The 105,222-nt window shown below is 69.8% G+C and carries 128 protein-coding genes, 2 tRNA genes and 1 riboswitch (2 of these 131 cut by a window edge); of the genes, 35 read left to right on the top strand and 95 right to left on the bottom strand.

Going from position 1 to position 105,222, the window contains the following annotated elements; genetic code table 11:
- From ACWH43_RS06895 to mdoH, 4 genes are all read right to left on the bottom strand, one after another.
- Positions 1 to 333, bottom strand: the 5' end (the start) of a protein-coding gene (locus tag ACWH43_RS06895) for a glucokinase (RefSeq protein WP_158448276.1). Its footprint begins 672 nt before the window's first position; 333 of the gene's 1,005 nt are visible here — the first part of the coding sequence; its start codon is at positions 331 to 333; the stop codon falls past the left edge of the window.
- The gene (gene otnI, locus ACWH43_RS06890; protein ID WP_158446518.1) at positions 333 to 1,112 is read right to left on the bottom strand and encodes a 2-oxo-tetronate isomerase; all 780 of its coding nucleotides are present in this window, start codon (positions 1,110 to 1,112) and stop codon (positions 333 to 335) included. The genes ACWH43_RS06895 and otnI overlap by 1 nt, the downstream gene beginning before the upstream one ends.
- 202 nt (positions 1,113 to 1,314) lie before the next feature.
- Entirely contained in the window at positions 1,315 to 2,079 is a 765-nt protein-coding gene (locus ACWH43_RS06885; RefSeq protein WP_158446517.1) for an FkbM family methyltransferase, read from the bottom strand.
- The gene (gene mdoH, locus ACWH43_RS06880; protein ID WP_158446516.1) at positions 2,076 to 3,905 is read right to left on the bottom strand and encodes a glucans biosynthesis glucosyltransferase MdoH; all 1,830 of its coding nucleotides are present in this window, start codon (positions 3,903 to 3,905) and stop codon (positions 2,076 to 2,078) included. Before mdoH ends, ACWH43_RS06885 begins: the two co-directional genes overlap by 4 nt.
- Positions 3,906 to 4,163: 258 nt before the next feature.
- On the opposite strand from mdoH, the gene ACWH43_RS06875 reads away from it, so the two are divergent.
- The 5 genes from ACWH43_RS06875 (at position 4,164) to ribA (ending at position 8,661) form a co-directional block, all read left to right on the top strand.
- On the top strand, positions 4,164 to 4,955 hold the full coding sequence (locus tag ACWH43_RS06875; RefSeq protein WP_311734759.1) for a zinc-dependent alcohol dehydrogenase: 792 nt from the start codon (positions 4,164 to 4,166) through the stop codon (positions 4,953 to 4,955).
- A gap of 55 nt (positions 4,956 to 5,010) precedes the next feature.
- Positions 5,011 to 5,412, top strand: a complete 402-nt coding sequence (locus ACWH43_RS06870; protein ID WP_158446514.1) for a 6-pyruvoyl trahydropterin synthase family protein — start codon at positions 5,011 to 5,013, stop codon at positions 5,410 to 5,412.
- Positions 5,409 to 6,473 carry a glycosyltransferase family 4 protein gene (locus ACWH43_RS06865; protein WP_158448275.1) on the top strand — a complete coding sequence of 355 codons (1,065 nt, stop codon included), beginning with the start codon at positions 5,409 to 5,411 and terminating at the stop codon, positions 6,471 to 6,473. The genes ACWH43_RS06870 and ACWH43_RS06865 overlap by 4 nt, the downstream gene beginning before the upstream one ends.
- Entirely contained in the window at positions 6,474 to 7,313 is an 840-nt protein-coding gene (locus tag ACWH43_RS06860; RefSeq protein ID WP_158446512.1) for an SAM-dependent methyltransferase, read from the top strand. It begins immediately after the preceding gene.
- Positions 7,314 to 7,533: 220 nt separating this feature from the next.
- Positions 7,534 to 8,661 (top strand): GTP cyclohydrolase II RibA, encoded by a 1,128-nt coding sequence (gene ribA, locus ACWH43_RS06855; protein ID WP_158446511.1) that lies wholly within the window; start codon positions 7,534 to 7,536, stop codon positions 8,659 to 8,661.
- Between the two features lie 13 nt (positions 8,662 to 8,674).
- Here the strand turns inward: ribA and ACWH43_RS06850 are convergent, their stop codons facing one another.
- The 4 genes from ACWH43_RS06850 to ACWH43_RS06835 form a co-directional block, all read right to left on the bottom strand.
- Positions 8,675 to 9,535, bottom strand: coding sequence for a TIGR01459 family HAD-type hydrolase (locus tag ACWH43_RS06850; protein WP_158446510.1), 861 nt, complete (start codon positions 9,533 to 9,535; stop codon positions 8,675 to 8,677).
- Positions 9,535 to 10,476, bottom strand: coding sequence for a sugar kinase (locus ACWH43_RS06845; RefSeq protein ID WP_260347689.1), 942 nt, complete (start codon positions 10,474 to 10,476; stop codon positions 9,535 to 9,537). The genes ACWH43_RS06850 and ACWH43_RS06845 overlap by 1 nt, the downstream gene beginning before the upstream one ends.
- An 84-nt stretch (positions 10,477 to 10,560) precedes the next feature.
- Positions 10,561 to 11,805 (bottom strand): hypothetical protein, encoded by a 1,245-nt coding sequence (locus ACWH43_RS06840; protein ID WP_158446508.1) that lies wholly within the window; start codon positions 11,803 to 11,805, stop codon positions 10,561 to 10,563.
- Positions 11,806 to 11,975: 170 nt separating this feature from the next.
- Positions 11,976 to 12,632, bottom strand: coding sequence for a GNAT family N-acetyltransferase (locus ACWH43_RS06835; RefSeq protein ID WP_158446507.1), 657 nt, complete (start codon positions 12,630 to 12,632; stop codon positions 11,976 to 11,978).
- 31 nt (positions 12,633 to 12,663) lie between these two features.
- Between ACWH43_RS06835 and ACWH43_RS06830 the strand changes: the two genes are divergently transcribed.
- The 3 genes from ACWH43_RS06830 (at position 12,664) to ACWH43_RS06820 (ending at position 14,728) form a co-directional block, all read left to right on the top strand.
- The gene (locus tag ACWH43_RS06830; protein ID WP_158448274.1) at positions 12,664 to 13,098 is read left to right on the top strand and encodes a hypothetical protein; all 435 of its coding nucleotides are present in this window, start codon (positions 12,664 to 12,666) and stop codon (positions 13,096 to 13,098) included.
- 67 nt (positions 13,099 to 13,165) lie between these two features.
- Positions 13,166 to 13,549, top strand: coding sequence for a CopM family metallochaperone (gene copM, locus ACWH43_RS06825; protein ID WP_158445395.1), 384 nt, complete (start codon positions 13,166 to 13,168; stop codon positions 13,547 to 13,549).
- Between the two features lie 141 nt (positions 13,550 to 13,690).
- Positions 13,691 to 14,728: a lysylphosphatidylglycerol synthase transmembrane domain-containing protein gene (locus ACWH43_RS06820; protein WP_158445396.1), complete on the top strand. Its 1,038-nt coding sequence runs from the start codon at positions 13,691 to 13,693 to the stop codon at positions 14,726 to 14,728.
- 10 nt (positions 14,729 to 14,738) lie between these two features.
- Here the strand turns inward: ACWH43_RS06820 and ACWH43_RS06815 are convergent, their stop codons facing one another.
- Complete coding sequence (locus ACWH43_RS06815; RefSeq protein WP_158445397.1) at positions 14,739 to 15,644, bottom strand: DMT family transporter; 906 nt, start codon at positions 15,642 to 15,644, stop codon at positions 14,739 to 14,741.
- Between the two features lie 229 nt (positions 15,645 to 15,873).
- Positions 15,874 to 18,006 carry a flagellar biosynthesis protein FlhA gene (gene flhA, locus ACWH43_RS06810; RefSeq protein WP_448153425.1) on the bottom strand — a complete coding sequence of 711 codons (2,133 nt, stop codon included), beginning with the start codon at positions 18,004 to 18,006 and terminating at the stop codon, positions 15,874 to 15,876.
- A 311-nt stretch (positions 18,007 to 18,317) separates the two neighbouring features.
- Here flhA and ACWH43_RS06805 point away from each other — a divergent pair, with 311 nt between their 5' ends.
- Positions 18,318 to 19,790 (top strand): MFS transporter, encoded by a 1,473-nt coding sequence (locus ACWH43_RS06805; protein WP_158445399.1) that lies wholly within the window; start codon positions 18,318 to 18,320, stop codon positions 19,788 to 19,790.
- Positions 19,791 to 19,986: 196 nt separating this feature from the next.
- Positions 19,987 to 20,298: a hypothetical protein gene (locus tag ACWH43_RS06800; protein WP_158445400.1), complete on the top strand. Its 312-nt coding sequence runs from the start codon at positions 19,987 to 19,989 to the stop codon at positions 20,296 to 20,298.
- Positions 20,299 to 20,313: 15 nt separating this feature from the next.
- Here ACWH43_RS06800 and flbD read toward each other — a convergent pair whose 3' ends face one another.
- The 8 genes from flbD to fliK form a co-directional block, all read right to left on the bottom strand.
- Positions 20,314 to 21,684: a sigma-54-dependent transcriptional regulator FlbD gene (gene flbD, locus ACWH43_RS06795; RefSeq protein WP_158445401.1), complete on the bottom strand. Its 1,371-nt coding sequence runs from the start codon at positions 21,682 to 21,684 to the stop codon at positions 20,314 to 20,316.
- Positions 21,685 to 21,728: 44 nt separating this feature from the next.
- Positions 21,729 to 22,010, bottom strand: a complete 282-nt coding sequence (gene fliN, locus ACWH43_RS06790) for a flagellar motor switch protein FliN (protein ID WP_260347856.1) — start codon at positions 22,008 to 22,010, stop codon at positions 21,729 to 21,731.
- Positions 22,011 to 22,090: 80 nt separating this feature from the next.
- Positions 22,091 to 22,684, bottom strand: a complete 594-nt coding sequence (locus ACWH43_RS06785) for a FliH/SctL family protein (protein ID WP_158448273.1) — start codon at positions 22,682 to 22,684, stop codon at positions 22,091 to 22,093.
- 1 nt (position 22,685) lies between these two features.
- Positions 22,686 to 23,765: a flagellar motor switch protein FliG gene (fliG, locus tag ACWH43_RS06780; RefSeq protein WP_158446729.1), complete on the bottom strand. Its 1,080-nt coding sequence runs from the start codon at positions 23,763 to 23,765 to the stop codon at positions 22,686 to 22,688.
- A 14-nt stretch (positions 23,766 to 23,779) separates the two neighbouring features.
- Positions 23,780 to 25,477, bottom strand: a complete 1,698-nt coding sequence (fliF, locus tag ACWH43_RS06775; RefSeq protein WP_158446728.1) for a flagellar basal-body MS-ring/collar protein FliF — start codon at positions 25,475 to 25,477, stop codon at positions 23,780 to 23,782.
- Between the two features lie 200 nt (positions 25,478 to 25,677).
- Positions 25,678 to 25,953, bottom strand: a complete 276-nt coding sequence (gene sciP / locus ACWH43_RS06770; protein WP_038359348.1) for a CtrA inhibitor SciP — start codon at positions 25,951 to 25,953, stop codon at positions 25,678 to 25,680.
- 107 nt (positions 25,954 to 26,060) lie between these two features.
- Positions 26,061 to 26,729 carry a flagellar hook assembly protein FlgD gene (locus tag ACWH43_RS06765; protein ID WP_158446727.1) on the bottom strand — a complete coding sequence of 223 codons (669 nt, stop codon included), beginning with the start codon at positions 26,727 to 26,729 and terminating at the stop codon, positions 26,061 to 26,063.
- A 15-nt stretch (positions 26,730 to 26,744) separates the two neighbouring features.
- A complete protein-coding gene (gene fliK, locus ACWH43_RS06760; protein WP_158448272.1) occupies positions 26,745 to 28,190 on the bottom strand; it encodes a flagellar hook-length control protein FliK in 1,446 nt (481 codons plus the stop codon).
- A gap of 223 nt (positions 28,191 to 28,413) precedes the next feature.
- Between fliK and mnmA the strand changes: the two genes are divergently transcribed.
- The 3 genes from mnmA (at position 28,414) to ACWH43_RS06745 (ending at position 30,483) form a co-directional block, all read left to right on the top strand.
- Positions 28,414 to 29,598 (top strand): tRNA 2-thiouridine(34) synthase MnmA, encoded by a 1,185-nt coding sequence (gene mnmA / locus ACWH43_RS06755; RefSeq protein WP_158444929.1) that lies wholly within the window; start codon positions 28,414 to 28,416, stop codon positions 29,596 to 29,598.
- A gap of 43 nt (positions 29,599 to 29,641) precedes the next feature.
- On the top strand, positions 29,642 to 30,283 hold the full coding sequence (locus ACWH43_RS06750) for a class I SAM-dependent methyltransferase (protein ID WP_260347686.1): 642 nt from the start codon (positions 29,642 to 29,644) through the stop codon (positions 30,281 to 30,283).
- Between the two features lie 123 nt (positions 30,284 to 30,406).
- Positions 30,407 to 30,483, top strand: a tRNA-Met gene (locus ACWH43_RS06745).
- A 250-nt stretch (positions 30,484 to 30,733) separates the two neighbouring features.
- Here the strand turns inward: ACWH43_RS06745 and ACWH43_RS06740 are convergent.
- From ACWH43_RS06740 to ACWH43_RS06425, 64 genes are all read right to left on the bottom strand, one after another.
- On the bottom strand, positions 30,734 to 30,970 hold the full coding sequence (locus tag ACWH43_RS06740) for a hypothetical protein (RefSeq protein WP_260347685.1): 237 nt from the start codon (positions 30,968 to 30,970) through the stop codon (positions 30,734 to 30,736).
- A gap of 9 nt (positions 30,971 to 30,979) precedes the next feature.
- Positions 30,980 to 31,768 (bottom strand): DNA adenine methylase, encoded by a 789-nt coding sequence (locus ACWH43_RS06735; protein ID WP_260347684.1) that lies wholly within the window; start codon positions 31,766 to 31,768, stop codon positions 30,980 to 30,982.
- A 136-nt stretch (positions 31,769 to 31,904) separates the two neighbouring features.
- Positions 31,905 to 32,039 (bottom strand): hypothetical protein, encoded by a 135-nt coding sequence (locus ACWH43_RS06730; RefSeq protein WP_260347683.1) that lies wholly within the window; start codon positions 32,037 to 32,039, stop codon positions 31,905 to 31,907.
- 2 nt (positions 32,040 to 32,041) lie between these two features.
- Positions 32,042 to 32,551 (bottom strand): hypothetical protein, encoded by a 510-nt coding sequence (locus ACWH43_RS06725; protein ID WP_260347682.1) that lies wholly within the window; start codon positions 32,549 to 32,551, stop codon positions 32,042 to 32,044.
- Complete coding sequence (locus ACWH43_RS06720; protein ID WP_448153424.1) at positions 32,548 to 33,132, bottom strand: hypothetical protein; 585 nt, start codon at positions 33,130 to 33,132, stop codon at positions 32,548 to 32,550. The genes ACWH43_RS06725 and ACWH43_RS06720 overlap by 4 nt, the downstream gene beginning before the upstream one ends.
- Before the next feature lie 2 nt (positions 33,133 to 33,134).
- Positions 33,135 to 34,184, bottom strand: coding sequence for a hypothetical protein (locus ACWH43_RS06715; protein ID WP_260347680.1), 1,050 nt, complete (start codon positions 34,182 to 34,184; stop codon positions 33,135 to 33,137).
- Between the two features lie 3 nt (positions 34,185 to 34,187).
- Complete coding sequence (locus ACWH43_RS06710; protein WP_260347679.1) at positions 34,188 to 34,406, bottom strand: tail protein X; 219 nt, start codon at positions 34,404 to 34,406, stop codon at positions 34,188 to 34,190.
- Positions 34,406 to 34,831: a phage tail protein gene (locus tag ACWH43_RS06705; RefSeq protein WP_260347678.1), complete on the bottom strand. Its 426-nt coding sequence runs from the start codon at positions 34,829 to 34,831 to the stop codon at positions 34,406 to 34,408. The genes ACWH43_RS06710 and ACWH43_RS06705 overlap by 1 nt, the downstream gene beginning before the upstream one ends.
- The gene (locus ACWH43_RS06700) at positions 34,831 to 37,272 is read right to left on the bottom strand and encodes a phage tail tape measure protein (protein WP_260347677.1); all 2,442 of its coding nucleotides are present in this window, start codon (positions 37,270 to 37,272) and stop codon (positions 34,831 to 34,833) included. Before ACWH43_RS06700 ends, ACWH43_RS06705 begins: the two co-directional genes overlap by 1 nt.
- 142 nt (positions 37,273 to 37,414) lie before the next feature.
- Positions 37,415 to 37,855: a phage tail assembly protein gene (locus ACWH43_RS06695; protein ID WP_260347676.1), complete on the bottom strand. Its 441-nt coding sequence runs from the start codon at positions 37,853 to 37,855 to the stop codon at positions 37,415 to 37,417.
- Positions 37,855 to 38,400, bottom strand: a complete 546-nt coding sequence (locus ACWH43_RS06690) for a phage major tail tube protein (protein WP_260347675.1) — start codon at positions 38,398 to 38,400, stop codon at positions 37,855 to 37,857. The genes ACWH43_RS06695 and ACWH43_RS06690 overlap by 1 nt, the downstream gene beginning before the upstream one ends.
- Positions 38,401 to 38,421: 21 nt before the next feature.
- Entirely contained in the window at positions 38,422 to 39,630 is a 1,209-nt protein-coding gene (locus ACWH43_RS06685; RefSeq protein WP_260347674.1) for a phage tail protein, read from the bottom strand.
- A gap of 130 nt (positions 39,631 to 39,760) precedes the next feature.
- Positions 39,761 to 40,339, bottom strand: a complete 579-nt coding sequence (locus ACWH43_RS06680; protein WP_260347673.1) for a DUF4376 domain-containing protein — start codon at positions 40,337 to 40,339, stop codon at positions 39,761 to 39,763.
- Positions 40,336 to 41,814: a phage tail-collar fiber domain-containing protein gene (locus tag ACWH43_RS06675; RefSeq protein ID WP_260347672.1), complete on the bottom strand. Its 1,479-nt coding sequence runs from the start codon at positions 41,812 to 41,814 to the stop codon at positions 40,336 to 40,338. Before ACWH43_RS06675 ends, ACWH43_RS06680 begins: the two co-directional genes overlap by 4 nt.
- Positions 41,811 to 42,428 (bottom strand): phage tail protein I, encoded by a 618-nt coding sequence (locus tag ACWH43_RS06670; protein WP_260347671.1) that lies wholly within the window; start codon positions 42,426 to 42,428, stop codon positions 41,811 to 41,813. The genes ACWH43_RS06675 and ACWH43_RS06670 overlap by 4 nt, the downstream gene beginning before the upstream one ends.
- The gene (locus tag ACWH43_RS06665) at positions 42,425 to 43,495 is read right to left on the bottom strand and encodes a baseplate assembly protein (protein WP_260347670.1); all 1,071 of its coding nucleotides are present in this window, start codon (positions 43,493 to 43,495) and stop codon (positions 42,425 to 42,427) included. The genes ACWH43_RS06670 and ACWH43_RS06665 overlap by 4 nt, the downstream gene beginning before the upstream one ends.
- Positions 43,492 to 43,887, bottom strand: a complete 396-nt coding sequence (locus ACWH43_RS06660; RefSeq protein ID WP_260347669.1) for a GPW/gp25 family protein — start codon at positions 43,885 to 43,887, stop codon at positions 43,492 to 43,494. The genes ACWH43_RS06665 and ACWH43_RS06660 overlap by 4 nt, the downstream gene beginning before the upstream one ends.
- Positions 43,888 to 43,893: 6 nt before the next feature.
- Entirely contained in the window at positions 43,894 to 44,130 is a 237-nt protein-coding gene (locus ACWH43_RS06655; RefSeq protein WP_260347668.1) for a hypothetical protein, read from the bottom strand.
- Between the two features lie 27 nt (positions 44,131 to 44,157).
- Positions 44,158 to 44,430 carry a PAAR domain-containing protein gene (locus ACWH43_RS06650; protein WP_260347667.1) on the bottom strand — a complete coding sequence of 91 codons (273 nt, stop codon included), beginning with the start codon at positions 44,428 to 44,430 and terminating at the stop codon, positions 44,158 to 44,160.
- Positions 44,430 to 44,906 (bottom strand): hypothetical protein, encoded by a 477-nt coding sequence (locus ACWH43_RS06645; protein WP_260347666.1) that lies wholly within the window; start codon positions 44,904 to 44,906, stop codon positions 44,430 to 44,432. Before ACWH43_RS06645 ends, ACWH43_RS06650 begins: the two co-directional genes overlap by 1 nt.
- Entirely contained in the window at positions 44,903 to 45,484 is a 582-nt protein-coding gene (locus ACWH43_RS06640) for a hypothetical protein (protein ID WP_260347665.1), read from the bottom strand. The genes ACWH43_RS06645 and ACWH43_RS06640 overlap by 4 nt, the downstream gene beginning before the upstream one ends.
- Entirely contained in the window at positions 45,481 to 45,963 is a 483-nt protein-coding gene (locus ACWH43_RS06635; protein WP_260347664.1) for a phage virion morphogenesis protein, read from the bottom strand. Before ACWH43_RS06635 ends, ACWH43_RS06640 begins: the two co-directional genes overlap by 4 nt.
- Positions 45,960 to 46,388 (bottom strand): gp436 family protein, encoded by a 429-nt coding sequence (locus tag ACWH43_RS06630; protein ID WP_260347663.1) that lies wholly within the window; start codon positions 46,386 to 46,388, stop codon positions 45,960 to 45,962. Before ACWH43_RS06630 ends, ACWH43_RS06635 begins: the two co-directional genes overlap by 4 nt.
- Positions 46,385 to 46,621 carry a hypothetical protein gene (locus ACWH43_RS06625; RefSeq protein ID WP_260347662.1) on the bottom strand — a complete coding sequence of 79 codons (237 nt, stop codon included), beginning with the start codon at positions 46,619 to 46,621 and terminating at the stop codon, positions 46,385 to 46,387. The genes ACWH43_RS06630 and ACWH43_RS06625 overlap by 4 nt, the downstream gene beginning before the upstream one ends.
- A 258-nt stretch (positions 46,622 to 46,879) precedes the next feature.
- Positions 46,880 to 47,158: an HI1506-related protein gene (locus tag ACWH43_RS06620; RefSeq protein ID WP_260347661.1), complete on the bottom strand. Its 279-nt coding sequence runs from the start codon at positions 47,156 to 47,158 to the stop codon at positions 46,880 to 46,882.
- A gap of 62 nt (positions 47,159 to 47,220) precedes the next feature.
- Positions 47,221 to 48,114 carry a Mu-like prophage major head subunit gpT family protein gene (locus ACWH43_RS06615; RefSeq protein ID WP_260347660.1) on the bottom strand — a complete coding sequence of 298 codons (894 nt, stop codon included), beginning with the start codon at positions 48,112 to 48,114 and terminating at the stop codon, positions 47,221 to 47,223.
- A 24-nt stretch (positions 48,115 to 48,138) separates the two neighbouring features.
- A tRNA-OTHER gene (locus ACWH43_RS06610) sits at positions 48,139 to 48,247 on the bottom strand.
- Positions 48,248 to 48,253: 6 nt separating this feature from the next.
- The gene (locus ACWH43_RS06605; protein WP_260347659.1) at positions 48,254 to 48,658 is read right to left on the bottom strand and encodes a hypothetical protein; all 405 of its coding nucleotides are present in this window, start codon (positions 48,656 to 48,658) and stop codon (positions 48,254 to 48,256) included.
- A 33-nt stretch (positions 48,659 to 48,691) separates the two neighbouring features.
- Positions 48,692 to 49,675 carry a phage protease gene (locus ACWH43_RS06600; RefSeq protein ID WP_260347658.1) on the bottom strand — a complete coding sequence of 328 codons (984 nt, stop codon included), beginning with the start codon at positions 49,673 to 49,675 and terminating at the stop codon, positions 48,692 to 48,694.
- 137 nt (positions 49,676 to 49,812) lie between these two features.
- A complete protein-coding gene (locus tag ACWH43_RS06595) occupies positions 49,813 to 50,931 on the bottom strand; it encodes a phage head morphogenesis protein (RefSeq protein ID WP_260347657.1) in 1,119 nt (372 codons plus the stop codon).
- Positions 50,932 to 51,158: 227 nt separating this feature from the next.
- Positions 51,159 to 52,784: a DUF935 domain-containing protein gene (locus tag ACWH43_RS06590; protein WP_260347656.1), complete on the bottom strand. Its 1,626-nt coding sequence runs from the start codon at positions 52,782 to 52,784 to the stop codon at positions 51,159 to 51,161.
- An 8-nt stretch (positions 52,785 to 52,792) separates the two neighbouring features.
- The gene (locus ACWH43_RS06585; RefSeq protein WP_260347655.1) at positions 52,793 to 54,484 is read right to left on the bottom strand and encodes a terminase large subunit domain-containing protein; all 1,692 of its coding nucleotides are present in this window, start codon (positions 54,482 to 54,484) and stop codon (positions 52,793 to 52,795) included.
- Positions 54,477 to 55,052: a DUF3486 family protein gene (locus ACWH43_RS06580; protein WP_260347653.1), complete on the bottom strand. Its 576-nt coding sequence runs from the start codon at positions 55,050 to 55,052 to the stop codon at positions 54,477 to 54,479. The genes ACWH43_RS06585 and ACWH43_RS06580 overlap by 8 nt, the downstream gene beginning before the upstream one ends.
- A 1-nt stretch (position 55,053) precedes the next feature.
- Positions 55,054 to 55,353: a VpaChn25_0724 family phage protein gene (locus tag ACWH43_RS06575; RefSeq protein ID WP_260347651.1), complete on the bottom strand. Its 300-nt coding sequence runs from the start codon at positions 55,351 to 55,353 to the stop codon at positions 55,054 to 55,056.
- Entirely contained in the window at positions 55,350 to 55,712 is a 363-nt protein-coding gene (locus ACWH43_RS06570; protein WP_260347650.1) for a DUF2730 family protein, read from the bottom strand. Before ACWH43_RS06570 ends, ACWH43_RS06575 begins: the two co-directional genes overlap by 4 nt.
- Positions 55,709 to 55,888: a hypothetical protein gene (locus tag ACWH43_RS06565; RefSeq protein WP_260347649.1), complete on the bottom strand. Its 180-nt coding sequence runs from the start codon at positions 55,886 to 55,888 to the stop codon at positions 55,709 to 55,711. The genes ACWH43_RS06570 and ACWH43_RS06565 overlap by 4 nt, the downstream gene beginning before the upstream one ends.
- A 4-nt stretch (positions 55,889 to 55,892) precedes the next feature.
- Entirely contained in the window at positions 55,893 to 56,291 is a 399-nt protein-coding gene (locus tag ACWH43_RS06560; protein ID WP_260347648.1) for a hypothetical protein, read from the bottom strand.
- On the bottom strand, positions 56,291 to 56,809 hold the full coding sequence (locus tag ACWH43_RS06555; protein ID WP_260347647.1) for a lysozyme: 519 nt from the start codon (positions 56,807 to 56,809) through the stop codon (positions 56,291 to 56,293). Before ACWH43_RS06555 ends, ACWH43_RS06560 begins: the two co-directional genes overlap by 1 nt.
- Positions 56,799 to 57,029: a DUF7940 domain-containing protein gene (locus ACWH43_RS06550; RefSeq protein ID WP_260347646.1), complete on the bottom strand. Its 231-nt coding sequence runs from the start codon at positions 57,027 to 57,029 to the stop codon at positions 56,799 to 56,801. Before ACWH43_RS06550 ends, ACWH43_RS06555 begins: the two co-directional genes overlap by 11 nt.
- Positions 57,030 to 57,120: 91 nt before the next feature.
- Positions 57,121 to 57,537 (bottom strand): helix-turn-helix domain-containing protein, encoded by a 417-nt coding sequence (locus tag ACWH43_RS06545; protein WP_260347645.1) that lies wholly within the window; start codon positions 57,535 to 57,537, stop codon positions 57,121 to 57,123.
- On the bottom strand, positions 57,534 to 57,761 hold the full coding sequence (locus ACWH43_RS06540) for a hypothetical protein (protein WP_260347643.1): 228 nt from the start codon (positions 57,759 to 57,761) through the stop codon (positions 57,534 to 57,536). Before ACWH43_RS06540 ends, ACWH43_RS06545 begins: the two co-directional genes overlap by 4 nt.
- Positions 57,758 to 58,165, bottom strand: coding sequence for a regulatory protein GemA (locus ACWH43_RS06535; RefSeq protein ID WP_260347642.1), 408 nt, complete (start codon positions 58,163 to 58,165; stop codon positions 57,758 to 57,760). The genes ACWH43_RS06540 and ACWH43_RS06535 overlap by 4 nt, the downstream gene beginning before the upstream one ends.
- The gene (locus tag ACWH43_RS06530; RefSeq protein ID WP_260347641.1) at positions 58,162 to 58,386 is read right to left on the bottom strand and encodes a hypothetical protein; all 225 of its coding nucleotides are present in this window, start codon (positions 58,384 to 58,386) and stop codon (positions 58,162 to 58,164) included. Before ACWH43_RS06530 ends, ACWH43_RS06535 begins: the two co-directional genes overlap by 4 nt.
- Before the next feature lie 2 nt (positions 58,387 to 58,388).
- Positions 58,389 to 58,727 carry a hypothetical protein gene (locus ACWH43_RS06525; protein WP_260347640.1) on the bottom strand — a complete coding sequence of 113 codons (339 nt, stop codon included), beginning with the start codon at positions 58,725 to 58,727 and terminating at the stop codon, positions 58,389 to 58,391.
- A gap of 2 nt (positions 58,728 to 58,729) precedes the next feature.
- A complete protein-coding gene (locus tag ACWH43_RS06520) occupies positions 58,730 to 59,407 on the bottom strand; it encodes a hypothetical protein (protein ID WP_260347639.1) in 678 nt (225 codons plus the stop codon).
- Complete coding sequence (locus ACWH43_RS06515; RefSeq protein ID WP_260347638.1) at positions 59,404 to 59,817, bottom strand: hypothetical protein; 414 nt, start codon at positions 59,815 to 59,817, stop codon at positions 59,404 to 59,406. Before ACWH43_RS06515 ends, ACWH43_RS06520 begins: the two co-directional genes overlap by 4 nt.
- The gene (locus ACWH43_RS06510; RefSeq protein ID WP_260347637.1) at positions 59,817 to 60,140 is read right to left on the bottom strand and encodes a hypothetical protein; all 324 of its coding nucleotides are present in this window, start codon (positions 60,138 to 60,140) and stop codon (positions 59,817 to 59,819) included. The genes ACWH43_RS06515 and ACWH43_RS06510 overlap by 1 nt, the downstream gene beginning before the upstream one ends.
- The gene (locus ACWH43_RS06505; protein WP_260347636.1) at positions 60,137 to 60,517 is read right to left on the bottom strand and encodes a winged helix-turn-helix domain-containing protein; all 381 of its coding nucleotides are present in this window, start codon (positions 60,515 to 60,517) and stop codon (positions 60,137 to 60,139) included. Before ACWH43_RS06505 ends, ACWH43_RS06510 begins: the two co-directional genes overlap by 4 nt.
- Positions 60,495 to 61,331: a DUF6551 family protein gene (locus ACWH43_RS06500; protein WP_260347635.1), complete on the bottom strand. Its 837-nt coding sequence runs from the start codon at positions 61,329 to 61,331 to the stop codon at positions 60,495 to 60,497. The genes ACWH43_RS06505 and ACWH43_RS06500 overlap by 23 nt, the downstream gene beginning before the upstream one ends.
- Positions 61,328 to 61,612, bottom strand: coding sequence for a hypothetical protein (locus ACWH43_RS06495; protein ID WP_260347634.1), 285 nt, complete (start codon positions 61,610 to 61,612; stop codon positions 61,328 to 61,330). The genes ACWH43_RS06500 and ACWH43_RS06495 overlap by 4 nt, the downstream gene beginning before the upstream one ends.
- Positions 61,609 to 62,208, bottom strand: a complete 600-nt coding sequence (locus tag ACWH43_RS06490; RefSeq protein ID WP_260347633.1) for a hypothetical protein — start codon at positions 62,206 to 62,208, stop codon at positions 61,609 to 61,611. The genes ACWH43_RS06495 and ACWH43_RS06490 overlap by 4 nt, the downstream gene beginning before the upstream one ends.
- 10 nt (positions 62,209 to 62,218) lie before the next feature.
- Positions 62,219 to 62,542 carry a hypothetical protein gene (locus ACWH43_RS06485; RefSeq protein ID WP_260347632.1) on the bottom strand — a complete coding sequence of 108 codons (324 nt, stop codon included), beginning with the start codon at positions 62,540 to 62,542 and terminating at the stop codon, positions 62,219 to 62,221.
- An 11-nt stretch (positions 62,543 to 62,553) separates the two neighbouring features.
- On the bottom strand, positions 62,554 to 63,387 hold the full coding sequence (locus tag ACWH43_RS06480; RefSeq protein WP_260347631.1) for a DUF3164 family protein: 834 nt from the start codon (positions 63,385 to 63,387) through the stop codon (positions 62,554 to 62,556).
- Positions 63,377 to 63,871, bottom strand: coding sequence for a helix-turn-helix domain-containing protein (locus ACWH43_RS06475; RefSeq protein ID WP_260347629.1), 495 nt, complete (start codon positions 63,869 to 63,871; stop codon positions 63,377 to 63,379). The genes ACWH43_RS06480 and ACWH43_RS06475 overlap by 11 nt, the downstream gene beginning before the upstream one ends.
- Positions 63,868 to 64,311 carry a hypothetical protein gene (locus tag ACWH43_RS06470; RefSeq protein WP_260347628.1) on the bottom strand — a complete coding sequence of 148 codons (444 nt, stop codon included), beginning with the start codon at positions 64,309 to 64,311 and terminating at the stop codon, positions 63,868 to 63,870. The genes ACWH43_RS06475 and ACWH43_RS06470 overlap by 4 nt, the downstream gene beginning before the upstream one ends.
- On the bottom strand, positions 64,308 to 64,715 hold the full coding sequence (locus ACWH43_RS06465) for a hypothetical protein (protein WP_448153423.1): 408 nt from the start codon (positions 64,713 to 64,715) through the stop codon (positions 64,308 to 64,310). The genes ACWH43_RS06470 and ACWH43_RS06465 overlap by 4 nt, the downstream gene beginning before the upstream one ends.
- A 2-nt stretch (positions 64,716 to 64,717) precedes the next feature.
- On the bottom strand, positions 64,718 to 64,936 hold the full coding sequence (locus ACWH43_RS06460) for a hypothetical protein (protein WP_260347626.1): 219 nt from the start codon (positions 64,934 to 64,936) through the stop codon (positions 64,718 to 64,720).
- Positions 64,936 to 65,313, bottom strand: a complete 378-nt coding sequence (locus ACWH43_RS06455; protein WP_260347625.1) for a transcriptional regulator — start codon at positions 65,311 to 65,313, stop codon at positions 64,936 to 64,938. Before ACWH43_RS06455 ends, ACWH43_RS06460 begins: the two co-directional genes overlap by 1 nt.
- Entirely contained in the window at positions 65,313 to 65,894 is a 582-nt protein-coding gene (locus ACWH43_RS06450; RefSeq protein ID WP_260347624.1) for a hypothetical protein, read from the bottom strand. Before ACWH43_RS06450 ends, ACWH43_RS06455 begins: the two co-directional genes overlap by 1 nt.
- On the bottom strand, positions 65,894 to 66,655 hold the full coding sequence (locus ACWH43_RS06445) for an AAA family ATPase (RefSeq protein ID WP_260347623.1): 762 nt from the start codon (positions 66,653 to 66,655) through the stop codon (positions 65,894 to 65,896). The genes ACWH43_RS06450 and ACWH43_RS06445 overlap by 1 nt, the downstream gene beginning before the upstream one ends.
- 64 nt (positions 66,656 to 66,719) lie before the next feature.
- A complete protein-coding gene (locus ACWH43_RS06440; RefSeq protein ID WP_260347622.1) occupies positions 66,720 to 68,891 on the bottom strand; it encodes a DNA-binding protein in 2,172 nt (723 codons plus the stop codon).
- A gap of 321 nt (positions 68,892 to 69,212) precedes the next feature.
- Complete coding sequence (locus ACWH43_RS06435) at positions 69,213 to 69,473, bottom strand: hypothetical protein (RefSeq protein ID WP_260347621.1); 261 nt, start codon at positions 69,471 to 69,473, stop codon at positions 69,213 to 69,215.
- Positions 69,470 to 70,351, bottom strand: coding sequence for a ParB/RepB/Spo0J family partition protein (locus ACWH43_RS06430; protein ID WP_260347620.1), 882 nt, complete (start codon positions 70,349 to 70,351; stop codon positions 69,470 to 69,472). Before ACWH43_RS06430 ends, ACWH43_RS06435 begins: the two co-directional genes overlap by 4 nt.
- Positions 70,351 to 70,590, bottom strand: a complete 240-nt coding sequence (locus ACWH43_RS06425) for a helix-turn-helix domain-containing protein (RefSeq protein WP_260347619.1) — start codon at positions 70,588 to 70,590, stop codon at positions 70,351 to 70,353. The genes ACWH43_RS06430 and ACWH43_RS06425 overlap by 1 nt, the downstream gene beginning before the upstream one ends.
- Positions 70,591 to 70,685: 95 nt before the next feature.
- Here ACWH43_RS06425 and ACWH43_RS06420 point away from each other — a divergent pair, with 95 nt between their 5' ends.
- Positions 70,686 to 71,405 (top strand): LexA family transcriptional regulator, encoded by a 720-nt coding sequence (locus ACWH43_RS06420; RefSeq protein ID WP_260347618.1) that lies wholly within the window; start codon positions 70,686 to 70,688, stop codon positions 71,403 to 71,405.
- Positions 71,402 to 71,896 (top strand): hypothetical protein, encoded by a 495-nt coding sequence (locus ACWH43_RS06415; protein ID WP_260347617.1) that lies wholly within the window; start codon positions 71,402 to 71,404, stop codon positions 71,894 to 71,896. Before ACWH43_RS06420 ends, ACWH43_RS06415 begins: the two co-directional genes overlap by 4 nt.
- A gap of 63 nt (positions 71,897 to 71,959) precedes the next feature.
- Here ACWH43_RS06415 and ACWH43_RS06410 read toward each other — a convergent pair whose 3' ends face one another.
- Positions 71,960 to 72,298, bottom strand: a complete 339-nt coding sequence (locus ACWH43_RS06410; RefSeq protein ID WP_260347616.1) for a hypothetical protein — start codon at positions 72,296 to 72,298, stop codon at positions 71,960 to 71,962.
- A gap of 119 nt (positions 72,299 to 72,417) precedes the next feature.
- Here ACWH43_RS06410 and ACWH43_RS06405 point away from each other — a divergent pair, with 119 nt between their 5' ends.
- The 8 genes from ACWH43_RS06405 to ACWH43_RS06370 all read left to right on the top strand — a co-directional run bounded on the left by ACWH43_RS06405 (position 72,418) and on the right by ACWH43_RS06370 (position 79,820).
- Positions 72,418 to 72,549: a hypothetical protein gene (locus ACWH43_RS06405; protein ID WP_260347615.1), complete on the top strand. Its 132-nt coding sequence runs from the start codon at positions 72,418 to 72,420 to the stop codon at positions 72,547 to 72,549.
- Positions 72,546 to 73,142 (top strand): hypothetical protein, encoded by a 597-nt coding sequence (locus tag ACWH43_RS06400; protein WP_260347614.1) that lies wholly within the window; start codon positions 72,546 to 72,548, stop codon positions 73,140 to 73,142. Before ACWH43_RS06405 ends, ACWH43_RS06400 begins: the two co-directional genes overlap by 4 nt.
- 420 nt (positions 73,143 to 73,562) lie before the next feature.
- A riboswitch (cobalamin riboswitch) is annotated at positions 73,563 to 73,759 on the top strand.
- A gap of 122 nt (positions 73,760 to 73,881) precedes the next feature.
- Entirely contained in the window at positions 73,882 to 75,843 is a 1,962-nt protein-coding gene (locus tag ACWH43_RS06395) for a TonB-dependent receptor plug domain-containing protein (protein ID WP_260347613.1), read from the top strand.
- Positions 75,840 to 76,712: an ABC transporter substrate-binding protein gene (locus ACWH43_RS06390; RefSeq protein WP_158444926.1), complete on the top strand. Its 873-nt coding sequence runs from the start codon at positions 75,840 to 75,842 to the stop codon at positions 76,710 to 76,712. The genes ACWH43_RS06395 and ACWH43_RS06390 overlap by 4 nt, the downstream gene beginning before the upstream one ends.
- Positions 76,709 to 77,728: a FecCD family ABC transporter permease gene (locus tag ACWH43_RS06385; RefSeq protein ID WP_158448271.1), complete on the top strand. Its 1,020-nt coding sequence runs from the start codon at positions 76,709 to 76,711 to the stop codon at positions 77,726 to 77,728. The genes ACWH43_RS06390 and ACWH43_RS06385 overlap by 4 nt, the downstream gene beginning before the upstream one ends.
- Positions 77,725 to 78,504 (top strand): ABC transporter ATP-binding protein, encoded by a 780-nt coding sequence (locus ACWH43_RS06380; RefSeq protein WP_158444924.1) that lies wholly within the window; start codon positions 77,725 to 77,727, stop codon positions 78,502 to 78,504. Before ACWH43_RS06385 ends, ACWH43_RS06380 begins: the two co-directional genes overlap by 4 nt.
- Before the next feature lie 7 nt (positions 78,505 to 78,511).
- Positions 78,512 to 79,528: a DUF6925 family protein gene (locus ACWH43_RS06375; RefSeq protein WP_158444923.1), complete on the top strand. Its 1,017-nt coding sequence runs from the start codon at positions 78,512 to 78,514 to the stop codon at positions 79,526 to 79,528.
- Positions 79,529 to 79,613: 85 nt separating this feature from the next.
- Positions 79,614 to 79,820, top strand: a complete 207-nt coding sequence (locus ACWH43_RS06370) for a hypothetical protein (RefSeq protein WP_158444922.1) — start codon at positions 79,614 to 79,616, stop codon at positions 79,818 to 79,820.
- Between the two features lie 37 nt (positions 79,821 to 79,857).
- Here the strand turns inward: ACWH43_RS06370 and pgm are convergent, their stop codons facing one another.
- Positions 79,858 to 81,507, bottom strand: a complete 1,650-nt coding sequence (pgm, locus tag ACWH43_RS06365) for a phosphoglucomutase (alpha-D-glucose-1,6-bisphosphate-dependent) (RefSeq protein ID WP_158444921.1) — start codon at positions 81,505 to 81,507, stop codon at positions 79,858 to 79,860.
- A gap of 126 nt (positions 81,508 to 81,633) precedes the next feature.
- Between pgm and ACWH43_RS06360 the strand changes: the two genes are divergently transcribed.
- Complete coding sequence (locus ACWH43_RS06360) at positions 81,634 to 81,906, top strand: hypothetical protein (RefSeq protein ID WP_158444920.1); 273 nt, start codon at positions 81,634 to 81,636, stop codon at positions 81,904 to 81,906.
- Here the strand turns inward: ACWH43_RS06360 and ACWH43_RS06355 are convergent.
- The gene (locus tag ACWH43_RS06355; protein ID WP_158444919.1) at positions 81,864 to 82,451 is read right to left on the bottom strand and encodes a DUF1134 domain-containing protein; all 588 of its coding nucleotides are present in this window, start codon (positions 82,449 to 82,451) and stop codon (positions 81,864 to 81,866) included. The genes ACWH43_RS06360 and ACWH43_RS06355 overlap by 43 nt on opposite strands.
- Before the next feature lie 298 nt (positions 82,452 to 82,749).
- Between ACWH43_RS06355 and ACWH43_RS06350 the strand changes: the two genes are divergently transcribed.
- Complete coding sequence (locus tag ACWH43_RS06350; RefSeq protein WP_260347612.1) at positions 82,750 to 83,304, top strand: YHS domain-containing (seleno)protein; 555 nt, start codon at positions 82,750 to 82,752, stop codon at positions 83,302 to 83,304.
- Here ACWH43_RS06350 and ACWH43_RS06345 read toward each other — a convergent pair whose 3' ends face one another.
- Positions 83,305 to 84,129 (bottom strand): 3'(2'),5'-bisphosphate nucleotidase CysQ family protein, encoded by an 825-nt coding sequence (locus ACWH43_RS06345; RefSeq protein ID WP_158444918.1) that lies wholly within the window; start codon positions 84,127 to 84,129, stop codon positions 83,305 to 83,307.
- 128 nt (positions 84,130 to 84,257) lie between these two features.
- On the opposite strand from ACWH43_RS06345, the gene chpT reads away from it, so the two are divergent.
- From chpT to ACWH43_RS06315, 6 genes are all read left to right on the top strand, one after another.
- On the top strand, positions 84,258 to 84,899 hold the full coding sequence (gene chpT / locus ACWH43_RS06340) for a histidine phosphotransferase ChpT (RefSeq protein WP_158444917.1): 642 nt from the start codon (positions 84,258 to 84,260) through the stop codon (positions 84,897 to 84,899).
- Between the two features lie 94 nt (positions 84,900 to 84,993).
- Positions 84,994 to 87,597, top strand: a complete 2,604-nt coding sequence (locus ACWH43_RS06335) for a chemotaxis protein CheA (RefSeq protein WP_158444916.1) — start codon at positions 84,994 to 84,996, stop codon at positions 87,595 to 87,597.
- Positions 87,594 to 88,091, top strand: a complete 498-nt coding sequence (locus ACWH43_RS06330; RefSeq protein ID WP_158444915.1) for a chemotaxis protein CheW — start codon at positions 87,594 to 87,596, stop codon at positions 88,089 to 88,091. Before ACWH43_RS06335 ends, ACWH43_RS06330 begins: the two co-directional genes overlap by 4 nt.
- Before the next feature lie 28 nt (positions 88,092 to 88,119).
- Positions 88,120 to 88,485 carry a response regulator gene (locus ACWH43_RS06325; protein ID WP_158444914.1) on the top strand — a complete coding sequence of 122 codons (366 nt, stop codon included), beginning with the start codon at positions 88,120 to 88,122 and terminating at the stop codon, positions 88,483 to 88,485.
- 65 nt (positions 88,486 to 88,550) lie between these two features.
- A complete protein-coding gene (cheB, locus tag ACWH43_RS06320) occupies positions 88,551 to 89,645 on the top strand; it encodes a chemotaxis-specific protein-glutamate methyltransferase CheB (RefSeq protein WP_448153422.1) in 1,095 nt (364 codons plus the stop codon).
- Positions 89,642 to 90,556, top strand: coding sequence for a CheR family methyltransferase (locus tag ACWH43_RS06315; RefSeq protein WP_158444912.1), 915 nt, complete (start codon positions 89,642 to 89,644; stop codon positions 90,554 to 90,556). Before cheB ends, ACWH43_RS06315 begins: the two co-directional genes overlap by 4 nt.
- 174 nt (positions 90,557 to 90,730) lie before the next feature.
- Here the strand turns inward: ACWH43_RS06315 and ctrA are convergent, their stop codons facing one another.
- Positions 90,731 to 91,432, bottom strand: a complete 702-nt coding sequence (gene ctrA / locus ACWH43_RS06310; protein WP_047580924.1) for a response regulator transcription factor CtrA — start codon at positions 91,430 to 91,432, stop codon at positions 90,731 to 90,733.
- Between the two features lie 345 nt (positions 91,433 to 91,777).
- On the opposite strand from ctrA, the gene fliI reads away from it, so the two are divergent.
- Together fliI and ACWH43_RS06300 are read left to right on the top strand one after the other, a co-directional pair.
- A complete protein-coding gene (gene fliI / locus ACWH43_RS06305) occupies positions 91,778 to 93,124 on the top strand; it encodes a flagellar protein export ATPase FliI (RefSeq protein ID WP_260347610.1) in 1,347 nt (448 codons plus the stop codon).
- Positions 93,125 to 93,313: 189 nt separating this feature from the next.
- A complete protein-coding gene (locus tag ACWH43_RS06300) occupies positions 93,314 to 93,781 on the top strand; it encodes a hypothetical protein (protein WP_158444910.1) in 468 nt (155 codons plus the stop codon).
- Between the two features lie 24 nt (positions 93,782 to 93,805).
- On the opposite strand, the gene ACWH43_RS06295 is transcribed toward ACWH43_RS06300, so the two are convergent.
- A complete protein-coding gene (locus ACWH43_RS06295) occupies positions 93,806 to 95,041 on the bottom strand; it encodes an MFS transporter (RefSeq protein WP_260347609.1) in 1,236 nt (411 codons plus the stop codon).
- Positions 95,042 to 95,269: 228 nt separating this feature from the next.
- On the opposite strand from ACWH43_RS06295, the gene fliJ reads away from it, so the two are divergent.
- The gene (gene fliJ, locus ACWH43_RS06290; protein WP_158444908.1) at positions 95,270 to 95,674 is read left to right on the top strand and encodes a flagellar export protein FliJ; all 405 of its coding nucleotides are present in this window, start codon (positions 95,270 to 95,272) and stop codon (positions 95,672 to 95,674) included.
- Between the two features lie 91 nt (positions 95,675 to 95,765).
- Here the strand turns inward: fliJ and rfbA are convergent, their stop codons facing one another.
- From rfbA to ACWH43_RS06255, 7 genes are all read right to left on the bottom strand, one after another.
- The gene (rfbA, locus tag ACWH43_RS06285; RefSeq protein ID WP_260347608.1) at positions 95,766 to 96,653 is read right to left on the bottom strand and encodes a glucose-1-phosphate thymidylyltransferase RfbA; all 888 of its coding nucleotides are present in this window, start codon (positions 96,651 to 96,653) and stop codon (positions 95,766 to 95,768) included.
- Positions 96,650 to 97,543, bottom strand: coding sequence for a dTDP-4-dehydrorhamnose reductase (rfbD, locus tag ACWH43_RS06280; protein ID WP_260347607.1), 894 nt, complete (start codon positions 97,541 to 97,543; stop codon positions 96,650 to 96,652). Before rfbD ends, rfbA begins: the two co-directional genes overlap by 4 nt.
- Before the next feature lie 13 nt (positions 97,544 to 97,556).
- The gene (gene rfbC / locus ACWH43_RS06275) at positions 97,557 to 98,114 is read right to left on the bottom strand and encodes a dTDP-4-dehydrorhamnose 3,5-epimerase (protein ID WP_260347606.1); all 558 of its coding nucleotides are present in this window, start codon (positions 98,112 to 98,114) and stop codon (positions 97,557 to 97,559) included.
- Positions 98,115 to 98,128: 14 nt separating this feature from the next.
- Positions 98,129 to 99,202 carry a dTDP-glucose 4,6-dehydratase gene (rfbB, locus tag ACWH43_RS06270; protein ID WP_260347605.1) on the bottom strand — a complete coding sequence of 358 codons (1,074 nt, stop codon included), beginning with the start codon at positions 99,200 to 99,202 and terminating at the stop codon, positions 98,129 to 98,131.
- Between the two features lie 37 nt (positions 99,203 to 99,239).
- The gene (locus ACWH43_RS06265) at positions 99,240 to 100,658 is read right to left on the bottom strand and encodes a mannose-1-phosphate guanylyltransferase/mannose-6-phosphate isomerase (RefSeq protein WP_158444903.1); all 1,419 of its coding nucleotides are present in this window, start codon (positions 100,656 to 100,658) and stop codon (positions 99,240 to 99,242) included.
- 148 nt (positions 100,659 to 100,806) lie between these two features.
- Positions 100,807 to 102,249 (bottom strand): undecaprenyl-phosphate glucose phosphotransferase, encoded by a 1,443-nt coding sequence (locus tag ACWH43_RS06260; protein WP_158448269.1) that lies wholly within the window; start codon positions 102,247 to 102,249, stop codon positions 100,807 to 100,809.
- Between the two features lie 120 nt (positions 102,250 to 102,369).
- Positions 102,370 to 103,716: a UDP-glucose dehydrogenase family protein gene (locus tag ACWH43_RS06255; RefSeq protein ID WP_158444901.1), complete on the bottom strand. Its 1,347-nt coding sequence runs from the start codon at positions 103,714 to 103,716 to the stop codon at positions 102,370 to 102,372.
- Positions 103,717 to 103,993: 277 nt separating this feature from the next.
- On the opposite strand from ACWH43_RS06255, the gene ACWH43_RS06250 reads away from it, so the two are divergent.
- Positions 103,994 to 105,222, top strand: the 5' portion of a protein-coding gene (locus ACWH43_RS06250) for a phosphomannomutase (RefSeq protein ID WP_375796979.1). Its footprint extends 199 nt past the window's final position; only the first 1,229 of its 1,428 coding nucleotides appear in the window; the start codon lies at positions 103,994 to 103,996; the stop codon falls past the right edge of the window.

The following is a 105,222-nucleotide window of genomic DNA, read 5'->3' as shown; positions in this document are numbered from 1 at the left end:
GGCGGCCAGGGCCTCGAAGTCGTTGACCAGGAGCCCCTGCTCCAGCCCGAGCGCGGCGGCGATCCGCGGCCCGTCGAACTCCCAGCTCGCATTGGTGAGCTGCGCGCGGCGCCCGTCGAGCGGCCCGGCCACGGCGAGGGCCGCCGAGCGCGGGCGCACCGGCAGCGTCGCGACGGCGCTCTCGAAGGCCTCCTCCGGCGTCCGGTAGCTGCCGGTGCCGATCCGCGCCAGCGCGACAGGCGGGCTCTCCGGCTCCGCCGCCAGCGACAGCCTGCAGTTGGTCCCGCCGATATCGGCGAGCAGCACCGGATAGGCGATCGCGGGCGGGCGCATCAGAGCGGCTTCCGCCAGGGCGCGAACCAGCCCAGCCCCTCCAGCGTGCCGTGCCGCGGCCGGTATTCGCAGCCGACGAAGCCGCCATAGCCGAGCGCGTCGAGCTCGGCGAAGAGAAGCGGATAGTCCGGGCCGGAGGCGTCGGGCTCGTGCCGGCCGTTGGCGCTGGCGATCTGGACATGGCCGACCAGCGGATAGAGCGCCTTGAGCTTGCCCGACACGTCGCCGTGGATCAGCTCGCAATGATACATGTCGAATTGCAGCTTGACGTTCGGCCGCCCCGATTCGCGCACATAGCCGGCGGCCCGGTCGAAATCGTTGAGGAAATAGCCCGGCATGTCCTTGCCGTTGATCGGCTCCAGCAGCAGGTCGATGCCGTGCTCGCCGAACCTGTCGGCCGCCTGGGCGATCGAGGCGCGGTAGGTCTTCTGCGCGCCCGGATCGTCGGGGTCGGCGAGCCCCGCCATCATGTGCACTTGCTTGACGCCGGTTTCGTGGACATAGGCCAGGGCGGTCTCGATCGAGGCCCTGAACTCCTCTTCCCTCCCCGGCAGTGCCGCGATGCCGCGCTCGCCGGCCGCCCAGTCGCCCGGCGGCAGGTTGAACAGCGCCTGCTCGAGCCCGGCGCCCGCCAGCGCCAGCCCGACCTGCTCGGGCGCATGATCGTAGGGAAACAGGAACTCGACGGCCTCGAAGCCCGCCTCGGAAGCCGCCCTGAAGCGGTCGAGGAACTCCCATTCGTTGAACATCATCGAGAGATTGGCGGCAAAACGCGGCATGAAGGGCCCCTGGCAGGCTGATACGACAACGGTCCGCGCAGGCTATAGCATCGAACCGGAAAGTGGAATCCGCCTGCCGCAAAGATCCGTTGCGATAACAGATAGATAGATCGCCGTCGCCGCAGCGGCCGCGCCACCGGACAACGCGGCGGCGGCGCGATCCGTTCCGCCGAAGGCGCCGGCGCAGGCCCCGCCGCCGGTCTCAGCCCTGGAGGACGGCGTAGACGTCGCCCGAGCCGGCGCCGCGCGGCAATCCGCGCAGATACCCGCCCATCGCCTCGGCCGTGACCGGCTCCGCCAGCGCCAGCTTCTGGCTGTCCCCGAGCGTGAGGTTGAAGCGGTAGCGCCCGAGCGTCTCCAGCAGCGCCAGGCAGCCCTCGGCCACGTCGCGCCGCTTCGTGGCGAACTCGAACGAGATTGCCGGCACGGCCCGGGTCAGCCCGGCCAGAACATGCGCCTCGAAGCCCTCGACATCGATCTTGAGCAGGTCCGGCAGGCCGTGGCGCGCGATCAGCTTGTCGAGCGTGGTGCAGGGCACCGTGATCTCATGGCCCCAGAGCTGCTCCTCCTCCTGCTGCTCCCGCATCCCCGCTGCGGCGCCGAGAAAGGCGGCGGAGACGGTGGAGGTCGCCGGATCGGTCCGGCTGATCCGCAGCGCGATCGAGCCTTCATGGTCGCCGCAGGCCGCCTGGATCAGCGTCACCAGCGGGTCGCGGCGATGGATCAGGCGGATCGCCCGGGCCGGCCCCGGATCGGGCTCCAGAGCGATCACGCGGGCACCGAGGCGCCGGAAGGCGGAGATGCGGTCACCGAGATGGGCGCCGATATCGAAGACGAGGTCGCCCGGCTTCAGGAAGGCGCCGTAGAGGCGGTCCATCGCGGCATGGCGTTCCTTGTCGCCGTAATACATCCGCAGGCGGCGCGAGAGCGCCTTCACCGTTCCCTTGGGCCAGGTGACGACGTTCATCGCCGCCCTCCCATGCCGATCGCCGCCAGGACCGGCGGCGTCGCGCGCTCCTCCGGCGCGCCGCACAGCCCGCGGCGCGCGAGCCAGGCTCCCGCAGCCGGCAGCGCCGTCAGCAGCGCGAAGGGGATCGCCAGGAGATAGCCGGCCGTCACCGGCAGCGACCAGAGCAGCACCGCCGGCGAGAGCCAGGCCAGCGAGGCGAAAAGGAAGAGGCCGAACAGCAGATGCGGCCACAGCCCTGCGAGCGCCGTGGCGAGGGACAAGGCATGGGCATCGCGCGCCTGCCCGTTCCAGCCGATCCGCCCGCGCCCGCAGGCGAGCCCGGCCATGAACAGCGTCGTGCGCAGGCTGGTGGCGGCGCCCTGCAGGAAGCCGCAGGCGATCTCCAGCGCGGCCGAGGCCAGGAACAGCCGGGTGCCGCCATAGCGCGCCGCCCCGCCCCGGCTCAGCAGCGTATCGGCGAAGCCGGCGAGCTTCGGCGCGATCTGCATCGCCAGGAGCAGGCCGTAGAGCCCGGCGGCGAAGGCGGCGGGATAATCGGCGAGCGTCCGGTCCTCGAGCACCTTGAACGGCAGGAGCGCCACCATCAGCGTCGAGGCCGGCAGGCCGAGGAACATCAGGATCGCCCAGGCGAGCTGATAGCGGCTGGTCGGCCGCAGCCCCGGCAGGCCGAGGAGCCTGAGATATTGCAGGTTGCCGAGGCACCAGCGCAGGTCGCGCTGGGCGAAGTCCAGCATGGTCGGCGGGTTCTCCTCCCAGCTTCCGCCCTCGACCGGCAGCACGCGCACCTCGTAGCCGGCCCGGCGCATCAGCACCGCCTCGACCTGGTCGTGGCTCATCACCGCCCCGCCGAGCGGCGGGCCGCCCGGCAGCACCGGCAGGCGGCAATGCGCGCGGAAGGGCGCGATCCGCACCAGCGCGTTATGGCCCCAGAACGGCCCGCAATCGCCGGCCCACCAGGCCGCCCCCAGCGTGTAGGGCCGCATGCCGTGGCGCATGCCGAACTGGAAGATGCGGGCGAAGGCGGAGCGGCTGGGCATGCCGACCACCAGCGATTGCAGGATCCCGAGCCTCGGATGGGCCTGCATGATCCGCACCAGCGCGACCACCGCGTCCCCCGCCATGACGCTGTCGGCGTCGAGCGGCAGCATCAGCTCGTAGCGCTCGCCCCAATGCTCGCAGAAATCGCGGATATTGCCGGCCTTGAACCCGGCATTGATCGCGCGCCGGCGATAGCTCAGCCGGGCCGGCTCGCCGATCTCCCGGGCCCAGTCGGCCGCCAGCCTCTCCTCGGCCGCCGCCACGGCCGGATCGCTCGTATCCGACAGCACGAAATAATCGAACCAGACCCCCTCGCCGGTGGCATCGAGACTGTCCTTGACCGCCCGGATCCGGGCGAAGGCCCGCTCCGGATCCTCGTTGCGCAGCGTCAGCAGCACCGCCGTCCGCAGCATCAGCGGCGCCGGCCGGGCGCCGGCCGCCGCGAAGGGCGCCGCCTCGGCGAGGCCGTCGCGGCGGCCATGCAGCAACCACAGGCCGATCGCCGCGTTCCAGAAACCGAGGACGCTCCAGGGCGCCGCGACGAGGAAGGCGATGAAGACAGCCAGATCCACCCCGCTCCAGCCGCCGAGCCCGAGCAGGCGGGCGAGCCCGGCGGCGAGCCCGGCCAGCGTCACGAGATTGAGGGCGAGCACGAGCAGGCGCCGGCTGCGCAGCGTCGCGGCGGATTGCAGCCCGGCCGGCGTCGCGCCGAACGGCTCGACATCTTGCGCGGCCCGCTGGAACGTGGTCGGAGCGGAGCGCTGGTTGGTGACGGTATCTGTCATGATCGGCTGCAGGCGGGCTCGGACAGACGGGATCGGATCGCAATGGCGCGGGAGGTAAAGACCGCAACCACAGATGACGCAAGGGCAAATCCCCTGGCACTTTGGTATGCATCGCCCCGTGAATGCCGGCTGAATGCCGCGCCTCTCCCGCCGGCCGGACCGGAGGACTGCCTCGTCGCCACCCTGTGGAGCGGCATCAGCCGCGGCACCGAGAGGCTCGTCCATGAGGGGCGAGTCCCCGCCTCCGAGCATGAGCGGATGCGCGCCCCGTTCCAGGAGGGCGCCTTCCCCTTCCCGGTGAAATACGGCTATTGCGCGGTCGGCCGCGTCGAGGCCGGCCCGCCGGATCTGCGCGGGCGGCCGGTCTTCTGCCTGCATCCGCATCAGCAGCGCTTCGTCGCCCCGCGGGCCTGCCTCGTCCCGGTTCCCGACACGGTGCCGCCGCGCCGCGCCGTGCTCGCCGCCAATATGGAAACCGCGCTCAACGCCCATTGGGACGCCGGCTCCGGCCCCGCTGACAGGATCGTGATCGTGGGCGGCGGCGTCATCGGCCTGCTCACCGGCTGGCTCGCCGCGCGCCTCCCGGGCGCGGAGGTCACGCTGGTCGATGTCGAGCCATCCCGGCGGGCCGTGGCGGAGGCGCTTGGGCTGCGCTTCGCCCTGCCCGCGGCCGCGCCGCGGGACGCCGACATCGTCTTCCACGCCAGCGCCAGCGCCGCCGGCTTCGCCACCGCGATCGGCTGCGCCGGGAACGAGGCCCGCATCGTCGAATTGAGCTGGTATGGCGAGGGAACGGTGCCGGCGCCGCTGGGCGGCGCCTTCCATGCCCGGCGGCTTCAGCTCGTCTCCTCCCAGGTCGCGGCGGTCGCCCCGTCCCGCCGGGCGCGCTGGAGCCATGGCCGCCGCGCCCGCGCCGCGATGGAGCTGCTCGCCGACGACCGGCTCGATGCGCTGATCACGCAGGAGATTCCGTTTTCGGAAGCGCCCGCACAGATCCCCGCCGTCCTGGCCCCCGGCTGGTCCGGCCTCACCGCCGTGCTGCGCTACTGACGGCGCTTCGGCGCAGCCCCCCTTAGGACCCGTTCCACCCGCAACAGGAGCCCGCATGTTTTCCGTCGAAGTCCGCGACCGCATCATGATCGGCCATTCCCTGCCCGATCCGTTCTTCGGGCCGGCGCAGAATTTGCACGGCGCGACCTTCATCGTCGACGTCGCCTTCTTCCGCGAAAGGCTGAACCCGCAGAATGTCGTGGTCGACATCGGCGCGGCGCTCGACGTGCTCGCCGCGACGCTGGCGCCGCTGAAATACCAGAATCTCGATGCCCTGCCGCAATTCGCCGGCATGCTCACCACCACGGAATTCCTCTGCAAGCACATCTTCGACGCCATGGCGGCGGCGGCCGCCTCCGGCGCGCTGGGCGCCGACGGCGCCGGCCTCGCCCGCATCCGCGTCACCCTCCACGAGACCGATCTCGCCCGCGCTAGCTATGAGGGCCCGCTCGGGTGAGCGGGATCGTCTTCGCCATTCCCGGAGACCTCGGCGCGCCCACCGGCGGCTACGGCTACGACCGGCGCCTGCTGCGGGAATGGCGCGAGGCCGGCATCCCGGCCCGCCACCTCGCCTTGCCCGGCGGCTTCCCCTTCCCGACGCAGGCTGAGCTGGAGGCGACGGAGGCGCTTCTGGCGCAGGCCGCTCCCGAAGAGGTGCTGCTGGTCGACGGGCTGGCCGGCGGCGCCTTCCCCCAGGCGCTGGCGGCGCGGTTCTCCGGGCGCCTCGTCGCGCTCGTCCATCATCCGCTCGCGCGGGAGACCGGCCTGCCCGCCGCGGCGGCCGAAACCCTGCACCGCAGCGAGAGGCTGGCGCTGGGACATGCCCGCGCCGTCGTCGTCACCGGCCCTGCGACGCGCGATGCGCTGATCTGCGACTACGGCGTGCCGCCGGAGCGGATCGCCGTCGCCGTGCCGGGCACCGACCCGGCCCCGCGCGCGGCGGGCGGGCCGGACGGGGCGGCGCTGCGGCTCCTCGCGGTGGGATCGCTCATTCCCAGGAAGGGCTACGACCTGCTGATCGAGGCGCTCGCCACCCTCGCCGGGCGGAGCTGGACCCTGACCATCGCCGGCTCGCCGGAGCCTGCGCCGGCCACGGCCGCGGCATTGCGCGCCCGCATCGCGCGTTGCGGGCTGGAGCAGCGCATCCGCCTCGCCGGCGCCGTGAGCGCCGGGCGCCTCGCCGCGCTCTATGCCGGGGCCGACCTCTTCGTCATGCCCTCGCTCTACGAGGGCTACGGCATGGCGCTGACGGAAGCCCTCGCCCATGGCCTGCCCATCGTCTGCACCCACAGCGGCGCCGGCGCCGACGCCTTGCCGGACGCGGCGGCCCTGAAAGTGCCGCCCGGCGACGCGGCGGCACTTGCCAAGGCCCTCGCAAGCCTGATTGATGCGCCGGCTGAACGTCGCCGGCGCGCCGATGCCGCCTGGTCGGCGGCGGCGATGTTGCCGCGTTGGCGGGACACGGCCCGGATCGTCGCCGCGGCGTGCCTCGGCCGCGACGGCCGAAAGGTGGGATGAATGGCTGGGTTCTCTCCGGAATGGCTCGCGCTGCGCGAACCGGCGGACCATGCGGCGCGCAATCCGCAGGTGCTGGCGGCGGTCGGCGCCTATTTCGCCGACAAGCCCTCGCTCTCGGTGCTCGACCTCGGCAGCGGCGCCGGCTCCAACCTGCGCGGCAGCTACGCCGCCCTGCCCGCACGGCAGCACTGGACGCTGGTCGACCATGACGGCGCCCTCCTGGCCAGGGCGCGCGAGCACCTGCGGGCCTGGGCGGACGAGGCCCGCGAACAGGGCGAGGAGCTCGTCCTCGCCAAGGGCGACAAGACGATCACGGTCGATACGCGCCGGGTCGATCTCGACAAGGATCTCGAATGGGTCTTGGGCTGGCAGCCCGATCTGGTCACGGCGGCGGCCTTCTTCGACCTCGCCTCGAAGACCTGGATCGAGCGTTTCGTCGCCGCCCTCGCCGGCCCGAAGCTGCCGCTCTACGCCGCGCTGACCTATGACGGGCGCGAACGCTGGAAGCCGGCTCATCGCGCCGACGCGCAGATGCTGGCCGCGTTCAAGCACCACCAGCACATGGACAAGGGCTTCGGCCCCGCCGCGGGACCGGAAGCCTGCGAGATCATGGCCGAAGCCTTTCGGAAATCCGGCCTCGCGGTCTCGACCGGCGACAGCGCCTGGATGCTCGACGGCGGGAGCGGCCCGCTGCGGCAGGCCCTCGCCGAAGGCATCGCCGAGGCGGTGCGCGAGACCGGGCAGCTCGAGGCCGCCGCGATCGCGAGCTGGCTCGCGGCCCGCCGCGACGCGGCCTCCGTCCTGGTCGGGCACCAGGACCTCTGGGCGCGCCCCGTCTGAGCACGGGCATCGCCTCCCCGGCCCGACCGCGCTATCCTGCGCCGCCCGGCCGGACCGCGCCCGGAAGCCGGGAGTGCGGCCATGCATGGATTCGATTGCGGAACCTGACCTGCCGCGAGACGTTGGTGGAATGCCGTGCGACGATTACCTATATCGTGGCCGCGGCTGATTTCCGCTGCTTCCCGGCCGCGAACGGCCCGACCTGACAGGTTTTGTTTGCATGCCTGAGTCGCCTACGCTTTTCGGCCGTCCCGGCGAGACCCTGCGGGTCGTGGTGGAGCGGGCCATCGCGGAATTCCGCGCCGGCCGGCCCGTTCTCCTGCAGGACGGTGAAAACCTCGCCTTGGCCCTGTCGGCCGAGCTCGCGGACAGCGAGCTGGTGCGCCGCCTCGACACGCTCGCCGCCGGCAACGGCCACCTCGTGCTGACTCCGGCGAGGCTGCGCCGTCTCGGCGCCCGCGAGCGGGTCGAGCCCGGCATCTTCGCGCTGCCGGCCATCGATCTCGACCGGATCGCCTATCTCGCCTTCAGGCTGGACAGCCGCATGGACGCGCCCGTCGCCCCGGCCTCCGCCCTCGACGGCGCGGCGCTGGAGCTGGCGCGCCTGTCGCTCGTCCTGCCGGCCGTGCTCGTCGTCCCGGTCGGCGCCGCCGCCGTCGCCGGCGAATCCCTGGTCGCGGCCGATATCGCGGCGGTGAACGCCTATCGCGCCGTGCAGGCCGCCTCGCTCAGGATCGTCGGCCGCGCGCCGGTGCCGCTGGAAGGCGCGCCCGACACCGAATTCGTCGTCTTCCGCGGCGGCGAAGGCTTGCGCGACCAGGTCGCGATCATCGTCGGCAAGCCCGATTTCTCTGCCGCCGTGCCGGTGCGGCTGCACTCCGCCTGCCTGACCGGCGACCTCTTCGGCTCGCTGAAATGCGACTGCGGCGACCAGCTCCGCGAGACCGTGCAGTGGATGGCGGCCCATGAGGGCGGCGTCCTGCTCTATCTCGATCAGGAAGGGCGCGGCAACGGCATCTCCAACAAGATGCGCGCCTACAAGCTGCAGAGCCAGGGCTGGGACACCTACGACGCCGACGAGGTGCTCGGCTTCGACCTCGACCAGCGCCATTTCGATTTCGCCGCGACGATGCTGAAGCAGCTCGGCGTCTCGCGCGTCGTCGCCCTCACCAACAACCCGCAAAAGATCGGCGCGATCGAGGCGGCGGGGCTGGAGGTCGCGGCGAGCCAGCGCGTGCTCGGGCGGCCGAACGCCCATAATGTCCGCTACCTCGCTTCCAAGCGCGACCGGGCCGGACACCTCATCGACATGGACGCGCTGATGGCGCGCGCCGCGCCCAAGGACTGAGGCGCCGGCGCTCTCAGGCCAGCGCCGCCATCGCGGCGACGGGCTGCACCGGCAGGCCGTCGAGCACCCTGGCAAGCCCCGCCGGGTCGACCTCGCCGCCCCGCATCGTCTCCTCGCGATGGATGCCGCCGGCGACGAACAGGCTGTCGAAGCCCATCAGCCGCGCGCCGGCGAGGTCGGTGCGGACCGCGTCGCCGATCACCAGCACCTTCTCCGCCTCGACCGGGCGCCCTCCGCGCAGCCCGGCCGCCGCCGCCAGCGCCAGGTCGTAGGCCGGGCGATAGGGCTTGCCGGCCCAGGCGACGCTGCCGCCCAGCTCCTCGTAGATGGTCGCGAGCGAGCCGGCGCAGGGCAGCAGGTCCTCGCCGACATGCACGACGAGATCGGGATTGCCGCAGACGAAGGGCAGGCCGCGCGCCGCGAAGCGGCTGAGAAGGGGCCGGTACTGCTCCGGCGTCTCGGTGCGGTAGTCGTTGAGCTCGGTCGCGACGACGAGATCGGCCCGCGCTTCGTCGACCAGCTCGACATCCAGCCCCTCGAACACCGCGCGGTCGCTGGCCCAGCCGATGTGATAGGCGCGCTTGTGATGGCTCTCCGCGATCAGCGCGCGGGTGACGTCGCCGGAGGTGACCAGGCTGTCCCAGGCCGTGCGCGGCACCCGCTTGGCGTCGAGCAGCCTGGCGACGTGGTCCGAAGGCCCCGGCGCGTTCGAGAGCAGCACCACCGCGCCGCCGCGCTCGCGGAAGGCGGCGAGGGCCGCGCAGGCCGGCTCCAGCGCCCAGAGCCCGTCATGGACGACGCCCCAGACATCGCTGATCAGCACATCGTAGCGGGCGAGGAGCGCGCCCGCCTGCTTCAGGACCGGAACCGTCATCAGATACCCCTGGCCTCCGCCGCCATCCGCGCCTCGACATCGGCCCGCCGCGGCACCGGCGCGACCGCGCCGTAGCCCTGGGTCGACAGCGCCGCGGCGACATTGGCATAGGCCCCGGCGGCGAAGGCGTCGCCGGTGCGCAGATATTCGGCGAGGAAGGCGCCGTCATAGCAGTCGCCGGCGCCGGTCGCGTCGATGGCGTCGACCTTGATCGGGCGGAAGCGCTCGCGCCGCACCGGCGTCGCGACCAGCGAGCCCTCATGGCCGAGCGTCAGCGCCACCACCCGCGCGCCGAGCCCGAGATAGACATCGACGATCGCATCCGGCTCGCTCAGCCCGGTGAGCTGCGTCGCGTCGTCGAGCCCCGGCAGCACGATATCGGCCATGGCGCAGGCGGCATGGATGATCGCGCGGGCCCGCGCCAGCGGCCAGAGCTTCAGGCGCAGATTGGTGTCGTAGGCGGTCAGCACCCCGGCGGCGCGCGCCGTCTCGAACGCCGTGAAGACGGCGTCGCAGGCGCTGGCCGAGATCGCCTGGCTGATGCCGGAGGCCTGCACGATCCGCGCCGCGCCGATCAGCCCCAGCGGCAGGTCGCCCGGCCCGTAGAGGCTCGCCGCCGAGCCGGCACGCAGATAGGAGAAGACATGGCCGGACGGGCCGTGATCGACGAAATAAAGCCCGGTCGGTGCGCTCGGATGCGTCGCGACATGGCTGTCGTCGACGCCCTCGCGCCGCCACAGCGCCCGCACCGAGCGCCCGGCCATGTCGTCGCCGAGCGCGCCGACATAGCCGACCGACAGACCCTGCCGCGCCGCGGCCACCGCGCAATTGGAGGTGTCGCCGCCCTGGCCGAACTGGAAGGCGCCGGATTCGGCCCGCGTGGCGTTGAACTCGCCGAGCGGCTCGCCGAGGCACAGAAGGTCGATTTGGCTGTGTGTCACGGGATTTGAAACCATTGAAACGGCATCCGGCGCGGGGCGTGCCTTCCTAGAGCATGGCCTTGCCGATGGAAACCGCTTTTCGCCTCACTCCGCCGCCTCGCGCCCAGAGGGCTGGCTCATCAGCCGGTCCGCCAGGCGGATGATCTCCTGCCGGAGCGCCATGTTGCCGCCTTGCGTCGCGGCGTCCCGGCGCAGCGCCGCAAGCTCCCGCTTCGCCGCGGCGCCGTCGTCGCGGGCCTGCCGCAGGGCGCCTTCCAGCGTCTGCAATTCGGCATGCAGCGACTCGATCCGCGTCTCGCGGCCCTGTTCGGTGTCCTTCAAGGCGGCCGTCTCCTGCTCGTGCCGGCGGCGCGCCTCGGCCAGGGAGTGCTGGGCCTCGGCGAGCCAGCCTTCCAGGGCATCGATGCGCTCCTGCGCCTGCTTATGCTCCGCGCGCTCCTCTTCGAGAAGCCGCGCATTCTGCCGCGCCTCGGCCGTCGCGGCGCTGCTCTGGGCGTTCGCCGCGGCGAGCCCGGCCTCGGCCTGCTCGGCACGGGATGCGAAGGCGTCGGCGCGCCGACGCTCGCCCTCGCGCTCCGCCGTCATCGCCGCCAGCGCCGCCTCGCTGCGGGCGAGGCGCTCCTCCGCGGCGGCGAGCCTGTCGCCGAGCTCGTCCCGCTTGCCCTGCAGCACCATGATCTGCGTCCGGTCCTCGACCTGCGCGACCCTGAGCTTCTCATGCGCATCCCGGCTCTGCGCCAGCTCGGTCTCCCGTTGCGCCAGCAGCGCCTCGGTCCGCCCGACGGTCTCGCGCTCGCGCTCGAGCTCGCCGGAGCGCGCGTCGAGATCGGCGCTGGTTCCGGTCAGGGCCTGGCGGGTCTCGGTCAGCTTCGCCTCAAGCGCCGCCAGATCGGCGATCCGCTGCTCCAGCGCCGCGGTCGCCCCGGCATGGCCGGCCCGCTCCGCCTCCAGGGCCGAACGGGTCTCGTCAAGGCTGGCGCGGGTCTGCGCCAGCTCGGCGGAGAGCGTCGCGATCTGCGCGTCGCGCGCGGCGCGGTCGTGCCTGAGCTGGCCGATCTCCATGTCGCGCCGGCCGATCTCCTGCATCGCCCCGGCCTTGGCGGCGAAGCCCTTTTCGGCCTGCTGCTCCACCGTCCGCATCCGCATCGCGAGCGCGGCGCGCAGATGGTCGCGATCGGCGGCGATCTCGGCGAGGGAGAGCGGGAAAGCGGCCTCCGCCCGCTTGCGCGCCAGGCGGTCGGCACGGCGAGACAGCGCCGGCACGCAGGCGAGCGCCAGCAGCGCGGCGCAGAGGAAGCCGAGCGCGAACAGCATGGCGGCTTCGATCAAGGCGAGCGGCTCCGCATCCGGTCACAACCGGCCGAATCCTGCCATGGCCGCCCGGCCATGGCCAGCGAAAGCGACGGAGCACCGGCGAGCGAAGGCTGCGAAGCCGCCGTGCGACGCTTCGCGGCGAGCGATCGGGCCGCCGAAAGCCGGGCCCGCCCGCCCATCGCCGCTCAGGCGATGACCGGATGGTGCGGCACCGCGCCGCGCTCCATCCGTCCCGCGAGCCGGGGATCGTCGTCGACCTCGATGCTGCGCTTGAACACCGCGAAGCCGGAACGCTGGTAGAACTCCACCGCGCCCTGATGGTCGAGCGTGCAGGTATGGACCCAGAAGCGCGAGATCGGCCTGGCCCAGGCCAGCGCCAGCGCCCGGTTCATCAGCCAGCGCCCGGCGCCCCGCCCCAGCAGCGGCTCGTCCAGCCCGAAGAAGACGAGCTCGGCCTCCCCCGCCACGCGGAAATCCAGCTCCAGGAGCCCGACATCGCGCCCCTCGTGGCGCACGGCATGGAGCGCGACAGCCGGGTCGGTGAGGATCGCCTCCAGCTCCGCCAGCGGCTTGACCAGCCGGCTGAACCACATCCAGCGCTCGCCGAGCAGCCGGTAGAGGGCGAGATAGCGCCCGGTGTCGCGGCCGTCGATCGGCTCCAGCGAAAAGCCCTCCGTCCCCGGCGGGTCCGGCCGGACAGGTGGCGGCGCCCGCATCTCCAGCGAGGTGACGACCGCGGCGATCTTGCCGGGCGGCAGGTCGGTGATGCCCGTGAGGCTGATGGTCAGGGTCTGCGGCAAGGCGGTCGGTCCGGCAAGGGCGTCTGGGTCTGCCGCGATCATGACATGATCCGGGCCGAAAGATCAGGGTGCGATGACGCATGGCAGAGGCATAACGCCGCCGGACCGGCGGCGCCGGGCAAGGCGGTGGCCGCAGGCGCTGCTCCTGCTGCTGGCGATGTGCCTCGCCGTCCTGCCGCACGCCACGCTCGCCGCCACCCTGACGCGGCTTCCCGAGCCCGCGAGGCTCGCCGAGACGATGCCCCGGACCGAGGCGCGGCCCGCCGCGCAGCCGGCACCCTGCCATGAGGCGCGGGAGGTCCAGGACCCGGCGCCCGGACATGCGCATTCAGGGATGCCGGCCTGCTGCATCGCCGGCTGCGGCCTGCTCGCCGCCGCTCCGTCGCCGGCCCTGCCCTCGCGACCGATCCTATGGTCGCCCCCCGGCCCCGCCCCGGCCGAGCCGCTTTCCGGCCTCTCGCCCGAGCCGGCGAAGCCCCCGCCCCGAACCGGGGCGATGTCGAGCTGAACCCTTTTCAGGCGGCGCCGGCGCCTTGCCGGCGCGGACCGCCCTTCGTTCTCACGGGAATTCCAAGATGAAGCTTCTCAAGACCTCTCTCGCCGCGCTGGCGCTCGCGGCCGCCTTCGCCGGCCCGGCCCTGGCCCAGCACCAGCATCAGGGCCATGGCGGCGGCACGATGAAGATGGACGGCGCCGGCACGGACAGCGCCTCGACCAAGGCCTACAAGGACGCCAACGCGAAGATGCACAAGGACATGGACATCGCCTATTCCGGCGATGCCGATGCCGATTTCGTGCGCGGCATGATCCCGCATCACCAGGGCGCCATCGCCATGGCCAGAGTCGTCCTCGCCCATGGCAAGGACCCGGAAATCCGCAAGCTTGCCGAAGGCGTGATCCGCGACCAGGAGAAGGAAGTGGCGCAGATGCGCGAATGGCTCAGGAAAAACGGCAAATAGTCGCCTCAGACCGGCAGGCGGCGGCGACGCCGCTTGCCCTTGGCCCTCCCGGCTGGCAAGAGGGCAGAAGGTTCGCGCCGCTGCGGTGACGACGTGGGCCCGTTCAAAGCCTCGTCAGCATCCTTCCGTTCCGCGGCCTCCATGAAACGTTATCTCGATTACCTCTGGCCGATCATCGGGCTCGTCGCGGTCGTCTGGTCCGTCGAGCTTCTGTGGAGCAAGCTCAAGGCCGAGGCCGGCTCGGACGCGACCATCGAGGCCCTGCTCCAGAACGCCAATCTCTGGCAGAGCATCAAGATCATCGCCCACCGCATCGGCCACAAGATCGCGGTGATCCCGCCCGACGCCTTCTTCCACGCCGCGCTCGCCACCCTCGTCGCCTATGCGGCGCTGGCCTGGTACGACCGCATCGCCCTGATGCATCTGGGCAAGGAGAAGGGCATCTCCTGGTTCTACGTCTCGCTCTGCTCCTTCGTGACCTACGCGCTCTCGCACAATATCGGCGCCTCGGTCTTCTCCGGCGGCATGGTGCGCTACCGGGCCTATACCGCGAAGGGGCTGACGGCCGCCGAGGTCGCGGTCCTGATCGCGCTGTGCTCCTTCACCTTCGCTTTCGGGACGCTGCTGATGCTGGGCTTCGTGCTGGTCTACGAGCCGCAGATCCTGCACCCGCTGGAGCGGCTGTCGAAATGGTTCGCGATCAGCGACCGCACCGCCCGGCTCATCGGCGCCGGCATGCTCGCCTTCGTCGTGCTCTACACCATCGGCTCCTGGCTCGGCTTCAGGCCGCTCAGGATCGGCAAGTTCGAGATCATCTATCCGCGCCTGCGCATCGTCGCCCGGCAATATCTCGCCGCGCCGCTCGAGCTCGCCGGCGCGGCCGGCATCATCTATTTCGCCCTGCCGGAGCAGGGCAATCCGGGCTTCATGATCGTGCTCGGCGCCTTCCTGCTCTCCTTCTCGGCCGGGCTGCTCAGCCAGGTCCCGGGCGGCGTCGGCGTGATGGAGGCGGTCTTCCTCGCGGTGATGCCGGGCGTGCCGGCCCCGGCCGTCTTCGCGGCGCTGCTGATCTGGCGGCTGTTCTACCTGATCCTGCCGCTGGTGATCTCGCTGCCGATCGTCATCGCCTTCGAGCGCGCCCAGCTCAAGCGCAACACCCGCATCGCCGCGCCGCCCTGACGCGCGCGCCTCAACCGCCCCGGGGCGCGGGCCGCTTCAGCGCGATCGTCGCGGCGCCGAACATCAGCGCGGCGCCGATGGCCTCGGACAGGCCGAAAGGCTCCTCCAGCACCGCGACGCCGACGCCGACGGCCACGGCCGGGCTGACGAAGGCGTAGAGGCCGGCCCGGAAGGCGCCCCAGTCCCGCAGCAGCCGCATATAGATGGTGAAGCCCATCAGCGAGCCGCCGATGACGAGGAAGGCGACGCAAGGCAGGACCGGCCATTGCGCCAGCGCGGCAAAATCGGCGCTTCCCACCCTCTCGACGGCGAGGGACACCGCCGACAGCCCGATGCCGCCGATCAGCGTCTGCCAGCCCGCCAGGGTCAGCGTCGGCATCGTGCCCGCGATCGGCCGCGAGAGCACCGCGCCGGTGCAGTAGAACAGCGTCCCGGCCGCGACCGCGGCGAGCCCGATCGCCTCCTGCGGGTCGCCCTGCACGGCGGACAGCCCGCCCAGCGCCCGCGTCGCGAACAGGAAGCCGAGCCCGATCGTGCCGAGCCCGATGGCGGCGAGCTTGCGCCCGTCGACCGGCTCCTTCTCGATCGCGCGGCTCGCCAGCAGGGTGAAGATCGGAATGGTCGCGAAATTGACGATGGCGGCGAGCCCGGTCGGGGCATGGGCCGTGCCCCAGAACAGCAGGGTGTAGTTGGCGGTGTTGAGCAGCAGCGCCGTGCCGACCAGCCGCGGCCAGGCGCCGGCCGGCACCTTCGGCATGTCGCGCCCGGCCCAGAACAGCATCAGCACGCCCGCGATCGTGAAGCGGACGGCCGCGAGGAACACCGGGGGTACATGCGTACCGCCGACCTTGACCGGCAGCCAGGTCAAGCCCCAGACGAGGCACATCACGGCGAAGAGGACGGCGTTCCGGCTCATGCCCGTCGCTTAGCCGCAGCCCGCCGTGCTGACCATTGCGCGGCGGGCATCGGGGGGCCGTGGAAAGCGGAGGCGTCTCCCGTCATCTCGCCGGCGCCGACGCTCCTCGCTATAAAAGCTGAAGCGCCGGGCTGACCATCGTGCGCGCTTCGCCCGGAATGACGGTGGCGGTCCCGTACGGAACCGGAATGGCGGTTCCCGTGCCGCGTACGATGTTCGGTCCGACGCTCTAGACGCTACCGACCGTCTTCAGCCGCGCGCGCGGATGGATCTCGCCCTGCGACAAGACCGGGGTCTCGCGGCGGAAGCGCTCGATGATCTGGCGGGCGAAGGGCCGCGCCATGCCGGAGGTGACGAGCGCCGGCATCTCGCCGATCCGCGCCGCCTCCTCGAACTTGTCGCGGACATGGCGGACGAACTCCTGCAAGCGCGAGGGCTGCATGGCGAGATGGCGGTCCTCGCCATGGCCGATGATCGACTCGGCGAAGACGCTCTCCCAGGCCGAGGAGAGCGTGATGATCGGCAGCACGCCGTTGGGATCGGAGAACTGCGCGCAGATCTGCCGCGCCAGCCGGACGCGGACATGCTCGGCGATGTCGCGCGGGTTCTTGATCCCGCCCGAGACCTCGGCGATGCCCTCGATGATGGTGCCCAGGTCGCGGATCGAGATGCGCTCGGCCAGCAGCAATTGCAGCACGCGCTGGATGCCGGTGGTCGAGATCTGGTGCGGCACGATCTCCTTGACCAGGTCGGCATGGTCCTTCGGCAGCTCGCGCAGCAGCTTCTGCACCTCGGCATGCGAGAGAAGCTCCGGCATGTTCGACTTCAGCACCTCGGTCAGATGCGTCGAGATCACGGTCGCGGCGTCGACCACCGTGTAGCCGCGCAACTGCGCCTCGTCCTGCAGCGCCGCGTCGATCCAGGTGGCGGGCAGGCCGAAGGTCGGCTCCAGCACGTTGTGGCCGGGCAGGTTCACCGTGCCGCCCATCGGGTCCATCGCCATGTACTGGCCGGCATAGACGATGCCGTGCCCGGCATCGATCTCCTTGATCTTGATATAGTAGTGGTTCGCCTCGAGCTGGACGTTGTCGACGATGCGCACGGCCGGCATCACGAAGCCGAGCTCGGCCGCGAGCTGGCGCCTCAGCGCCCGGACCTGGTCGGTCAGCCGGTCCTGCCCGCCCGCCGCATTGACCAGCGGCAGCAGCGCATAGCCGATCTCGATCTTGAGCTCGTCCATCCTGAGCAGGTCGTTCAGGGTCTCCTCGCGGGGCGTGCCGTCGGCCGAAACCGCGCCGCCGCCGGCCTGCGCCGCGCCGGCCAGCGCCTCCTCGGCGGCGCGCGCCTTGGCGGCCCGCCCGAAGCGGTGGGCGAGGAAGCCGGCGCCGGCCGCCAGCAGCAGGAAGGGCAGCATCGGGATGCCGGGCAGGATCGCGATCAGCAGCATCACCGCCGCCGACATGCCGAGCGCCTTGGGATAGCCGGAGAGCTGCCGGCCGAGGGCCTTGTCGGCGGCGCCGCGCACGCCGGCCTTCGAGACCAGCAGGCCGGCGGCCGTCGAGACGATCAGCGCCGGGATCTGGCTGACCAGCCCGTCGCCCACCGTCAACTGGGTATAGTTGTGCGCCGCCTGGCCGAAGCTCAAGCCCTGCTGCGCGACGCCGATGACGATGCCGCCGAGCACGTTGATGAAGGTGATCAGCAGGCCGGCGATGGCGTCGCCGCGCACGAATTTCGAGGCGCCGTCCATCGAGCCGAAGAAGGAGGATTCGTCCTCCAGCGCCTTGCGGCGGAGCTTGGCGGTCTCCTGGTCGATCAGCCCGGCGGAGAGATCGGCGTCGATCGCCATCTGCTTGCCGGGCATGGCGTCGAGGGTGAAGCGCGCCGCGACCTCGGCGATGCGGCCCGAGCCCTTGGTGATGACGACGAAGTTGACGATGATCAGGATGGTGAAGACGATCACCCCGATCACGAAATTGCCGCTCATCACGAAGCCGGCAAAGGCCTCGATGACATGCCCCGCCGCCGAGGTGCCCTCATGGCCATGGGCGAGGATGAGGCGCGTCGAGGCGAGGTTCAGCGCCAGCCGGAACATGGTGACGATCAGCAGCACCGTCGGGAAGGCGGAGAATTCCAGCGGCTCCTCGATGAACAGCGCCGTCATCAGCACCAGCACCGAGAGGATGATCGACAGCGCCAGCAGCAGGTCGAGCAGGACTGCGGGCATCGGGAAGATGAGCACCACCAGGATGCCCATGACGCCGATCGCCAGGAACAGGTCCGGCCGCTTGAACAGCTTGCCCAGCGCATCGCGGTCGGGAAGGTTGAAACCGCCTCCCTGGCCTGCCGTCACATTGGTCATCGACCGCCCCGCCCTCTCGCCGGCCCGCATCCGCGCACGGACGCCGCGCGCCCCGGAACGGGACGCCACCCGGCAATTCTTGCCGGGCATATGGTGAACGAAACGTTAAGCCGGGCGTTTCACCGCCGGCTCGGGTCCGCGATCTTGCACCGCGTCATGACAGGACGCGATGCATCGCCATACTGGGGAATCCTCACGCGCCGCCTGGCGTGTCCACCCATCCGTTCCGCCGCCCTCCGCGCAGGCGCGGCCGCGCGGTCGTTGTTTCAACGCATTTTCTTCTCGCGAACCGGTACCCGCTTCGCTCGAAAATGCTCCAGACAGGAGGAGGGCCCGTGACGGATTCGGCCCCCATGGAGGCCGGCGGCCTCGTCGTCTCCACCGACGTGCCCGCGCGCCTCGACCGCCTGCCCTGGTCGCGCTTCCATGTGCTCGTGGTGGCCGCGCTCGGCATCACCTGGATCCTCGACGGGCTGGAGGTGACGCTGGCGGGCGCGGTCTCCGGCGCGCTGAAGGAGAGCCCCGTGCTGCGGCTCAGCAATGCCGATGTCGGCCTGGCCGGCGCCGCCTATATCGCCGGGGCCGTGCTCGGCGCCGTCTTCTTCGGCTGGCTGACCGACCGCCTCGGCCGCAAGAAGCTCTTCACCGTCACCGTGCTGGTCTATCTCGCGGCGACGGCGGCCACCGCCTTCTCCTGGAATCTCTGGAGCTTCCTGGTCTTCCGCTTCCTGACGGGCATGGGGATCGGCGGCGAATACACCGCGATCAACTCGACGATCCAGGAACTGATCCCGGCCCGGATGCGCGGCTGGACCGACCTCGTCATCAACGGCTCCTTCTGGATCGGGGCGGCGCTCGGCGCCATCGGCGCCATCGTCCTGCTCGACCCCGCCCATATCGACCCCGAGCATGGCTGGCGCCTCGCCTTCTTCATCGGAGCCGTGCTGGGCCTCGTCATCCTGTTCCTGCGGCAATGGATTCCGGAAAGCCCGCGCTGGCTCATCAGCCACGGCCACCCCGAGCGCGCCGCCGCAATCGTGATGGACATCGAGCGCCGCGCCGGCTTCACCCCGCCGCCGGGCGAAATCCACGCCCTCACCAGATTGCGGCCGCGCCCCGCCACCCCGCTCGGCGAGGTCTTCCGCGCCCTGTTCGTGGTGCATCGCGACCGGGCGCTGGTCGGGCTCGCGCTGATGGTCTCGCAGGCCTTCTTCTACAACGCGATCTTCTTCACCTACGCGCTGATCCTGACCGACTTCTACGACGTGCCCTCGCAGGCGATCGGCTGGTTCATCCTGCCCTTCGCCGCCGGCAATTTCCTCGGACCCCTGCTGCTCGGCCGGCTGTTCGACAGCCTGGGCCGGCGCGTCATGATCGCCGCGACCTACGCCCTCTCCGGCCTGCTGCTGACCGGAACCGGCTATCTGTTCTGGCGGGACTGGCTCACCGCCTCGCAGCTCACCTTGTGCTGGAGCGTCGTCTTCTTCTTCGCCTCGGCGGCGGCGAGCTCGGCCTATCTCACCGTCTCCGAGACCTTCCCGGTCGAGATGCGGGCGCTCGCCATCGCCGTGTTCTACGCCATCGGCACCGGGGCGGGCGGCATCGCCGGCCCCTGGCTCTTCGGCATCCTGATCGACACCGGCTCGCGCGGCAGCGTCTTCGGCGGCTATCTGCTCGGCGCCGCGCTGATGCTGGCGGCGGCCCTGATCGCCGCCCGTTTCGCCGTCCGGGCGGAGCGCAAGCCGCTGGAGAGCGTCGCCCGGCCGCTCAACGCCGTGGATTGAAGCGCGACCGCTCTTTGATTGTGCATCGGCTCTTCCCGAAAACCGCGTTCCGCTTTTCGGGGCGGATGCTCTCCCCATTCACGGCGAAAAGCCGCGCATTGGAACAAGGGGTCATCTAAATGTATTACTCCTTGTCTGCATTCTGCTCCTATTGAATGCAACGGTGCGATGTGACGAAGACAATCTGGAGGCCGTCGTGGACAGACGCTCATTCCTGATGACATTGGTCGGTGGCTTCGCCGCCGCCGGCCTTGGCGGGATCGCCGCCGCCGAAGCCGCCCAGCTGGCTCGGCCCGTGCGGCCGGAAGGCGCGCCGCCCAAGGACGCGGAAGCCGTTCCGACCGAGACCAAGGAGGCACTGGATAAAACCGACGCCGAATTCAGCCAATACTATTACTATCGGCGGCCGCGCTATCGCTATTACCGGCCCTATTACCGCCCGCGCTACTACTACCGGCCGCGCTATTATTACCGCCCGCGCTACTACTACCGCCGGCGCTATTGGTAACCGGCCCTATCGGGGTCAGGCCGCGCTGATGCGCGCCTGACCCGGCTCCGCCACGGCGATGCCGGCGGCGGTGTACTCGCTGAGCTTGTTGCGCAGCGTGCGGATCGAGATGCCCAGGATCTTGGCGGCATGGGTCCGGTTGCCGAGGCAATGATCCAGCGTGTCGAGGATCAATTCGCGCTCGACATCGGCGACGGTGTGGCCGACCAGCGAGCGCGTCATCGCCTCCGCCGTCTGCGCCGCCCGCCCCGCCGCGTCCCGCGAGCCGGCCGCGGCGGGCGCCAGCGCCTCCCCCTCCGGCGTCAGCACGGCGGCCGCCGCAATCTCCGGCCCGCTGGCGAGCAGCACGGCCCGGTGCATCGTGTTCTCGAGCTCGCGCACATTGCCGCGCCAGGCGTTGCCGAGCAGCAGCTTGCGCGCATCCGCCGCGATCGGCCGCTGCGGCAACCCGTTCAGCTCAGCGTATTTCCGGGCGAAATGCTCCGCCAGCGCCAGGATGTCGCCCGGCCGCTCGCGCAGCGCCGGCAGGCGCAGATGCACGACGTTCAGCCGGTAGAGCAGGTCCTCGCGGAAGGAGCCCTCCCGCACCGCGTCGGCGAGGTTGCGGTTCGAGGTCGCGACGATGCGGATATCGACCTTGACCGGCTGGGTCCCGCCGACCCGGTCGATCATGCGCTCCTGAAGGGCGCGCAGCAGCTTCGCCTGGAGGCGGACATCCATCTCGGAGATCTCGTCGAGCAGCAGCGTGCCGCCATGGGCCTCCTCGAACTTGCCGATGCGCCGGGCGATGGCGCCGGTGAAGGCGCCCTTCTCATGGCCGAACAGTTCGGATTCGAGCAGGTTGTCGGGGATGGCGGCGCAGTTCACCGCGACGAAGGGCTTGTCCTTGCGCCCCGATTTCTGATGGAGATGGCGCGCGATCACCTCCTTGCCGGTGCCGCTCTCGCCGGTGACGAGGACGGGCGCCTCGGAGCGGGCGATCTGCGTCGCGAGCTGGACGACCCGCTCCATCGCCGGGTCGCGCCAGATCAGGCTCGACTGGTCGGCCGCAACCGCCTCCAGCACCGCCGCGATCAATTCCGGGTCGGGCGGCAGCGGCACATATTCCCTGGCCCCGGCCTGGATCGCGGCGACCGCGGCGCGGGTATCCGTCGAGGTGCCGCAGGCGACCACCGGCGTGCGGATGCGCTCGGCCTCCAGCGCCGCGACATAGGCGGCGATCGGCTGCGCGACGTCGATCATCAGCAGGTCGGCGCCCTTGGCGCGCAGCACCGCCAGAGTCTGCTCGAGCCCCTCCGTATGGGTGACGGCGGCGCCATGCGCCATCGCGATCCTGGCTGCGGCGATGATCTGTCCCTTGAGACCGCCGGCGATGATGAGGCGCATGGCTCAGGTCCTTTTGCTTGTCGGGCTTGAAGGCGGCCGGCGTCTCACCGGTCGGCCTTGATGATTTCGGTCATGGTCACGCCGAGCCGGTCCTCGACGACGACAACCTCGCCGCGGGCGACCAGCCGCTCGTTGACGAAGATGTCGATCGCCTCGCCGACGCGCCGGTCGAGCTCCAGCACCGTGCCGGGCACGATCTGGAGCAGGTCGCCGACCGCGACCCTGGAGGAGCCGAGCACGGCCGAGACCGTCACCGGCACGTCGAAGACCTGTTCCAGATCCTCCGCCGTCTTGACCGGGACCGGACCCGAGCGCGCCACCGACATGTCGTTCTGGTCGAACGACAGATCGGTCTGGCTCAGCGGCGGCAGGTTGAGATCGTTCTCCTGGCTCATGATTCAGACCTTCATTGCCCGGGGCCGCTGCCGCCGGGGAAAACGCTGGCGACCGCCTGCTCGATCAGCGCCGAGAGCCGCTCGCCATCCATCACGAAGCCGCCATCGGCCCATTCGATCCGCCCGTCGCCGGGGCGGATGTCGGGCTCGCCCAGCACCATCAGCCGGCCGGTGAAGCCCTGCTCCCGCACCAGCCGCTGCACCAGCTCCTCGGCCGCCTCGACCGACGCCTCGTTGACGCGCACGACCAGATGCGGCGCCTGGCGGGCATGGCCGATGCAGTCGCGCACCGCCTGCGCCAGCGCCGCCATCGGCTTCTCGGCGAGCGCCGCGCCGGCAAGCGCCCGCGCCGCGGCGAGCGCGACCTCGGCCGCCTGCGCCTCGATCGCGGCCATGCGCGCGGCCTCCAGCGCGAAGAGCCGTTCGGCCGAGCGGGCGAGCTGGCCGGCGAGCCCGTTGAACTGGGCCTCGGCCTCGCGCCGCCCCTGCTCCTGGCCGGCCTGGAAGCCCTCGGCGCGCGCGGCCTTGAGATCCGCCTCGCTGGCGGCCTTGCGGCTGCCCTCGCGGAAATCCGTGCCGAACATGAATTTCGTCGCGCCCGCCATCTCAGTACACCAGCTCGTCTTCGGAATTGCCCTTGGAGAGCACGATCTCGCCCTTGTCGGCGAGGTCCTTGGTCATCTGGACCAGCTTGGTCTGGGCCTCGTCGACCTCCTTGAGGCGCAAGGGGCCGAGCCCTTCCATGTCGTCCTGCATGTTCTTGGCGGCGCGCTGGGACATCGCGCCGAAGAAGAACTCGCGCATCGGCTGGCTCGCCCCCTTGAGCGCGCGCGCCAGCACATCCTTGTCGACCTGCCGCATCAGCGTCTGCAGCCCGGCCGGGTCGAGCTTGGCGAGGTCCTCGAAGGTGAACATCAGGGCGCGGATGCGTTCGGCCGCCTCCTGGTTGGAAGCGTCGAGCGCCGAGAGGAAGCGGATCTCGGTCTGGCGGTCGAAGCCGTTGAAGATCTCGGCCATCATCTCGTGCGGATCGCGCCGGCGCGTCTGGGTCAGGGTCGAGACGAATTCGGTGCGCAGCGTGTTCTCGATATGGTCGAGCGCTTCCTTCTGCACCGATTCCAGCCGCAGCATCCGGCCGACCACCTCGATCGAGAGATCGTTGGGCAGGTTGCGCAGCACATTGGCGGCATGGTCCGGCCGGATCTTGGAGAGGATCACGGCGATGGTCTGCGGGTATTCGTTCTTGAGGAAGTTCGCGAGCACGGAGGCGTCGATATTGCCGAGCTTCTGCCACATGTTGCGGCCGGCCGGCCCGCGGATCTCCTCCATGATCAGCGCCACCTGGTCGCTGGGCAGGATCTTCTCGAGCAGCGAGATGGTGCGGTCGAAGGAGCCGGTGACGGCGCCGGCGCTGGAGAGCTTGCCGACGAAGTCCAGCATCAGCCGCTCGACCTCGTCGGCATCGACCGTGCCGAGCTCGGCCATGGCGCGGGTGATGATGCGGATCTCGTCGTCGTCGAACTCCTGCCAGATCGTCCGGCCATGCTCCTCGCCGAGCACCAGCAGGATGACCGCCGCGCGCTGCGGCCCGGTCATCTGCTCGATGCTGGTGTTGCCGAAGCCGCCGCCCTCGACCCCTGTCGGAAGGCCGGTGCTGCGCGTCGCGATGGAGCGGGTCTCTGCCATGGTTCAGCGGCCCGTCACGCCGGTGCCTTCTCATGGATCCAGCTCCGCAGCACCGCGACCGAGTCGGCCGGGTTCTGGGCGACCAGCGCGCCGATCTTCTCGACCGACTGCGCCTTGAGCTGGCCCTTGACCTGGGCGATGGCGAGCATGCGCTCGGACGGCATCTCGACCTCGGCGGGGACGACCTCGCCGTTCGGGCCGACGGTCGCGACCGCGCGGCCGGGCGCCGCCGGATCGCCGGTGGTTTCGCCGTCCGGGCCGACCAGCGCGCCGTTGCGCATGAAGCTCGGGATCGGCCGCGTGGCGACGCCGTTGTCGGAGGCCAGCACCTGCTTCAGCAGCGGCCGCACCACCGTCATCAGCACCATCAGCGTCAGCAGGGAGATGACGCCGAGTTCGGCGAAACGCACCAGATCCTCGCGGCTGAAGGACATGAGCTGCTGCATCAGCGTCGGCTCGGTCAGGTCGCCCGGCGGCTGCGGCGCCTCGGCGAAGCGCAGATTGACGACCTCGACCTTGTCGCCGCGGTTCTGGTCGAAGCCGACCGCGGTGCGCACCAGCTCGCCGATCCGGTCCAGCTCCTCGTTGCCGCGCGGCTGATAGGTCATCTCGCCGTTCTGGCCGCGGCTGTAGTTGCCGTCGACGAGCACGGCGACGGAGAGCTTCCTGATCCGCCCGCCCTCCTGCAATTCGGTGCGGGTCGTCTTGGAGATCTCGTAGTTCACCACCTCCTCGTTCTTGGAGGAGGTGTCGCGCTGGTTCTGCTGCGCCCCTTGCGTCTGCTGGGCGCCGGGAAGCTCGTTGCCGACGGTGACGGTGCCGTTGCCCGGATCCGCCGTGGCCGAGGCCTCGGTGCGGTTCTGGCTGGAGCGCACGACGCGGCTCTCCGGGTCGAAGCTCTCCGAGCGGCTCTCGATCCGGTTGGCGTCGAGCGTGGCCGAGACCTGCACGCGCGCCCGGCCATAGCCGACCACGCCGGCGACGATGTCCTCGACCTGCGCCTTGATGCGCTTCTCGATCGCGGTCTGGCGCTCGTCGAGGCCGAGCCCGAGCAGGCTCTGCTCGTCGCGGGCGCCGTCGGCGAGCAGGCGGCCGCGCTCGTCGACGATCGAGACGCGCTCGGGCTTCAGCCCGTCGACGGCGGAGGCGACGAGATGGCGGACCGCCCGGACCTGGGCGGCGTCGAGATCGCCGGCGAGCTTCAGCGCGATCGAGGCGCGCGGCGCCTCGCGGTCGCGCTCGAACAGGCGCCGCTCCGGGATGACCAGGTGCACGCGCGCCGCCTGCACCCGGCTGATCGAGCGGATGGTGCGCGAGAGCTCGCCCTCCAGCGCGCGCAGATGGTTGATGTTCTGGACGAAGCTGGTCGAGGAGAAGGCGTCGCCCTTGTCGAAGATCTCGTAGCCGACGCCGCCGCCGGCCGGGATGCCCTTGCCGGCGAGGTCGAGGCGCAGGCGCGGCACGTCGTCCTTCGGCACCAGCACGGTCTGCCCGTCGCCGCGCAATTCGTATCTGATGCCGCGCGCGTCGAGATCCTTGAGGATCGCGCTGACGTCCTGGCTCGACAGATCGGCGAACAGCACGCTCATCGCCGGCTGCGACATCCGGAACATGACGAAGCCGAAGAAGCCGACGAGCGTCAGGGTCACGGCCAGCATCGCCGCCAGCCGCGCCGCGCCGAATTTGGCAAACTGCTCGAAAAGCCCGTTCACGCCGCCATCCGTTCCACAAGACCGCGGGCGACGCCTGATTTGCGCCGCCCACTAGGCAAGTTTTTCCCGGTGCATGGTTAGCGGCTGGTTAATTTTTGCCCGTCGCCGCGTTAATCGCTGCGGCTGTGGCGGCGGCGCACGCGAAAAGGCGCCGGTCCGAGGGGGACCGACGCCTTCCGAAAACCGAAGGATGCCGCCGTCTACTGACGGTAATGCTGGATGCGGGTGGTCCGCAGGCCCGCGAGCCCATGCTGGTCGATCGACATCTGCCAGCTCAGGAATTCGTCCACCGTCAGGGTATAGCGCTGGCAGGCCTCCTCGAGGCTGAGCAGGCCGCCGCGCACCGCCGCGACGACCTCCGCCTTGCGCCGGATGACCCAGCGCCTTGTATTCATCGGCGGAAGGTCCGCGATCGTCAGCGGACTTCCGTCCGGCCCGATCACGTACTTTACCCGCGGTCGCAATGGCTCGGTCATGGTACTCTCACACAACTCAACAGAGCTACTGGGGGTGAGCCTAGCCTTCCGGTTTTAAGATTTGCCTAAAACGATCGCGCGGATGCGTCCCTCCGATTCGCGGCGGGCTATGCGCCGCGCACCACGCTCTTCACCTTGTCGATCGGCACGCTGATGCCGCCGATCTTCAGGACCGGGATCGAGCCGGTGAAGTCGACGCCGTCGACGAGGCCGCTGATCTGCGTCTTGGCGGTGATCGTCTCGCCGGCCACGCTGCGCCCGTCGATGGCGATGGTGTATTCGCCCTCCGGCGCCGTCGTGCCGATCGAGGTCGAGCCGTCCCAGCTCAGGGTCTGGTCGCCGGCGGTGAGGCTGCGCGTCATCGTCTGCACGACGCTGCCCTTCGAATCCGTGATGGTGATGGTCGCCGTGCCGGCGGCGGAGGCGTTGACCTTCCAGGAGGCGGAACCGTTCACCAGCGGCGTCGTCGCGCCATCGGCCGAGATCGTCGAGCCGATGAAGCCGACGGCGTTCGTCGCCGTGCCGGCCGCGCTGAGGCTGAGCAGGGAGCTCAGCGTGTCGTTGGTCTTGAGCTGCTGCTCGACCCCGGCGAACTGGACGAGCTGCTCGGTGAACTGATTGGTGTCGAGCGGATCGAGCGGCGACTGGTTCTTGAGCTGCGTCGTCAGCAGCAGCAGGAACTGGTCGAAATTCCCGGCGATCGTGCTGGTGCTGCTCGACGAACTGCTCGTGCTGCTCGTGCTGCCGGAGGATCCATTCACGCCTGAAACGGCCATGCTGCTCGCCCTCGCTCAGATGCTGAGATCGACGCCGCCGAGCCGCACGAGGCGGCGCTGCGACGCGGAATTGATCGGAAGAACGGTGTCGTCCTCCGCCTCGGCCGCGGCCGGCGCCTGCGGATGCCGCGGCGCCTCCTCGTGCTGGCGCTGCTGCCGGAAGGCGGACTGGTCGGACGGGTCGCGCAGGCTGATCTCGACGCCGCCGTCGGAGGGCTTCAGCCCCGCCTGCTCGAAGGCGCGCTCCAGCGTGCGCGCGTCGCGCTGCAGCAGATGCAGGGTCTCGACCCGGTCGACCACGAGGCGGGCGCTGACCTCGCCCTTGTCGGAAATGGACAGGTTGACGTCGACCCGCCCGAGCTCCTCGGGGTCGAGCCGGATGTCGAACTGCTTCGCCCCCGCCAAGGCGCGCAGGCCGATCTCGACCGGCAGCACATGCAGCGGCGTCGGCGGCAGCGCCGCCTGGCCAGGGCCCGGCGCGGCGGCCTGGGCCGCCCCCGCCGCCGGCTGATCGAGCGGCGCCGAAAGCCGGGCCGGCTCCGCGCCGCCCGCAGCCTGCTGCACCAGCGTCGCGAGATCGATCGGGGCGAGCGCCTGCTGCACCGCCTCCGCCGTCCGCGTTTCGGCAGCCGCCGAAGAGGCCGCCGGCGCGACTCCCCCCTGCGCGGCCTCGCCCTTCGGCGACGCGGCGGCCGGATCGGCTTCCGCCTTGCCGACCCTGTGGCCCTGCCCGGCGGCGGGGAGCTCCCCGCCCGAGGTCCCGAAGGCGGCCGCCTCCCCCGAGCGGGGCTCGCCCTGCCCGCCTCCATCCGCCCGCAGGGCGAACGCCGTTCCCGGCGGCAACGGCGCCTTTCCGGCCGCCGCGGCCGAAGCCGCACCGCCTGTCGCGACGAAATCCTCCGCCGCCTGTTCGCCCTCGGCCGGAACCGGCATCGGCAGGGCCGGCGTCAGCACCGCCGCGATCGCCTGCGGGACCGGGGTGGATATCGCAGCGAGCGATGCCGCCTCGCCTTCCGCCGCCGGCGCTGCATCCTTCGCTGCGTCCTTGGCTTCGGCCGTGCCGGCCGCCTCGCCGCCGCGCCGCTTGCGCCCGGCCTCGTCCTGCGCGTCCGCCGCGCCTTCCGGCTGCATCGCCTGAGCCTGCGCCGCAGCGAGAAGCTCCGCCAGCGCGTCGATCACGGAGCCCGGCTGGGCGGCGGTCGCCGGCGCGGCCTTTCCTCCCACAGCCACCTGCCCGGCGGGCTGCGCAAGGGGTTGCGCCCTTGCGGCCGCCTGCGTCCGCGCGACGGCGGGCGGCCTGCCGGACCCGGACGCCCCCTGATCCGCCTCCTGCGCGGCCGTCCGGCCCTCCGGCAGGGCGAAGCCTTCGCCTTCCCCCGCCGCGCGCGCCTCCGCGGAGCGCCGCCATGGCGGCGTCGCTCCCTTGGCGGATGAGGTGTTGAACAGGGTTTCGGCAGGCATGGACGGTTCCGCGGCGCGGGCAAAAGGCACCCGCCTGCGGCCAGCAAGTTGCGCGCCAGCGGCCGGCACCTATATTTCAAAGGCTTAGCCTCGGCGGCCCGGCCGTTCCGCCGGCAGAAACCGCCTGCGGGCGGCAGCTTTTGCCGATCGCGCTGGTCGCAGCCGGGCAAAGCCGATATAGAACCTCCACCGGCGCGAGACGCCCATCCGAACCCCGATCCCGATGACGACGCCCCTCAACTCCCTCGATATCGCCAAGCCGCCCGCGGCCACGCGCGTCGTCGCGGCGATGTCGGGCGGCGTCGACTCCTCCGTCGTCGCGGCGCTGCTCAAGCGCGAGGGCTACGACGTCATCGGCGTCACGCTGCAGCTCTACGACCATGGCGCCGCCATCCACCGGGCCGGCGCCTGCTGCGCCGGGCAGGACATCCACGACGCCCGCCGCGTCGCCGAGACCATCGGCATCCCGCATTACGTGCTCGACTACGAAAGCCGCTTCCGCGACGCGGTGATCGAGCGCTTCGCCGAGAGCTATCTCGCCGGCGAGACACCGATCCCCTGCGTCGAGTGCAACCGCACCGTCAAGTTCCGCGACCTGCTCGACCTGGCCAAGGAACTCGGCGCCGACGCGCTGGCGACCGGGCACTATGTCGTCAGCCGCGCGCTCGGCAACGGCCATCGCGGCCTGTTCCGCGCCGCCGACCTGAATCGCGACCAGAGCTATTTCCTCTACGCCACGACGCAGGAGCAGCTCGACCTGCTGCGCTTCCCGCTCGGCCATATCGACAAGGCGCAGACCCGCGCGCTCGCGGCCGAGCTCGGCCTCGCCATCGCCGACAAGCCCGACAGCCAGGACATCTGCTTCGTGCCCAATGGCCGCTATGCCGACGTGATCGAGCGGCTCAAGCCAGGCGCCGCCCGCCCCGGCGAGATCGTCCATCTCGACGGGCGCGTGCTCGGCCATCATGACGGGGTGCTGCATTACACGGTCGGCCAGCGCAAGGGTCTCGGCATCAGCGCGGCCGAGCCGCTCTACGTGCTCAGGCTCGATGCCGATGCCGCCCGGGTCATCGTCGGCCCGCGCGAGGCGCTGAGCGTGCGCGAGATCCGGCTGCGCGACCTCAACTGGCTCGGCGCCGCGCCGCTCGACGCCCTTCCGCCGGAAGGGCGCGACGTCGCCGTGCGCGTCCGCTCGACGCGGGCGCCGCGCGAGGCGCGGCTCTTCCGCGACGAGGAGGGCCTGCGCATCGAGCTCGCCGTCGACGAGGAGGGCGTCTCGCCCGGCCAGGCCTGCGTCATCTACGCCGATGCCGGGCCGGGCGCGCAGGTGCTCGGCGGCGGCACCATCCTGCGCCGGCCGCTCTCCCTGCCGGCCTCCCCCTCCCCGGCGGCGCTGGCCCTGTCCTGACGCCCCGGCCACCTCCCTTCCCTTTGCCTGTGCGGATCCGCCGATGCCGGTGACAGACCACCTCGAGACCCAGAAGCGCGCCTATGCCACCTGGGCCAGGTTCTACGACAAGGTCTATCAGCGCATGCTGTCCCGGCCGCAGCGCGAGGCGGTGGCGGCGGCCTGCGCCTGCGGGCCCGACATCCTCGAGATCGGGGTCGGCACCGGCCTGACCCTGCCCTATTTCACCTCGGGCTCCCGCGTCGTCGGCGCCGATCTCTCGCTCGACATGCTGAAGGTCGCCAACCGCAAGGTCGCCGCCGGCGGCCTCGGCCATGTCCGCGGCCTGACCGTGATGGATGCCTGCCGGCTCGGCTTCACGGCGGAGCGCTTCGACGCGGTGACGGCGCAGTTCGTCATCACCCTCGTGCCCGATCCCGAGCAGGCCCTGGCCGAGATGGACCGGGTGCTGAAGCCGGGCGGCGAGATCATCATCTCCAGCCGGCTGGTCGACGACGGCGGCCCGCTCGCCCCCTTCTGGGCGGCGGTGGCGCCGCTGGCCCGGGCGATCGGCTGGAGCAGCGACTTCAAGGTCAGCCGCCTGACCGGCTGGGCCGCCCGGACCGGCCGCTACGACACGGTCCATGTCGGGCGCGGCTATTTCAAGGTGGTGCGGCTGCGCAAGCGGGCCTCGCTCCCGGCCTGAGGCGGCCCGCGCGGGACCATGCGAACCGCGCGGGAAATCTCACGGCAAGGCTTGACGCGGGCCGGTGCGCGCCCCTATATCGCGCCCCTGTGACGGGTCGCCGACGGCGCGCCCGGAACATGTGGCGGGGTAGCTCAGCTGGTTAGAGCAGCGGAATCATAATCCGCGTGTCGGGGGTTCAAGTCCCTCTCCCGCTACCATCCTTCCCCCAACCCGAAGCGGGCGGGCGGAACGGCCTAGGATCACCTCCAGCGACCCTCGCCTCCCGCAGCCCGTTCCTTCGGCGCGCCTTGCCGGCGAATCCGCGCCTGCCGACGACATGCTTCCCGATCTCCGCGGCACCGGCCTGTCATATCCGGGGCCGCCGCGGGCGCCGATTGTAGCGCGAAGTTTCAAATGGCAACGAGCGAAGGATCAAATGGCAACAGATTGGTTTTCGTGACGGCAGGCTTATCGGCCGCCCGCCGCCCGCTTTAGTGCCTCTGCCAGGTCGTTGGCCTCCCGAGGAGTGAGCGCGACGACCAGCCTGTCCAGGAGACGCAAGTGAACCGCCTCGTCGGCGCGGGCTGTTTCGACGCTGATGAGCCACCGGCCGATTGTTCCGAAGGGCTCTTCGATCTCGATGCGGGTGCCATCTCCCTGATGAAGCACTTGATGTTGCCGCCCGGCACCGATCCTGTTGTCCATCGTGTTGTCTCACCCGCTGATCACAACTTCCCGCACCCGCTTCGTCCGGCCGCCACCGCTGGCCTGATAGCTAAGCTCGACCGTCTCGATCGAGGCCCAGGCGAACAGCTCGCGCACCTCGGGCACGTCGTTCAGCGATAGGATGAAACGGCCTTGAAGGCGCTGTAAAGCATCGCTCAACAGCACGAACTCCTCTCGGCCGAACAGCTCCCGCCCGTAGAAGTGCTCGGTGCCCCAATATGGCGGGTCCAGATAGAACAATGTGCCCGGCCGGTCCCAGCGGACGATGAAGTCCTGCCAGGTCAGGCATTCGATCCAGACGCCGGCGAGGCGATCATGCACCGCCTCGAGGAGCGGCTGAAGTCGAGTGATGTCGAAGCGCGCCGGCGCCTTCGTGTCGATGCCGAAGGACCGGCTGGCGACCTTGCCGCCGAAGGAGAGCTTCTGCAGATAGAGGAAGCGGGCGGCCCGCTCGAGATCGGTAAGGGTGTCCGGATTCTGCGCGTTCAGCCGCTCGAATTCTGCGCGGCTGGACAGTTGCCAGCGCAGCATGTCGAGGAAGGCCTGATAGTGGCGCTGGAGGACGCGGAAGAACGTGGCCACGTCGCGCGAGGCATCGTTGATGACCTCGGCCTGCGGTTTTGACGGCCGTCGCAGGAAGACGCCGCCCATGCCGACGAAGGCCTCTGCATAGGTGGTGTGCTCGATCTGGCCGATCCGCTCGACGAGCCTGCGGGCGAGCTGCTTCTTGCCGCCGATATAGCCGGCGACGGGCGAGATAGGGCGAACTTCGTTCACGAGATCTTAGAGCCTGATGGCGCCCGCTGCGGTGCGGCCTCACGGCCGTCGTGGCGGGCGATGTGATGTCAGTCTCGTCGGGCGGCTTCAATCTTGCCGGAGAGGGCCGCCGGAGCCGAAAGGCTCCCCCGTCACGTCACCTGCCGGGCCGCTGCAGCTCGTGCCTGAGGCCGGCCGCGACGCCGAAACCGTCCATGCCGTCATTGCCGTCGCGGCGTCCGGAGCAACCGCAGAGCGTCAGCGCGACGAGCAGGCAGGCGAAAACACGCATGGTCAGGCTCCGATGATGAGGAGGCCCCACAGGCCTCCGATGGCGAACTCGGCGCGGAGCCAGTCATAGGCTCCGATCGGCCGGAACAGGACGTGGTAGGCGAAGGTGGCCACCGCGGCGAAGGACGGCGCCGCGATCCAGAATTCAGGCCGGCCGGAGAGCCAGGCGACGGCGATCGCAGCTGGAAGCGCGAAGAGCATCCGGGCGAAGATCGGCAGGATCGAGCCGGGCAGCCGCAGCAGGGCCCGCTCGACGGCATCGGGCGGCCGATCCGGGCGGAATCCGCCGACGCGCATCAGGATGTGCCCCCAGCCCCACACCGCCCAGAACACGTAGCCGCCGGCGAAAGCCAGCGCGACCGGCCAGGGCTGCGCCAGCAGGGCGACGGTGCCGATCGCCGGGGCGACGTAGAACAACGCTCGGCCCGGCAGCCAGGCCGGCTTCCAGCGATCGTCGCCGCGCAGCCGGTTCAGGAGCGCGCAGGCCAGGATGATGGCGAGAGCGGCGATCACGCCGTCGCTCCCGAGACGCCCCACACGGCGGTGTCGCCGGCGTTGGAGAGCACGGTGAACACAGCCTCGGCATGTTGCTCGGCGATGCCGACATGGGCCGCTTTCGAGGCCGGCAGCGCGAGCGTCGCGCCGGCCGCCAGCGCCCAGGTCACGGCGCCTGTGCCGCCGCGCCGAACCGTCACGCTCTCGCCCGGTGCCCAGTCGGCCGGCAGCGTCACCGCCACAGCCGCGTCGTCGGCGACGATGGCCAGAGCGCCCTTGTCGGCCGCCGCCAGCGTGACATTGGCCGCATAGGCGTTGATCGTCCGCGGCTGCTGCTGGACGAAGGTGGCGAGCTCGGCCGCGGTCGGGCGCGTCGCCAGGCCGCCACGCTTCAGCTCGACCTGGTCGCTGGCGAGAACCGGGGCGGGCTCCGGCGGCGGTGCGCTGCCGTCCTCGCCCGTCGCCAGGATCGTGCCCTGCGCCAGCTCGTATTCCGCCTGCTCGGCCGTGAGCTCGATCGAAGTCTGGCCGGGCAGCAGCTTGATGCCGGCGATGTACGGGCCGGCCTTGGCCGTGATGTCGTAGATCTGCGTCGCCATGCTCAATCGTCCTTCTTGCCGGAGGAGCCATCCTCCTTGGATTTGACCTCGACCTTCGTGGTCCAGCCGCGCTCGTCCCAGACTTGCTCGACGGCGTCGGACCGCCAGGTGCCGCGGATGCCTGTCCTGAAGCTCTCGCCGGCGATGACATCGGCCTCGGCCTGAGCGTCGAAACGGCCGCGCGCGAGCTGGAAATGCCCTTCGCCGGTGTTGCGGGTCAGCCGCTGCGCCTCGGCCTGGGCGGCCTTCTCGGCCAGCTCCTTCGTCGGATACGGCGATTTCATCGTGAAATCGGGTCCCTTCAGGCCGGTCTCGGCCTCGACCTTCAACCGCTTGCCGGTCTTCTGGTCGATGTAGCCGGCCTTGACCTTGCCGTACTCGGGCCGGCCATTGGGCTCGATCGACCAGGACGTGCAGTCGCTCTTCTCGATCCTGATCGGTGCGAGGCTCTGGCCGCCGGTCGATTTCGCCTTGCCGCGCTTCGCGACGACCAGCTTGTCGCCCATCGGCTTGACCACGCCGCCATGCTCGTCGGCGAGCGTGGTCAGGAAGTCGATCTCCGATGTGTCGACCCGCGCGCGGTACGGGATCTTGATCTTGGCGAGATCGGGATCGACTCGCGCCGTCATGCCGTTGCGCTTGGCATAGGTCTCGACGATCTCGCCGAAGGTCGTGTCCTCATGGCTCTCGCGATCGACGCCCTTCAGCTTGCGCTTCAGGTCGGCCGCGCTCGCCTGGATAACGACGAACTCGCCCTGGTCGGCATCACCCTTCAGCTCGATCGACTGCATCTCATAAGTGCCGATCAGCCCCTGCTCCGCGTCCCGCCAGCCGCCATAGACGACGATCGTCGCCTTGTCCGGCGGCAGCTCGATCGCGTTTTCGGCATCGTCGAGCGTGAAGGTGATGCGGTCCGAGGTCTGGCCCGCCTCGTCCCGGGCCACGGCCGAGACCAGCCGCGAATAGAAGCCGCCGGAGACCTCGTTGCCGTTGACCGTGATGTGGATGAAGGGGCGGTAGCCCTGCTGCGTGGCGTCGCTGACGAAAGCCATGGCTCAGCTCCACAGCTTCACGGTTTCGCGGATCCGCGCGGTGGCGGCCGGCGGCTCCGGCAACACAACGACGGTGCCGACCGAGAGGATGGTGCCGGCCGAGGCCAGGCCGGGGTTGAGCGCGAGCGTCTGCTCGACGAGCCGCTGGTCCTGCCGGCCGAGCGCACGCCAGACCAGGAGGTCCAGCGTCATCGCGTCCTGGACCACCTTGACGCTCGCCATCAGAACAGCCCTCCGAAGGGGCCGCCATCGCCGCCGAACGGCGCCAGCTTCACGTCGAACTCGACCTTGCGGCCGATTCCGGTGGTGTGGAGGTAGCTATGCTCGGCCCCAACCTCGAGGATGACGACGGTGCCGAAGACGCTGGCGGCGCCGCCGCCGGCGGCCCAGCCGATCAGCTCGACCGGCTCGCCGGCACTCTGCGTCGCCTTCAGCGCCAGATACTCGGCATGGCCGCCGAATTCCTGGTCGTAATAGACGCCCTCTATATCGAAGGTGTCCTCGTCCCGGCCGGTGAGCTGGCGGGCGGGTCCGACGCCGAAGCGCTTGGTCGCCGGCCAGTTCATCTTGGTGCGCTCGCTGAGCTTCTGCAGCGAGAGCGGCAGGATCTCGAAGACATGCGGGCCGATGGCAAGGACCGCGGACATCACTCGACCCCGTCATGCAGCGCGCCGTTGATGCGCCCTCTGGCCGCGCCGCCGGCGGCGCCCGCCACGGCCTTGACCTGGGCGGCGACGCCCTGTGCCGCGGCGACGGCGCGCGCACCACCGATGCGGATGCCGGATTCCAGCGTCGCCATCATCGCTGCGCCGGCGCCGGAGAGATCGGCACCGCCGAAGGCGCCGGTGATGCCGTCCTTCACGCCGCCTGCCGCAGCTTGCGCGGCCGCGCCGCCGGACTGGATGCCCGCGGTGAGCCTCTCCATCATCGTCATCCCGGCCGGGCCGAGATCGATGTCCAGGTCGTTGCGCACCGACTGGGCCCAGCCATTGACGCTGGTGCCGAAGGAGAGGATGCCGGGGCCGGCTCCGCTCGGCCGTGCGGTGGCCGGGATGCCTCCGACGCCGAGGCCGAAGGTGCCGGCGGCCATGGCGCCCGGGGCGATCCGATTGCGCCAGGCCGCCTCCGCCGCCGCCCTGCGCCGCAGGAAGGGTTGCTTGTCGGTTGCGAAGCCTGCCCGGTCGGCCGGATTCGACGAAAGCGTGGCGAGCGAATCCAGTGCGCGCAGGCGCGACTCCAGCTGGATGATGCGCTCCTGCAGGGCGAGCGCCTCGCCGCGATCGGCCTGGCCGCGCTCCTCCTGGTCAGCCGGGCGGCGTGGATCGACGGCGGCCGGCGCCCGGCTCGGATCGAGGCTGCGGATCTCGGCCAGGATCGCTTCGAGGCGCCGGAGCGAATAGGCCAGCTGTTCGGATGTCGCGCCGGCGCGGCGCCGCGTCTCGATCGAGCCGCTGATCTGCTCGCGCTCGCGCTCGAGCTCACCGAGCCGCATGTTGTTGGTGATGCCGAGATTGGCCCTGTCCGTGCGCTTGGCCTCGGCTCGGGACTGGATGCGATTGCGATAGGCTGCATCGGTCGCCATGCGCTCGCGCTCTTCCGGCGTCAGCGCCTCGCCGGCCGCGACACGGCCGGCCGTGTTGTCTTCGGCCGTCCGATCGGCCCGCGCCTGCGCCTGATCGGCGGCGCGCTTCTCCAGCAGGTCCATGCCTGCAATGATCCTTTCGACGCCCTCGTTGATGGCCGGCAGCGCCCAACGACCGAGCTTGTCGCCGACCTCGCTGGTCAGGGCGCTCAGGCGCTTGAGATGCTTGTCGGTCGTCGAAAGCTCGATATTGAGGCTGTTCTGGGCCGACCCGTCCCAGTTCTTCCGATCCCTGACGATGGCGAGGTTCTTGCGGATCTCGGGCAGGGCCTGGCCGGCCCGCGCGACCTCGTCCCACCATTCACGCCCAAAGATCTTGATCGCGACGCTGGCCTTGTCCGCGCTCTTCTCGAGACGCTCCAGCACGTCGATCATCGTGCCGGTGGCATTGGTCTTCATGCCCTTCTCGACGCCCTTCGGCGTCAGTCCGAGATCCTTGAGCCCATCGGCAACCTTCTTGCCCTGGCCACTCGCGGTGCGCAGCCGCGACGAGAACGCCGCGAAGCCTCGCGAGGCGACTTCCGGCGCGATCGCCACGTTGTTCATGGCCGTGAGAAATGCCAGCGAGGCGTCGAAATCGACGCCGGCCGCCTTCGCCGCGGCGCCGGCGCGCTGGAACATGTCGACGACGTCCATCTCCTTGGCGGAGCCGGCGTCGGCCAGTGCGTTGACCTTGTCGACGAACTCACCGAGCTCCTTGTTGCCCCAGCCCGTCGCTGCTTTGATCTTGGCCAGAGCATTCGACGTCTGGTCGGCCGTCGCATCCCAGGCGGTGGCTGCGGCGATGGCCGTGCGGATGAACTCCGGCATGTCGGCACGCGAAACGCCGGCGGCGCCGGCCTCCGCGACCATGGCGGCGACCTCTTCGCGGGTGCGGCCATAAGCGATCGCCCATTTCGAGACGGCCCGTTCCATCTTGGCGAGCGCGGCGGGATCATCCATCCCGTCGACCTTCTTGCGGACATCCGCCATCGCCTTCTCGAAGGAAATCGAGTTGCCGACGGTGCCGCGGACCACGGCGCTGCCGGCCCGGTAGCCGCCATAGGCGCCGGCCAGCGGCAGCAAGGCGCCGCGGCCGGCGGCCAGCAACGCCGCTCCGCGCCCGCCAGCTGCCGCGCCGAGATCCGCCGCGCCCGATCTCACCATCTCGCGGCGGAGGCGGGCGGCGCTGGCGGCGGCCTTGTCGAGATCGCGCGAAAGCCGGGCTGGGCCGCGCTCGCGGCTGACCTGGCGTGCCGCCTGGCCGACGCCGCGCAGTTCCTTCGATGCGCTGCGCGCGGCGGGCGGGACCTTCCTCAGCCCGGCGGCGAGGCCGTCGCCGGCACGCTCTCTCCTGAGGTCGCGGGCCGCATCCTTCACCTGCTTGATGTCGCGCGCCGCCGTCTTGGCGCCCGGCGAGAGCCGGTTCACCAGGTCGAGCAGCAGGCGGACGCGCATATCGGCCATTACGACAAGCCTGCGATGGCGCAGGCCTCCTCATGCCAGAAGATGATCTCGTCGACGCCCCAGCCGAGGACGGTCGGAAGCGGCGTTGAAAAGGCCTTTGAAACCTCGCCCGCGAGTCGCGGGATCCGCGCGAGCCCCCGCCTCAGATCTGCGCTTGGACGTCCGCCAGGAATTGCTCCTCGAGCGCGACGAGGCTGGCCGGCAATAAAGGGCGGCAGGCCGCCGCGAAGGCCTCCCCATCGTCGGCCGAGAACGCTTCGATCACGTCCGGATGCAGTCCGGCCATCCGCGCACGGGCCAAAACGTTGAGGCTGGTATCGGCCGCTCCGCCGAGCACGAGCTCGCCGACATCGGCGCCGGTCAACCGGCGGATCGTCACCTCCTCGAGGCGCTCGCCGTCGACGATGAGCGGATGCTTCAGCGTCAGGCTGGTCGACCAGGCGCGCGGATCGGCCGGCTCGATACGCGGCCGCGCCGAGACGCCCGGCGCCGCGGCCACGGCCGCCGCGTGCCGCGCCGGATCGTCGGGCGAGCCGGGCGGCGGGACGATCGGCTTCAGGTCGGGATCGGGCGGGAACGGCATCAGCCGGCGAGCCCGAGCATGTTGGCGATCTGGACCTGCTGGCCTTCCTTGTCCATCCAGCCGCCGAGCTCGATGTTGAAGCGGGCGATCTCCTCGTTGCCGATGGTCAGCTGGTATTTGGAGACCGACTTGATGGTGTAGTCCGTGCCGGTGAGCGAGGTGCCGTTGTGCTCCTCGATCTCGGCTCCGATGCGGCCGTGGATCGTGGCGGTGACCTGCAGCAGGCGCTCGTTCGCGCTGGCGGCATATTCGTTGACCAGGACCCCGAAGCCGGTGAATTTCCTGCGCACGCCGAAGGGCGTCGAGAACAGCTTCAGCACCTCGGGCTGAAGGCCCTTGAGCTTGAGCGAGGCCTCGCAAGCCTCGCGGTTCAGAGCGATCTCGATGGCGCCGTTGGAGGCGGCCGGCACGAAGGTCTCGAAGCTCTCGGCCATGGCCGGCAGCTTCGAGCTCTCGGTGGCGAGATGCAGGTTCAGGGGCTGGCCGGCGGCATCCTCGGCGTACCAGTTCATGCCGCGGATCGGCAGGAAGGCGATCTTGCTCATCGTTCAGCGCTCCGTGGCCGGTCAGACGTCCACGCGATCGAGCGACTGCAGGATGCCGTCGGCCAGGGTCGCGTAGTAGGTGAGGTTGCGGCGGGCGCCGAACTGCAGATCCTGCAGCGGCGCCGGCGGCTCGCGATCGTATTCGAGGCGCAGCACGCCCGAGGCCAGCGACTCGTTGCTGTTGAGATCGCGCTGGAACCAGGCGCGGCCGCCGAGGATGGCCCCCTTGGCGGTGAGCTCGTCGAGGAAGCTCTGCAGCGACTGGATGATCGCGGTGCCGAGCGGCACGGACAGGTTCTTGTCCATCGCCCAGTCGAAGCCCTTGATCACGGCATCGTCGACCATGTCCTGGACGCGCACGACGTTGACGAATCGATCGAGCGGATCGAGCGCGCAGGTCTCGTTGCCCCACAGGATGAAGCCGTTCTTGATCGTCGCGATGCGGCGCTGGTTGAGCCAGTTCGCCTCGCTGTCCGGCTCGCCGGCATAGTAGGAGATCGGGCGGGACGGGCCGACGATGCCGCCGATCGTCTGGTTGGACGGGCTCTCATGCGGGCCGCCCACCTCCTTGTCGCGCTTGACGAAGAGGCCTGCGGCGCGGCCGGAGATGGGCTGGGTGACGATGGAGGCGCCGGACAGCACCTTGGCCGAGGGATGGAGGAGATAGGCGCGCAGATCGTTGGGGAAGTCCTCGCGATAGGTCTCCGCGGCCTCCTTCGACGAATCCGGCGTGTTCAGCAGCTTGATCGCCTTCAGGCGCGTGCAGATGCCTTCGAGCTCGGCCGCGACCGGATTCTTCCCGTTGCTGATGCGCTGGCTGTCATAGCCCGGCACGATGATCAGCTTCGCCGGCTTTGAAGCCTGCTTGAAGGCGTGGACGCCGGAATAGTCGGCGCCCGAGCCGACGATGTTGGCGATGGTGTTCTCGATCTGGGTCTGGCCGGTGCCGGCACCCAGCGCGACGCGCACCACCTGAAGCTCGGCGACGACGCCCTGGTCGTCGATCGCGTCGAGAACGGCATCGACATTGCCGCCGGTGCCGAGCGCGGCGCGCGCGTCGGCATCGTTGGTGAAGATCGTGGTGACGACGTCTTCCGGGAAGACATCCGGATCGGCATTCGGCGCGACCACGGCGGCGCCGACCGTCGAGTAGTCGTCAACCGAGATCGGGCGCGTGGTCTCGCCTTCCTTGAAGACGCGGGTGCCGTGGAAATAGTCGGTCGTGGGCATCGTGCGCTCCGGATCCCGAACATGGCGGCGCGCTTGACAGCGCCGAGGTCGGGACCGAAGCTAGGTGCCGAAGCAAGGCAAAAGGCCCCTGACCGGCGTCAGGGGCCTTTTCCGTCAGGCCGAGAAGCAATCAGGCGAACGCCGTGTCGATCTGCTCGGTGGTCGTGATCGTGCCGGCCTCGATCTGAACCTGCACGCTGCCTTCGATCGCGAAGGCGATGCGAACATGCTCGCGAGCGGCGATGGCGAGATCCTGAAAATCCGCGTTGCTGACCGGCCGGAAAACGTCGTCGGCGAACTTCCAGGGATCGTTGTCGACCCGGACACCGAGGCTGATCGCCAGCAGCTCGGACAGATACTTGCCCTGGCTCCGGTCATCCGTATGGATCGGCCAGCCGTTCCACACCGCGCCGCCCTGTTCGACCCGCCAGCGAAGGTCGGCGGCATAGGCAAGCAGCTCGGCCACGGTCGGGAGGGCGGGAGGCGGCGGCGGGGAGAATTCGCCGTCAGAGAACGACCATCCGGTCTCTACCTCTGTCGGCGCCGGCACGATCGCGGCGACCAGATCGGCGTGGAAGGCATCGGCAAGAGCCAATGGGCGCTCGATGGACTGGCCTTCGTTCTCAGGATCAGCAACCGAGACGGTGTCCGGCAGCTCGATGACCTCGACCACCACACCATCATCAATGCGTGCAAAGCGCTGCATCATTCATACTCCTCGACGATCACGCAGCCGCGAGCGCCTGAGCCCCCACCAGCGCCGGCCATCGATCCGATCGCCGCACCGGCCGACCCGCCGCCGCCATAAAGCCGGCCTGCCGGCCCGTTCGCCGTGATCGAGGTGAAATTGTTGTAGGCGGGGAAAAGCGGGCTCATGCCGCCAGTGCCAGCTACTGCCGCTGACCCGCTCAAGCGGAGCGGCGGTTGCCCGATCGATCCTGCGACGTTAAACAGATTGCCCCCCGAGCCTAGGCCGGCGTTGCCGCCGGGCCCCGAGAGCGGCGTGGTTCCGGACGAGCTTGCGGGGCCGGGGCCGCCACCCGTCGCGGAAAGCAGCGAGCCAAATGACGAGCTGCCGCCAGCCCCACCGTTATTGTTGCCGGCCGGCGCGCCCGCACCACCATTTCCGACCGTCACCACCTGAGATGCGCCAACCGTCGCGATATCGAGCAGGCTGACCGCCATGCCGCCGCCGCCGCCGCCGTTTCCTGCTGCGGCCTCGCCGGAGTTTGCGGCGACCGCACCCGCGCCACCGCCGCCGCCGCCGACGACGGTGACTTTCACCATCCGCGTCCCCGGCGATGGCGTGTAGGTGCTGGTCCCGACCGTGTCGAACACGAGCACCCTGCGCAGTCCCTTGGTCAGCTTGCTCAGGTGAAAAGGCGTCAGCGCGCAGTCCGTTGCAGCCTGCGCCGCTGCTTCGGCGTTGGTCGCCAATCTGGCGAAACCAACTGCTATGTCCGTCGCTAGGGCGCCGGCCCAGCCGGCCGCAGTCCTCTTCATGAACCGTGTGGAAGCACCTTCTCCCTTGCTCAGGTCGCAGACGAGATGGCCTTCCGGGACGCTGGCGAGCGCCCAAACGCCAACCCATTGCGCGAGGCGGTTGGCAAACCCGGCCCAGGCGCCGGTTGGGGCAGCGCCGATGACATAGGTCGCGCCGACAGCCGGCGCACCGGGCGGGGCGTTCATCACACCGTCGACCGTCATCCAGAAGGGCCTGACATTGCGGCCGAGCTGAACCTGCGCCTGGGGGTCGATGACGACGCTGATGGCGCTGGGATTGCTGACCGGGAGCTTGAAGCGGAAGGTCGCGTTCTGGGTCTGGCCCGAGCTCGGTGGCGGCTTGTAGCCGTTACCCATCCGGGCGACGCCGATCAGCTTGCCGTCAGCGCTGAAAAGCCCGGCTTCGGCCACGTTGAAGCCGTGGGACGGTCGGCCGAGGCCATCCGGCGTGTCAGCCGGGAGGACGACATCCACCACGATGGCGCCGGAGACGACGGCGACGCTGGCGATCGTCGAGCGATAGCGCTCGTTGACGAGCGTCACCTGGGCCTCGTTCGGAGGATACGGGACGCCGCTCGAATCGCCGAAGGCGACATGGCTGAGGACGAGATCGGCGCCGCCGGCGAGATCCGTCGCGATCGCGGCCTGGCCGATGGTGGTGGTGAGCAAGCCCGTGGTCATGCGATGCCCTCGATGATGGTGAGTGTCTCAACGAGCACGCCGCCGCCGAGATGGATGACGCCATCGGCCGCCTCGCCGAGATAGGCATAGGGTTCGACGTTGGTCAGGCTCTCCTCGAGGAGGCCGCCGCCGATCGCGATGGCGCCGGTGACGAGCTCGCCGGCGCCGAACACGATCCCCCGCGACTTCGGCTTGGCCGACATGACCAGCGGCCGGATCTTGCCCAGCACCCGGCCGACATCGTCCAGCGTGGTCTCGACGAAGACGCGCGCCGTGCCACGCCGGCCGAGCGGCACCTGGTCGAACCATTCGGTGAGCTCGAAGGGCCGCTCCGCTAGAGCCAGTGCGGAGAGCACGGCCTGCACCGTGCCTTTGATGCGGTGATAATCGGGGCTGTCGGCGATCGCCTGGCGCTTGACCGTCTCGGCCCAACCATCGTCCCACACATCGACCGAGAGCGCCCAGGCGAGCCAGGGCAGGAGCTTGCTCGGGCAGCGCCAGGCGTCCCAGATCGTCTCGATGACGATCGGGTCGATCTCGTCGAGCGCGGCCGAGAGGCCCGCGAGCTCGCGCTCGAAATGCGTGGCGCTGTCAGGCAGCAGGTCGAGGCTCATGACCAGCTCTCCGCGACGATCTCATGCGTCACGGTGACGGTGCCGAGCCGCGGCGCCACGAACAGATGGGCGGTGATTTCGGGCGCCAGCGGCTCGAAATCGAACTCGCCGACGCCGGCGAGCGCCGCTTCGGTATAGCCGGCGTGAGGCGCGTTGACGTCCGTGGCCGGGTCCGGAATCTCGACCTCGACGACATTGGCGTCGGTGCCGAGCGCGGCCGCGGCGATCGTCGCCTGGCGCATGCGCCGGCCGATCAGCCAGACCGGGCCCTCGATGTCGTCGCCGATCCAGCGCAGACGGCCGGAGCAATATTGCAGGATGCGCTTCTCGGCTTCGGCCTTGACGATGTCCGCCGAGGCGCCCTGGCGGATCCTGAGATGGGCGGTGACGTCGAAGCTGAGGTCGGTGGCGAATTCCACCGTCACCAGATCGCCCATCGGCCTGAGCCTGTCGCGGCTCAAGGCTTGCTTCACCGTGACGACCAGCGCCGCCTTCTCGGGATCCGTCAGCCCGTCGCGCGGCAGGATGACGACGCGGATCCGCGGCGCCAGCGTAACGCCCTCGTCTTCGGAATAGGCGGCGACGTCGAGCACGTCGCCCGAGGCCGAAAGGGCCCAGAACAGATAGGCTCCGACCGGCCCGGCGGTCGACCAGGATTCGGGCGCCAGCGCCAGGCGCTGGCGATAGGTCTCGTCATCCTCCATCACCGCCGTCGCCGTGTCCGTCGCCGGCGTGATGACGCGCCGCGGCGTGCGGTAATAGGTGATGCCGATATGGTCGAGCGCCCGGCCGGGGGCGCCGGCGAGCGTCAGCGCGCGGATGCGGTCGTTGATGCGCCCGCGCAGCAGGGTCTCGCGAAGGCTGCCGACCTCGAGCACGACCGAGGACGGATCCGGCTCGAGCAGCAGCGTGTCGACGGCCGGCAGCGACGGGTTGACGAGACGGCGCGCTTCCCACCTGGTGGTGAAGGTGGCGCGATCGCGTGCCAGGTAGCTCTCGAAGTCGAGCGCCTCGATGACGTCCGAGATCGGATATTGCGAGAGATCGACGGGAGTGAAGCGGCTCATGCTGCGGCGACCTCGACAAAGCCGTTGTCATTGGCCGTGATGGCGACGCTGCGCGTTTCGCTGACCGAATAGTCGCCGAGGTGGCCGCGCGGGAAGAAGATGCCGGCGATCTCGAAGGCGAAGACGCCGTCGGCGCCGCCGCGGGTCAGCCGGATCGTCTGCAGGCGAAAGCCCGGCTCCCAGCGTTTCAGCGCCGCGGCGACGGCGGCATAGACCTGCATGACCCGCTTCGGCGTGGCGTTGCGGTCCTGCAGCTCGAGCGCGGCGGAGCCGAAGGCGCGGCGCATCACCCGGGAGCCGACCCGGGTGGTGAGGATGACCGCGATCGACTGGACGCAATGGTCCCAGCCGATCAGCAGCCTGCCCGTCTGCCTGTCGATGCCGCTGCGCATGGCTGATCAGGCCGCCTTGCCGGACTTCTTCCTGGGCGGGCTGAGGGGCGCAGCGCCGGCCTCGGCCTCGGCCGCCTCGATCGAGCCGGAGAGCAGCTCGTATTTCGCCTCGTCATCCGTGAGGTTCAGCACATGGCCGATGACGGGAACGCGGTTGCCGTCATCGTCCTGGCGCGAGGGCACGCGCTGGCCGGCGACGAAGAAGCCGGCGAGCGCGGTGGTGCGGTAGGGTTTCTTCTCCATGGAAGGCTCCTTCAAAGCCGTTTGAATTCAGCCGATGACCTGCACCCAGGGCCGGCCGGTGGTGGCGTGGCCGCAATTGGCCTGATGGCCTTCGCGGCAGACGGGAATGCCGTTGATGGTCAGCCAGTCGCAGCCCTCGGCCATGAACGGCGCGGCGCTGTGGGGCGGAAACGGCGGATGCGGCGTGACCGGATCTCCCAGCACGACGACCAGATGGCCGCCGGCCGTGACGAAGCCCTGGCCGCCGGCGAGCTGGGCACCGCCGGCCGCATCGAGCCCTTCGACCGCGATCCCCGGCATCAGCCCTGCTCCAGCCTGATCTGAGCGGCCTTCAGCACGATGAGGCCGTCCGTGAGGGTGATGCTGGCGCCGCCGACCGAGATCTTCGCCTCGCCGTCCTTCACGGCGATCGCGGCATTGCCGATCTGCAGCACGTCGCCGTCGCTCTCGGCCGTGCCGGGAGAAGGCTGATCGTCGACGGGGCCGCCCGGCAACACGCGCGAGTGGATGCCGAGCTCGCCCCCGGGCGAGAAGACCAGGACGGGCTCGCCGATACCGATCTTGCTGAAGCGCGAGACGCCCTGGCCGTTCTTGCCCGAGCACGACGCCTGCGGCAGCAGCGGCGACGAGAAGGGCTGGCCGCCGGCGCCGGCGTCGTCGAAGCGCACCTTGGTCTTGCTGCCCTGGTTGGATTCGGCGGTGCCGACCATGATCAGCGTGTTCATGCGGCGCTCGAGCGCGGCGAGGCGCTTGCGCAAATCCCGCTCGCCCCTCATGGCGAGGCCTCCGGCAGCGGCACCACCTCGCCGTCATTGACCTGGTAGCCGGCCGGCGGCAGGTCGAGCGCGGCATTGCCGAGGCCGGCCTGGACCGCAGGCCGGGCGAGCAGCGCCTGCAGCAGGCGCCACTTCACCTCCATCAGGGCGATCGCGACGGCGCGCTTGTTCGACTGCTCGGAAACGGCAACGAGCTGGTCGCCGAGATCCGCGGCCGTCAGGCTGGTCAGGCCGACATAGGGATCGAGCATGAGCGAGCGCGCGCAGGCGTCGAGCAGGCCCAGCGCCGCGAGATCCGCCGAGGAGAAGTCGGGACTGGCCGGCCCGATCCGGCCGGCGACGACGACGATCGCGACCGAGACGTCGAGATCGAGATCCGCGCCTGGCCCCTTCACCGGCTTGGCGCGCATGAAGCAGACGCGCGCGGTCGGCGCCCTGGTCGAATCCTCCAGCAGGTCGGAGAGGTCGAAGCGGTCGAGCTCGACGCGGACCTCCGTGAAGACCTTGGCGTCGGTTTCGTCCTTCAGCGCCCGCAGCTGGCCGCCGATCGCCACGAGCAGATCCGAGAGGCGGCTCATTTGAACAGCCTCCGCAGATATTCGACCGCCGTCTGGACGAGCTCGGCGCGATCCTCGCCCGAGAGGCCGACATAGGGCCGCGCCGGCATGGTGACCTTCTTGACCCGGAACAGCCGGTTGCCGGCCGAGAAGACGAGCGCCGAGGCGCTTTTCGGCACGATGACGCCGCCCTCCTGGTGGATGCGGGCATAGACCAGACCGGAGCCGATAACGGCCCGCGTGCCGGCGACGACATAGTCGATCGAGCGGGCGAGCGCGCCGGAGAGATGCAGGATCGGCGTCCGGCCGACGCGGTTCGGCTTCCATGCGGAGCCGTCCGGCGCCGGGCCGCCGGCGATGATGCGCTCGCGCGTCGACTCGCGGATGAGCCGGGCCATCGCCTCGAGCAGCGTCTCGCTCTCGAAGGGGTTGAGCCTGGCGAAGAACTGCTCGACCTGGGCGAAGCCGGAAAGCTCGATCTCGATCGCGAGCGCGCTCATTCGAGCTCTCCCGACCAGCGCCGCGGCTCGGCCGAGAAGAACGAGCCGCCGCCCGAGACCGCGCTACCGTCGCCGCCGGATCCGGGCACCGGCGTCAATTCGACGATCTCGGCGTTGCCCTTTGCCACGTCCTGGAGGAAGGCGAGGCGCATCTTGTAGCGCTCCTTGATCTCCTCGGACATGCGGTCGGCCGCCGGCGCGAGCTGCCAGCAGGCGATGTCGATGGCGCATTGCTGCAGGATCGGCGGCGGCGGAACCGTGATCGGCAGGACGTAGCGCTTGCGCAGATAGGGATCGATTACCGCCTGGGCGGCCGTGATGGCGCGCGCGACGGCGACGTCCGTATCGACATCGACCGGCATCAGCGTCTCGAGGAAACGCGCGCCGTAGATCGTCTCGATATCTGCGCGGGTGGCGTAGCTCATGGAAGCTCGCCGGTGTCAGCGAAGTGCTGAAGGGCCGGAAGCAGCGCGCGAACGAGTTCCCGCGAGAGGTGCATCCGGTTCTCGTCGTCGAGCCCGAGCCAAATGCACTCGGGCGGCGCCATCAGTGAAGATTTCTGCAGCGAGCAGATCTGGTCGTTGACGTCGATGAAGCGCGCGATCTTGAAGCCGCGTTGCGTGGTGCCGAAATTGATCCGGATGTTTTCGCCAGCCATGGCACGCTCCAAACGAGTGCGGCGGGCTTGCACCGCCTCCGGGACTTTCCCCTGTCAGCCGAATGCGCGTCCGGCTCGCCTACTCACGTCTCCCGGCGCCGCGCCTCCCACGACGGAGGTGATGCGGCCGTTGCCCGTGGACGCTTTCGCTCCTGGCATTGGTGGCGGGCGGCGGGCTCAAGCCCCTACGGTCATGCCGTTCCCATCGGGTGCTGGGGCCTCGCGAGCCGTACCAGACCGCCCTCTCGGGGTATCTCGTCAGGCTGCCGGCCCGGCCTCATCCTTTGCCGGCCGGAGAGACAGCTGCGGATCGTCGAGGATCTGCTCCCACTGCTCCTGGCTGATCTCGTCGAACTCGATCGCGGTGCCGGCATGGCTGAATTCGAGGCCGGCGCGGCGCCGGCCTTCCTTCGCGGTCGCGGCAACGAGGACGCGGCCGGAACTCGGCTTGCGACGGTCGCGGTCGATCTCCTGTTCGACGGCATCAGCAGCGGCGGCCTCGGCAGGGCCGGCTTTCGACTTGCTCTTCGGGTCCATGGCGATCTCCTACGGGCTTGCCAGAGCCCTCCTGGCGGAGGGCTCGACGCAAACCCGGCGGGTCAGCCGAGCCAGGGCGCGACGACGAGTTCGACGCGGCCATAGTCGAGGTTGGACTCGCCGCCGGCCAGGTTCATCTTCTTGACGATCGTCTCGCCGGCGGAGCGGTTCGAGGGGCCGACCAGGAGGACGTTCGGCGTGATCGCCAGCGGCGCGCCATAGTCCTTCTTGAACAGGGACATCGCGTCGAAGGCCGATTTGAAGTTGGCCGCGTCGAGCGGCGCCTTCGAGCCGAAGGCCGTCTGCCAGAAGCCGAAGCCGGCGGTATTGCGGCTGTCGGCGCCGTAGACGAACTCCTTGCGCATGAACACGGACTCGTCGTCGGGATTGTCCATGGCGGCGAAGGTCGGCTTCTGCCGGTTCTGGAAGATGATCGGCCTTACCGCCTTGGTCAGGTCGAGCAGATACCAGGGATCGCCGGCGCCGGCCTGCATGTTCGAGACCGAGGTGACCGAGCCATCGGCGTCGAGCACCGGATGATCGGTATCGAAGAAGAACTGGCCGTCGAAGCAGTTCGTGTCGAAACCGCGGGCGAAGGTCGAGAACACCAGCTCGTCCGGCTGGCGGGCCGCGGCGTCGCCGAGCATGGTCATCAGGGGCGCGAAGATGCCGAAGCGATCGTCGAGGATCGCGTTGCGGGTCACCTTGACGGTGTCCTCCCAGTCCTCGTTGACCAGGCGATAATCGCCGGTGCCGACATTCTTCAGCTGGCGCTCGCCGATCCACTTCCGCATCCCCGGAATCTGGTTGAGGAAGGGATAGAGCTCCTCCGACGTGGTCGAGGGCACCTCCGTCGCGAAACGCGCCCACATGGAGGTCACCGCGGCAAGCCCGGCCACGAAATTGGCGCGGTAGCCGGTGGTCAGCATCCGCAGATTGCTGGAATTGATGATCATGGACCGTCCTCGCGATCAGGTTTCTGGTGCGGGGGGCGGATTTGAACCGCCGACCTCCGGGTTATGAGCGGCGATCCGGGATGTTTCCCGGATCGGTGTAAGCGTCCTCGGCGCTACCGCTGCGCCACCCCGCCGATTGTCAGGAAATCTCGACCCAGACGCCGGTCGCCTCGACCTCGAGGACCTTGCCGGCCTTGGACCGGGCACTGGAGCCGTCGGTCTTCGCCACCGTCTCGTCGTCGACGATGAAGCAGTCGCTCAGGACGCTGGCCTGGACGCAGGCGTCGGACGCCGAATTCTTGAACTTGAAGACGCCGCGCTTGACCGTGACCGAGAGCGCGCCAGCGGCGCCGCCGGAATTGTCGATCGTCTCCTCGGCGCGCCCGGCCGCCTTCAGCGTCGTCGCGACGGAGCCCGGCACGGCATAGCCGGAGGCGTTCACGGCGACGAGCGCGCCCTGGAAGATCGCGGTCGCAGCGGCAACCGGAATGACGAGCAGGTCGCGACCGCGCTCGATGGTGTCTCTGGGCTTGCTCAACGCCATGGCGGCGCGCTCCTATTTGAACGTGGTTTGAAATCAGGCGGCGCGCGCGGCGAGGAACGCTTCCTCGGTCACGCCGAGAGTGGCGGCCATCGCCTTCTCCGCCTCGGAGAGCTTGCCGGCGGCGCCCTTGTCCGGATCGGCATTGTCGAGATCCGCGTCCGCGCCCGCCTTCAGCACGACGGGCATGGCGTCGATCGCCGCCTTGGTGCCGTCGAAGTTCGACTTGGCGAGCGCGAGGTACTGGTCCTTCGCGGCCGGGGCGATCTTGCCGCCCTTGATGGCGTCCTCGACCAGTGTCGAGCAGCGTGCGGCCTGGGCGGCATCGTCGGCGTCCTGGAGCTTCTTCTCGGCCGCGGCGAGCGCGGTCGCCGTCGCGTCGTGCTGCGCCTTCGGCACGAACTTCGCCGGATCGCCGGCCTTAAGCAGGGCGATCGCCGAGACGGCGTCGGCGGCCGAGGCGGTCTCGGCCAGGCCGAGCGCGATCAGGATGTCCTTGAGCATGGTGGCTCCATTCTGGGGAGTTGCGGAAGCGAGCGCCGGCATGCCGAGCGCGGGGGCGGCGACGAGCGCGGCCGCCTTGATCAGGCGGGCCGTGATGCCGTCCTCGCCGAAGTAGAAGGTCGGCGAGATGTAGCGGTAGGCCTTGGCCTTGAGCGCCGCGACGGCGTCGGGTAGCCATTCGACCCGGCCGAAGAGCCCTTTCGCGCGTGCCTCGACCGCGACGATCCAGGCGCGGGCCGGCTTGGCGCCGAGCGTGAACGTGAACTCGCTCTCGTGCTCAAAATCGATCGGCAGCTGCAGGCCCTCCGCCGCGAAGGCCGCGGCCAGGCGCTCCGGATCGAAACGGAAGGAACGACCGTCGCGGGCGGTCACCGCGCCGCGCGGCGTGAGCTGCACCCACTCGGGCGGCTGCTGTTCGCCGCCCGCCTGCGCCGACGCCATCACGACCTCGAAGGCGGCGATGCCGGCGACGAGGCCTTCAGACAAGGAGCTGCAGAGGGCGAGGCGCTTGTGCATGCCCCGCACCATGGCGGCGGCCGGAAACGAAAAGGCCCCTGACGGGCGTCAGGGGCCGTGATTTGGATTGAGCAACAGGATGGACTATAATCGGTGCGCGGTCGAGACAGTACCTCCGTCCCTGTGACGCGCGGGAGTTATGCCCCGCCGGCCGCGTCTTTCCTCTTCAACCTGTCGGCCTGCCATTCCTCGACGCGATGCGCGCTGTTGAGCAGCACCTCCTCGGCCGCAGTGCGCTTCAGCACCACCATGAACGGCTTGCCGCCGATACGGACGAGCACGCGCAGCTTCTCGTCACCGTCGACCGCCTCCGGCTGGTCGAGCCCCGCCTGCAGCACCGCCCAGAAGTCCGGTCCGATCTCGGGGTGCTTCACGACAATCTTGGCCGCATCCGCGACCGAAAGAGCGACTGTGCGGCTCGTCGTTCCGAGCCTGGCCGCCAACGGATCCGGCAGCACGGCCACCGGCCAGCGTAGCCGGCCGGCTCCCTGCTGGGCCGGATCCAGGCGCCGGTGATAATCGAAGCCGGCGCCGTTCTCGGTGACATAGCTGAAAACGGGATCCTGGCGCAGGTGCCGGACGGCCTCCCGCCGCGCCTCCGAGCCCATCCGGTCGAGGCGAGCGACCAGGCGCCGGCCGGCCATCTGCTCGCGGGCGCGGCCCGGGTTGTTGTCCCAGCCGGGATCGATGCCGGCCGGCACGAGCCGGCTTTCCCCTGTTGTCCGATTCGTCCAGGGCCGCGGGTTGAGCGGCGGCCGGGTGAGCTGCGCGCCCTCGCGCGGCACTGCCCGGGAGCGCACCCGGCATTTGCAGCGCCAGCCGTTCGGCGGGTAGTGCGTCGACCACCAGGGATCGTCGACCGGCAGCGTCGTGCCGACCCATGACAGGTGCAGCGGGCGTTTCCGCTCCGAGGTCGAAGTGAGATATTCCAGCCAGGGCAGCGCATCCTTGACGCGCTGGATCCTCGCCCAGTCGCCGGCGGCCTCGGCCGAGCGGATATTGGCGTCATAGATTAGATCGAGACGACGCAAGGATCCGACCTGGACCTTGGTGGTCTCGCCGGTGCGCGGATCGATGACGCGCTTCTCGCCCCACCAACCCTTCGCCTTCAACAGCGGGACGAGCTCGTCGCGGAACTGCGCGAACGGGATCCGGTCGACCACGGCCTTGCGCGTCGCGGTGCGGATGTCGTCGAGCACGTCGAAGCCGGCCGTGCGCGCCACGGTGAAGGCGAGAGCATGCTCCCGCGGCGCCACCTCATCCCATCGGAACGAAGGCCGCGATGGCCGCCGATCGAAATACTCGACGACCGGCTTCGGCGCGGTGGCAAAGAGGTCTTCAACCGCCATTGAATGCCGAGCCCCATAAATGGCCCAGGACGGCCGTTTCCGATTTCAGCCCCAACGGCCGCCGGATTTTTTTCAAACTGGAATTCAACGTCCTGTGGGCCATCCAGGCCCCTTCCGGGAGGCCGGGTCCGCTGTCAGTCGAGACCGGCATCGCCACGGCCCCGGCCGATCATCGCGCCAATGCCCAGCCGGCGCGCCAGGCGCTGCACCGGCAGATCGGTTCCGAGCCGGTTCAGGGCTGCCTGAAATTCCTCGTAGGAGCTCGCCTCGTCGGCCGCGGCCCGGATCGCCGCGACGATCGGCGAGAGATCCGGTTGCCAGCCATCGAGCGCTTCGGCGACGAGCTCTTCGACCTCGTCGGGATCAGCCTCGGGATCGTCGGCGGCAAGCCGGGCCGGGCCGCATGACAGGCAGATGCGGGGGTCCAGCCGATAGGCAGAGGCCTTCTCGACCGGAGTCTGCGGCGGAGGCCTGCCAGCTCCGGGCGGCTTGCCGGCACCCGCCTCAGCTGCCGAAGGCGTCCGAAGCAGCTTTGCGCCCGCCGCCGGCTCCTTCAGGCCGACGACGTCGTAGATCTGGCTCTGCTCGACCTCGAGGCCGCGATCGACGAGCTGGGCGAGCGCATTGGCCCAGACCTGCAGATCCTTCCGCTCCGGGATGGGGAAGTGAACCTTCGGATAAGCCTTCTGCGGCCCGAAGTTCAGATCCACCACCGGGCGGATCAGCTGCTCCATGAGCGTCAGCTGCAGGTCGCGCGCATCGGACTTGCGGATATCGGCGCGGACCTTGTCGAGCACTTCCTCGCCGGCCTTGCTCGAGGCCGTGCCGTCGCCGGGTTTGCCGATGACCAGCTTCGAGACCTGTTCGTCGATGAAGCGGACATTGCTCTCGAAGGGCTTGTCGCTGAAGCCCTTGGTCTCAATGAGGTCGATCTCCATGCCGATCGGGATGATGGCAGCGGCATCCCGGCCGAGATTGCGAACGGCCGAGAGCAACACGGCGCGATCGTCGGCCGAGGAGCCGGGCGAGTATTTACCCAGCCGCAGCGGCATGCCGTAGATCTCGAGGAACTGGGCCCAATCGCGCATGCTGAAGCTCTTCAGCATGAAGGACCAGGCGCCGACCCGCGCCAGGCCGTTGCGCGCCGGCAGGCCCATCTTCAGCAGCGGGACATGGGTGATGAACTTCAACGGATCGAGCGGCACGCCATCCGGCTCGCCCTGGATGCGCAGGCGGAACTGGCTGCGAGTCTCGCGGTCGAACTGGAATAGGCGCTGATCCCGCCAGATGTAGCGGCGCGGGATCCATGCCGATCCGGTTTCCCAGATGGTCTCGACATGGGCATAGCCCTTGTTGAGGCCATCCATCAGCATGTCGGGCAAGGTCTGGAAGGCCGGCGTTTCCACCACGTTGTTGCGCAGGAAATCGGCGATCTCGACGTCGCGCTGATCTTCCGAGGCCGGATCGACCTGGGCATTGAGAGACGTGACCGCGTTCTTCCGGGTTTCGAGCACGTAGCGATAATGCGGCTCGCGCTCCTCGATCTCCTCGGCCAGCGTCAGGAAGTCGTAGTCCTCGCCCATCGCAGCGTCGCGGAGCGTCCGTGCCAGGCGCGCCGGGTTGAGACCGGGCGCGACCGCCTCGTCGAACTGGTGACGGATGCCGGTGAGCTCCGGCACGGCGCGTTCCCTCGAGAGCGCCGCCCGGTTGATGCGCATCGGCACGCCATAGGCGTCGAGCCAGCGGAAAGCGTCAGCCATGTGTCACCTCACCAGAGACCGTCGCGCCGACCCGGCATCATGACGTCGTGCGCCTGGTCGGGCCGTGACCAGTGCCTGGGATCCCGACGTGTGATCTCCTCGAAGCCCTTCCGCGCCGACTGGTAGCCGTAGGCGTCCATGGGCTGCCTGGTTGCCGCATAGGCCAGCACGATCGCCATGCCGGCATCGCCATGACGCATGCCGCCGGCACCTGCAGCCGTTCGGACATGCGGCAGGCAGGCGATGCCCTTCACCATCTTGAAGGCGCGTAGGTCCGCACCGACCTCGGCGTCGCGCGGGATGGCGATCATGTCATCCTCGAAGGCCGCCTTCACCGGCGGCATCTCGACCCGGTACCACTCGGTCGAGAGCTTCACCTCCACCATCTGCGGCCCGAATTTCTGCAGACCGGATTCGGCCAGGGATGCGCCGATGCCGGTGGCGTCGGTACGGCCGCCGATGAAGCGCGGCAGATTGCGGACTACGGCGTCGCGGATCTGCTCCTGCTGCTGGAAGGGCACGCGGAAGAGCTCGACGACGAAGGGCACGACGCGGCGCATCAGCCGCGTGATCTGCATGGGACACAGCACCGAGAGATCGCGCTGGCGACCGACATCCATGCCGAAGCCGCTCATCAGGTTCTCGTCGAGCGTCGCTCGCATCACGGGCAGGAGCTCCTCCTCGATCCAGCGATCGACCTCGGCGCGCCTCCTATGCTCGGACTCGAGGTTGAAGCTCTCGGGGAAGGACAGACGCAGAACCGGCGCGTCGTGCATCCGTGCCTCGATTAACGGGCCGGGCAGCCAGGCGCCGGAGCCCTGGCTTGGAATGCAGTAGAGCTCCTCGTCGGCGCCATCGCCATATTCGCCAAGCAGCTTCTCGCGCCAGTCGGCCTCCTTCTCCGCCGACCATTCGCCGTGCTTGTGGGCGTTGACCAGGCACATGCGCTCGAACAGGCCGTCCTTCAGTGCATCGTCCAGGTCGAAGCGGACGAGGCCGTATTTCTTCCGGCCGGCGCGGATATCGGTGATCGCCTGGTTGAAGGGGTTGTCGACGCCGTTATGCGTCGAGATCACCAGCACCTTGCCGCCCCACATAAGGAACGCCAGCGCCGCCTTCAGCAGCTCGGCGAGATTGTCGACGAAGGCGGCCTCGTCGAGGATGGCGAAGCCCTGGCGGCCGCGCAGGCTGCGTGGCTTCGACGACAGGGCCACGATGGAGAAGCCCGAGGCGAAGTCGATTTTGAGCGCCTGGACACCCTTCTCGGAGCCGTCGTCGAAGAGCGTCTCCGAGATCTCGCCGCAGACCTTCTCGAACAGCCGGGCCCACATGGCCGCAGCGTCGATGAACTCCTTCGCCATGTCGTGGGACGTGCCCATGTAGAGCGTGTCCATGCCGCCGTTGTTCCGCGGCGAGGCCGAGCGCAGCACCGCATCGGCCGCGGCGCCCCAGGTGGCGCCGGTGCGGCGGGATTTCTCGACGAAGACGACGTCGTGCAGCTCGCAGGCGAGCGATATCTTGCGCTGATAGCCGAGCAGTGCCGGCGTCTCGCGCCAGTCTGCCGGCGTCGCGCGGCCCTGCTCGGTCCGGATCTCGATCCACTCGCCGCGACTCGGTCGGGAATCGACATCGCCAATCGCGGCCGTGACGCCCTGGCGCAGCGCCTGGCCCGCAGCCTTCAGGATGTCGCTGTCAGCCATCGCGCACCCCGAAGAGCTCGCGCTTGAAGGCTTCCTTCGCCTCCGGCGACAGGCCCTTGAAGGTGCCGACCTTCTCGATCGCGGCGTCGGCCTTCCTGGCAAAATCGCGCTCGATCATCTTGCGGGTGTCGGCGCTGATCTTCTTGGCCCGCTCGGCCGCGCTGATCGCGGTGGCGAAATTCGCCATCATCTCGGCCGTGAGCGGGCTGGCCTTGAGGTTGCCGGCGTTCTCGAGCATCTCGAAGACAAGCGTCTTCAGCGTCTCCGAGACCATCAGCGTCAGATCCTCGTCGCCGCCGTCCTCGAACTTCGTCGCCAGCGCCGCGGCCATCTCGCGGACCTCGCCGAGGCGATGCGCCATGCGGGCGGTGCGCACCGCAGCACGATTGAAGGCCGAGGCCGAGATCGGCGCGATGCCCTTCAGCTTCAGGCGCAGGTTCAGCGCCTCGCGGATATCGTCCTGCGTCTGTTTGCGGGCGCGCAGCTCGCCGAAGGCCCAGGCGACATCCTCCTCAGCCTCGATCGGCAGGAGGTCGATGGAAGAGAGACGCCCGCGCTTCGCCGCCATGTCAGGCTCCCGGGCGCGACGGACGCTTCACGCCCTCGATGACGAGACGGCGCGCGACATGGTCGGAGCCCTTCGCCGTGATCTGGGCGACGCGGACCGTACCGGCCTCGACCAGGGTGACGGCGCTCATGTCGCGCAGCCAGTTGAGCTCGTCATGGACCCAGTCGCGGCTCTTGCTGATGCCGAAGGTTTCGAGCCCGAGCCGCAGCAGTTCGGAATTCAGCCGGCCGTCCGCCTGCTCCTCGAGCGAGCGCAGGATGATCAGGCGCGCCTCCTCGCGCATGAGACGGTCGAAGCTCATGCTGCGCGCGCTCCCTGCTCGATCATGAAGTCCTGCATCCGGCTCGCCATCGAGGCGACCGGCTTCAGGCGCTCGTCCATCGTCTCGAGGCGGCCCTCGAGGCGGCTGATCGCCATCTCCATGCGATGCGCCGTATCCTTGTCCGGCAGATGCTTGATCTCGGATTCAACGCGGAAGACCCGGTCGTCGAGCACGTCGAACTTGTCCGCCAGGGCCTTGATGCGGCCGTCACGCTCGCCGAGGGCGGCTGCATGGGCCTCGCGCGTGACGAACTTGGTCGAGAGGAGGAGCACGGCGAGCGAGCCGAGCAGCGAAAGCACACCGCCATAGGCCTGCAGGAAGGTCAGCACGTCGTTCACCGCTCCACTCCATCCACGGCCGAGGGCCGCCCCAATCCGAAGTGCTGGCGGACCAGGTAACCGTCCTCCACCGCCAGCGCGCGCTTGTCCTCGCAATCGGCCAGCGCCAGCCGATGCTCGGCGATCGCGACCTCGGCGTTCCGATCGACGCCCGGATCCGTGCAGGACTCCCTCACCTTGCTATCGAGCTCCGGAATGGGCGCCCGCGGGTCCAATGCGGATGGCCTGGAGCCGCAGCCGGCGAGCATCATCGAGCAGGCAAGCACCGGCAGCAGGCTTCGCACGAAGCTGTTCCACGAGGTCATTGGTTTGCTTCTCTCGCTTCTGGCTTTCGACGCGGACCTCCGACAGGCGCTGCGCCATCTTCGTCTGGATCTCGATCGCGGCCTGCCGTTGCCGCTCCATCGTCTCGACGGTCTGGCTGAGCGTGGCGATCTCGCTCTTCTGGCGCGCGATCTCAGCCTTCTGCGCCTGCCGCGCGCTGCCGGTGAGATCGCCGTAGAGCCATGCGACCGCGACGGCGGCGGCCAGCAGGAGCGTGGCGTAAGGCTCGGGGATGAGCTTGAGCAGGAGGCTCATCACAGGCCCTCCAGGCACAGCTCGAGCTCGCCGATGCGCTGCGCGTCGCCATATTCACGGCGACGCCTCAGCCCCTCGACGACCTGTCCACCGGCTCGGTTGAAACGAGTGAAGGCCTCGCAGCTCTCGCGGTATCGGCCCTGGCGGGCGAGGTTCGCCGCCGTCGACCTGCAGATCGTGCCGACGCCGAGGTTGTAGGCCGTCGAGATCGCCACCGCCCGCCAGCTCTTGGGCTTGTCGTCGAAGCCGGCGATGCAGCGCGTCAGCGGCAGGTAGTAGTCCTGCATGACGCGCTTGTTCAGCATCGCCTTGCATTCCGCAGCCGTGAACCGCATGCCGGGCCGGACGGGCTTGCCGTCGATCCGCGTCTCGCCGATGCAGATATCCCAGATCTTGGCGTAGCGATCCCAATGCGACGAGAGGACCAGCCCCTCCCAGGGCTGGATCAGCGCCGTCGTCGCCAGCGTGATTGCGGTCGCGGCGCCGGCGATGGCGATCTTGGCGCGCCTACTCGCCACCGGACGCCCCCGAGACCGATTCCTGCGCGACCAGGCGCGCGATGAAGGCGCCGGCGGTGGCGGCGAAGGAGAGGCCCGCGAAGACGCCGGCCGGCACGTCGATCACCTCGCGCACGAGCGGCAGCGCGATCTCGGCGCCCGACAACACGCCCGCGAGGACGATGAGGCGGATCGACCAGGCGTGCTTCAGCACGCGCTTCCAGTTCCAGACGAGTTTCAAGGGCTGCTCCGCGCCGGGCGCGTGCCCGGAATTCTGGTGCAGAGTGCCCCCGAAGGATGTCAGAGACGCCCCTGACGGGCGTCAGGGGTGGCTACAGGAGCTTGAGCTGATCGCGGCTGTTGTGCTGGCGCTGCCGGGACCGGAAGCGGTGCACGGTCCGCGTGGTCACGCCGGCGGCCGCGGCCATCTGGTTGGCCGAAGCGCCGCGGGAAGCCGCCTCTTCCAGCGCCCGCGCTGTGCGCCGGCGCAGCGCCTGGTAACTTCCAGCAGGCCCGAGCGGGATCGTCAACTTCTGGCGAAGCCGCCCCGAGCAGAAATGATCGCTGACGACCCTGGCCTTGTCGAGCCCGACCGCACGGACAAGCCAGTTGTCCGGCCGCAGATGCGCGACGATGAAGACCTGCTGGCCGCCCTTCGCCTCGGCGATCGCCAGCGCCGCGTCGAGGCCGGCGACCTCGGCGATCTCGGCGAGCAGCGGAGGGAGATCGGGCCAGCCGGGGCGCGTCACCGGCGCCTCCGCATCGAATCCTGGAGCACGGTGACGAGCTCATTGCCGCGCACGACATAGCGCAGGCCATCGGCGACGATGGCATAGTCGGTGATGCCGGCGCGCTCGGCCTGGCGCCGGCCGCGCTCCAGCGACCGGCCGATCATGGCGCGCAGCTCATCGACATCGGCGGCGCCGGAGCGCTCGAGGAAGCGGACGAAGGCGTGGTCGGTGACGCGGATCATCGCTGGGCCCGTTCGTCGGTGAGGCGCTGCTGCCAGGCTTTCAGCTGCTCGATCGCCTGGCGCGCGGCCGGCGGCTTCAGGAATTCCGGCGCCGAGACTTTGAAGCGGGCCTTCGTCCAGGCGCGCAGGGCGTCGCGATCGAGCGGGCCTGAATGGAGCGCGCCCCAGAGCGCGTAGATCTTGCGGATGTCGGCGCGCTCGGCCGGCGGCCTGGTCGATTCGCGCGGCTGCCAGCCGAGGCGCTTGAATTCGGCGATGACGGCGCCGGCCTGCCGGTCCGACAGGTCGCGGGCACTGTCCGTGCCGGCGACGCGGGCGAGCAGGCCGCGATACTCCGCCTCCTGGAGCCGGAGCTCGCGGCGGGCGAGCTGGATCTTGCGCAGCATGGCGGGATGGGTGCTCATCGGCTTGATCTCGCGATGGCGGCGAGGAGCGCGATGCGGCGCTTCGTCAGCCGCTTCAACTCGCCTTCAACGATGGTGGAACGACGCGGCGCGACGCGGGCGATCACCGCCATCAGCCGCTCGCGCTCCTCGTCGACCCGGCGCAGATCCTCCTTCGCCAGCAGCGCCGAGATGGCGGCGGCGTCGGAGGGAGCGGGACGGGGCGCGAGGAAGCGGGCCATGGTCAGGCGTCCTCTGCGGCAGCGCGATAGGCGGCATAGAGCCGTTCCTGCTCACGCTCGGCGCGGCGCGCCCGCACCCGATAGCGATCGCGACGCCTCTCCGCCGCCTCGCTCGCCAGCAGGGTTTTGCCGGTGCGGTTTTTGATCGAGAGCTCCCAGGCGTCGAAATAGGCGTCCTCGGCCTCGATCTCCGCCTTCCGGGCAATATCGGTTCTGCGGCAGGCGGCCATCCACTGCGCGAAGATGAGATCGGCGACGGAGAACAACGGCTCGCGCAGATCGAGCAGTTGCTCGAGCTCGGCAGAGGTCAGGTCGCGCCAGCTCTGAGGAAGCTTTGCCATGGTCATTCCCCCGGCTCGAGGAGCGGCGCCGCGGCCGGCCGGGCGAAGCGGGCGGCGTCACCGGGGCGAGTCAGGGCCTTGCGCTGGCCGGGCGGGATCCAGACCGGCGCGCGCGGAGCGAGATCGCGCGACCAGCAGACCCAGCAATAGTCCGTGGCCGACGAGCCCTCCGGCTCCCAGCGGCCGCGGTGCATCGGGATCCGCTCCACCGAATAGGCGATCAGCGAGGGCGCGCGGCGGCTGAAGAGCTGGTAGCGCTCATCGGTGTGCAGCCATTGTGTCCTGACGAGCAGGGCGACGCCGCGGCGCGCCATGCCGAGCGCCGTCCAGGCGAAGGCCACGGCCGCGTTGAAGGGCGGGTTCGTGATGATCCAATCGGCCGGATCGAAGCCGGCCGGCGCGTCCAGCAGGAAGTCGGCGACGCCGCCATAGCCGTAAGGGTGGATGTCGCTGGCGGCGACGCTGTAGAAGGTCTCGGCCAAAGGCTCCGCCATGTGTCCCTCGCCGCAGGCCGGCTCCAGCACCGTGTCGCAGATCCGCGCGCCGAGGATCGGCAGCGCGACATGCTGCACGAAGGCGCGCGTCGCCCAGGGCGGCGTCGGGAAGAAGTCGAGCGAGTCGGGCGGCTCGGTGCGCTGCGCGGCCACGGCCGGCGAGAAGGCGAAGGCGCGCTGGGTCATCGAGCCGGCTCCCAGCGAATGAGCATGCCCGAAAACGCAGGCGGCAATCCGACCGGAGCGGGATGCGCTGCGCGCCAGAACGCCTGGAGATCCGCCCAGTCAAGGAAGCCGTCCTGGCGGGCGAAATCATCGAGCAAGGCGGTCATGCCGAAGGCAAGGCCGGTGTCGAGAAAGCGGACATAGCTCTGTTCTATGAAGAGTTCGACCGGCCGGATGTCCACGCAAACCGGATCCGGAATGATCTTCCGGCAGTGCTTCGTGCGCATGCCCTGATAGAGCTGGAGCGTTTCACCGGGCCGGGCATGGCGCTTGCGCGGGGCGCGAATGGTCTGGCGCTTCACGATGCCCGTGAAGGGATGGCAGATCGCGATCGCTTCAGCGAAGCGGCGGTTGAAGGAATAGGCGACCATCAGCGGACAGGCCCCCCGGCCTTGGCGATCGCCTCCGTCTTCGCGAGTTCGAGGCACATCTGCGCCATGGTCTCGCCGTGCTTCAGCACCGCCTCGCGCGCTTCGGCCGGCAGCTTCAGGAAGGCGCGGATCTCGGGCTCGTGCGATTGCAGCCAGCGCAGCGTCCGCACGGCCGCCTCGAGGCGATCGGCGTCGTATTGAGCCTGGGCGGCCGGGCGGAGCTCGCGGATGTTCTTCGCGCCGTTGCACAGGCTCTGCTGGCGGCGGAGCGCGAATTCAACGGCCTCGAGCTGCTGGGCGAGCGAGATCTTCGGCGCGGTCATTGCCCGGCCCTCTGCTGGATGATCGCGAGAGCGCGATCGCGCATCGCCGGCGCCAGCCGATAGCCCTGGCCCCAGAGGTTCTCGATCTCGATGCCGAGCGGCTTCAGCTTCCGCCGGATCTTGCAGATGAAGACGTCGACGATCTTGATCTCGGGCGGCTCGTCCGGGCGGTGGCTGTAGAGCGCCACCATGAGCTGTTCCCTGGACCAGACCGGCCGCCTCATCAGCGCTCCGAAGAGCCTCGCTTCCGTCTGGCTCAGCCCGAGATAGACCGGCATGTCGATGGTGAAGCCGAGCGCGTCCTCCAGCTCGGCGACGCGATCGCGCAGCCGGCCGTTCTCGGCTTCGAGCGCCTCAAGCCGCGCGAACTGATCCACGGCGCTTCCTCGTGTTCTGGAAGATGACGATCGCGATGGCGCGCCAGCGGCGCAGCTTCTTGGCCAGCGCGAGCTCGTAGGCCTTCGGCTCCAGCGCCGGGCCGAGCTTCAGCAGCGTCGAGACGACATCCTCGGCCAGCAGGTCACCCTCGTACTGCTCGTCATGCAGGACGAGGTCGACGGCCTGTATCAGGTCCGCGGAAATCGGGGCTGCACGGGCCTTCACGAGGGTTTCGACGACAATGCGGGCCTTCATCGCCGAGCGGCGCTTGATCAGCCTGACGAGCGCCGAGACGGCGATGATCTCGCCCGGGCGGAAGGGCCGGCCGGGCGTCGGGTTGCGCAGGATGGTGGCGCCAGCGCGCTCGCAGACCTGCATCGCGGTCAGGGCGTCTTCGTCGCCGGCGGCCGCGGCGGCGAAGAAGATCTGGGTGTTGGTGATGGCGACGCGATCGCGGTTGTGGCCGATGAAGGCCTTGGCGCGGTCGATGCCTTCCTCGGCGTCCACGACCATCACGTCGATCTCGCCGATGCTGCCGTGAGTGACGGCGGCGATCGCGGTGTGCTGGCCGTCGATGACATGCCAGCTCTCGCCGACGCGGGCGACCACCGGCGGCTTGAAGCGGCGCCAATCCCAGCCGCTGACGAGCTTGTGGATCAGCGTGATCGACTTGCGCGAGAGCTCGCGCTGGTACTTGGCATCGACCGAAAGATCGGCCGGGTTCATCCGCACGATCGTCGGGCGCGGGCCGATCTCGCCCGGGGCGATGTCGGCCGGCAGGGGAATGGCGCTGATCGCGCGGATCTCGCTCATCCGAAGATCTCCGTCAGTTCGGGCTGGGTTTCGGGCTCGGGCGCGCGGCGCACGACGGTGAAGTCGAGCGCGGGCGCCGGCGTCTTCTCGACCGGGGCGTAGACGACGAGGCGATGGCCGAGGCAGTAGCTGGTCGCGCCGGAGACGGCCCGGCCGCAGACGCGGCGGCCGCCGAAGAGATCGGGCATGACACCCGACCTGCGCGTCGGCGCCGGAGCGACCGCGTCGCAGACAATCCAGCGGCATTGGCCGGCCTTGGCCTTGGAGAAGAGGATGCTCATGACGCAGCCCTCTCCCGCGCCAGCCGATACTGGGCATCGAGCAGGTCAAGCTCGGCCTGGCTGATCTCCACGAGGCCGTCGGGGATGGTCCAATCCGCCGCGCCATGGCGGATGATATGGTCGGGATGGCGCGCCAGGTGCTCGGCCGCGGCGCGGCCGGCATGCGGGATCCGCGCGATCAGCACATCGCCGACCCAGCCGATCGAGACGCCCTCGATCATGAAGCCGATGGCGCCGCCGCCCCAGGCTCCGTTAGGCGCCTCCCAGGTGAGATCGCAAACGATGGCGTCGCCGAAGACGTGCTTGTTCCTCGGCTTCACCGGCAGGCGGGCGAATTCCTCCGCCGCCGGCGAGCCCTTCTTCGGCGTGGCGAAGCCCTTCCGGTCGGGCTTCTTCCAGCCCGCCGGCGGCGGGGCCTTCTCGAAGAACAGGCCGCGCATCCGATGCCCGGGAAATGCGTTCGTGAGGCCCGTGGCGCCGAGCGAGCGCGCATAGTCGGACCAGGCCGTCGTGAAGGCGATCATCTGCTCGCGGTATTCGCGGGCGCGGGAGAGCCAGGGCTCGCCGACGATCTTGACGAGGATGAGGTTGCTCACGGCTTCCTCCTCAATTGATCGGTTGGCCGGTGGGCTCGAAGGAGCCGTCCGGGCGCATGGAGTGGACGCGGAACTCCATCGCCAGCAGCTCGTCGAGGCGCGAATGCAGCACCGCCTGATACGGCATGGTCGTGCGGACCATGCGATTGGAGACGGCCGTCTTCAGGAGCGAGGCCGCCGACATCAGCACAGCGTCGAGCGCGATCGAGACAGCAACCGTCTCGCCATGCTCGGCCGAGAACTTCTGGATCTCCTCGAAAAGCGAGGCGGTCATCTGGAAGGACAGCGCGTTGATGAGAGGGGCACAGACCTCGTTGTCGCGGTCAGCGGACATCTCGGCCTCCCTCACGCGGCCGCGAGGTCGATCGTCACCGTCGACCAGGCGCCGTCCTCGTCGCGGATGCGGAAGCGCAGATAGGCCTTGGTGCCGATGACGCGGATGGAGTCGCGGATCGCCTCCATGGCGCGCTGCCAGCGCTCGTCGGCGATCTCCATGGCGAGCAGTGAGAACAGCTCGCCGCGGTTGATCTGGCCTTCCTTCTCGACGCTGAAGACGTTGGTCACCAGGGCACGCAGGGCCTCGTGGCTGTCGGCGCCCCACTCCTTCAGGCACTCGTCGACCAGCTTCTTCGCCGCCTGCAGCTCGGGGCCGAAGGCGATCTGGTCGGCGATCTTCATCTCGACCTTCATCGTGTCGTCGAAGGTGGTGAAGGTGACGTTGCCCTTCGCGCCGCCGGCCTTGGCGCCATACTGCTGCTCGAGCAGCGACTGGAAGGCAGCGAGATCCGCGAAGGTGTGGCCCTTGAAGCGCCGGACCTGGTCCGAGAGCTCGCGGGCGAAGTGCATCACCTTGCGCACCATCTCGTCCTCGAGCAGGCGCTGGGGCTTGATCAGGCCGAGGGCGATCAGGTTGCCCTTGGCATCGCGCATGAACTTCTCGGCGCCGACCTCGACGATACCGGCCTTCATGGCCTTCTGCTCGCCCATAACGTCCTCGGCGAGCGCGGTCAGGCCGATCTCGGTCAGCAGGTCCTCGCCAGCGGCGCACCAACGCTCGCGTTCCTCCTGATCGAGTTTGTCCCAGGGCAGAACAGGCTGCGGTGCGCCTTCGAGCTTGGCGAGGGCGGTCAAGAGGGCCTTGCCAGCGATCGTGCGCTGCACGGCGGTTTCAGGCTGCATCGGAATTCTCCGTGGTAAGGGACAGTTCGGGGTCGGTCGTGCCGAGCAACTCGACGATGAGCCGGGCCATGGCGACGATCTCGATGACGGGGACGCGCACGGCCTCGCGGGCCGGGCTGGCGATGATGCGGCGGGCCGTGCCGAGCGGATCGGCGACAGTCGAGGCGGCGAGCAGCTTGTTGCCTTCGAGAGCCCGCAGGACGCCGAAGAGGGCGTCGGTGGAGACCCTGAAGTCGAGATCGGTTCGCCGGCGCTCGGCGACACGGTTCCAGCCGGCGATGACCGAGCCGTGATCGCGATGGCCGACCGCGTCGCCGATCGTCTGATAGGACAGGTCGGTGAGCTCGCGGGCGAGCCAGAACACCGTGTTGCGGGCTTCGGCGATCTCGGCGGTTCGTCGATCGGCAACCAGATCGGTGCGCGTCAGGCCGGTGGCGGCGGCCACCGCGTCGATGATCGCGTTGACGGTGACGAGATGCCTCATGACGCGGCCCTCTGCAGCTGGTCGCAAACGACCAGGAAGGCGGTGAGGAGCGCCCGCTCGGGCGTCGGGGCCCTGCGAATCCGGATATCGTCGCCGGAACGAAGCATCGCGCCCGGCGAGACGCCCTGGTTGGCGTCGATCATCCAGGATGCTCCGGGCAGGAACTCGCGCATGGTGCGCAGGATGTCGTCGAGCGATCGGGTGAACTCGCGCGGGCCGGTACTCACCCATTCGTCGGTGAGCGGATTGACCCAGACATCGCTTTTCACCGGCTCGTCGGTATCGTCCCAGCGCGCGCCGATGTGGCGGCTCTCCCGGGTGAAGAACAGCGCCATCACCGCGGCATTGACCTCGCGATCGGCGCCGGAGCCGTTCTGGATCTTCGCGACCAGCAGACCGAGCTCCATGATGTCCGGCAGGGTGTGGAAGGGCCGGATCATGCCGCGTCTCCGCCGTGATGGGGCGCGACCGGGAAGGTGACGACGTTGGTGTCGCCAACCGGCATGGCGAGGGCGGCGAGACCGGGACGCGAGACAGGCACCGGCCCCGCCGCATCCAGCGCGCGCTGGAGCTGAAGCTGCTGGGCCTTCAAGGCCGCTTGATAGCCGGATTGAACGGGCGGCTCGGCCCGGCCGGGATCATGGGCGACGGCCAGGAGCTCGTCCTCGAGCTCCGGCACATTGGCCGCCTGGGCGACGATCGCGTCGGCCTCGTGTGCCGCCTGATGGACGAGCACGGCGACGCGGGCGCATTCCTGCGGCGCCATGCCGAGGTCGGCGGCGGCGCAGCGGCGCAGATGGGCGGCGAGCATGCGCAGGTCGAGCGGGAGGGAGGAGGCCTGCATGGTCAGCCCTCCCGGCCGAAGCGAGCGGCGCGATGGGCCCGCTCCTCGTCGCGCTCGACCGAGGCGAAACCGCACAGCCCGGCGAAGCCGAGCAGCAGCCCGCCCACCAGGAAGATCGCGTAGATTTCGGGCTCGACGACGAAGTTGAACAGGGCGCCGGCGCTGAAGGGGCCGAGCATGGCTATGCCGAGGCAGGTGAGCTTGAACAGCGATTGAAGCATCAGGCAGGGTCCTTCTGCTGGCGGTGGCGGCAGGTCTTGCAGGCGTGGAAAAGCAGGGCCCGCGTGGAATTGGTCGCGGAGAAGGGCCGCTCCTGTTCCTTCAGGCAGCGGTCGCGGCTGATCTCGTCGAGCACCGGGCATTTCACGGTCTCGCCGAGCCAGATCCCGCGGACCTTGGCGAAGATCTTCGGCAGGTCGCCGGGGTAGCGGTTCGCCAGCACATGGCTGATGACCGCGTCGGAGTAGCCGAGCCGCTTGGCGACGGCGCGCGAGGACTCGGCGCGGCAGGCCGTGGCCAGGGCCAGGACCTCGGGCGGGATCGCCTCGCCCCAGGCGGCCCTGGCCTTCGCGATCTGATCGAGACGGGCGCGCGACATCACGAGCGCTCCGATTCGTTAAGGTTAACCGGCTGCCGCAAATTGCGGTCGATGCCGACGCTGCTGTTGCGGTGGAAGGACGGCGCCAGCGGGCCGCTGATCCGCGCCGGGTTGATGCGGTAGCGCCGGGGCTGGCGCTCCTGCTCGATCCAGAGATAGCCGGCGCTGGCGAGCCGCGTGCAATACTGGCAGGACATCGCCAGCGAGACCGCGACGCTATCGGTCGAGGCCGTGATCGCCAGTTCCTTGGCGGTGAAGCTCTTCAAGGCCTTGGCCGCGTTCCAGAGCTGCTGCTGGCGCCGGCCGCGATCGCTCTCGACATGGAAGGTCGGCGCGGTCAGACGGCGCGTCTCCACCATCTTGTAGAGCGGCATCGGCCGGCCCTTCTGCGAGCGGCGCTCGCCGATGCTCTCGCAGTAGCCGGCTTCGGCGCAGGCCCGGACATAGCGGATGACCGAGCCGCGACTGGCGCCGTTGCTGCGGCCATGCACGTCGGCCGCGGTGAAGAAGCCGAGCTGACGCATGACCTTCCAGTAATGCGCCGGGCCATGCGGTCGGTCGTCGATGCGCAGCTTCGGCATCAGGCGACCCTCCGCACCGGCTTGGCCAGCGGTCGCGCCGCCGGCTCGCCGTTGGCGAGGGCCTCGTCATAGGCGTCGAGCTCCTTCAGGCCGCGCACGCGGCACCATTCGGTCATCCGCTCGAGGTTGACCGAGATCAGGCGGTGCTTGCTCTGGCTGTCACGGCGCACGCGCTCCAGCGCGGCGTCCGAGATCGTGTAGCCGGCCGGCACCCAGGTATCGGCAAGCAGGCGGGCGTCCTCGGCGTCGCAGGGCTGCGCCGCCACCCAGTCGAGCACGCGGTTATGGGTGCGCTCCGAGACCTTGAGCTTCGAGGGCAGGCGCTCCTCGCCGACCAGCAGGATCGGCACCTTGGTCGCCTCGTGGATCTGGCGAATGGTCTCGACGAAGCCCTTCGACATGACCTGGTCGGCCTCGTCGATGATCAGCGGCGGGTGGCCGGGCTGGGCGAGATGGCCGATCGCGTCCTCGATCAGGCGCCAGCGCGGGCCCTTCGGCTCCGGCACGCCGATCTCCTTCATCAGCGCGATGGCGAAGGTGGTCGGCGTCCACCAGTCGCCGATCTCGAGACGGATGGCGCCGGTCTTGTTCTGCACCCAGGTCGCCGCCTGGGTCTTGCCGTAGCCGGAAAACCCGTGGAAGACGCCGATGCCCGGCAGGTGGCTCGGCCGGTGGATCAAGCGCTGCGCCAGCGTCATCAGCGCCGCCACGTTCTTGAGCGGGGCAATGCCGCCCTTCGGCTTGATTTCGGGGCTGTTCATCATCATTCTCACCTTGATTTCGACTGTTGAGCCCCGGTTCGCCGGGGCTTCTTTTTGGGTGGCGTCAACGCAACGCCGCCTCCCCGAAGTCCTCGAACATGGCCTTGCGGCCGAGATATTCGGCGCTGGCCCGGTAGCTCCCGAGCCAGAGCGCATCGGCGGTTTCGAGTGGCTCGCCGCGCTCCAGCGCCTCCTCGAGGGCGAGCGCGCGCTTGAAGCGCAGGCCGGGCGTCTCGACCGGGTGAAGCACCTCGACATTCGCCGGCATGGCCGGCTGCGGCGCCGCGGCCTCCGCCTGGATCTCGCGGTGCATCGCCGCGGCGGCCTCCGAGAGCGGCGACGGCTCGGGTGCCTCGCCGCGGCGCATGGCGGCGACCTCGATGCCGGCCTCGAGCGCGGGCGTGGAGTGGATCTCCGAGCGCGGCGGGAAGGCGACGAGGTTGCCGCTGGCCGCGGCGGCGGCCAGCCGGTTCTCAAGCACGGTGCGCTCGGTGACGCGCCGCTTCGTCTGCTTGCGGATCTCGGCCGTCTGCTCATCGATGAGGCGCTTCTGCGCGGCGCGCGTCTCCGCCTGCAGGGCGACCGGGTCGACGCCGGCGAGCTCCGCATTGGTGCCGCGACCGAGCAGCTGATCGCCGGCCTCGTCGAAGAGCCAGACGGTGCCCTTGTCGGCCGGATCGAGCCGGACGAAGACGCGTTCGCCGGGCAGCAGGCCGGGGGCGAGGTAGTGGAAGCCGCCGACACGGACGCCGTGCTTGGTGACGGTGCGGATGCCCTCGGCATCGGGCGCCTGCATCAGCAGCATCGCCAGCGCGTCGGCATCGACGGTACGGATCGGCTGGCGCGAGGAGGCGGCGCGGCCGAAGGGCGTCATCCGGCCGATGCCGCCATGCTCGCGCTGCGCATAGATCAGCTCGGCCCAGCGATCGACCAGCTGCTGCAGCTCCTCGCCCGTCATGGTGACGTTGAAGGCTTCGTTCTCGGTCTGGCCGAGGCGCTGGGAGAAGGCCTTGCGGCTCTCGATCTTCTTGCGATGCGCGACGCTGTGGCCGACGAAACCGGGCAGCATGGTCGCGCAATCGCTCTGGAAGGTGCGGATCGAGCGCTCGACGACGCCCTTCTGCCAGGGCGAGAAGGCGACGGAGCGGATCGTCTCGATCTGCAGCTTGGCGAAGAGGCGGACCGTGGCGCGGGCAACGAAATCGCTGCCGTTATCCGTTTTCACCGCATCCGGCACGCCCCAGGCCAGGATGGCCTTGCGCATCAGCAGCTGCACGGCTTCCGAGCGCGGCGTCTTCGAGACGAAGAGGATGAGGCGGCGCGACCAGATGTCGATGCAGACATAGATCGAATGGCGGCCGTCGACGCAGAGCGCATCGACCGGCGAGGCGTCGATCTGCCAAAGCGCATTGAGATGCGGCGCCATATGGGCGTAGGAGCCGGAGGTCCGCATCTTCGAGCGGAAGCCGTCCGGATCCATCATCTTAAGCAGGCCGGCGGCGTATTCCTGCTTCCAGGCTTTGAAGCGCAGTTCAAAGGCACGCAGCCCCGGCAGCTGCAGGCCCTCGGCCGCGAGGCGTGCGCCGAATTCCTGCTGGATCGTCTCGTGGATCTGCCGGGCCGAATAGAGCTCGTTGAAGGAATGAACGCCGAGGGCGAAATGCTTGATCTCGCCGTCGAAGGCGGCATCGAGCACGCCCTGGCCGCGGCGGCCGGCGCCCCTGTCGACCGCGAGGCGCTCGGTTTCGCCCTCGCGCGAGGCGGAGAGCCAGCGCAGCACCGTGCGGGTCGAGAGGCGCGGGAGTGCCTCCTGCGCCCAGGCGGGCATGTCGATCCGGCCGAGGTTGTAGAGGTCGACGAAATAGCTGATCGCCAGCGTCTGCTTCATCTCGGAGCAGCGGATGAAGGCCTTGAGGGCGCCGAGCACGGCCAGCCGTGCATCCAGTTGCAAAGTCGCGGCCCTGGTGGTGCCGGCGGCCGGTTCCGTCGCCGCCTGGATGGCCTCACCGGCGGTGGGCGCCGGCGCCTCGGCGCCGAAATAGGCGACGCGTGCCGCAACCGGCAGCAGGTTGACGTGATACTCCAGCCCACCGCCGCGACCGGCGCGCTGCCGGCACAGCGCCGAGAAGCGGGCCCAATCCTCGCGCTCGGCGAGCATGCGTACCCCGCGATCGGTGGCCGGCAGGCCAGGCAGAGCGAGGTCGGCGATTTCGGAGGAGGTCAGCCAGAGTTTCACCGGCTGCCTCCGAAAGCGTGGTGCCGGCCCGGACCCGGGAGGGGGAAACCTGTCCAGGCCGGCACCTTTCCTCCATGGTGGTAAGCGCGACCAAAGCCACCGGAGGAAGCTGGGATGAAGAAAACGCCAGAGGAAATCGCAACGGAATTCACCGCGCGCCGTGAGCGGGCTATGGCCCGGAGCGGTTCGGCCATGTGGCCGCACGTCCTGGCCACGGTAACCGTCGAGCTCTTTGCGAAGTTCGATCCGGTCCCGCGAGACATTCTGCTGCTGGCAGTCGAGGAATGGGGGAAGGACCGCGACCCTATGCTGAAGGCGGGTTCAGAGGAGGCCATCGCGCGCCTCCGCGAGGCGATCGACGAACGCATGCGCCAACGTAACGACCGTGAGTAGGCGCTGGTCTTCCGGCAGCACCTGAAGGATCGCCTCAATCAGTAGGCGCTCGAAATCATCCTTATCTGCGTGTCCTTCGACACTCGCCCATGCAAGAACGGCTGCTTGCGCAGCCTCCTGCGACACGATGCAGCTCAACACGACGTCGAGCCGCAGCTTGAGGATGGCGGGCGGCAGCGAGCGCTTCATGCCGCACCGCCCTTCTTCGCCCCGGCGGGTTTGGCCGGCGGGGTCTTCGCCGCGATCTGCGCCTGCGCCATCGCGATCAGGGTGGTCAGGTCCGCGACTGACATCCGCATCAGCATCGGCTCGATCCGGGCGAGCGGGCGATCAGCCTCCCGCACCGCGCCGCCCTCGGGCACGAAGCCGGCGACGATGCGGGCCTTGGCGACGTTGCCGGCAGCCTTCGCGGCGATCAGCCCGGCGACGATCTTCTGCTGCTCGGGCTCCAGCTCTGCTAGTGCCTGCAGCTGCGCCTGGTTGTCCGCGACCTTGGTGCCGCGGATGGCGGCGATGGCATCGGGAGAGAGCCTGCCGGCAAGCTCGCAGGCGCGACGGATCGTGCGCTCGCTCAGGCCGGTTGAATTGGCCGCGTCCTTCGAGAACCGGGCAAAAGTGGCCAAGTTGGCCACTTTTCCTTTTTCGGTCTTCGGCTTCTTCGCCTTGCCGTGAGCAGCCTCGGGATGAAGGGTCTCGTAGACGCGCTTGCGCTCCGCGAGGAACTCGGCGCGCTCAAGCGCGGTGAGCTCTTTGCGGGCCAAGTTCTCGTCGATCTCGATCTGGCGCGCTTCGTCGTCCGAGCACTCGATCAAGATGGCAGGGATTTCCTCCCAGCTCAGAATGTTCGCGCCGCGGAGCCGGTGACCGCCCACGACGAGCTTCAACCCGTTGCCGGAAGCATCTATCCTGACAACGACGGGCTGGATCAGGCCGCTTTCGTTCATCGACGTGGCGATGAGCTGGGCATGAGCTTCGTCGACCGGGCGCAGGCGTCCGGTGGCATCGATCGCGGCGACAGCGGCGAGGAAGACGGGTGAACCCGCCGTAAGGGTTGCGAGCAGCGACATCAGGCGGCCCTCTTCAGACCACGACGGACGAGGCGCTCACCCGAAGGCGACCAGCGCGTCGGCCAAAGAACATGCAGTGGGATGCCCGTCGCCTTGGAGATTGCTCGCTCGGCCGCGAGCTGCGGGCGGCGCAGAGCCGCGCGCAGCTGGGTATCCGAAACGCCGTACCGCTCCGCGATCCGCGGCAAAAAGCGGAACTGGGTCTTCCGAACGGCGGCCAAGATGTCAGCTTCGTGCATGCGCAGCTATCCGATTGGCGGCCGCGGCCGCCTTCTGTTAACCAATAGAGTAACGAACGATACCGTAGCGATCTTTTTGGATATAGGCAAGCGCCATGTCGAAACAATCGGACGATGATGACGCCGAAGAGAGGGACGAGGCGCTTCTTGAGCGCTTTAAGGAGATCGTCGATGCGTCTGGGTCGCGGGCAAATGCCGCTCTTTTGACCGGAAACTCGACGCAGCAGATATCCAAATGGATCAATGGAAAGGCGCGGATCCCTTTTCGGCAGGCCGCGATTCTGGCTAAGGCCGCCAATCGGTCGCTCGACTGGCTTGCGTCAGGCGAAGGCTCCCCGTTTTTGGGTCAAGATTTCTCAAGCCAGGTCGGAGTGCCGGCAGAGCCGTTGGTTGATGACGAAGACGTCGTCTACATCCCGCTGCTGGATGTCATCGCCAGCGCTGGGCCGGGAATCGAGAACTCAAACCCTATCGCGAAGGATCATCTGCCGTTTCCTCGCAGATGGTTGGAGCAGCTCAACCTCCCGGTGGAGTTTGCCCGTTTCCACGATTCTCGCGGGGACAGCATGACGGAGACGATCAAGGAAGACGCGATCTGCCTTTCGGACATCCGCTGGCAAAGGCCCCGGCTCGATGCGATCTTCGTCGTGGTCCACAACAACGACGTGCGGATCAAGCGGATTGGGCGCGGAATGGAAGGGCGAGTGACACTGATCAGCGACAACCCGCGGTATGAGACCGAAGTGCTGTCCGAGCCGGAAGCCAGATCTCTGAAGATCGCCGGCCGGGTCGTTTGGGCAGGGGGTAAGATATGAGAACCATCGCGATCGCCGTTGCGCTTACGTTGACCGGAGCGGGTGCCGTTGCGGCCGCGGAGCGCTGTACTCCTGAAGAGCTCAAGGATGATGGACACTGGAGCAGGCGGCTCTGTGATGCCCGTGGATTCCGGCAGGCTGTCGCGGTCGCCTCGAGCCCGGGTGCGATTGCTGGCGCCGAAGCCTGGCATCGTTCGCTGCGGCAGCGCGAGACGCTGATCAACAAGGCGCTGAAGTTGGGCGACGTCAGCGAGCTGAAGCGTCAGTCGATCGAGATCCGCAGGCAGATGAACGATATCGACGCCTGGCCTCAGGACGATCGCTGGACCGTGGCGCGGGTCTATTGCGCCAATACGGCTCAGGAGCTCTCGAACTTCGTCGAGGACAAGCTGAAGGGCTCGGCACGCGGCGAGGTGGCCGCGGGCGTTTCGCTCAAGGCCTATCGCGGGGCCGACAAGGAGTGCCGGCGCGGGTTGCGGATGGCAAAATGAATCGGGCCCCGCTCGCGCGGGGCCCGGCCTATGCAATTTCATGCATATTGATGCATTGGCGCTTTAAGCGACCTTCAAATCATGCGCGCCGAGCTCCCAGCTCTCGAACTCGGCCTCGCTGGCATCGGTCATGCCGTCGACCTCGGCCGACAGGAGGCCATGACGGGCGATGATGACCGCATCCTCCCAATCGCCGGTCGCCGGATCGCCGGTGCGGCGGAAGGCGACGACGCCGGCGCGGATCGGCTTGAAGCGCTCGAACATGCGCATGGCGTGGTCATGATCCCGCGCCGGGATCGGTTCCTCGGCCGAGATCTTGCCCCTGGACCCCTTCACGGCCTTGAACGGCTGGACGACGAAATAGGTGAGGTGTGCGACGGTTTCCCGCTTGGCATTACGCATTGACGCGCTCCTTTCTTCAGCCCCAGCCCCTGTGTCGCCAGGGCGACCCTAGGGAAACGCGTTCTTGTTCTGTTCTCAAGGGCGTTCTATGACAAAGGGAGTCAGGAGCGGAGGTCGCAGTGAAGAGCGGGGACAACCAGGAGTATGAGATGCGCACCCGCGAGGCGCGGCGCGAGGGGCTGTTCTACCTCGCGATCGTCGTCGCGGCCGGGCTTGCCGGGGGGCTGCTGCTGCGGTGGTGGCCGCAATGACCAGGCGCAAGGGCGAGATCACGCCCAAGCACCGCAACCGGTCGCATCCCTATCAGGTGGCGCTCGACCGCACCCCGGGGCCCATAGCATACGGCATCATGTACCGCTGGGCGGCCTGGTTCGATTCCGAGACCACCCCGCTCGGGCTGCACGGCATGTGCTGGTGTTTCTGCAGGCCGGAGGTGGCCGATGCCTTCGCCATGGATTTCGGCGGCCGGCGCATCGACCGCCCCGTCGAGTCGTACTATCTCAAAGTCGACCTGCCGGATGCCAGGGAGCTCGAGCGTCGCGCCAAAACATCCCGGAACGACAGGGTGACCGGCGGGTTGCCGGCGGATACAGCCAGCCTTTTCAGGGAGGCCATCACAATTCCCTTCTCGTCATTCAGCGATCCAGCCGACGTCGCGCGGGCGCAAGGCGCTCTCGACAGGGCCTGGATGATGGTTAGAGATTCCGTGCCGGAGACCGACATCGATCGGGAACGGCTGCGCCTGGCCTACATCGTCGCGAGCTTCGCCCTGATCGCCGTCGACGAGGAAGATCTTGCGCGCCGTGCAGCCGAGCGCTTCCGGAAAGGTCCGCGAGGAGGATGATTTCGCTTCCGAGTTCGGAAACGGGCATGATGCCCGCTCTTCGCTCATATCGCATTGAAAAATCGTCGTTTTACCGAACTCGGAAGCGAGAGCGGCACACTGGCGCATTTGTTCCGAGTTCCGCCGACCGCGCCGACGACATTTCAAGGGGTTAGCGGCAGGCCCGATTTCTGGCTTCCTGAATTTCTGGAATTCGGGCCGCCAAAACCGCGAAGGATCAAATGGCACTAAACGCCGCGCCGCCTGCCGCCTAACTCCTTGCAGCGCCGCCGCTTTCCGCCTGATCCCGCCTATTCCCGGTTAATCCCGCCTCATTGCCATGTGATGCTTCGTTTCACACCGATCCGGCGGCCGAAAAGCGCCTCTCGCGCCGGCTTTGGAAATCGAGCGGCTCCAATTGACCTTGCCATGCTTTCGCCCTAGTCGTGAACGGGACGGTTCCCTCAGGGGATCAAAAGGGAACGCGGTGCGGGCGGCTTGCCGCCCCATGCCGCGGCTGCCCCCGCAACTGTAAGCGGCGAGCCTTTCGCCAGACGCCACTGGGGACTCGGCCCCGGGAAGGCGGCGGAAGGCACCGACCCGCGAGCCAGGAGACCTGCCGTCTGCCGTGGTCACACGCGAGCACGTTCGGACGGGGTGTGCCGATCGCTGATTCGACCGTTTGCCGCCATCTGGCGGCGAAGGGGAGATCGCGTTCGCGGTGACGTGCCACAGACGTCAACGCCCGAGGTTTCCCCGCGTGTTTTCCTTAAGCCAGGCCGCAGGACGCGGCCGCCTCCTGCTCTCCGTCTCGCTGCTCGGCCTGGCCTGCTCCGCCGGCGCCGCCCTTGGCCAGGATCGCGCGGCCGCACCCGCCGCGCAGGATTCGGTCGCGCTCGACGAAATCGTCGTCAGCCCCACCGGCAAGCCGACGCCGGTGCGCGAGGTGGCGAGCTCGGTCACCGTCGTCACCGCCGAGGAGATCGAGCAGCAGCAGCGCCGGACGCTGCCGCAGGCGCTGGCGACCGTACCCGGCCTCAACCTCGTCCAGATCGGCGGCCCGGGCGGGCAGACCTCCGTCTTCATGCGCGGCACCAACTCCAACCACGTCAAGGTGCTGATCGACGGCATCGAGGCCAACGATCCCTCCACGCCCAACCGCTCCTTCGATTTCGGCTCGATGCAGACCGACGACATCGAGCGCATCGAGGTGCTGCGCGGCCCGCAGAGCGGCCTCTACGGCGCCAACGCCCTCGGCGGCGTCATCTCCATCACCACCCGGCGCGGCGAAGGCCCGCCGAAGGTGACCGCCCGGGTCGAGGCCGGCTCGCACGGAACCTTCAACCAGTCGGCCGGCTTCAGCGGCGGCACGGACCGCTTCGACTACGCCTTCAACCTCAGCCATTTCCGCTCGGATTCGACGGATTCCGTACCGTCGCAACTGATCCCGCCCGGGCGGAAGGTGCGGCCGAACGCCTATGATTCCTACACCTACTCGGCCCGGCTGGGCTTCGCCCTCACCGACACGCTGCGGGTCAACTGGACCGGCCGCTATACCGACGGCAAGTTCCTCAACCCCTACGATGCCGGATACCCGAGCGTGCCGACCCCCTATCGCTCGAGCCAGAACTACGCGCAGGCCATGACCCGCGGCGAGGTGGTCTGGGACCCGTTCGCCGGACGCTTCGTCAGCCGCCTCGGCGTCTCCTACACCAACCAGGACCGCTTCAACCGCTCGCCCAACGCCTTCGGCCTGCTCGGCCTGCCGACCGAATATCTCGGCGAGCGCACCAAGGTCGACTGGCGCGGCGACCTCGATATCGCCAAGGGCCACAACCTGATCATGGGCCTGCAATACGAGCGCGAGCGGCTGGAGACGACGAACTTCACCGCCTCCAACGGCAACAGGGCCGCCTTCCTCGAATATCAGGGCAATATCCAGGACCGCCTCTTCCTGGCGGCCAATATCCGCCGCGACGACGACGACAGCTATGGCGGCCACACGACCTGGCGCGTCGCGCCGGCCGTCATCCTGCCCTGGACGGACACCAAGCTGAAGGCGAGCTACGGCACCGGCTTCAAGGCGCCGACGCTGAACGAGCTCTTCGTCGACTACCGCCCCGGCTACAACTTCCACGGCAATCCGGACCTGCGCCCGGAGGAAAGCCGCGGCTGGGACGTCGGCTTCGAGCAGCCCCTCTTCGACCGGAAGCTGCAATTCGGCGCCACCTGGTTCCAGAACAGCATCCGCAACCTGATCGTCACCAACGCGACCTTCGATTCCTACGCCAATGTCGGCAGGGCCCGGACGAATGGCGTCGAAGCCTTCGCGGCGCTGGAGATCTCGCCGCAATTCCGTATCCGCGCCGACTACACCTTTACCCTGGCCAAGGACGAGAGCGCCCGGCAGGAGCTGCTGCGCCGGCCGCGCCACAAGGCCAGCGCCACCGCGACCTGGACCCCGATGGAGAAGCTCACCCTCTCGGCGACGCTGATCTATGTCGGCCCCTGGATCGACGGCAATCGCGACTTCTCGGTGTCGCGCCTCAAGGCCAAGGGCGCGACGCTGGTCAACCTCGCCGCCGAATACAAGGCGACCGACAAGGTCGCCGTCTTCGGCCGCATCGACAACCTGTTCGACAAGCGCTGGGAGAACCCGGTCGGCTTTCTCGTGCCCGGCTTCGGCGCCTTCGGCGGGATCAAGGTGGCGTTGGGCGGATGAGGCGCCTGCGCGCACGGCTTCGGCCGGCCGGCGCCTCCCGTGCCGTCATGCTGGCGGGCGCCGTGGCCTGGGCCCTGCCCGCGCCGGCCGGCGCGGCGGCGGGCAGGCCGGCGCGGATCGTCTCGCTCAACATGTGCACGGACGAGCTGGTCCTGCGCCTGGCCGACCGCGATCGCATCGCGTCCGTCACCTGGCTGTCGCGCGATCCGCGCAACGCCAACATGGCCGAGGCGGCGGGCGCGGTTGGGGTCAATCACGGCCTCGTCGAGGAGGTGCTGGCGGACAGGCCCGACCTCGTCGTCGCGGGCGCCTACACCACCCGCCCGGCCGTCGCCCTGCTGAGGCGCGCCGGCGTGCCGGTGCATGAATTCGGCGTGCCGCGCAGCATCGCCGAGATGCGCGGCCAGATCACGGAGATGGCGGCCCTGCTCGGCGAGGAGGCGCGCGGCGCCCGGCTCGTCGCCGCGATCGACGCGCGCCTCGCCGCCATCGCGGCAAGGCGCCCGGCCGGGCACCCGCGCGCCATCGTCCTGCGCCCCAGCGGATTCACGGTCGGGCGCGGCTCGCTGGTCGACGAGATCCTCACCGCGGCGGGGCTTGACAATCTCGCCGCCGATCTCGGCATCGAGAGCTACGGCCAGATCGCCCTGGAAACCGTCGCGCTGAGCAAGGCGCAGATGCTGATCCTCAACGACATGCCCGGCGGCCCGCCCTCGCTCGCCAACGAGGTGCTGCACCACCCGCTGATCGGGAAGCTCGGCGCCCGGCTGAAGCTCGTCGCCCTGCCCTCGCGGCTCTGGAGCTGCGCCGGCCCGAGCGTGCTCGACGCGATCGAGCTGCTTGCCGACGCGGCCGGGGAGGCCCGATGAGACGCGCCGGCCGCGGACCCTCGCCCTTGCCGCCGTCCCTGCTGCTGGCGCTGCTCGGCCTCGCCCTGCTCGCCGTCTTCGCGCTTTCCGTCGCCGTGGGCTACGCCCCGCTCGATCTCGGCGCGGCCTTCGGCGACCTGCTGGCCGGCCGGGAGAGCCTGCCGGCGCTGGTGCTGCGCGAATTGCGCCTGCCGCGCGCCATGCTCGGCGCGCTCGTCGGCTTCAGCCTGGGCCTGTCCGGCGCCGCGCTGCAGGGGCTGCTGCGCAACCCGCTGGCCGAGCCGGGGGTGATCGGCGTCTCCAGCACGGCCGCCTTCGGCGCGGTCCTCGCCTTCTACAGCGGGCTTTCCGCCAGCGTGGCCCTGGCGCTGCCGCTCGGCGGCATCGCCGGCGCCGTGCTGGCGACGCTGCTGCTCTTCATCCTGCTCGGCCGCGGCGCCGGCACCACGACGCTGATCCTCGCCGGCGTCGCGCTCAACAGCTTCGCCGGGGCCGCCACCTCGCTGGCGCTGAACCTCGCTCCCAATCCCTATGCCGCGCTGGAGATCGTCTTCTGGCTGATGGGCTCGCTCGCCGATCGCAGCCTCGCCCATGTGCTGCTCGCCCTGCCGCTGATGCTCGTCGGCTGGGCCCTGCTGCTCTCGACCGCCCCCGCGCTCGACGCGCTGACGCTGGGCGAGGACACCGCCGCCAGCCTCGGCGTCGACCTGACCTGGCTGCGCGTCCGGCTGATCGGCGGCACCGCGCTCGCCGTCGGCAGCGCGGTCGCCGTCGCCGGCGCGATCGGCTTCGTCGGCCTCGTCGTGCCGCATCTGCTGCGGCCGGCGGTGGCGAACCGGCCCGGCCGGCTGCTGCTGGCCAGCGGCTTCGGCGGCGCGATCCTGGTCCTGCTGGCCGACACGGCGCTCAGGCTGGCGCCGATCCGCCCGGAGCTCAAGCTCGGGGTGGTGACGGCGCTGATCGGCGCGCCCTTCCTGTTCAGCCTCGTGGACCGGATGCGGCGGGAGGCGCGATGACCGTCGAAGCCCGCGCCCTCGCCGTCTCGCTCGGCGGCAAGCCCGTCCTGCAGGAGGTCGATCTCGCTCTGCGGCCGGGCGAGCTCCTCGGCCTCGTCGGCCCCAACGGCGCCGGCAAGACCACGCTGCTGCGCCTGCTCGCCGGGCTCCTGCCCCCGGCAAGCGGCAGCCTGCGCTATGACGGCGAAAGCCCGCGCGCGCTCGGAAGGCAGGCGCTCGCCCGCCGCATCGCCTATCTGGCGCAGGGCGGCGACACCGCCTGGCCCCTCTCCGCCGAAGCGGTGGTCGGCCTCGGCCGCCTGCCGCACCGGCGTCCCTTCGCCGGTCCGTCCCGCGCCGATCAGGCCGCCATCGACCATGCCCTGGAGGCCTGCGACGCCGCGCCCTTCCGCGACAGGCCGCTCGGCACGCTCTCCGGCGGCGAGAGGCGGCGGGTGCTGCTGGCCCGGGCGCTCGCGGTCGAGGCGCCCTATCTCCTCGCCGACGAACCTCTCGCCGGGCTCGACCCGCTGCACCAGATCGAGGTGATGGAGCTGCTGCGCCGGACGGCGCGGCGCGGCGCCGGCGTCGTCGTGGTCCTGCACGACCTGACGCTCGCCGCCCGCTTCTGCGACAGGCTGGCGCTGATCGACCGCGGCCGGCTGGTCGCGGAGGGCGCCCCGGCGGAGGTCCTCGACGACGAGCGCCTCGCGGCGGTTTTCGGCGTCACCGCCTTCCGCGGCCGCCATGACGGCGAGCCCCTTCTCCTGCCCTGGCGGGCATATTCCTCGGGTTGAGACCAGAATGAACGATCACGATACGGTCCGCGACATCCTGCGCGCGCATCTCCACGACCCGTCGAGCCAGTGGAATCTCGGCACCTTCGGCGCCATCGCCGAATATATGCGCGACCCTGGCGAGCCGGTCGCGATCACCGACGAGGCCGGGCTGCTGGCGGCGGCGACGGCCCGCGGCGGCGTCGGCTTCCGGCGGCTCGAGGGGCTGCGCCTCTTCGCCTCCGAGACGGCCGTCGGCACGGGCTGGAGCCACCGCATCGCGCTCTGCCTGCCGGAGGCGGAGTGCGCGATGAACCGGCGCGGGGTCCTGACCGAGCTCGGCCCCGACGCCGAGGCGCTGCGCCGGGAGGACGCCGCAGGCATCCTCTTCGACATGGGCCTCGGCACGCACCAGGCCGATATCTGCATCCGCAGCGCGGACCCCGAACTGCTGCGGCTGCTGCGGGCCCAGGCCGGGCGCTCGCTGTTCGAGCCCGGCAACCCGGCGATGGCGGCCATCGTCGCGGCCGGGCCGCATCGCGTCTTCCTCGGCCGGATCGGCCGCTGCGAGGTCTATCAGCCGATTCCCCCGGCCGACGGCCGAAGCCCGGAGGGACCGCATACCCATGTCCTGCCGCAACTGCTGCGGACGGGCCGCACCCATGCCGCGACCGAGCCGATTCCGGAAGGCTTCGTGCCCTGCGCCCATCTCGTGCCGGCCCATCCGGCCAGGGACGCCCTCGGCCGCCCCCGCCCCTTCGATCTGGGCGACCATCGGCGCTTCGAGGCGCTTCTGGCGCGCTTCGGCGACCCCGCGCTCGTGGCGGTCAAGCATGCCGTCAGAGCGGCGGTCGCTTCCGGCGAGGATCCCCGCCGCTTCGCCGCGCCGCAGAGCCGCTTCGGCCGCCATGCGCTGCGGGTGGCACTGCGCCAGCTCGCCGCCGCGCCCGGGGCGCCGGCCCCGGCGCTCCAGGACTGGCTCGCCTTCTTCGACCAACGCGAGGCCGCCGGCGAGGACGCGGCGGACGATCCCTACAAGCACTGACCGGCGCGTTCAGCCGCCAGTCATCTCTCCTGTCCACTGATGGCGCGCACGGGCCGGCCGCGGCCCGGAGCATCAGGAGCAGGCGGTGGGGCGAGACGGCTTTCAGTGCCATATCTGCGGATCGGCCAGCGTTTCGGTGCCCGGCCGGATCGAGCAGAACAGCGACGTCACCTGCGCGAAATGCGGGCACGTCCTCGCCTCCTGGGCCGAGTACAAGCGTAGGATCGGCTCGCTCCTGCGCGAGGCGACGCCGGGACGCCGCCCCGCCATCTCCGACCCGATCGACTGGTGAGGGCGGGCCCGCCGCGTTATCGAGCGGGCAATGCCGGTCAGGCCGCCGCGAAGGCGGCCCCGACGATCTGCCGCGCCTCGTCCTGGATGCGGGCGAGATGGGCTTCGTCGCGGAAGCTCTCGGCGTAGATCTTGTAGACCTCCTCGGTGCCGGAGGGCCGGGCCGCGAACCAGCCCTCGGCGCTCGTCACCTTGAGGCCCCCGATCGGCGCGCCGTTGCCGGGCGCCTCGCTGAGGATCGCGGTGATCGGCTCGCCGGCCAGCTCCCTCGTCGCGATCTGGGCCGGCGAGAGGTTCTTCAGCACCGCCTTCTGCGCGGCCGTGGCCGGCGCATCGACGCGCGCATAGCAGGGCTTGCCCAGCTCGGCGGTCAGGCTGTCGTAGAGCACGCCCGGGTCGCTGCCGGTCCGGGCGGTGATCTCGGCCGCGAGCAGCCCGAGAATGATGCCGTCCTTGTCGGTGGTCCAGACCGAGCCGTCCCGGCGCAGGAAGGAGGCGCCGGCGCTCTCCTCGCCCGCGAAGCCGAAGCTGCCTGAGATCAGCCCGTCGACGAACCATTTGAAGCCGACCGGCACCTCGACCAGCCGGCGCCCGAGCTTGCCCGCGACGCGGTCGATGATCGCGCTCGACACCACGGTCTTGCCGATCGCCGCATCCGCCCGCCAGCCCGGACGGTTGGCGAAGAGATAGGCGCTGGCGGCGGCGAGATAATGGTTCGGGTTCATCAGCCCGCTGCTGCGGGTGACGATGCCGTGCCGGTCGGCGTCGGTGTCGTTGGCGAAGGCGACGTCGAACCGGTCGCGCATGCCGATCAGGCTCGCCATGGCGTAGGGCGAGGAGCAGTCCATCCGGATCTTGCCGTCCCAGTCGGCGGTCATGAAGCCGAAGGCCGGATCCAGGGCCGTGCTGACGATCGTCGCCTTCAGCCGGTAACGGTCGATGATCGGCTGGTAATAGTCCAGCCCCGCCCCGCCGAGCGGGTCGATGCCGATGGCGACGCCGGCCCCGGCGATCGCCTCCATGTCGACCACCTGCGCGAGATCGGCGACATAGCCGCTGATATAGTCGTGGCGCCGGACATGTTCGCTCGTCAGCGCCTTCTCGTAGGGCGTGCGGACGATGCCGGCGAGCTTGTCCGCCAGGAAGGCGTTGGCCTTCTTCTCGATCCAGCCGGTCGCGTCGGTATCGGCCGGGCCGCCATGGGGCGGGTTGTATTTCAGCCCGCCATCGGCCGGCGGGTTGTGCGAGGGCGAGATCACCACGCCGTCCGCCTTCCCCGCCCGGCGCCCGCGATTATAGGTCAGGATCGCGTGCGAGATCACCGGGGTCGGGGTGAAGCCGAGCTTCTCGTCGATCATCGTGGTCACGCCATTGGCGGCGAAGACCTCCAGCACCGTCTCGAAGGCGTTGCGCGAGAGCGCATGGGTGTCGATGCCGAGGAAGAGCGGCCCATCGATGCCCTGCTCGCGGCGATAGAGGCAGATCGCCTGGGCGATGGCGAGGATATGCGCCTCGTTGAAGGAGCCGGCGAAGGCCGAGCCGCGATGGCCGGAGGTGCCGAAGGCCACCTGCTGCGCGCGCTGCGACGGGTCGGGCCGATCGAAATACGCCTTCGTCAGGGCAGCCACGTCGACGAGCATGGCGGGTTCGAGCCGTTTTCCGGCCTGCGGACTCACTGAAACGGTCATGAAGGATCTCGGATTGAAGGCCTTGAGGACGCGCCGCCGGTTATAGACGGCGCCGGCCGCAGAGTCGCGGCTGAAAAAGGCCGGAAGGCGGCAGCCCGGGCAGGCTCACGAAAGACGGCGGAACGCATGGCCGGCGGGCGGCACCGCGCCGCTGCCCGGCGCGTCTCACTCGCCGATGAGCGGGGCGCGATCCGCCAGTTCGAGGAAAATCGCGGCGCAGCCGAGCCAGGCGATGGCGAGATAGATGAGCACGCGGTCCTCGTCTCGACGGAAGAGTTCGCCCAGCCTGCCGCGCCATGGTTTAACTTCGGTTCACGCGCCGTTTCGCGCCTGTCCGATTTCGGGAGCGCAGCCGTTCAGAACGGGTTCCAGGTCGCCTGCGGCGAGAACTTCAGATAGCCGAGATTGACGCCGAGCCGCCAGCCGACGCCGGAGCGGATCGGCACCACGGTGATGCCCTCCGCCGTCAGCGCGGTGAAGCCGAAGCCGCCGATGAAATAGGCCGAGCCGTCGACCCCGCCGAAGCGCTGGTACATCGCCTCGACCACCGGCAGGTTGTAGACCAGCATCATCGTGCGCGCGCCCTCGCCGCCGAAGTCGAAGCCGATCGAGGGCCCCTGCCAGAAGACGCGGCGGTCGCCGGCATTGCGGGTGTAGAGCGTGCCCTCGCCATAGCGCAGCCCGCCGACGAAGGCGCCGGAGGCCTCCTGCCCCAGGATATAGCCATTGGGCTCGCCCCAGCGGCGCACCGCTTCCTCGATCGCCAAAGCGAGGCCGCGCGAGACGTTGCCGAAGAATTTGTGGCCCGAGCCGACGAGCTCGTTCTGCGAGAAGGAGCGCTGGCCGCCATAGCCCTGCGCGGCCGCCGGGACCGTCACCCCTGCCAGGCCGGAGCCGGCCAGGGCAAGGCCGCCCTTGATGAGATTGCGGCGGGTCTGGATCATGAACCTGGTCTCCGGACAGGGGCGGCGGCAGGGCCGGACGCCGACGCGGTGTGGTGGTCCGGCCGCCCGGCGCCCCGCGGTTGCTCGGCAACCCGCTTCGGAAGGCGCGGCGCGAGCCGGAAGGCGGGCCGATCCTGGGCTGACCGCCGCTCGCTGCCGGGCATCGCAGACGCCATGTCCGGCACAATGCGAATCAATTCGCTAACCAGTTTGATACGCTGCAAATCTATCCAAGCCGTGAAGATCGGGAGCCGGGCCGACCGGCCCGAATCGGAGAAAGGCCGAGGATTTGCGCGGGATGAAGGCTGCAACATGGCAAAGCCGGCTCCGGCCCGCCGCCATCTGCCTCGCGATGGGGCTATCGGGCGGGACTGCGCCCGCCGGCGCGCCCGATGCCCCGGCGGCGGCGCCCCTGCTCGATACCGGCCTCCCCGCCGGCCTGCCGCAGCTTCCCGCGCTCGGGGAGGCGATGCAGCCCGACCCGCGCACCGGCCTGGCGCTGAACGGCTTCGACCCGGTCTCCTACCGGCTCGGCGGCGGCCCGGTGGCCGGCCGGCCCGATTGCGAGCTGATCCATGACGGCATCGTCTGGCGCTTCGCCTCGGCGGCCAACCGCGCCGCCTTCCGGGAGGCGCCCGCGGTCTATGCTCCGGCCTTCGCCGGCTTCGACCCGACCGGCGTCGCCGAAGGCGTGGCGGTGGAGAACGACCCGGGCCGCTTCGCGGTCGTCGGCACGCGCCTCTACCTGTTCCGCTCGGAGGAGAACCGCGCGCGCTTCCTGCGGGAACCGTCGCTGCGCGACGCCGCCGAGGCGCGCTGGAGCGCCGTCCGGCGCAGCGTCGCGGCCCGCTGATCAGCAGCCGGCGATCGCGCGCCGGGCCAGCCCCTCGCTCGAGGCGGCGACGAAGGGCGGATTGCGGAACTGCCGGTCCGCGCGGCCATAGCGCGGCACGGCCCCGTCGAGGGTCAGGATGACGCCGCCTGCGGCCGAGAGGATGGCGTCGCCGGCCGCGGTGTCCCATTCCATGGTCTGCCCGCAGCGGACATGGAGATCCGCCTCGCCGCAGGCGATCAGCCCGAACTTCACCGCCGACGACATCGGCACGCCCTTGCCCTTGCAGAGCGCGGCGGTGATGCCTTCGCTGCGGCCGTCGCCATGGAAGCGGCTGACCAGGACGACGGGTCCCTCCGCCGGCACGGCGCGCACCGCGACCCGCCGGGGCGCGCCGAGCAGCGCCCCGTCCGCCGCGAAACCCTGCGTGAACGCGTGCTCGCCGCCATACCAGAGCCGGCCGAGCGCGGGGGCGGCGATCGCGCCTGCGACGGGCCGGCCGTCGACCACGACGGCGATCGCGACGCAGTAGCTGTCGCCTCCGGCGAGGAACTCGCGGGTGCCGTCGAGCGGGTCGAGCAGGACGAACACGGCGTCCGGCTGCGCGTCGCCGACGGTCTCCTCGCTGATCACGGGAAAGCCGGGAAGCAGGCGCGCCAGCGCGTCCTTCGCGGCCCGGTCGGCGGCGAGGTCGGCCGTGCAGACCGGCGATCCGTCGCCCTTGAGCTTGACCTCGTAGGCGGCCCGCTTGGAGAGGAGCACGGCAGCCGCGGAGCCGGCGGCTTCCGCGAGTTTGCGTCCCAGCCCGTCGCGGTCGCGCAGGCGGGGATCGTCACGGCCGATCATGGCGGCCTCATCCTTCACAACGTCGCCCGGAAAATGGGAATTAACCACATGAAAACCAAGATGGCACCATACCGGGGAATGACCGCGCCGCGCCTGCGGCGCAACGCACATCCCGGGATTTCGCCTCCATGACCGCCATCTCGCTCGATCCGCTCGACCTGGCCGCGCTTCTCTGCAGCCGTGTCTGCCATGACGTGATCAGCCCGGTGGGTGCGATTGTCAATGCCCTGGAGGTGCTGGAGGAGGACGACCCCTCGATGCGCGAATTCGCGCTCGAGCTGATCAAGAAGAGCGCGCGCAACGCCTCGGCGCGGCTGCAATTCGCCCGCCTCGCCTTCGGCGCCGCCGGCTCCGCGGGCGCGATGATCGACCTCGGCGACGCCGGCAACGTCGCCAACGGCTTCCTCAACGACGAGAAGCTCTCGCTCGACTGGGAGGCGCCGCGCGCGCTGCTGCCGAAGAACCAGGTCAAGCTGCTGCTCAACCTCCTGCTGATCGCGACCCAGGCCGTGCCGCGCGGCGGCAGGCTGGTCTCGCGCGCCACCGTCGAGGGCGAGCAGGGCTCGTTCGAGATCACCGCCACCGGCTCGCATGCGCGCATCCCGGCCCATGTCGAGGACCTGATCGCCGGCCGGTCCGAGGGCGGCACCATCGACGCCCATGCCGTGCAGCCGGTCTATACCGGCATGGTCGCCCGCGCCGCCGGCATGGCCATCGCCCTCTCGATCGAGGGCGAGACCGTCACGATCAAGGCCGCCAGGGCGGCGTGAACGGGCCGGTCGCGGCCGGGATCGGCCTCAACCGATCATAAACCGTTCTGCTGCTTTAGTTCCTGCGGTGCGTCGCGTTGAGTGATCTTCCTGCATGGACGAGCTGCTGCAAGAGTTCCTGACCGAGACGGGCGAGAATCTCGACACCGTCGACCGGGAGCTCGTCCGCTTCGAGCAGGACCCGAACGACCGCGACATCCTGCGCAACATCTTCCGCCTCGTCCACACCGTCAAAGGCACCTGCGGCTTCATCGGCCTGCCGCGCCTGGAGGCGCTGACCCATGCGGCGGAATCGGTGATCGGCCGGTTCCGCGACGGCGCCACCGTCAAGCCGACCGCCGTCACCGCGATCCTCGAGACCATCGACCGGATCAAGGACATCCTCGCGGAACTCGCCGAGAAGGGCCAGGAGCCCGAGGGCAACGACGAGAGCCTGATCGCCGAACTGCAGGCGCTCGCCAGCCATGCCAAGGGCGAGCTCGACCGGCCCGCCGAGGAGCCGGCCGCCCCGCTCGATCCCGTCGCGGCCTATCTCGCCCGCCATGGCAAGGTGCCGGCCCCCGCCTGCGCCGACGACATCGTCTTCCAGAGCGCGCCCGGGCCGGAGCGCGGGCCGGACGGGCGCATCGAGCCCCGGCAGTCGCCCGGCGAGGACAACGCCCCGCAGCGCAGCGGCGGCCCGCCGACCCTGCGCGTCGCGGTCGACACCATCGAGCATCTGATGACCATGGTGTCCGAGCTGGTGCTGACCCGCAACCAGCTCCTGGAGGTCTCGCGCCGGCAGGAGGATGCCGGGCTGAAGGCGCCGCTGCAGCGGCTCTCCCTGATCACCGCCGAATTGCAGGACGGGGTGATGAAGACCCGGATGCAGCCGATCGGCGCCGCCTGGGCCAAGCTGCCGCGCATCGTGCGCGACCTCAGCAGCGAATTGGGCAAGCGCATCGAGCTGGTGACCGAGGGCGCCGACACCGAGCTCGACCGGCAGATCCTCGAGCTGATCAAGGACCCGCTGATCCACATGGTGCGCAACTGCGCCGACCATGCCATCGAGACGCCGGAGGAGCGCCGGGCCGCCGGCAAGCCGGAGCACGGCACGATCCGCGTCGGCGCCCGGCACGAAGGCGGCTCGGTCACCATCGCGGTCGGCGACGACGGGCGCGGCCTCGACCTCGCGCGCATCGCCCGCAAGGCGGTCGCCGCCGGCCTCGCCGGCGAAGCCGAGATCGAGAAGATGAGCGAGGCCCAGATCGCCCGCTTCATCTTCGAGCCCGGCTTCTCGACGGCCGAAAGCGTCACCGCCGTCTCGGGCCGCGGCGTCGGCATGGACGTGGTCAAGGCCAATGTCGATTCGGTCGGCGGCGGCATCGACATCGCCAGCCGCCCCGGGCTCGGCACGACGATCACCATCAAGATCCCGCTGACGCTGGCGATCATCTCGGCGCTGATCGTCGTCGCCGGGACGGAGCGCTACGCCATCCCCCAGACCGCGGTGCGCGAGCTGGTGCGCATCAAGGCGGCGGAGGGGACCCGGCTGGAGGAGATCAACGGCGCCCCGGTGCTGCGCCTGCGCGGGCGGCTGCTGCCGGTCGTCGCGCTCGGCGCCTTGATGGGGCAGCCGACGAGCGGCGGCGGCGACGGCTTCATCGTCGTCGTGCAGATCGGCGAGCGCCAGTTCGGCATTCTCGTCGACGGCGTCTTCCACACCGAGGAGATCGTGGTGAAGCCGATGTCGAGCAAGCTGCGGCACATCCCGCTCTTCTCCGGCAACACCATCCTCGGCGACGGCGCCGTCGTGCTGATCGTCGATCCCAACGGCGTGGCCCGGCTGGTCGGGGCGAACGGCTCCGAGACCCCCGCGGCGGAAGCCGCGCCCTCCCCGGCCTCCCCCGCCGGAGGCGAGCGCGCGACGATGCTCGTCTTCCGCGCCGGCGCCGGCCGCATCCAGGCCCTGCCGCTCTCGCTCGTCACCCGGCTGGAGGAGGTCGATGCCGGCACCTTCCAGCGCGGCGCCGGCCAGACGCTGCTGCATTATCGCGACCGCCTCGTGCCGGTGACCCCTCTGGGCGAGACCAGGCTGCGGGAGCAGGGCCTCCAGCCCCTGGTGATCGTCTCCAACGGCACGCAGACGGCCGCGCTGGCGGTCGAGGCGATCATCGACATCGTCGAGGAGCCGTTCGAGCTGGAGCTCGCCACCTCGGGCGAGCGCGGCGTCATCGGCTCGGCGATGATCCGCGGCCGGGCCACCGAAATCGTCGACCTCGCCCATTACCTGCCGCTCGGCGAGCCCGGCTGGTCCGGCGCGGCGCAGGCCGGCGCCGGGCCGGAGCATGTCCTGCTGGTCGAGCCTTCCGAATTCCTGCGCGAGATGCTGAGCCCGGTGCTGCGCGCCTCCGGGCGCCATCTCGTCGCCATGACCGGATGCGCCGACGCCGCGCGCGCCGCCGACGCTGCGGAGATCGGCTTCGTGCTCGTCGATCTCGACCGCGACATCGGCGCGGCGCTGGGCCTGCTCGCGGCGCTGAGGGCGCAGCCGCGCGAGCGCCGCCTGCGGCTGCTGGGGCTGACCACCTGCGCGACGCCGGAACTGCTCGGACAGGCGGCCGAGGCCGGCGCCGACGCCGTCATCGCCAAATTCGACCGGCGCGCCTTGCTCGGCGAGCTCGGCGCCGGCCGCAACGGGATGAGGCAGGCGGCATGAACCCATCCCCGCGCAGCGAGCCGGGCCAGACCGCGTCCTACGCGGATTCGCTGGATTACGTGACCGTCCGGATCGGCGAGCAGTTGCTCGGGCTGCCGATCGAGCGCGTCCGCGACGTCTTCCTCGCCGACCGCATCACGGTCGTCCCGGGCGCGCCCGAGGAGATCGTCGGCCTGCTCAACCTGCGCGGCCGGATCGTCACCGCGATCTGCCTGCGCAGCCGGCTCGGCTGCCCGGCCGCCCGCCCCGCCGGGGCCGGCAAGGCCGAGCTCACCGCGATCGGTCTCGACCATCGCGGCGAGGCCTATGGGCTGATCGTCGACGCGGTCGGCGAGGTCGTCCGCCTCGACCGCTCGACCTTCGAGCCGCCGCCCGCCAATCTCGACCCGATCTGGTCAGCGCTCGCCGCCGGCGTCCACCGCCTGCCCGGCTCGCTGCTCGTCATCCTCGATCTCGACGCCGTCCTCGATCTTGACCTTCGCGCCGCGGCCTGAGCGCCGGCCGCGTTTCTGGAGACCGACCATGAAGTACTGCCTCGTTGTGGACGACTCGGCCGTGATCCGGAAGGTGGCGCGGCGCATCCTCGAAGGCCTGCAGTTCCGCGTCACCGAGGCGGAGGACGGCGCACGCGCCATCGAGGCCTGCAAGGCCGAGATGCCCGACGCCGTGCTGCTCGACTGGAACATGCCGATCATGGACGGCTACGAGTTCCTGCGCACGCTGCGCCAGATGCCGGGCGGCAAGCGCCCGAAGGTGGTGTTCTGCACCACGGAGAACGACATCGCCCATATCGCGCGGGCCATGCATGCCGGCGCCGACGAATACATCATGAAGCCCTTCGACAAGGAGATCGTGGCGTCGAAGTTCCATCAGGTCGGCCTGCTCTGACGCCCCCTCGCCCAGGCAGGCCCCGCCCCGGCGAAGACGCCTTCGCGCCAGCGGAGCGCGACGGCATGAGCGTCCCGCGCCCAGCCGCGCCGGCGCCCGCCCGGCACAGGACGGTCGTCATCGCCGACAATTCCGCGGTGGTGCGCGGGCTGTTCGCGCGCTGGCTCGGCGAGGCCGGCAACGCCTATGTCGTCGCCGTCGCCGGCGACGGCGAGACCGCGCTCGCCCATGCCGCCCGCTTCAAGCCGGACGTGCTGATCCTCGACCTCGACATGCCGGGCCTGGACGCCGCCAGCGCCCTGCCCCGGATCCTGCGCGAGAGCCCGCAGACCGGCGTGCTGCTCGCGGCGACGCTGAACGAGCACAACACCCGCCTCGCCCTGGAATGCATGACGAAGGGCGCGATGGATGTGGTGTCGAAGCCGCCCAGCCGGGCCGGCATGACGCTGTCGCTCGACTTCCGCAGCGAATTCCTGCTGAAGCTCGGCAACATCGCCCAGCCGGGGCCTGCGCCCGAACGCAGCCCCGATCCGGCTCAGGGACAGGCCGGCCTGCGCGCCCTGGCCTGGGCGACGCCGCGCTATCTGCTGATCGGCGCCTCGATGGGCGGCCCGCGCGCCGTCGCCAGGGTGCTGTTCGACATCGGCGACGCGCTCGCCGACATCACCACCCTCGTCGTCCAGCACATGCCGCCGCTGTTCACCGCCTCCTTCGCCGAGCAGGTGACCAGCCAGGTCGGCGCGCCGGCGCGCGAGCCCTGCGACGGCGAGCGCCTGGCGCGCGGCGTGGTCTACATCGCGCCGGGCGGGCGCCATCTCGGCATCGACCGGCGGCTCGGCCATCTCGTCGCCCGCGTCGACGACGGACCGCCGGTGAACTTCTGCCGCCCGGCGGTCGACGTCCTGTTCAACGACGCGGCGCGCCATCTCGGCGCCGCCGCCCTCGGCCTGGTCCTCACCGGCATGGGCAGCGACGGGACCGAAGGGGCGGCCGCATTGCGCCAGGCCGGCGCCGCCGTGATCGCGCAGGACGAGCAGAGCAGCACGATCTGGGGCATGCCCGGCTCGGTCGTTCGCGCCCGCCATGCCAGCGTCGTGACGCCGCTCGACGAGATCGGCGGGGCGATCCGCGCCCTCCTCCGGGGAGGGTCGCCGGCATGACCGAGCCCGACTTCAGCTTCCTCTGCGCCCTGCTGCGGCAGCGCTCCGGCCTGTCGCTGGGGCCCGACAAGCTCTATCTCGCCGAGAGCCGCCTGAGCATCCTCTGCCGCCGCCGCGGCATCGCCGGCATCGACCTGCTGATGCGGCAGGTCAGGCTCGGCCGCGATGCCGAGCTGGAGGCCGCCGTCGTCGAGGCGATGACCACCAACGAGACGCTGTTCTTCCGGGACAGCGCGCCCTTCGACCTCGTCCGCGACGTGCTGCTGCCCGAGAAGCTCGCGGCCAATGCCGCGAGCCGCACGCTGCGCATCTGGTGCGCCGCCGTCTCGAGCGGCCAGGAGGCCTATTCGCTCGCCATGCTCGTCGACGGCATGGCGGACAGCCTCGCCGGCTGGAGGGTCGAGATCCTCGGCACCGACATCTCGCGCGAGGTGCTGGAGAAGGCCCGCTCCGGCCTCTACAGCCAGTTCGAGATCCAGCGCGGGCTGCCGATCCGCATGCTGCTCAGGCATTTCAGCCAGCGCGGCGACAAATGGCAGGTCTCCGAGAAGCTGCGCGCCATGGTCTCCTTCCGCCGGCACAACCTGCTCGAGCGCAGCGACGGCTTCGGCCGCTTCGACATCGTCTTCTGCCGCAACGTGCTGATCTATTTCGATACCCCGACCAAGCAGAAGGCGCTCGAGCTGCTGGCGCCGCGCCTCGCCCCCGACGGGGCGCTGGTCCTGGGCGCCACCGAGACCGTCCTCGGGCTGGCGACGGGGCTGCGGCCCGACCCGCAGCAGCGCGGGCTGTTCCGCCCGGCCCTCCCGTCGCGCCTCGATGCGGCCCTGCCGCCGCGGACGCAGGGCCTGCCCTGGCCAGGGGGAGCGCTCCCCGCGCCGGCAAAGCCCGACACGATCACCCGCCGATAGCCCCGCCGCTGCCGGCTCTGGCGGGCGATGCCGGCGGGGTTGCGGCCGCGGCAAAACAAAAACCCCGCCTTGCGGCGGGGTCCCGTCGACCTGTCGTGTACATCCGACGATCAGGTCAAAACCGTGATAGTGCCGCTTCGTGACCGCCGCATGACGGCGGGCGGCGCGATTGCGTCAGGCCGGGATGCGTTCCTCGGCCTCGGAGGGCTCGCGCAGCACGTAGCCGCGGCCCCAGACGGTCTCGATGTAGTTCTTGCCGTCCGACGCGTTCGCCAGCTTCTTGCGCAGCTTGCAGATGAAGACGTCGATGATCTTGAGCTCGGGCTCGTCCATGCCGCCATAGAGATGGTTGAGGAACATCTCCTTGGTCAGGGTCGTGCCCTTGCGGAGCGAGAGCAGCTCCAGCATCTGGTATTCCTTGCCCGTCAGGTGCACACGGGCAGCGTCGACCTCGACCGTCTTGGTGTCGAGATTGACGACCAGGTCGCCGGTGGTGATGACCGACTGGGCATGGCCCTTCGAGCGGCGCACGATCGCATGGATGCGGGCGACCAGCTCGTCCTTGTGGAACGGCTTGGTGAGGTAGTCGTCGGCGCCGAAGCCGAGGCCCTTCACCTTGTCCTCGATGCCGGCGAGGCCGGAGAGGATCAGGATCGGCGTCTTGACCTTGGCGACGCGGAGCGAGCGCAGCACCTCGTAGCCCGACATGTCGGGCAGGTTCAGGTCGAGCAGGATGATGTCGTAGTCGTAGAGCTTGCCGAGATCGACGCCCTCCTCGCCGAGATCCGTCGTATAGACGTTGAAGCTCTCGGATTTGAGCATGAGTTCGATGCTTTGGGCGGTCGCGCTATCGTCCTCGATCAGCAGAACCCGCATGTCCACGTCCCCAATTTCGCCCGCAGGGCAGGTTGATCGTTCTACTCGCCCGGGCCAGCCCGGCCCCGGACGACGACGCACTTGCCCAATGAAACGCCACGCGACACGCTACGGTGAATTGGTTAACAAACCGTGATTCCCGAGCGCAAGCGCTTCCTCGCAGAAAGTGAACGATCCTTGTCCAGGTGAGTCGAATTTGACACGGATCGACGAACACCCACGCGTGAAAAGCGCCGTTTCGCGAAGGCCGCCCCGGGAAACGGGGCCGAAACGGCCCCGCGACACGTCGCGACCTCGAGCCACAGTGTTAATCACACAGGTAAACGAAAGGTTGACGAAGGCCTTATGAACAGCCCTTCACACGGCACTGAACGTCTCTCCGCCCTGGTCTCCGCCATCGACGACCTCGACGCGCTGACGATCTATGGCCGCGTCATCGGCGTGCGCGGGCTGCTCGTCGAGATCGCCGGCCCGATCGGCGCGATGAGCCTGGGCGGGCGCGTCGGCATCGAGATCGCGCCGGGCACCCGCGTGCCCTGCGAGGTGGTCGGCTTTTCCGGCGAGAAGGCGCTGGTCATGCCCTTCGGCGGGCTCGACGGCGTGCGCCGCGGCTGCCCGGCCTATGTCGACCGCGTCCAGCCCGGCCTGTCCCCGACCTCGGCCTGGCTCGGGCGCGTCGTCGACGCGCTGGGGAGGCCGGTCGATGGCGGCCCGCCGCTGCCGCAGGGCGAGACGCTCTATCCGTTCCGCGCCGATCCGCCGCCGGCCCATGCCCGCCGCCGCGTCGGCAAGCCGCTCGACCTCGGCGTGCGCGCGCTCAACGCCTTCCTGACCTGCTGCCTCGGCCAGCGCATGGGCATCTTCGCCGGCTCCGGCGTCGGCAAGTCGGTGCTGCTCTCGATGCTGGCCCGCTACGCCCGCGCCGACGTCAACATCATCGGCCTGGTCGGCGAGCGCGGCCGCGAGGTCCAGGAATTCCTCCAGGAAGACCTCGGGCCGGAAGGCCTCGCCCGCTCGATCGTCGTCGTCGCGACCTCGGACGAGCCCGCCCTGATGCGCAAGCAGGCGGCGCTGACCACGCTGACGCTGGCCGAATATTTCCGCGACCGCGGCCTGCAGGTGATGTGCCTGATGGATTCCGTCACCCGCTTCGCCATGGCGATGCGCGAGATCGGGCTGGCCGCCGGCGAGCCGCCGACCACGAAAGGCTATACGCCGACCGTCTTCGCCGAACTGCCGCGCCTTCTGGAGCGTGCCGGCCCCGGCACCGGGGACGGGGCCATCACCGGCCTGTTCACCGTGCTGGTCGACGGCGGCGACCATGACGAGCCGGTCGCCGACGCCGTGCGCGGCATCCTCGACGGCCATATCGTCATGGAGCGCGCCATCGCCGAGCGCGGCCGCTATCCGGCGATCAACATCCTGAAATCGGTCTCGCGCACCATGCCGCGCTCCTGCGATCCCACCTATTATCCCGTCGTCCAGAAGGCCCGCGCCACGCTCGCGACCTATGCCGACATGGAGGAACTGATCCGGCTCGGCGCCTATCGCCAGGGGGCCTCGGCCGAGGTCGACGAGGCGATCCGCCTCAACCCGGCGCTGGAGGCCTTCCTCAAGCAGGCCAAGGACGACGCCACCTCCCTGCCGGAAAGCTATGCCCGCCTGGCGGCGATCATGAGCGAGAGCGGCTGAGGCGCGGCCGGGCCGCGCATCGCCCGGGAACTGTCTCCTTCCGACGATGCCGCGCCGGAGTAACGGGCGGGGCATCCTATTCGGTCCGATACTCCAGCGCCTTGATCTTGCATCGGCTTTTCCCGAGGATCGCGTTCCGCTTCTCGGGCCGATGCGCCAGGCTCGTCCCCTTCGCGAAGGTCCGCTCCGATGCTGCGCTCCCTGCTGATCCTCATCGCCGTCCTCGCCGGAACCGCCTTCGCGGGCGCCGGGGAGCTGACGCTGGTCGCGCCGGACCGGGCCGCCATCGTCGTCTCGCCGCAATCGGTCGCGAGCCTGCCCGGCCGCGAGCGGGAGGTCACCTTCGCCACCTCGAAAGGCCCCTCCACCGCCCGCTATGACGGCGTGCTGGTCTGGGACCTGCTGCGCGCCAACAAGCTGCTGGACGGGCTCGACCCCAAGGCCCAGCTTAGCAAGACTCTCCTGGTCAGCGCCGGCGACGGCTACCGCATCGCCTTCTCCATCGGCGAGATCCATCCCGATTTCGGCAACCTGCCGCTGATGCTGGTGACGGCGATCGACGGCAAGCCGCTCGAAGGAGGCTGGCGCCTCGTCGCCCCCGGCGACAAGCGCGGCGCGCGGGCCGTGCGCGACGTTGCGACGATCGAGCTGAGATAGGCCGGCGCGCGCAGGCCGCCGTCCTCAATGCGCGACGGAGGGCGGCATCGCCGGCTCCCGGCCCAGCATCCGCACCAGCGCGAACATCGCCGCGAAGCCGAAGAACTGGATCACCGCCGAGACGATCAACGTCCTGTCGGCGCCGAGGCGCTCGATCAGCACCGCGAACAGCAGCGGCGCCGCGGCGAAGGCGATGTTCTGCGGCACGGTGAGCTGGCCGAGCATGACGGCGAAGCCCCGCCGCCCGAACAGCGACAGCGGCAGCGTCGCGCGCGCCACCGAGATGACGCCGAGCGCGGCGTTGAGCAGCACGACGAAGCTCCCCGCCGCCATGAGCCCCATCGGCAGGAAGGCCAGCATCAGGCAGCAGAGCGGCCCGAGCAGCAGGCCGAAGAGCGCGACGCGCTCGACCGGCAGCCGCTCGCCGAGCGTGGCGTCGATCGCCCGCGCGGCGATGGTGGCCGGCCCGCCCAGCGTCGCGATCCAGACCGCCTCCGCCTGCGTCAGGCCGCCCTCCTGGAACAGGGCGATCAGGTGCAGCGGCAGCCCCCAGGAGACCAGGCCGCTGGCCGAGAAGGCGAAGGCCGTCAGCCAGAACGCGACGCGGCGCTGCTCCGGCGGAACGCGCCCCGTCTCGAGCGGCGAGGCCGGGGGCTCGGACGTTCCGGCCGGCGCCGGATGCCCCCGGAAGCGCGGCACCGACGCATAGATCGGCAGCGCGATGAAGATCTGCATGGCGGCGAAGATGTACACCGTCGCGCGCCAGCCATAGGCGTCCATCAGCACCGCCGTCAGCGGCCAGAACAGGCTGGAGGCGAGGCCGGTGACCAGCATCATCAGCCCGATGACGCGGCGCGTCCGCTCGCCCATGAGCTGCGCGACCGTGACGTTGCTGACATTGGCGAGCGACATGGCATGGCCGATGCCGATCACGAACCAGCTCGCCAGATAGCTGACCGGCCCCTGCGCCATCGCCAGCACGACGAAGCCGAGCGCGCAGACGACCGCGCCCACGCACATCGAGCGGCGCGTCCCCTCCCGGTCGAGCACCCGGCCGATCGCCGGCGCGACCAGCGCCCCGGTGACGAGCAGGATGGTGATGCCGCCGAAGACGATCTCGGCGTTGAGGCCGAGCTCCCGGTCGAGCGCCTGGACCAGCACCGAAGGCGAATAGAACGTCGTCCCCCAGCCGACGAGCCGTGTCACGATCAGCCCGCAGAGCAGCGGGCCGTGGCCGGAAAAACGGAACGAGGACAGCAAGGCGAGGCATCCGCAAGGAACGGCCGGTCGGCCGCCGCCATCTCACTAGATCATCGTGACGGCCCGCGGCAGCAGCGCCGGCGCGATCTGAACATGCAGAAAAAGCAGCCCTTTGCGGTAAGGAAAGGTCAACCTCCTTGCGCCATTGTGGCGCCGTCTCGCGGAGTTTTCCGGATGCGTGCCGAGGGGTCGGCCGCAGCCAATGCGTGATCAGGAGTTGAAAACGACATGAAGTCGCGAGAGACGCTTCTGCGGCTGAAGCGCTTCCAGGTCGACGAGAAACGTCGGCGGGTGAGCCAGATCGAGATGATGGTCGCCGATTTCCATCGGATGGCGAACGATCTCGATCGCGAGATCCAGTCAGAGGAAGCCCGCGCCGGGATCACCGATCCCGCGCATTTCGCCTATCCGACCTATGCCAAGGCCGCGCTCGGCCGGCGCGACAACCTGCGCCAGTCGGCCGACAATCTGCAGGGCCAGCTCGACGAGGCCAAGGCCGAATTGCAGGAGGCCTTCGAGGAGATGAAGAAGGTCGAGATCCTCGACGACCGCGAGCGCGCCTCGGAGCGCGCCGCCGAGGCCGCGCGCGACCAGGCGAGCATGGACGCCATCGGGCTGCGTTCGCGCGTCTGACCGCCCGCGCCGGAACCCTTTCACAAAAGGCGGAAGCTTCGCGGCTTCCGCCTTTTGTGTGCCGGGTCCCGCCCGCGCTGTCCGCAGCGCCTCAGCGCTGGCTGCCGCTGGCGATCTCGGCGGCGATCCTGACGAGATAGCGCCCGTACTCGCTCTTGGCGAGATCGGCTCCCAGACGCTCGAGCGCCTCGGCGCTGATCCAGCCCTGCCGGCAGGCCGTCTCCTCCGGGCAGGCGATGCGCAGATCCTGGCGGCTCTCCAGCGTCCGCACGAACTCGCCGGCCTGGAGCAGGCTGTCGGGCGTGCCGGTATCGAGCCAGGCGAAGCCGCGCCCCATCGTCTCGACCGAAAGCTCGCCGCGCTCGAGATAGGCCCGGTTGACGTCGGTGATCTCCAGCTCGCCGCGCGGCGAGGGCTTCAGCCCGGCCGCGATCTCGACCGCCTGGCCGTCGTAGAAATACAGCCCCGTCACCGCCCAGTTGGACTTGGGCGCCTTCGGCTTCTCCTCGATCGAGACGGCCTTGCCGGCACCGTCGAAGGAGACCACGCCGTAGCGCTCGGCGTCGCGCACCTGATAGGCGAAGACGGTCGCGCCCCTGCCGCGCCGCGAGGCCGCCCGCATCATCTCCGCCAGGCTGTCGCCATAGAACAGGTTGTCGCCCAGGATCAGCGCCGAGGGGTCCCGGCCGACGAAATCGGCGCCGATGAGATAGGCTTGCGCCAGCCCGCCCGGATGCGGCTGCTCGGCATAGCGCAGGCTCAGCCCCCAGGCCGCCCCGTCCCCCAGCAGCCGCCGGAAATGCGGCAGGTCGTTCGGCGTCGAGATGATCAGGATCTCGCGGATGCCCGCCTGCATCAGCGTGTTCAGCGGGTAGTAGATCATCGGCTTGTCGTAGACCGGCAGAAGCTGCTTCGAGATCGCCAGCGTCATCGGATGCAGCCGCGTGCCGGCGCCTCCGGCCAGGATGATCCCCTTCATGCTCCCTGCTCCGCCGCGATCAGGCGCTCGACGCAATCCCGCACCGAGCCGCGCCAATGCGGCAGCGCGATGCCGTGCGCGGCGGCGAGCCTGCCGCCGTCGAGGCGCGAATTCGCCGGGCGCCGGGCCGGGGTCGGATAGGCCGATGTCGGGATCGGCCGCACCGCGACCGGCTTGCGGCCGAGCGCGGCGGCATCGGCGAACAGCGCTTCCGCCAGCCCCGCCCAGCTCGTCTCGCCCTGCCCCGACATGTGGAAGACCCCGCGCAGCGACGGATCGCCGGGGCGCGCCAGCAGGTTGCGCGCGACCCCGAACACCGCCTCGGCAATGTCGAGCGCGCTCGTCGGGGAGCCGAACTGGTCCGCCACCACCGCGACCTCCTCGCGCGTCTCGCCCAGCCCCAGCATGGTGCGCACGAAATTGCGCCCGAAGGGGCTGTAGACCCAGGCGGTGCGCAGGACGGCGTGGTTCTCCGTCGCCGCCGCGACGGCACGCTCGCCCGCCAGCTTGGAGCGGCCATAGGCGGAGATCGGGCCGACCGGGTCCTCCTCGCGATAGGGCCGGTCGAGCGCCCCGTCGAAGACGTAGTCGGTCGAGATCTGGATGACCGGGATGCCGAGAGCGGCTGCCGCGCGCGCCGCTTCGCCGGCCGCCTCGCCGTTGACGCGCATGGCGAGGTCGGGCTCGCTCTCGGCCTGGTCGACCGCCGTATAGGCGGCCGCGTTGACGATCACGTCGGGTCGCGCCGCGCGCAGCGTCGGCGCGACCGTCCGGGGGATGGCGAGGTCGAGCTCCGGGCGGCGGAGCGCGACGATCTCGACGCCGGCCGGCACGCGCTCCAGCATGGCGCGGACGATCTGGCCGGTCCAGCCGGTGACGACGATCCTCATCGCGGCGCCCTGCTCATGCGAAGAACGGCAGCAATTCGGACAGCCGCGGATGCTTGCGGTCCTTGTCCGAGAGCGTCAGCGCCTCGGCCGGCAGTCCCCAGTCGATGCCGAGTGCCGGATCGTCGAAGGCGAGCCCCTCGTCGTTCTCCGGCGCATAGGGCGCCGTGACCTTGTACTGCACTTCCGTATCGGGCTCGAGCGTGACGAAGCCATGGGCGAAGCCGACAGGCACCAGGAGCTGCCGGCCGTTCTCGGCCGAAAGCTCGACCGCGACATGCTTCCCGAAGGTTTCGGACGAGCGCCGGATATCGACCGCCACGTCGCGGATGCGTCCGCGCGTGCAGCGCACCAGCTTGTCCTGCGCCGCCGGCGGCGACTGGAAATGCAGCCCCCGCAGCGTGCCGGCCGCGGCCGAGAGCGAATGGTTGTCCTGCACGAAATCGAGCTCGATCCCCGCCTCGGCGAAGGCCTTGCGGCTCCAGGTCTCGCAGAAGAAGCCGCGATGGTCGCCGAAGCGCCGCGGCGTGACGATCTTCACATCCGGCAACGCGCTGTTCTCGACCAGGATCATTCCGTCCGTTCCCTTCAACCGGCGCCCAGCCGCTCGCCGCGATAGACCCCGGAGCGGATATCGCCCCACCAGCCCGGATTCGCCAGATACCAGGCGACGGTTTCGCGCAGGCCCGTCTCGAAATCATGGCGCGGCTTCCAGCCGAACTCGCGCCCGATCTTGCCGGCGTCGATCGCGTAGCGCGCATCGTGCCCCGGCCGGTCGGTGACGAAGCTGATCAGCCGCTCGCGCGCTCCGGCCGGGTCGGGCCTGATCTCGTCGAGGATGGCGCAGACGCGCTTCACCACCGCCAGATTGCTCATCTCGCTGTTGCCGCCGATGGCATAGGTCTCGCCCGGCCGGCCGCGCTGCGCCACCGCGAGCAGCGCCTCGGCATGATCCTCGACATAGAGCCAGTCGCGCACATTGAGGCCGTCGCCATAGACCGGCAGCGCCTTGCCCTCCAGCGCGTTGAGGATCATCAGCGGGATCAGCTTCTCGGGGAAGTGGTACGGCCCGTAATTGTTGGAGCAGTTCGTCACCAGCACCGGCAGGCCGTAGGTATGGTGCCAGGCCCGCACGAGATGGTCGGAGGCCGCCTTCGAGGCCGAATAGGGCGAGTTCGGCCGGTAGGCCGTCTCCTCGTGGAAGAAGCCCTCCGGCCCGAGCGAGCCGAAGACCTCGTCGGTCGAGATGTGATGGAAGCGGAAGCGCGCCCGCGCCTCGCCCTCCAGCCCGCGCCAGTGGCGCAGCACCTCCTGGAGCAGGGTGAAGGTGCCGACGATATTGGTGTCGATGAAGGCGGCCGGCCCGTCGATCGAGCGGTCCACATGGCTCTCCGCCGCCAGATGCATCACGATATCGGGCTGGAATCCGGCCAGGATCGCGCGCATCCGCTCGCCCTCGCCGATATCGGCCTTCTCGAAGCGGTAGCGCTCGCTGCCCGCGGCCGGGGCGAGCGAGGCCAGGTTGCCGGCATAGGTCAGCTTGTCGACGACGCAGACCCGGTGCCCGGTCTCGCGGATCAGCCGGCGCACCACCGCCGAGCCGATGAAGCCCGCCCCGCCCGTCACCAGGAATTTCAAGGGTCTGTCCGAGGGTGTGTTCATGAGCGCACTGTCTTCCCTTGCCGGTCGGTCGCGACGCTCACGTCCGGGCGTAGACGTCTTCCAGCCGGACGATGTCGTCCTCGCCGGTATAGCTGCCGACCTGGACCTCGATCAGCTCGAGGTCGATCTTGCCGGGATTGGCCAGGCGGTGGGTGCAGCCGATCGGCAGATAGATCGACTCGTTCTCGTGCACATGGCTGACCTGGCCGTCCAGCGTCACCTCGGCCGTGCCGCGCACCACGATCCAGTGCTCCGAGCGGTGGAAATGCTTCTGAAGGCTCAGCTTGCCGCCGGGCTTGACGTTGATGCGCTTGACCTGGAAGCGCGCGCCGAGATCGATGCGCTGGTACCAGCCCCAGGGCCGGTACATCCGCAGATGCTCGGTGGCCTCGGGCCGGCCCTGCCGCTTGAGCTGCTCGACCAGCGCCTTGACCCGGCCCGCCTCCGATTTCGGCGCGATCAGGACCGCGTCGCGCGTGGCGATCGCGACGATGTCCTTCACGCCGATGGCGGTGAGCAGCATGTCGTCGCTGCGCAGCAGGGAATCGGCGCTGTCGACGGCGACGACCGGGCCCTGCAGGACATTGCCGGCCGCATCCTTGCCCGCCACGGCGTGAAGCGAATCCCAGGCGCCGATATCCGACCAGTCGAAGCCCGCGGCGAGGACCCCGGCCTTCTCCGTCTTCTCCATCACGGCGTAGTCGATCGAGGTCTTCGGGATCGTCGCGAAGGCGGCCGGGTCGAGCCGGACGAAATCGAGATCGACCGTCGCCGCCGCGATGGCCGCGCCCGCGCCGGCGAGGATCTCCGGCGCGAAGCGCTCCAGCTCCTCGATCATGGTCGCGGCCGCGAAGACGAAATTGCCGCTGTTCCACAGGAAGCCGCGCCCGACATAGCCGCGCGCCGTCGCCTCGTCCGGCTTCTCGACGAAGCGGGACAGGCGGCTGGCGCCCTCGCGGCCGAGCGCAGCGCCCGGCTCGATATAGCCATAGGCCGGCGACGGCGCCGTCGGCACGATGCCGAGCGTCATGATCAGCCCGGTCGCCGCCAGCGCGGCGGCGCTCGTGCAGTCCGCCCGGAAGCGCGCCGCGTCCAGGATGACGTGGTCGGCCGCGAGCGCGACCGCGACGGCGGCCGGGTCCTGCCGGCGGGCGAGCAGCGCGCCGATCGCGACGGCGGCGGCCGAATCCCGCCGCTCCGGCTCGAGCACGATCTCTCCGGCGATGCCCAGCGCCTGCATCTGCTCGGCGACGACGAAGCGGAACTCCTGGTTGGTCACGACGATCGGGCGCCCGAAGGGCTCGCCCTTCACCCGCAGCAGCGTCGCCTGGAAGGTCGACAGCCCGTCGTCGAGGAGCTGGATGAACTGCTTCGGCATGGAATCGCGCGAGACCGGCCACAGCCGCGTTCCGGCGCCACCGGCCATGATCAGGGGCGTGATGCTCGCGTTCGTCATGTGTCCGTTCAACATGGCTGATGCCGGCTCCCGATCGGCGGCCCGGGATGGGGCGCCGCGCGGGCCCGCCGGCCGGGATGGCGCGCTTCGCCGCGCCCGATAGCTGCCCCACCGGCACGGCATCGTCAACGGCCGGGTCCGGCGATGGTCAATAACTATGCTTGAGGTCGAGCAGCGTCGTGACGGTGCGGGCGATGATCCGCAGGTCGAGCCAGAGGCTCGCATTCTCGACATACCAGAGGTCGAGGCGCACGCGCTCCGCCATGCTGTCGATGGTCGGGGTCTCGCCGCGGCTGCCATTGACCTGCGCCCAGCCGGTCAGCCCCGGCTTGACGTGCTGGCGATAGGGATAGTCGCCGATCAGCTTCTCGTAATGGGAATCATGCGCGAGCGCATGCGGCCGCGGCCCGACGATCGACATCTCGCCGCGCAGGACGTTCCAAAGCTGCGGCAGCTCGTCGATGCTCAGCCGGCGCAGCCAGCGCCCGACCCGGGTGACCCGCTCGTCATGGCGCGAGGCCTGGCGGATGCTGTCGCCGTTCTCCATCACCCGCATGCTGCGGAACTTCAGGATCCGGAACGGCCGGTTGTTGAAGCCGTTGCGGGTCTGCCTGAACAGGACCGGGCCGGGGCTGTCGAGGCGGATCGCCAGCGCGACGAGCAGGAGCAGCGGCGCGATCAGCAGCAGGACCGTCCCCGCCAGGGCGAGATCGAGTCCCCGCTTCAGCGCCCGCTCCGCCACCGACATCGGCGCCCGGTGCATCTCGACGGCGACCACGTCGCGGGCGAAGCGCTGGCTCGGCCGCATCACCAGATCGCCGAGCTGCGGGTCGAGCACCAGCCGGACCGGCAGGGGCAGGATCCGCAGGCCGGCGACGACCTGCTCGGCCAGCGCGAAGCGGCCCGGCCCGAGCGCGACTACCACCTCGTCGATGGCGGAGCCGCGCAGCCGCGCGACGGCGCCGGCGAGGGCGGCCGCCAGGGCCGCCGGCTCGCGGCCCACCTCCGGCGGCAGCCTGAAGCTCGCCGCCACCGAAAGCCCGTAGGGCGCGAGCTTCTGCGCCAGCGCCGAGCGGTCGAGCGTCTCCGCGTCGGCCACGAGGGCGATGCGCCGGGTGGCGAACTTGCCGTTCTGGAGCGCGCGCCGCATCCAGCCATGCCAGCGGAAGCGCAGCGCCGCGACCAGGGCGAAGCCGATGAGGACGAAGGAGATCGTCGCCGCGCGCGAGACCATGTGCCCGGCCTTGAAGGCGAAGCCGAGCGCGGTCAGGAAGGCGGTGATGGCGATCCAGAACGCCAGCGCGTTCGAGACCTGCCACAGCGGCCGCAGCAGCGCGACCGGCCGGTAGAGCCCGCGGATCTGCATCAGCAGCACGAACAGCACCGCGAACAAGATCCCCAGCCCCGCCGAATCCGGCATGAAGGCGAAGGCGCCGTCGCGCAGGAAGCCGCAGGCCGCGCCGCAGACGAGGCTCGCGCCCGTGACGACCGCCAGATCGGCGATCGCCGCGACATGGCCGGCGCGGTCGTAACGGAACCGGCTTCCGCGCTCGCGGCGCAGCGCGCCGTCGGCGACAAGATTCATCGCCATGGGACGCCCCGGCTGCCTGTCGAATGTCGCGCGCTGGTTACGCTCTCTTAACCATCCTTTCAACAGGCGAAAGCGCGACTTTTCGTTGCCGGCGGCGGCGAGGCCTCCCGGTCGGCCGCGTCAGGCCGCGGCGGTCTTCGCGCCCGGCTGCGGCGGCTGGCTGCCGCGCCCGACATCGAGATAGGTGAAGCCCTTGGCGCGCACCTGCTCCGGCCGGTAGACATTGCGCAGATCGATCAGGACGGGGGCGGCCATCGCCTGCCTGACGCGGTCGAGATCGAGCGCGCGGAAGATGTTCCATTCCGTCACGATCACCGCGGCGTCGGCGCCGGCGACGCATTCATAGGCGTCGGAGCAATAGACCACGCCGGCGGGCAGCGTCGCCCGGGCCTGCTCCATGCCCTCCGGATCGAAGGCCCGGACCGTCGCGCCGCCGTCCTGCAGGGCCGTGACGATCGCGATCGAGGGCGCATCGCGCATGTCGTCGGTGTTCGGCTTGAAGGTCAGCCCGAGCACGGCGATGGTCTTGCCGCGCACCGAGCCGCCGCAGGCGGCGACGACCTTGCGGCCCATGGCGCGCTTGCGCTGGTCGTTGACCGCCGCCACGGTCTCGACGATGCGCGCGGGCGTGCCGTAATCCTGCGCCGTCTTGATCAGCGCCAGCGTGTCCTTGGGGAAGCAGGAGCCGCCATAGCCGGGGCCGGCATGCAGGAACTTCGCGCCGATGCGGTTGTCGAGCCCCATGCCGCGGGCGACGTCCTGCACATTCGCGCCGACCTGCTCGCACAGATCGGCCATCTCGTTGATGAAGGTGATCTTGGTCGCGAGGAAGGCGTTGGCGGCGTATTTGGTCAGCTCGGCCGTGCGCCGGCTGGTGTTCAGGATCGGGGCGCTGTTGAGGTAGAGCGGCCGGTAGACCTCGGCCATCAGCGCGCGCGCCCGCTCGTCCTCGGCGCCGATGACGATCCGGTCCGGGCGCTTGAAATCCTCGATCGCGGCGCCCTCGCGCAGGAATTCCGGATTGGAGACCACGGCGAATTCCGCGTCCGGCCGCAATTCCCGGACGATCCGCTCGACCTCGTCGCCGGTCCCGACCGGCACCGTCGATTTGGTGACGATCACCGTATAGCCGTCGAGCGCCTGGGCGATCTCGCGGGAAGCCGCATAGACATAGGACAGGTCGGCGAAGCCGTCGCCGCGCCGCGAGGGCGTGCCGACCGCGATGAAGACGGCGTCCGCCTTCGAGACCGGCCCGGCGAGATCGGTGGTGAAGGTCAGCCGCCCCGCCGCGGCGTTGCTGCGCACCAGCTCGGAGAGGCCGGGCTCGAAGATCGGGATCTCGCCGCGCTTCAGGGCGGCGATCTTGCTGTCCTGCTTGTCGACGCAGACCACCTCATGGCCGAAATCGGCGAAGCAGGCCCCGGAGACGAGTCCGACATATCCGGAACCGACCATCACGATCTTCATCTTTGCCTCCTGGAAGCGGGCGCTTCGCCGCCGCGAAGTAGCATGATCGGCCGGTCGGGCCAAACCGGTTCGCCCTTCCTGAACCGGCGCCGGGCGAGAGCGACAGGCGCGCGGCGTGACAGCGCCGCGACGGGCGCGCGCGATCGTCGCGCGTCCTTCCGGATGCGGCAACGATGATCTATCTCATTGCTGCTGCATCGGATTTTTCCGAAAAGCGGATTCCACTTCTCGGTCCGATGCTCTAGGCTCGCCGCGCCTGCCACTCCCGCCTGAACCGATCGTGATGACCAGCCTGAAATTCGGAACCTCCGGCCTGCGCGGCCTCGTCGGCGAGCTCGCCGGCCTGCCCGCCTACGCCCATGTCCGCGCCTTCTGCGCGATGCTGCGCGAGGACGGCGCCGCCGGCCCGGGGGGCGAGGTGCTGATCGGCCGCGACCTGCGCGCCTCGAGCCCGCTGATCGCCGCGCAATGCGCGCAAGCCGTCGCCGATGCCGGGCTCGTCCCGATCGATTGCGGCGCCCTGCCGACGCCCGCCCTGGCGCTGGCGGCGATGCGGCGCGGCGCGCCCGCCATCATGGTGACCGGCAGCCACATCCCCGACGACCGCAACGGGCTGAAATTCTACCGCGCCGCCGGCGAGATCGACAAAGCCGACGAGGCCCGCATCCTCGCCTGGCATGCGAAGCTCGCCCTCGCCGCCCTGCCCGAAATCTCCACCGATCCGGCGTCCGAAGAGGCCATGGCCGCTTACCGCGACCGCTATGTCGCCTTCTTCGGGGAGCGCGCGCTGGAGGGGCTGACGATCGGCGTCTACCAGCATTCCTCGGTCGGCCGCGACGTGATCTGCGACATCCTCGCCGCGCTCGGCGCCAGCCCCGTGCCGCTCGGGCGCAGCGAGCGCTTCATCCCGGTCGACACCGAGGCGCTCAGGCCGGAGGACGAGGCGCTGGCGCGGCAATGGGCCGGGGAGCGCAAGCTCGACGCCATCGTCTCGACCGATGGCGACGCCGACCGCCCCCTCGTCGCCGACGAGGCCGGCCGCTTCCTGCGCGGCGATCTGGTCGGCGCCCTGACGGCGCGCTTCCTCGGCGCCGACGCCATCGTCACGCCGGTCACCTCGAATTCGGCGCTGGACCGCCCCGGACTGTTCGCGACGGTCGTGCGCACCCGCGTCGGCTCGCCCTATGTCATCGCCGGCATGGCGCAGGCGGCGGCCGAGGGCGCCGGCATCGTCGTCGGCTTCGAGGCCAATGGCGGCGTGCTGCTCGGCTCCGAGGTCGTGCAGGAGGGCCGCCGCCTCGCCGCCCTGCCGACGCGGGACGCGCTGCTGCCGATCCTGTCGACGCTGGCGCTGGTCAAGCGCGAAGCCGGGCCGTTGAGCGCCATCGCCGCGCAAGCCCGCTTCGCCATCGCCCTGTCGAACCGGCTGCAGGAGGTTCCCCAGGACAGGACCCTGGCGCTGATCGAGCGGCTCGACGCGCAGGACCCCGCCTTCCGCGACGAAGC

The organism is Allobosea minatitlanensis, from assembly GCF_964020775.1.
Note: the sequence above shows the minus strand (reverse complement) of the source record. Positions and strands in the feature narration are given on the sequence as shown.

What these genes read in the sequence shown, in the direction of transcription:
- otnI (WP_158446518.1), bottom strand. Translation starts at nt 1,112, where the DNA reads ATGCCGCGTTTTGCCGCCAATCTCTCGATGATGTTCAACGAATGGGAG.
- ACWH43_RS06885 (WP_158446517.1), bottom strand. Translation starts at nt 2,079, where the DNA reads ATGAACGTCGTCACCTGGCCCAAGGGAACGGTGAAGGCGCTCTCGCGC.
- mdoH (WP_158446516.1), bottom strand. Translation starts at nt 3,905, where the DNA reads ATGACAGATACCGTCACCAACCAGCGCTCCGCTCCGACCACGTTCCAG.
- ACWH43_RS06875 (WP_311734759.1), top strand. Translation starts at nt 4,164, where the DNA reads ATGCGCGCCCCGTTCCAGGAGGGCGCCTTCCCCTTCCCGGTGAAATAC.
- ACWH43_RS06870 (WP_158446514.1), top strand. Translation starts at nt 5,011, where the DNA reads ATGTTTTCCGTCGAAGTCCGCGACCGCATCATGATCGGCCATTCCCTG.
- ACWH43_RS06860 (WP_158446512.1), top strand. Translation starts at nt 6,474, where the DNA reads ATGGCTGGGTTCTCTCCGGAATGGCTCGCGCTGCGCGAACCGGCGGAC.
- ribA (WP_158446511.1), top strand. Translation starts at nt 7,534, where the DNA reads ATGCCTGAGTCGCCTACGCTTTTCGGCCGTCCCGGCGAGACCCTGCGG.
- ACWH43_RS06850 (WP_158446510.1), bottom strand. Translation starts at nt 9,535, where the DNA reads ATGACGGTTCCGGTCCTGAAGCAGGCGGGCGCGCTCCTCGCCCGCTAC.
- ACWH43_RS06835 (WP_158446507.1), bottom strand. Translation starts at nt 12,632, where the DNA reads ATGATCGCGGCAGACCCAGACGCCCTTGCCGGACCGACCGCCTTGCCG.
- ACWH43_RS06830 (WP_158448274.1), top strand. Translation starts at nt 12,664, where the DNA reads ATGACGCATGGCAGAGGCATAACGCCGCCGGACCGGCGGCGCCGGGCA.
- copM (WP_158445395.1), top strand. Translation starts at nt 13,166, where the DNA reads ATGAAGCTTCTCAAGACCTCTCTCGCCGCGCTGGCGCTCGCGGCCGCC.
- ACWH43_RS06820 (WP_158445396.1), top strand. Translation starts at nt 13,691, where the DNA reads ATGAAACGTTATCTCGATTACCTCTGGCCGATCATCGGGCTCGTCGCG.
- ACWH43_RS06815 (WP_158445397.1), bottom strand. Translation starts at nt 15,644, where the DNA reads ATGAGCCGGAACGCCGTCCTCTTCGCCGTGATGTGCCTCGTCTGGGGC.
- flhA (WP_448153425.1), bottom strand. Translation starts at nt 18,006, where the DNA reads ATGACCAATGTGACGGCAGGCCAGGGAGGCGGTTTCAACCTTCCCGAC.
- ACWH43_RS06805 (WP_158445399.1), top strand. Translation starts at nt 18,318, where the DNA reads ATGCTCCAGACAGGAGGAGGGCCCGTGACGGATTCGGCCCCCATGGAG.
- flbD (WP_158445401.1), bottom strand. Translation starts at nt 21,684, where the DNA reads ATGCGCCTCATCATCGCCGGCGGTCTCAAGGGACAGATCATCGCCGCA.
- fliN (WP_260347856.1), bottom strand. Translation starts at nt 22,010, where the DNA reads ATGTCGGTGGCGCGCTCGGGTCCGGTCCCGGTCAAGACGGCGGAGGAT.
- ACWH43_RS06785 (WP_158448273.1), bottom strand. Translation starts at nt 22,684, where the DNA reads ATGGCGGGCGCGACGAAATTCATGTTCGGCACGGATTTCCGCGAGGGC.
- fliG (WP_158446729.1), bottom strand. Translation starts at nt 23,765, where the DNA reads ATGGCAGAGACCCGCTCCATCGCGACGCGCAGCACCGGCCTTCCGACA.
- sciP (WP_038359348.1), bottom strand. Translation starts at nt 25,953, where the DNA reads ATGACCGAGCCATTGCGACCGCGGGTAAAGTACGTGATCGGGCCGGAC.
- ACWH43_RS06765 (WP_158446727.1), bottom strand. Translation starts at nt 26,729, where the DNA reads ATGGCCGTTTCAGGCGTGAATGGATCCTCCGGCAGCACGAGCAGCACG.
- fliK (WP_158448272.1), bottom strand. Translation starts at nt 28,190, where the DNA reads ATGCCTGCCGAAACCCTGTTCAACACCTCATCCGCCAAGGGAGCGACG.
- mnmA (WP_158444929.1), top strand. Translation starts at nt 28,414, where the DNA reads ATGACGACGCCCCTCAACTCCCTCGATATCGCCAAGCCGCCCGCGGCC.
- ACWH43_RS06750 (WP_260347686.1), top strand. Translation starts at nt 29,642, where the DNA reads ATGCCGGTGACAGACCACCTCGAGACCCAGAAGCGCGCCTATGCCACC.
- ACWH43_RS06740 (WP_260347685.1), bottom strand. Translation starts at nt 30,970, where the DNA reads ATGGACAACAGGATCGGTGCCGGGCGGCAACATCAAGTGCTTCATCAG.
- ACWH43_RS06730 (WP_260347683.1), bottom strand. Translation starts at nt 32,039, where the DNA reads ATGCGTGTTTTCGCCTGCCTGCTCGTCGCGCTGACGCTCTGCGGTTGC.
- ACWH43_RS06720 (WP_448153424.1), bottom strand. Translation starts at nt 33,132, where the DNA reads ATGGCGACGCAGATCTACGACATCACGGCCAAGGCCGGCCCGTACATC.
- ACWH43_RS06715 (WP_260347680.1), bottom strand. Translation starts at nt 34,184, where the DNA reads ATGGCTTTCGTCAGCGACGCCACGCAGCAGGGCTACCGCCCCTTCATC.
- ACWH43_RS06710 (WP_260347679.1), bottom strand. Translation starts at nt 34,406, where the DNA reads ATGGCGAGCGTCAAGGTGGTCCAGGACGCGATGACGCTGGACCTCCTG.
- ACWH43_RS06705 (WP_260347678.1), bottom strand. Translation starts at nt 34,831, where the DNA reads ATGTCCGCGGTCCTTGCCATCGGCCCGCATGTCTTCGAGATCCTGCCG.
- ACWH43_RS06700 (WP_260347677.1), bottom strand. Translation starts at nt 37,272, where the DNA reads ATGGCCGATATGCGCGTCCGCCTGCTGCTCGACCTGGTGAACCGGCTC.
- ACWH43_RS06695 (WP_260347676.1), bottom strand. Translation starts at nt 37,855, where the DNA reads ATGCCGTTCCCGCCCGATCCCGACCTGAAGCCGATCGTCCCGCCGCCC.
- ACWH43_RS06690 (WP_260347675.1), bottom strand. Translation starts at nt 38,400, where the DNA reads ATGAGCAAGATCGCCTTCCTGCCGATCCGCGGCATGAACTGGTACGCC.
- ACWH43_RS06685 (WP_260347674.1), bottom strand. Translation starts at nt 39,630, where the DNA reads ATGCCCACGACCGACTATTTCCACGGCACCCGCGTCTTCAAGGAAGGC.
- ACWH43_RS06680 (WP_260347673.1), bottom strand. Translation starts at nt 40,339, where the DNA reads ATGATGCAGCGCTTTGCACGCATTGATGATGGTGTGGTGGTCGAGGTC.
- ACWH43_RS06675 (WP_260347672.1), bottom strand. Translation starts at nt 41,814, where the DNA reads ATGACCACGGGCTTGCTCACCACCACCATCGGCCAGGCCGCGATCGCG.
- ACWH43_RS06670 (WP_260347671.1), bottom strand. Translation starts at nt 42,428, where the DNA reads ATGAGCCTCGACCTGCTGCCTGACAGCGCCACGCATTTCGAGCGCGAG.
- ACWH43_RS06665 (WP_260347670.1), bottom strand. Translation starts at nt 43,495, where the DNA reads ATGAGCCGCTTCACTCCCGTCGATCTCTCGCAATATCCGATCTCGGAC.
- ACWH43_RS06660 (WP_260347669.1), bottom strand. Translation starts at nt 43,887, where the DNA reads ATGCGCAGCGGCATCGACAGGCAGACGGGCAGGCTGCTGATCGGCTGG.
- ACWH43_RS06655 (WP_260347668.1), bottom strand. Translation starts at nt 44,130, where the DNA reads ATGGAGAAGAAACCCTACCGCACCACCGCGCTCGCCGGCTTCTTCGTC.
- ACWH43_RS06650 (WP_260347667.1), bottom strand. Translation starts at nt 44,430, where the DNA reads ATGCCGGGGATCGCGGTCGAAGGGCTCGATGCGGCCGGCGGTGCCCAG.
- ACWH43_RS06645 (WP_260347666.1), bottom strand. Translation starts at nt 44,906, where the DNA reads ATGAGGGGCGAGCGGGATTTGCGCAAGCGCCTCGCCGCGCTCGAGCGC.
- ACWH43_RS06640 (WP_260347665.1), bottom strand. Translation starts at nt 45,484, where the DNA reads ATGAGCCGCCTCTCGGATCTGCTCGTGGCGATCGGCGGCCAGCTGCGG.
- ACWH43_RS06635 (WP_260347664.1), bottom strand. Translation starts at nt 45,963, where the DNA reads ATGAGCGCGCTCGCGATCGAGATCGAGCTTTCCGGCTTCGCCCAGGTC.
- ACWH43_RS06630 (WP_260347663.1), bottom strand. Translation starts at nt 46,388, where the DNA reads ATGAGCTACGCCACCCGCGCAGATATCGAGACGATCTACGGCGCGCGT.
- ACWH43_RS06625 (WP_260347662.1), bottom strand. Translation starts at nt 46,621, where the DNA reads ATGGCTGGCGAAAACATCCGGATCAATTTCGGCACCACGCAACGCGGC.
- ACWH43_RS06620 (WP_260347661.1), bottom strand. Translation starts at nt 47,158, where the DNA reads ATGGACCCGAAGAGCAAGTCGAAAGCCGGCCCTGCCGAGGCCGCCGCT.
- ACWH43_RS06615 (WP_260347660.1), bottom strand. Translation starts at nt 48,114, where the DNA reads ATGATCATCAATTCCAGCAATCTGCGGATGCTGACCACCGGCTACCGC.
- ACWH43_RS06605 (WP_260347659.1), bottom strand. Translation starts at nt 48,658, where the DNA reads ATGGCGTTGAGCAAGCCCAGAGACACCATCGAGCGCGGTCGCGACCTG.
- ACWH43_RS06600 (WP_260347658.1), bottom strand. Translation starts at nt 49,675, where the DNA reads ATGCACAAGCGCCTCGCCCTCTGCAGCTCCTTGTCTGAAGGCCTCGTC.
- ACWH43_RS06590 (WP_260347656.1), bottom strand. Translation starts at nt 52,784, where the DNA reads ATGGCTGACGCTTTCCGCTGGCTCGACGCCTATGGCGTGCCGATGCGC.
- ACWH43_RS06585 (WP_260347655.1), bottom strand. Translation starts at nt 54,484, where the DNA reads ATGGCTGACAGCGACATCCTGAAGGCTGCGGGCCAGGCGCTGCGCCAG.
- ACWH43_RS06580 (WP_260347653.1), bottom strand. Translation starts at nt 55,052, where the DNA reads ATGGCGGCGAAGCGCGGGCGTCTCTCTTCCATCGACCTCCTGCCGATC.
- ACWH43_RS06575 (WP_260347651.1), bottom strand. Translation starts at nt 55,353, where the DNA reads ATGAGCTTCGACCGTCTCATGCGCGAGGAGGCGCGCCTGATCATCCTG.
- ACWH43_RS06560 (WP_260347648.1), bottom strand. Translation starts at nt 56,291, where the DNA reads ATGAGCCTCCTGCTCAAGCTCATCCCCGAGCCTTACGCCACGCTCCTG.
- ACWH43_RS06540 (WP_260347643.1), bottom strand. Translation starts at nt 57,761, where the DNA reads ATGATCCGCGTCACCGACCACGCCTTCGTCCGCTTCCTCGAGCGCTCC.
- ACWH43_RS06535 (WP_260347642.1), bottom strand. Translation starts at nt 58,165, where the DNA reads ATGAGCACCCATCCCGCCATGCTGCGCAAGATCCAGCTCGCCCGCCGC.
- ACWH43_RS06530 (WP_260347641.1), bottom strand. Translation starts at nt 58,386, where the DNA reads ATGGCCCGCTTCCTCGCGCCCCGTCCCGCTCCCTCCGACGCCGCCGCC.
- ACWH43_RS06525 (WP_260347640.1), bottom strand. Translation starts at nt 58,727, where the DNA reads ATGGCAAAGCTTCCTCAGAGCTGGCGCGACCTGACCTCTGCCGAGCTC.
- ACWH43_RS06520 (WP_260347639.1), bottom strand. Translation starts at nt 59,407, where the DNA reads ATGACCCAGCGCGCCTTCGCCTTCTCGCCGGCCGTGGCCGCGCAGCGC.
- ACWH43_RS06515 (WP_260347638.1), bottom strand. Translation starts at nt 59,817, where the DNA reads ATGGTCGCCTATTCCTTCAACCGCCGCTTCGCTGAAGCGATCGCGATC.
- ACWH43_RS06510 (WP_260347637.1), bottom strand. Translation starts at nt 60,140, where the DNA reads ATGACCGCGCCGAAGATCTCGCTCGCCCAGCAGCTCGAGGCCGTTGAA.
- ACWH43_RS06500 (WP_260347635.1), bottom strand. Translation starts at nt 61,331, where the DNA reads ATGAGCGAGATCCGCGCGATCAGCGCCATTCCCCTGCCGGCCGACATC.
- ACWH43_RS06495 (WP_260347634.1), bottom strand. Translation starts at nt 61,612, where the DNA reads ATGAGCATCCTCTTCTCCAAGGCCAAGGCCGGCCAATGCCGCTGGATT.
- ACWH43_RS06485 (WP_260347632.1), bottom strand. Translation starts at nt 62,542, where the DNA reads ATGTCCGCTGACCGCGACAACGAGGTCTGTGCCCCTCTCATCAACGCG.
- ACWH43_RS06480 (WP_260347631.1), bottom strand. Translation starts at nt 63,387, where the DNA reads ATGCAGCCTGAAACCGCCGTGCAGCGCACGATCGCTGGCAAGGCCCTC.
- ACWH43_RS06475 (WP_260347629.1), bottom strand. Translation starts at nt 63,871, where the DNA reads ATGAGGCATCTCGTCACCGTCAACGCGATCATCGACGCGGTGGCCGCC.
- ACWH43_RS06470 (WP_260347628.1), bottom strand. Translation starts at nt 64,311, where the DNA reads ATGATCCGGCCCTTCCACACCCTGCCGGACATCATGGAGCTCGGTCTG.
- ACWH43_RS06465 (WP_448153423.1), bottom strand. Translation starts at nt 64,715, where the DNA reads ATGCAGGCCTCCTCCCTCCCGCTCGACCTGCGCATGCTCGCCGCCCAT.
- ACWH43_RS06460 (WP_260347626.1), bottom strand. Translation starts at nt 64,936, where the DNA reads ATGCTTCAATCGCTGTTCAAGCTCACCTGCCTCGGCATAGCCATGCTC.
- ACWH43_RS06455 (WP_260347625.1), bottom strand. Translation starts at nt 65,313, where the DNA reads ATGTCGCGCGCCCGTCTCGATCAGATCGCGAAGGCCAGGGCCGCCTGG.
- ACWH43_RS06450 (WP_260347624.1), bottom strand. Translation starts at nt 65,894, where the DNA reads ATGCCGAAGCTGCGCATCGACGACCGACCGCATGGCCCGGCGCATTAC.
- ACWH43_RS06445 (WP_260347623.1), bottom strand. Translation starts at nt 66,655, where the DNA reads ATGAACAGCCCCGAAATCAAGCCGAAGGGCGGCATTGCCCCGCTCAAG.
- ACWH43_RS06435 (WP_260347621.1), bottom strand. Translation starts at nt 69,473, where the DNA reads ATGAAGCGCTCGCTGCCGCCCGCCATCCTCAAGCTGCGGCTCGACGTC.
- ACWH43_RS06430 (WP_260347620.1), bottom strand. Translation starts at nt 70,351, where the DNA reads ATGTCGCTGCTCGCAACCCTTACGGCGGGTTCACCCGTCTTCCTCGCC.
- ACWH43_RS06425 (WP_260347619.1), bottom strand. Translation starts at nt 70,590, where the DNA reads ATGCACGAAGCTGACATCTTGGCCGCCGTTCGGAAGACCCAGTTCCGC.
- ACWH43_RS06420 (WP_260347618.1), top strand. Translation starts at nt 70,686, where the DNA reads ATGTCGAAACAATCGGACGATGATGACGCCGAAGAGAGGGACGAGGCG.
- ACWH43_RS06415 (WP_260347617.1), top strand. Translation starts at nt 71,402, where the DNA reads ATGAGAACCATCGCGATCGCCGTTGCGCTTACGTTGACCGGAGCGGGT.
- ACWH43_RS06410 (WP_260347616.1), bottom strand. Translation starts at nt 72,298, where the DNA reads ATGCGTAATGCCAAGCGGGAAACCGTCGCACACCTCACCTATTTCGTC.
- ACWH43_RS06400 (WP_260347614.1), top strand. Translation starts at nt 72,546, where the DNA reads ATGACCAGGCGCAAGGGCGAGATCACGCCCAAGCACCGCAACCGGTCG.
- ACWH43_RS06390 (WP_158444926.1), top strand. Translation starts at nt 75,840, where the DNA reads ATGAGGCGCCTGCGCGCACGGCTTCGGCCGGCCGGCGCCTCCCGTGCC.
- ACWH43_RS06385 (WP_158448271.1), top strand. Translation starts at nt 76,709, where the DNA reads ATGAGACGCGCCGGCCGCGGACCCTCGCCCTTGCCGCCGTCCCTGCTG.
- ACWH43_RS06380 (WP_158444924.1), top strand. Translation starts at nt 77,725, where the DNA reads ATGACCGTCGAAGCCCGCGCCCTCGCCGTCTCGCTCGGCGGCAAGCCC.
- ACWH43_RS06375 (WP_158444923.1), top strand. Translation starts at nt 78,512, where the DNA reads ATGAACGATCACGATACGGTCCGCGACATCCTGCGCGCGCATCTCCAC.
- pgm (WP_158444921.1), bottom strand. Translation starts at nt 81,507, where the DNA reads ATGACCGTTTCAGTGAGTCCGCAGGCCGGAAAACGGCTCGAACCCGCC.
- ACWH43_RS06360 (WP_158444920.1), top strand. Translation starts at nt 81,634, where the DNA reads ATGGCCGGCGGGCGGCACCGCGCCGCTGCCCGGCGCGTCTCACTCGCC.
- ACWH43_RS06355 (WP_158444919.1), bottom strand. Translation starts at nt 82,451, where the DNA reads ATGATCCAGACCCGCCGCAATCTCATCAAGGGCGGCCTTGCCCTGGCC.
- ACWH43_RS06350 (WP_260347612.1), top strand. Translation starts at nt 82,750, where the DNA reads ATGAAGGCTGCAACATGGCAAAGCCGGCTCCGGCCCGCCGCCATCTGC.
- ACWH43_RS06345 (WP_158444918.1), bottom strand. Translation starts at nt 84,129, where the DNA reads ATGATCGGCCGTGACGATCCCCGCCTGCGCGACCGCGACGGGCTGGGA.
- chpT (WP_158444917.1), top strand. Translation starts at nt 84,258, where the DNA reads ATGACCGCCATCTCGCTCGATCCGCTCGACCTGGCCGCGCTTCTCTGC.
- ACWH43_RS06335 (WP_158444916.1), top strand. Translation starts at nt 84,994, where the DNA reads ATGGACGAGCTGCTGCAAGAGTTCCTGACCGAGACGGGCGAGAATCTC.
- ACWH43_RS06330 (WP_158444915.1), top strand. Translation starts at nt 87,594, where the DNA reads ATGAACCCATCCCCGCGCAGCGAGCCGGGCCAGACCGCGTCCTACGCG.
- ACWH43_RS06325 (WP_158444914.1), top strand. Translation starts at nt 88,120, where the DNA reads ATGAAGTACTGCCTCGTTGTGGACGACTCGGCCGTGATCCGGAAGGTG.
- cheB (WP_448153422.1), top strand. Translation starts at nt 88,551, where the DNA reads ATGAGCGTCCCGCGCCCAGCCGCGCCGGCGCCCGCCCGGCACAGGACG.
- ACWH43_RS06315 (WP_158444912.1), top strand. Translation starts at nt 89,642, where the DNA reads ATGACCGAGCCCGACTTCAGCTTCCTCTGCGCCCTGCTGCGGCAGCGC.
- ctrA (WP_047580924.1), bottom strand. Translation starts at nt 91,432, where the DNA reads ATGCGGGTTCTGCTGATCGAGGACGATAGCGCGACCGCCCAAAGCATC.
- fliI (WP_260347610.1), top strand. Translation starts at nt 91,778, where the DNA reads ATGAACAGCCCTTCACACGGCACTGAACGTCTCTCCGCCCTGGTCTCC.
- ACWH43_RS06300 (WP_158444910.1), top strand. Translation starts at nt 93,314, where the DNA reads ATGCTGCGCTCCCTGCTGATCCTCATCGCCGTCCTCGCCGGAACCGCC.
- fliJ (WP_158444908.1), top strand. Translation starts at nt 95,270, where the DNA reads ATGAAGTCGCGAGAGACGCTTCTGCGGCTGAAGCGCTTCCAGGTCGAC.
- rfbA (WP_260347608.1), bottom strand. Translation starts at nt 96,653, where the DNA reads ATGAAGGGGATCATCCTGGCCGGAGGCGCCGGCACGCGGCTGCATCCG.
- rfbD (WP_260347607.1), bottom strand. Translation starts at nt 97,543, where the DNA reads ATGAGGATCGTCGTCACCGGCTGGACCGGCCAGATCGTCCGCGCCATG.
- rfbC (WP_260347606.1), bottom strand. Translation starts at nt 98,114, where the DNA reads ATGATCCTGGTCGAGAACAGCGCGTTGCCGGATGTGAAGATCGTCACG.
- rfbB (WP_260347605.1), bottom strand. Translation starts at nt 99,202, where the DNA reads ATGAACACACCCTCGGACAGACCCTTGAAATTCCTGGTGACGGGCGGG.
- ACWH43_RS06265 (WP_158444903.1), bottom strand. Translation starts at nt 100,658, where the DNA reads ATGACGAACGCGAGCATCACGCCCCTGATCATGGCCGGTGGCGCCGGA.
- ACWH43_RS06260 (WP_158448269.1), bottom strand. Translation starts at nt 102,249, where the DNA reads ATGGCGATGAATCTTGTCGCCGACGGCGCGCTGCGCCGCGAGCGCGGA.
- ACWH43_RS06255 (WP_158444901.1), bottom strand. Translation starts at nt 103,716, where the DNA reads ATGAAGATCGTGATGGTCGGTTCCGGATATGTCGGACTCGTCTCCGGG.